The 105,072-nt window shown below is 67.3% G+C and carries 88 protein-coding genes; 54 read left to right on the top strand and 34 right to left on the bottom strand.

Annotated features, from left to right (window positions below):
- Positions 1–212: 212 nt before the first annotated feature.
- The 10 genes from J8I34_RS18065 (at position 213) to J8I34_RS18020 (ending at position 12,295) form a co-directional block, all read left to right on the top strand.
- Positions 213–1,088, top strand: coding sequence for an SDR family oxidoreductase (locus tag J8I34_RS18065; protein ID WP_209806640.1), 876 nt, complete (start codon positions 213–215; stop codon positions 1,086–1,088).
- Between the two features lie 11 nt (positions 1,089–1,099).
- Positions 1,100–2,269, top strand: coding sequence for an acyl-CoA dehydrogenase family protein (locus J8I34_RS18060; RefSeq protein WP_209806639.1), 1,170 nt, complete (start codon positions 1,100–1,102; stop codon positions 2,267–2,269).
- Positions 2,266–3,495 (top strand): acyl-CoA dehydrogenase family protein, encoded by a 1,230-nt coding sequence (locus tag J8I34_RS18055; protein WP_209806638.1) that lies wholly within the window; start codon positions 2,266–2,268, stop codon positions 3,493–3,495. The genes J8I34_RS18060 and J8I34_RS18055 overlap by 4 nt, the downstream gene beginning before the upstream one ends.
- Complete coding sequence (locus J8I34_RS18050; protein ID WP_209775351.1) at positions 3,492–4,304, top strand: SDR family oxidoreductase; 813 nt, start codon at positions 3,492–3,494, stop codon at positions 4,302–4,304. Before J8I34_RS18055 ends, J8I34_RS18050 begins: the two co-directional genes overlap by 4 nt.
- A gap of 284 nt (positions 4,305–4,588) precedes the next feature.
- On the top strand, positions 4,589–5,044 hold the full coding sequence (locus J8I34_RS18045) for a MaoC family dehydratase (RefSeq protein ID WP_029049932.1): 456 nt from the start codon (positions 4,589–4,591) through the stop codon (positions 5,042–5,044).
- 16 nt (positions 5,045–5,060) lie between these two features.
- Complete coding sequence (locus tag J8I34_RS18040) at positions 5,061–6,266, top strand: acetyl-CoA C-acyltransferase (protein WP_209806637.1); 1,206 nt, start codon at positions 5,061–5,063, stop codon at positions 6,264–6,266.
- A 136-nt stretch (positions 6,267–6,402) separates the two neighbouring features.
- Positions 6,403–7,365 carry a WD40/YVTN/BNR-like repeat-containing protein gene (locus tag J8I34_RS18035; RefSeq protein ID WP_209806636.1) on the top strand — a complete coding sequence of 321 codons (963 nt, stop codon included), beginning with the start codon at positions 6,403–6,405 and terminating at the stop codon, positions 7,363–7,365.
- A gap of 52 nt (positions 7,366–7,417) precedes the next feature.
- A complete protein-coding gene (locus J8I34_RS18030) occupies positions 7,418–9,850 on the top strand; it encodes an efflux RND transporter permease subunit (protein ID WP_209806635.1) in 2,433 nt (810 codons plus the stop codon).
- Positions 9,851–9,878: 28 nt separating this feature from the next.
- On the top strand, positions 9,879–11,120 hold the full coding sequence (locus tag J8I34_RS18025) for an NADH:flavin oxidoreductase (protein WP_209806634.1): 1,242 nt from the start codon (positions 9,879–9,881) through the stop codon (positions 11,118–11,120).
- 71 nt (positions 11,121–11,191) lie between these two features.
- Positions 11,192–12,295: a 3-ketosteroid-9-alpha-monooxygenase, oxygenase component gene (locus J8I34_RS18020; protein ID WP_209806633.1), complete on the top strand. Its 1,104-nt coding sequence runs from the start codon at positions 11,192–11,194 to the stop codon at positions 12,293–12,295.
- Between the two features lie 167 nt (positions 12,296–12,462).
- Here the strand turns inward: J8I34_RS18020 and J8I34_RS18015 are convergent, their stop codons facing one another.
- The 6 genes from J8I34_RS18015 to J8I34_RS17990 all read right to left on the bottom strand — a co-directional run bounded on the left by J8I34_RS18015 (position 12,463) and on the right by J8I34_RS17990 (position 19,554).
- Positions 12,463–13,353 carry a hypothetical protein gene (locus J8I34_RS18015; RefSeq protein ID WP_209806632.1) on the bottom strand — a complete coding sequence of 297 codons (891 nt, stop codon included), beginning with the start codon at positions 13,351–13,353 and terminating at the stop codon, positions 12,463–12,465.
- Positions 13,350–14,477, bottom strand: a complete 1,128-nt coding sequence (locus J8I34_RS18010) for an adenosylhomocysteinase (RefSeq protein ID WP_209806631.1) — start codon at positions 14,475–14,477, stop codon at positions 13,350–13,352. Before J8I34_RS18010 ends, J8I34_RS18015 begins: the two co-directional genes overlap by 4 nt.
- A gap of 17 nt (positions 14,478–14,494) precedes the next feature.
- On the bottom strand, positions 14,495–15,082 hold the full coding sequence (locus tag J8I34_RS18005; RefSeq protein WP_209806630.1) for an NUDIX hydrolase: 588 nt from the start codon (positions 15,080–15,082) through the stop codon (positions 14,495–14,497).
- Between the two features lie 444 nt (positions 15,083–15,526).
- On the bottom strand, positions 15,527–16,906 hold the full coding sequence (locus J8I34_RS18000) for a DUF1329 domain-containing protein (RefSeq protein WP_209806629.1): 1,380 nt from the start codon (positions 16,904–16,906) through the stop codon (positions 15,527–15,529).
- Positions 16,907–17,219: 313 nt separating this feature from the next.
- Positions 17,220–18,347, bottom strand: coding sequence for an acyl-CoA dehydrogenase family protein (locus J8I34_RS17995; protein ID WP_209806628.1), 1,128 nt, complete (start codon positions 18,345–18,347; stop codon positions 17,220–17,222).
- A gap of 13 nt (positions 18,348–18,360) precedes the next feature.
- Positions 18,361–19,554 (bottom strand): acyl-CoA dehydrogenase family protein, encoded by a 1,194-nt coding sequence (locus tag J8I34_RS17990; protein ID WP_209806627.1) that lies wholly within the window; start codon positions 19,552–19,554, stop codon positions 18,361–18,363.
- Between the two features lie 320 nt (positions 19,555–19,874).
- On the opposite strand from J8I34_RS17990, the gene J8I34_RS17985 reads away from it, so the two are divergent.
- On the top strand, positions 19,875–21,395 hold the full coding sequence (locus tag J8I34_RS17985; protein WP_209806626.1) for a class I adenylate-forming enzyme family protein: 1,521 nt from the start codon (positions 19,875–19,877) through the stop codon (positions 21,393–21,395).
- 96 nt (positions 21,396–21,491) lie between these two features.
- Positions 21,492–22,463, top strand: coding sequence for a Bug family tripartite tricarboxylate transporter substrate binding protein (locus J8I34_RS17980; RefSeq protein ID WP_209806625.1), 972 nt, complete (start codon positions 21,492–21,494; stop codon positions 22,461–22,463).
- Positions 22,464–23,257: 794 nt separating this feature from the next.
- Here J8I34_RS17980 and J8I34_RS17975 read toward each other — a convergent pair.
- The 5 genes from J8I34_RS17975 to J8I34_RS17955 all read right to left on the bottom strand — a co-directional run bounded on the left by J8I34_RS17975 (position 23,258) and on the right by J8I34_RS17955 (position 28,851).
- Positions 23,258–24,124 (bottom strand): HTD2 family dehydratase, encoded by an 867-nt coding sequence (locus J8I34_RS17975; RefSeq protein WP_209806624.1) that lies wholly within the window; start codon positions 24,122–24,124, stop codon positions 23,258–23,260.
- Positions 24,125–24,161: 37 nt separating this feature from the next.
- Positions 24,162–24,986 (bottom strand): HpcH/HpaI aldolase/citrate lyase family protein, encoded by an 825-nt coding sequence (locus J8I34_RS17970; RefSeq protein WP_209806623.1) that lies wholly within the window; start codon positions 24,984–24,986, stop codon positions 24,162–24,164.
- Positions 24,987–24,996: 10 nt separating this feature from the next.
- The gene (locus J8I34_RS17965; RefSeq protein WP_029047290.1) at positions 24,997–26,391 is read right to left on the bottom strand and encodes an MmgE/PrpD family protein; all 1,395 of its coding nucleotides are present in this window, start codon (positions 26,389–26,391) and stop codon (positions 24,997–24,999) included.
- An 80-nt stretch (positions 26,392–26,471) separates the two neighbouring features.
- Entirely contained in the window at positions 26,472–27,671 is a 1,200-nt protein-coding gene (locus tag J8I34_RS17960) for a CaiB/BaiF CoA transferase family protein (RefSeq protein ID WP_029047289.1), read from the bottom strand.
- Between the two features lie 10 nt (positions 27,672–27,681).
- On the bottom strand, positions 27,682–28,851 hold the full coding sequence (locus J8I34_RS17955; protein WP_209775332.1) for an acyl-CoA dehydrogenase family protein: 1,170 nt from the start codon (positions 28,849–28,851) through the stop codon (positions 27,682–27,684).
- 509 nt (positions 28,852–29,360) lie between these two features.
- On the opposite strand from J8I34_RS17955, the gene J8I34_RS17950 reads away from it, so the two are divergent.
- Both J8I34_RS17950 and J8I34_RS17945 read left to right on the top strand, forming a co-directional pair.
- A complete protein-coding gene (locus J8I34_RS17950) occupies positions 29,361–29,828 on the top strand; it encodes an MgtC/SapB family protein (RefSeq protein ID WP_029047287.1) in 468 nt (155 codons plus the stop codon).
- A gap of 150 nt (positions 29,829–29,978) precedes the next feature.
- A complete protein-coding gene (locus tag J8I34_RS17945) occupies positions 29,979–30,488 on the top strand; it encodes a DUF2628 domain-containing protein (protein ID WP_029047286.1) in 510 nt (169 codons plus the stop codon).
- Positions 30,489–30,522: 34 nt separating this feature from the next.
- Here J8I34_RS17945 and J8I34_RS17940 read toward each other — a convergent pair whose 3' ends face one another.
- Positions 30,523–31,425, bottom strand: a complete 903-nt coding sequence (locus J8I34_RS17940; protein ID WP_029047285.1) for a LysR family transcriptional regulator — start codon at positions 31,423–31,425, stop codon at positions 30,523–30,525.
- 294 nt (positions 31,426–31,719) lie between these two features.
- Between J8I34_RS17940 and J8I34_RS17935 the strand changes: the two genes are divergently transcribed.
- The 3 genes from J8I34_RS17935 (at position 31,720) to J8I34_RS17925 (ending at position 34,184) form a co-directional block, all read left to right on the top strand.
- Positions 31,720–32,634: an SDR family NAD(P)-dependent oxidoreductase gene (locus tag J8I34_RS17935; protein ID WP_063241982.1), complete on the top strand. Its 915-nt coding sequence runs from the start codon at positions 31,720–31,722 to the stop codon at positions 32,632–32,634.
- A 1-nt stretch (position 32,635) separates the two neighbouring features.
- Positions 32,636–33,886 carry a CaiB/BaiF CoA transferase family protein gene (locus tag J8I34_RS17930; protein WP_209775330.1) on the top strand — a complete coding sequence of 417 codons (1,251 nt, stop codon included), beginning with the start codon at positions 32,636–32,638 and terminating at the stop codon, positions 33,884–33,886.
- A 91-nt stretch (positions 33,887–33,977) separates the two neighbouring features.
- A complete protein-coding gene (locus J8I34_RS17925) occupies positions 33,978–34,184 on the top strand; it encodes a DUF6494 family protein (protein ID WP_029047282.1) in 207 nt (68 codons plus the stop codon).
- Between the two features lie 6 nt (positions 34,185–34,190).
- Here J8I34_RS17925 and J8I34_RS17920 read toward each other — a convergent pair whose 3' ends face one another.
- Entirely contained in the window at positions 34,191–35,375 is a 1,185-nt protein-coding gene (locus J8I34_RS17920) for an AraC family transcriptional regulator (RefSeq protein WP_209775329.1), read from the bottom strand.
- A 277-nt stretch (positions 35,376–35,652) separates the two neighbouring features.
- On the opposite strand from J8I34_RS17920, the gene J8I34_RS17915 reads away from it, so the two are divergent.
- From J8I34_RS17915 to J8I34_RS17880, 8 genes are all read left to right on the top strand, one after another.
- Entirely contained in the window at positions 35,653–36,666 is a 1,014-nt protein-coding gene (locus J8I34_RS17915) for a Bug family tripartite tricarboxylate transporter substrate binding protein (RefSeq protein ID WP_209775328.1), read from the top strand.
- A gap of 38 nt (positions 36,667–36,704) precedes the next feature.
- Positions 36,705–38,429, top strand: coding sequence for a long-chain fatty acid--CoA ligase (locus J8I34_RS17910; protein WP_209806622.1), 1,725 nt, complete (start codon positions 36,705–36,707; stop codon positions 38,427–38,429).
- Positions 38,430–38,465: 36 nt separating this feature from the next.
- Positions 38,466–39,449, top strand: coding sequence for a Bug family tripartite tricarboxylate transporter substrate binding protein (locus J8I34_RS17905; protein ID WP_209806620.1), 984 nt, complete (start codon positions 38,466–38,468; stop codon positions 39,447–39,449).
- Positions 39,450–39,490: 41 nt separating this feature from the next.
- Complete coding sequence (locus tag J8I34_RS17900; protein ID WP_209806618.1) at positions 39,491–40,270, top strand: enoyl-CoA hydratase/isomerase family protein; 780 nt, start codon at positions 39,491–39,493, stop codon at positions 40,268–40,270.
- Between the two features lie 117 nt (positions 40,271–40,387).
- Positions 40,388–41,575, top strand: a complete 1,188-nt coding sequence (locus J8I34_RS17895; protein ID WP_029047276.1) for an acyl-CoA dehydrogenase family protein — start codon at positions 40,388–40,390, stop codon at positions 41,573–41,575.
- A gap of 457 nt (positions 41,576–42,032) precedes the next feature.
- Positions 42,033–43,955 (top strand): PrkA family serine protein kinase, encoded by a 1,923-nt coding sequence (locus J8I34_RS17890; protein ID WP_209806616.1) that lies wholly within the window; start codon positions 42,033–42,035, stop codon positions 43,953–43,955.
- A 37-nt stretch (positions 43,956–43,992) separates the two neighbouring features.
- A complete protein-coding gene (locus tag J8I34_RS17885; RefSeq protein WP_029047274.1) occupies positions 43,993–45,255 on the top strand; it encodes a YeaH/YhbH family protein in 1,263 nt (420 codons plus the stop codon).
- Positions 45,256–45,385: 130 nt separating this feature from the next.
- Positions 45,386–46,930: a SpoVR family protein gene (locus J8I34_RS17880; protein WP_029047273.1), complete on the top strand. Its 1,545-nt coding sequence runs from the start codon at positions 45,386–45,388 to the stop codon at positions 46,928–46,930.
- Positions 46,931–46,993: 63 nt separating this feature from the next.
- On the opposite strand, the gene J8I34_RS17875 is transcribed toward J8I34_RS17880, so the two are convergent.
- The 4 genes from J8I34_RS17875 to J8I34_RS17860 all read right to left on the bottom strand — a co-directional run bounded on the left by J8I34_RS17875 (position 46,994) and on the right by J8I34_RS17860 (position 53,327).
- Positions 46,994–47,983 carry an acyl-CoA dehydrogenase family protein gene (locus tag J8I34_RS17875; protein WP_209806615.1) on the bottom strand — a complete coding sequence of 330 codons (990 nt, stop codon included), beginning with the start codon at positions 47,981–47,983 and terminating at the stop codon, positions 46,994–46,996.
- Between the two features lie 47 nt (positions 47,984–48,030).
- Entirely contained in the window at positions 48,031–49,191 is a 1,161-nt protein-coding gene (locus J8I34_RS17870; protein WP_209806642.1) for an acyl-CoA dehydrogenase family protein, read from the bottom strand.
- 195 nt (positions 49,192–49,386) lie between these two features.
- Positions 49,387–50,583 (bottom strand): helix-turn-helix transcriptional regulator, encoded by a 1,197-nt coding sequence (locus J8I34_RS17865; RefSeq protein WP_209806613.1) that lies wholly within the window; start codon positions 50,581–50,583, stop codon positions 49,387–49,389.
- A 470-nt stretch (positions 50,584–51,053) separates the two neighbouring features.
- Positions 51,054–53,327, bottom strand: coding sequence for a mechanosensitive ion channel family protein (locus J8I34_RS17860; RefSeq protein ID WP_245175990.1), 2,274 nt, complete (start codon positions 53,325–53,327; stop codon positions 51,054–51,056).
- 409 nt (positions 53,328–53,736) lie between these two features.
- Between J8I34_RS17860 and J8I34_RS17855 the strand changes: the two genes are divergently transcribed.
- A complete protein-coding gene (locus J8I34_RS17855; protein ID WP_029047269.1) occupies positions 53,737–54,519 on the top strand; it encodes an SDR family NAD(P)-dependent oxidoreductase in 783 nt (260 codons plus the stop codon).
- Between the two features lie 37 nt (positions 54,520–54,556).
- A complete protein-coding gene (locus J8I34_RS17850) occupies positions 54,557–56,140 on the top strand; it encodes a fatty acid--CoA ligase (RefSeq protein ID WP_209775322.1) in 1,584 nt (527 codons plus the stop codon).
- 40 nt (positions 56,141–56,180) lie between these two features.
- On the opposite strand, the gene J8I34_RS17845 is transcribed toward J8I34_RS17850, so the two are convergent.
- The 3 genes from J8I34_RS17845 to J8I34_RS17835 form a co-directional block, all read right to left on the bottom strand.
- Positions 56,181–56,672, bottom strand: a complete 492-nt coding sequence (locus tag J8I34_RS17845) for a DUF421 domain-containing protein (RefSeq protein WP_209806611.1) — start codon at positions 56,670–56,672, stop codon at positions 56,181–56,183.
- Between the two features lie 154 nt (positions 56,673–56,826).
- Entirely contained in the window at positions 56,827–57,813 is a 987-nt protein-coding gene (locus J8I34_RS17840) for a Bug family tripartite tricarboxylate transporter substrate binding protein (protein ID WP_209775320.1), read from the bottom strand.
- 117 nt (positions 57,814–57,930) lie between these two features.
- Positions 57,931–59,025, bottom strand: a complete 1,095-nt coding sequence (locus J8I34_RS17835; RefSeq protein ID WP_029047265.1) for a porin — start codon at positions 59,023–59,025, stop codon at positions 57,931–57,933.
- A 580-nt stretch (positions 59,026–59,605) separates the two neighbouring features.
- Between J8I34_RS17835 and J8I34_RS17830 the strand changes: the two genes are divergently transcribed.
- From J8I34_RS17830 to J8I34_RS17770, 13 genes are all read left to right on the top strand, one after another.
- Positions 59,606–60,490, top strand: coding sequence for an alpha/beta fold hydrolase (locus J8I34_RS17830; protein ID WP_209775319.1), 885 nt, complete (start codon positions 59,606–59,608; stop codon positions 60,488–60,490).
- Between the two features lie 237 nt (positions 60,491–60,727).
- Positions 60,728–61,033 carry a recombinase-like helix-turn-helix domain-containing protein gene (locus tag J8I34_RS17825; protein WP_371748097.1) on the top strand — a complete coding sequence of 102 codons (306 nt, stop codon included), beginning with the start codon at positions 60,728–60,730 and terminating at the stop codon, positions 61,031–61,033.
- Between the two features lie 38 nt (positions 61,034–61,071).
- Entirely contained in the window at positions 61,072–62,142 is a 1,071-nt protein-coding gene (locus tag J8I34_RS17820; RefSeq protein WP_209775317.1) for an aromatic ring-hydroxylating dioxygenase subunit alpha, read from the top strand.
- The gene (locus tag J8I34_RS17815; RefSeq protein WP_209775316.1) at positions 62,135–62,908 is read left to right on the top strand and encodes an SDR family oxidoreductase; all 774 of its coding nucleotides are present in this window, start codon (positions 62,135–62,137) and stop codon (positions 62,906–62,908) included. Before J8I34_RS17820 ends, J8I34_RS17815 begins: the two co-directional genes overlap by 8 nt.
- A gap of 46 nt (positions 62,909–62,954) precedes the next feature.
- Complete coding sequence (locus J8I34_RS17810) at positions 62,955–63,491, top strand: cupin domain-containing protein (protein WP_029047260.1); 537 nt, start codon at positions 62,955–62,957, stop codon at positions 63,489–63,491.
- A 31-nt stretch (positions 63,492–63,522) separates the two neighbouring features.
- On the top strand, positions 63,523–64,374 hold the full coding sequence (locus J8I34_RS17805) for an IclR family transcriptional regulator (protein ID WP_029047259.1): 852 nt from the start codon (positions 63,523–63,525) through the stop codon (positions 64,372–64,374).
- A 5-nt stretch (positions 64,375–64,379) separates the two neighbouring features.
- Positions 64,380–65,183 (top strand): SDR family oxidoreductase, encoded by an 804-nt coding sequence (locus J8I34_RS17800; protein WP_209775315.1) that lies wholly within the window; start codon positions 64,380–64,382, stop codon positions 65,181–65,183.
- Positions 65,176–66,885 carry a thiamine pyrophosphate-binding protein gene (locus J8I34_RS17795; RefSeq protein ID WP_029047257.1) on the top strand — a complete coding sequence of 570 codons (1,710 nt, stop codon included), beginning with the start codon at positions 65,176–65,178 and terminating at the stop codon, positions 66,883–66,885. The genes J8I34_RS17800 and J8I34_RS17795 overlap by 8 nt, the downstream gene beginning before the upstream one ends.
- 13 nt (positions 66,886–66,898) lie before the next feature.
- Positions 66,899–67,699, top strand: coding sequence for an aspartate dehydrogenase (locus J8I34_RS17790; protein WP_209775314.1), 801 nt, complete (start codon positions 66,899–66,901; stop codon positions 67,697–67,699).
- 159 nt (positions 67,700–67,858) lie between these two features.
- Positions 67,859–69,337 carry an aldehyde dehydrogenase gene (locus tag J8I34_RS17785; RefSeq protein WP_209775313.1) on the top strand — a complete coding sequence of 493 codons (1,479 nt, stop codon included), beginning with the start codon at positions 67,859–67,861 and terminating at the stop codon, positions 69,335–69,337.
- Positions 69,338–69,360: 23 nt separating this feature from the next.
- Positions 69,361–70,335 (top strand): VOC family protein, encoded by a 975-nt coding sequence (locus J8I34_RS17780; RefSeq protein WP_029047254.1) that lies wholly within the window; start codon positions 69,361–69,363, stop codon positions 70,333–70,335.
- Between the two features lie 29 nt (positions 70,336–70,364).
- Positions 70,365–71,321 (top strand): PDR/VanB family oxidoreductase, encoded by a 957-nt coding sequence (locus J8I34_RS17775; RefSeq protein ID WP_209775312.1) that lies wholly within the window; start codon positions 70,365–70,367, stop codon positions 71,319–71,321.
- A gap of 237 nt (positions 71,322–71,558) precedes the next feature.
- Positions 71,559–72,983: an MFS transporter gene (locus J8I34_RS17770; protein ID WP_371748096.1), complete on the top strand. Its 1,425-nt coding sequence runs from the start codon at positions 71,559–71,561 to the stop codon at positions 72,981–72,983.
- 89 nt (positions 72,984–73,072) lie between these two features.
- Here J8I34_RS17770 and J8I34_RS17765 read toward each other — a convergent pair whose 3' ends face one another.
- Positions 73,073–73,588 carry a MarR family winged helix-turn-helix transcriptional regulator gene (locus tag J8I34_RS17765; RefSeq protein WP_029047252.1) on the bottom strand — a complete coding sequence of 172 codons (516 nt, stop codon included), beginning with the start codon at positions 73,586–73,588 and terminating at the stop codon, positions 73,073–73,075.
- A gap of 369 nt (positions 73,589–73,957) precedes the next feature.
- On the opposite strand from J8I34_RS17765, the gene J8I34_RS17760 reads away from it, so the two are divergent.
- From J8I34_RS17760 to J8I34_RS17730, 7 genes are all read left to right on the top strand, one after another.
- Positions 73,958–74,902, top strand: a complete 945-nt coding sequence (locus tag J8I34_RS17760; protein WP_245175989.1) for a Bug family tripartite tricarboxylate transporter substrate binding protein — start codon at positions 73,958–73,960, stop codon at positions 74,900–74,902.
- 58 nt (positions 74,903–74,960) lie between these two features.
- Positions 74,961–77,270, top strand: a complete 2,310-nt coding sequence (locus tag J8I34_RS17755) for a xanthine dehydrogenase family protein molybdopterin-binding subunit (protein ID WP_209806609.1) — start codon at positions 74,961–74,963, stop codon at positions 77,268–77,270.
- A complete protein-coding gene (locus J8I34_RS17750) occupies positions 77,263–78,129 on the top strand; it encodes an FAD binding domain-containing protein (RefSeq protein WP_209806607.1) in 867 nt (288 codons plus the stop codon). Before J8I34_RS17755 ends, J8I34_RS17750 begins: the two co-directional genes overlap by 8 nt.
- Before the next feature lie 9 nt (positions 78,130–78,138).
- Positions 78,139–78,615: a (2Fe-2S)-binding protein gene (locus J8I34_RS17745; RefSeq protein WP_209806605.1), complete on the top strand. Its 477-nt coding sequence runs from the start codon at positions 78,139–78,141 to the stop codon at positions 78,613–78,615.
- Positions 78,605–79,336 carry an SRPBCC family protein gene (locus J8I34_RS17740; protein ID WP_029047247.1) on the top strand — a complete coding sequence of 244 codons (732 nt, stop codon included), beginning with the start codon at positions 78,605–78,607 and terminating at the stop codon, positions 79,334–79,336. The genes J8I34_RS17745 and J8I34_RS17740 overlap by 11 nt, the downstream gene beginning before the upstream one ends.
- 611 nt (positions 79,337–79,947) lie before the next feature.
- A complete protein-coding gene (locus tag J8I34_RS17735; protein ID WP_209806603.1) occupies positions 79,948–80,775 on the top strand; it encodes an IclR family transcriptional regulator in 828 nt (275 codons plus the stop codon).
- Positions 80,776–80,784: 9 nt separating this feature from the next.
- Positions 80,785–81,792 (top strand): Bug family tripartite tricarboxylate transporter substrate binding protein, encoded by a 1,008-nt coding sequence (locus J8I34_RS17730; RefSeq protein WP_209806601.1) that lies wholly within the window; start codon positions 80,785–80,787, stop codon positions 81,790–81,792.
- Positions 81,793–81,876: 84 nt separating this feature from the next.
- Here the strand turns inward: J8I34_RS17730 and J8I34_RS17725 are convergent, their stop codons facing one another.
- The 8 genes from J8I34_RS17725 to J8I34_RS17690 form a co-directional block, all read right to left on the bottom strand.
- On the bottom strand, positions 81,877–82,719 hold the full coding sequence (locus J8I34_RS17725; RefSeq protein ID WP_209806599.1) for an IclR family transcriptional regulator: 843 nt from the start codon (positions 82,717–82,719) through the stop codon (positions 81,877–81,879).
- Between the two features lie 66 nt (positions 82,720–82,785).
- Positions 82,786–83,922 carry an FAD-dependent monooxygenase gene (locus J8I34_RS17720; RefSeq protein ID WP_209806598.1) on the bottom strand — a complete coding sequence of 379 codons (1,137 nt, stop codon included), beginning with the start codon at positions 83,920–83,922 and terminating at the stop codon, positions 82,786–82,788.
- Positions 83,923–84,160: 238 nt separating this feature from the next.
- The gene (locus tag J8I34_RS17715) at positions 84,161–84,850 is read right to left on the bottom strand and encodes a DUF2848 domain-containing protein (protein WP_209806596.1); all 690 of its coding nucleotides are present in this window, start codon (positions 84,848–84,850) and stop codon (positions 84,161–84,163) included.
- Positions 84,851–84,916: 66 nt separating this feature from the next.
- The gene (locus J8I34_RS17710; RefSeq protein WP_209806595.1) at positions 84,917–86,143 is read right to left on the bottom strand and encodes an ABC transporter substrate-binding protein; all 1,227 of its coding nucleotides are present in this window, start codon (positions 86,141–86,143) and stop codon (positions 84,917–84,919) included.
- Positions 86,144–86,193: 50 nt separating this feature from the next.
- Positions 86,194–87,546 (bottom strand): amidase, encoded by a 1,353-nt coding sequence (locus J8I34_RS17705; RefSeq protein WP_209806593.1) that lies wholly within the window; start codon positions 87,544–87,546, stop codon positions 86,194–86,196.
- A gap of 2 nt (positions 87,547–87,548) precedes the next feature.
- Entirely contained in the window at positions 87,549–87,929 is a 381-nt protein-coding gene (locus J8I34_RS17700; RefSeq protein WP_029047239.1) for a cupin domain-containing protein, read from the bottom strand.
- Between the two features lie 53 nt (positions 87,930–87,982).
- The gene (locus J8I34_RS17695; RefSeq protein ID WP_209806592.1) at positions 87,983–89,467 is read right to left on the bottom strand and encodes a 4-hydroxyphenylacetate 3-hydroxylase family protein; all 1,485 of its coding nucleotides are present in this window, start codon (positions 89,465–89,467) and stop codon (positions 87,983–87,985) included.
- A gap of 36 nt (positions 89,468–89,503) precedes the next feature.
- Positions 89,504–90,043, bottom strand: a complete 540-nt coding sequence (locus J8I34_RS17690; protein ID WP_209806590.1) for a flavin reductase family protein — start codon at positions 90,041–90,043, stop codon at positions 89,504–89,506.
- 387 nt (positions 90,044–90,430) lie between these two features.
- Between J8I34_RS17690 and J8I34_RS17685 the strand changes: the two genes are divergently transcribed.
- Entirely contained in the window at positions 90,431–91,654 is a 1,224-nt protein-coding gene (locus tag J8I34_RS17685; RefSeq protein WP_209806589.1) for an IscS subfamily cysteine desulfurase, read from the top strand.
- 13 nt (positions 91,655–91,667) lie between these two features.
- Here the strand turns inward: J8I34_RS17685 and J8I34_RS17680 are convergent, their stop codons facing one another.
- Positions 91,668–92,210 carry a MarR family winged helix-turn-helix transcriptional regulator gene (locus tag J8I34_RS17680; RefSeq protein WP_029047235.1) on the bottom strand — a complete coding sequence of 181 codons (543 nt, stop codon included), beginning with the start codon at positions 92,208–92,210 and terminating at the stop codon, positions 91,668–91,670.
- A gap of 113 nt (positions 92,211–92,323) precedes the next feature.
- Between J8I34_RS17680 and J8I34_RS17675 the strand changes: the two genes are divergently transcribed.
- Positions 92,324–92,887, top strand: coding sequence for a nuclear transport factor 2 family protein (locus J8I34_RS17675; RefSeq protein WP_209806588.1), 564 nt, complete (start codon positions 92,324–92,326; stop codon positions 92,885–92,887).
- Positions 92,888–92,923: 36 nt separating this feature from the next.
- On the opposite strand, the gene J8I34_RS17670 is transcribed toward J8I34_RS17675, so the two are convergent.
- Positions 92,924–94,159, bottom strand: coding sequence for an acyl-CoA dehydrogenase family protein (locus J8I34_RS17670; protein WP_209806586.1), 1,236 nt, complete (start codon positions 94,157–94,159; stop codon positions 92,924–92,926).
- Between the two features lie 39 nt (positions 94,160–94,198).
- Entirely contained in the window at positions 94,199–95,344 is a 1,146-nt protein-coding gene (locus J8I34_RS17665) for an acyl-CoA dehydrogenase family protein (RefSeq protein ID WP_209806583.1), read from the bottom strand.
- A gap of 269 nt (positions 95,345–95,613) precedes the next feature.
- Between J8I34_RS17665 and J8I34_RS17660 the strand changes: the two genes are divergently transcribed.
- Positions 95,614–97,161 carry an AMP-binding protein gene (locus J8I34_RS17660; RefSeq protein WP_209806582.1) on the top strand — a complete coding sequence of 516 codons (1,548 nt, stop codon included), beginning with the start codon at positions 95,614–95,616 and terminating at the stop codon, positions 97,159–97,161.
- Positions 97,162–97,416: 255 nt separating this feature from the next.
- Entirely contained in the window at positions 97,417–100,191 is a 2,775-nt protein-coding gene (locus J8I34_RS17655) for a winged helix-turn-helix domain-containing protein (protein WP_209806580.1), read from the top strand.
- A gap of 63 nt (positions 100,192–100,254) precedes the next feature.
- On the opposite strand, the gene J8I34_RS17650 is transcribed toward J8I34_RS17655, so the two are convergent.
- Together J8I34_RS17650 and J8I34_RS17645 are read right to left on the bottom strand one after the other, a co-directional pair.
- Positions 100,255–100,926: a nitroreductase gene (locus J8I34_RS17650; RefSeq protein ID WP_209806578.1), complete on the bottom strand. Its 672-nt coding sequence runs from the start codon at positions 100,924–100,926 to the stop codon at positions 100,255–100,257.
- Between the two features lie 51 nt (positions 100,927–100,977).
- The gene (locus J8I34_RS17645) at positions 100,978–101,853 is read right to left on the bottom strand and encodes a crotonase/enoyl-CoA hydratase family protein (protein WP_209775293.1); all 876 of its coding nucleotides are present in this window, start codon (positions 101,851–101,853) and stop codon (positions 100,978–100,980) included.
- Between the two features lie 199 nt (positions 101,854–102,052).
- Between J8I34_RS17645 and J8I34_RS17640 the strand changes: the two genes are divergently transcribed.
- The 3 genes from J8I34_RS17640 (at position 102,053) to J8I34_RS17630 (ending at position 104,816) form a co-directional block, all read left to right on the top strand.
- Positions 102,053–103,024, top strand: a complete 972-nt coding sequence (locus J8I34_RS17640) for an NAD(P)H-dependent flavin oxidoreductase (protein ID WP_209806577.1) — start codon at positions 102,053–102,055, stop codon at positions 103,022–103,024.
- Between the two features lie 4 nt (positions 103,025–103,028).
- Positions 103,029–103,484, top strand: coding sequence for a PaaI family thioesterase (locus J8I34_RS17635; RefSeq protein WP_209775292.1), 456 nt, complete (start codon positions 103,029–103,031; stop codon positions 103,482–103,484).
- Positions 103,485–103,640: 156 nt separating this feature from the next.
- Positions 103,641–104,816, top strand: a complete 1,176-nt coding sequence (locus J8I34_RS17630) for an acetyl-CoA C-acetyltransferase (RefSeq protein ID WP_209806575.1) — start codon at positions 103,641–103,643, stop codon at positions 104,814–104,816.
- The last annotated feature ends 256 nt before the right edge of the window (positions 104,817–105,072 follow it).

Below are 105,072 nucleotides of genomic sequence, written 5' to 3'. Positions count from 1 at the left end.
CGCCGCTTGGTGATTCCAAGCAAGCGGCCAGCGCCTAGCACTGCGCCGCGACTCCCCCTTGCCCTTTGGGTTGGCCCGAGCCGGGGCCATCTACTTTGTCGGGCGCCTTGCAAAGGGAATGACCCTTTGCGGCGACGCCCTTCGCGTATCTGGCCCCGGCTCGGGCCAACGCGCGCACGTTTCACGTGCGAATAGACCCTGAGGAGAGCGCCATGGGAATCTGCGACGCACGCACCGTCATCATCACCGGCGCCGGCGGCGGGCTGGGCCGCGCCTACGCGCTGGCCTTCGGCGCCGAGGGCGCCAACGTGGTCGTCAACGACATCCGGCGCGAGGCCGCCGAGGCGGTCTGCGCGGAGATCCGTGCCGCTGGCGGCAGCGCCCTGGCCAGCGATGACGACATCACGCAGCTTGCCACCGCGCAGCGCATCGTCGATGCCGCGGTCGCGGCCTTCGGCGAGGTGCATGTGCTGGTCAACAACGCCGGCATCTGTCGCGACCGCATGTTCGTCAGCCTGACCGAGGCGGACTGGGACGATGTCATGCGCGTGCACCTGCGCGGCCACTTCTGCCTGGCCAACTTGCTGGCCAGGCGATGGCGTGATGCCGCCAAGGCCGGCCGCGCTGTCGACGCGCGCATCATCAACACCAGCTCCGGCGCGGGCCTGCAGGGCTCGGTCGGGCAGTCCAACTACGCCGCCGCCAAGGCCGGCATTGCCGCACTGACGCTGGTGCAGGCCGCCGAACTGGGCCGCTACGGCATCACCGCCAACGCGCTGGCGCCGGCCGCTCGCACCGGCATGACCGAGCAGGTCTTTGCCGACATGATGAAGGCGCCGGAAGGCGGCTTCGACTACTACGACCCGGCCAACGTCGCGCCGCTGGTGGTGTGGCTGGGCAGCGCGGATTCCGCGCAGGTCAACGGGCGCATGTTCGAGGCGGCCGGCGGCATGGTGTCCGTGGCCGACGGCTGGCGCACCGGGCCGAAAGCCGACATGGGCGGGCGCTGGCAGCCGGCCGAACTGGGCGCCGCAGTGGCCGGACTGCTGGCGCAGTCGCAGCCGCCCCAGCCGGTCTACGGCAGCTGAGCGGCACGGCCATGGACTTTACCAATTCAGCCGGATTCGGCGTCGAACACCTGATGGTCCGCGACAGCGCGCGCGACTACCTCGCCACGCACAGCGACTCGGCGGCGGTGCGGCGCGCGACCGAGGCGGGTCCGGCGCACGATGACTCGCTGTGGCGAGCGATTGCGGGCGAGCTTGGGTGGTGCGGCATCGCGCTGCCCGAAGCGGTGGGCGGCGCAGGCCTGGGCGCACCGGGGCTGGCGCTGCTGCAGGAGCAACTGGGCCAGCGCCTGGCCTGCGTGCCGTTCTGGTCGACGGCCTGCGTGGCGGCGCCGTGGCTGCAGGGCTGCGCCGGCCACGGTGCGCAGTGGCTGGAACGTGTGGCCGCTGGCGAGCGTCGCGCCGCGGTGGTGCTGCCGGACGATGGCGGCTGGCACTACGACGGCGTCGCGATCACTGCGCAGGCAAGCGCGGACGGCTTCGTGCTGCGCGGCAGCGCCGCCCAGGTGGCCGATGCCGCGGGCGCCGACTGGTTGCTGGTGCCGGCGCGGCTCGCGGGTGATGTGAGCGGCTCGCCCGCGCTGTTCCTGCTGGAGCCCGCTGCGCTGGCGCAGGATGCGCGCTTCGTGCTGGCGCCGCTGGACACGCTCGACCGCACGCGGCCACTGGCTTCGTTGCGGCTGGACGGCCTGGTCGTTCCGGCAAGTGCCTGCCTGGTACGCGGGGACGACGCGGCGCAGGGCATGGCCCGCGCCTGGTGGCACGGCAAGCTGATGCTGGCTGCCGAGCAGCTCGGCGCGGCCCAGCAATGCCTGGACCTGACCGTTGCCTATGCGTCGGAACGCATCCAGTTCGGCCGCGCCATCGCTTCGTTCCAGGCGGTCAAGCACCGCTGCGCGCAGATGATGGTGCTGGTCGAGGCCGCGCGCTCGGCGGTGTATGGCGCGGCGCAGGCCTGGGAAGCGGTCGCCATGTCCGACGCGCGCCTTGAAATCGCCGCCGCGTCCGTCGCGGCCGATGACGCGCTGCGCTTCAGCGCGCAGGAGGCGATCCAGCTGCATGGCGGGGTCGGCTTTACCTGGGAATACGACCCGCAGCTCTATTTCAAGCGCGCGCAGGCCGCCAGCCAGTGGCTGGGCGGGGCCGGCGCCGCGCTTGCCTACATCGCCGCCAACGGCCCGCAGGCATGGAGGACAGCATGAAAGCGAATGAAGAGTCGGCATTCCGCGCCGAGGTGGCGCAGTGGCTGGCCGAGAACCTGGCCGGCGAGTTTGCCTGCCTGAAGCACCGTGGCGGCCCCGGCGACGAAGAAGCCTTTCCCGAGCTGCGCAAGGCGTGGGAACGGCGCCTGGCCGAGGGCGGCTGGACCGGGCTGGGCTGGCCGCGTGCGCATGGCGGCCGCGAGCTGCCCGTGATGCAGCAGGTGATCTTCCACGAGGAATACGCGCGCGCCGGCGGCCCGGGCCGCATGGGCCATATCGGCGAAGGCCTGATCGGCCCGACCCTGATCGCGTTCGGCACTGAAGACCAGAAGGCGCGCCTGCTGCCCGGCATCCGCAACGGCACGACGTTCTGGTGCCAGGGCTATTCGGAGCCCGGCGCGGGCTCGGACCTGGCCAATGTGCGCACGCGCGCGGTACGCGATGCCGCCAGCGGCGACTGGCTGGTCAGTGGCCAGAAGGTATGGACCTCGCTCGCGCACGATTCCGACTGGATCTTCGTGCTGGCGCGCTGCGAGCCCGGCTCGCGCGGCAACAAGGGGCTGGTCTTCTTGATGCTGCCGCTGGACCAGCCCGGCATCGAGATCCGCCCGATCCGCCAGATGGGCGGCGGCGCGGAGTTCAACGAGGTCTTCTTCGACGGCGCGCGCGCCGCGGCCGCCGACGTGCTGGGCGAGCCCGGCGACGGCTGGCGCATCGCCATGGCGCTGCTCGGGTTCGAGCGCGGCATCTCCACGCTCGGCCAGCAGATGCAGTTCACGCATGAGCTGGAATGGGTGGCGCAGGCCGCGCGCGACAACGGCAGCAGCCGCGACGCGCTGGTGCGCCAGCGCATCGCGCGCGCGTGGGCCGGGCTGCGCGTGATGCGCGCCAATGCGCTGCGCATGCTGGCCGGTGCGGCGCAGGCGGGACAGGATGGCCGGGATGCCGATCTCGCGCTGCAGCGCGAGGCGCTGATCTACAAGTACTACTGGTCCAACTGGCACCGCGACCTGGGCCAGCTGGCGCTGGACGTGCTGGGCCCGCTGGCCAATGTGCTCGATGCCGGCGAGGGGGGCGAGGGGGGCGATGTGCGCCGCACCCGGCTGCAGCAGATGGCGCTGTTCTCGCGCGCCGACACCATCTACGCCGGCACCAACGAAATCCAGCTCAACATCATCGCTGAACGCGGGCTGGGCATGCCGCGCGAAGCCCGAGGACAGTCATGACCCTGAATACCGACATTGCCGAATTTCCCGCCGCGCCGGCCTATGTGCCCGGCCACCAGCTGCTCGCGGGCAAGAGCGTCCTGATCACCGCCGCGGCGGGCGCCGGCATCGGCTTCGCCGCCGCGCGCCGCTGCGCGGAGGAGGGCTGCCGCGCGCTGATGATTTCTGACATCCATCCGAAGCGCCTGGAAGAAGCCGTCGAACGCCTGCGCGCGGAAACCGGGCTGCAGGCCATCCACGGCCAGCTGTGCGATGTGTCAGACGAAGCGCAGGTACGCGCACTCGTGGCCGCCGCCGAAGAAGCACTCGGCGGTACCGACGTGCTGATCAACAACGCCGGCCTGGGCGGCTCGCGCCGCCTAGTTGATATGGACGATGCCGAGTGGTCGCGCGTGATCGATATTTCCCTCACCGGCACCTTCCGCATGACGCGCGCGATGCTGCCGCACATGCAGGCGCGCCGGCGCGGCGCCATCGTCAACAACGCGTCGGTGCTCGGCTGGCGGGCGCAGAAGGAGCAGTCGCACTACGCCGCGGCCAAGGCCGGGGTGATGGCGCTGACGCGCTGCAGCGCGATGGAGGCCGCGGAGTTTGGCGTGCGCATCAATGCGGTGGCGCCCAGCATCGCGCTGCACGACTTCCTGAAGAAGTCGGCACCGGCGGATCTGCTGCGCCAGCTCAGCGAGCGCGAGGCGTTCGGGCGTGCGGCGGAGGTGTGGGAAGTGGCCAACGTGATGGTGTTTTTGGCGAGCGACTATGCCTCGTATATGACGGGGGAGGTGTTGCCGGTGAGCAGCCAGCGGGCGTGAGCGTCTCTTTCGGCTGGTCGCGGTTCGTCCGCTAAGGGTTTGCTCCCCTCTCCCGCTTGCGGGAGAGGGGCCGGGGGTGGGAGCGGGCGTTGGCCATAGCGACGCGCGTCACTTCGTTGATGCTCCGGCCCTCACCCCCACCCCTCTCCCACGTTGTGGGAGAGGGGAGCTTTCACGCAGGGCGCTGGCTGCGTGCGTCGCGGTGATGTGCGTTCGCCACGAGAACCTGGAACCTGTTCTGACCAGGAAGCACGTTGGTATTCGAAACAAAGCTGGAAACACACATGCCAAGAATCTTTCGCTCCGCCGAAGACATCCACGCCGCCGTCGGCCAGTCCCTCGGTGAAAGTCCCTGGACCCGCATCACCCAGGACCAGGTCAACCAGTTCGCCAATGCCACCGGCGACCACCAGTGGCTCCACGTCGATCCCGAACGCGCCGCCCAGGGCCCCTACGGCGCCTGCATCGCCCACGGCTACCTGACCCTCGCGCTGGTCAACCAGTTCCTGCCCGAGCTGGTTTCCGTCGAAGGCATGAAGTGGGGCGTCAACTACGGCTGCGACAAAGTCCGCTTCCCGGCGCCGGTGCGCGTCGGTGCGCGCGTGCGCGGCGTGGGCGAACTGGTGCGGACCGAAACGCTGCCAGGCGGCGTGCAGTCGGTGGTGCGCATGACGGTGGAGATCGAGGGCGAGGGCAAGCCCGCCTGCGTGGCCGAGACGATCAGCCGCTACTACTTCTGAAAACAGGGAACCGAGCATGAATGAAGCAGTCATTGTCGCCGTCGCGCGCACCCCAATCGGCAAGGCCTTCCGCGGTGCCTTCAACGATACCGAAGCCCCGGTGCTGGGCGGCCACGTGGTGCGCGCGGTGGTCGAGCGCGCGGGGGTGGACCCGGCCGAAGTGGACGACGTGCTGATCGGCGCGGCCGCGCAGCAGGGCACCCAGGGCTACAACCTGGGCCGCCTGTGCGCGGTGGCGGCCGGCCTGCCGGACAGCGTGCCTGGCATGACCATGGACCGCATGTGCGGCTCGGGCCTGATGACGATCGCAGCCGGTGCCCGCGCGATCCAGTGCGGCGAGGCCGACATCATCGTCGCCGGCGGCGTTGAATCGATCTCGCTGACGCAAAACAAGCACAAGAACGGCTTCCGCGCCCAGTCCGAAGCGGTGCTGGCGCGGCAGCCGGCGGCGTACATGGCGATGATCGAGACTGCCGAGGTGGTGGCGCGCCGCTACGGCATCAGCCGCGCCGAGCAGGATGCCTATGCCTGGCGCAGCCAGCAGCGCACCGCCGAGGCGCAGCGGCGCGGCGCCTTCGACGACGAGATCGTGCCGCTGGAAACGCGCCGAGCGCTGTTCGACAAGGCCGGCGCACTGACCGGTCACGAGACCGTGACGCTGGCACAGGACGAGTGCAACCGGCGCGATACCACGGCCGCAAGCCTGGCGGCCCTCAAGCCCGTCTGGAGCGGCGGGCAGGCGGTGGCCGAGGGCGAGCACATCACCGCCGGCAATGCCTCGCAACTGTCGGACGGCGCCGCCGCAGTGCTGCTGATGAGCGCGGATGAGGCGCGCCGCCGTGGCTTGCGCCTGCTGGGGCGCTATCGCGGCATGGCGGTCGCCGGCTGTGCGCCGGACGAGATGGGCATCGGCCCGGTGTTCGCGGTGCCGAAGCTGCTGGCGCGCTACGGCATGACGGTGGCGGACGTTGGCCTGTGGGAGCTGAACGAGGCATTCGCCTCGCAGGTGCTGTACTGCCAGCAGAAGCTGGGTATCCCCGATGCACGGCTGAACGTGAATGGTGGCGCGATCTCGGTCGGGCATCCTTTCGGCATGTCGGGCGCGCGCATGACTGCGCACGCGTTGATCGAAGGCCGGCGCCGTGGCGTGCAGCAGGCGGTGGTGACGATGTGCATTGGTGGCGGCATGGGGGCGGCGGCGCTGTTTGACGTCCTGCCGTAGGAAGCATTGCCGCTAGCTTTCTCCCCTCTCCCACGCCAGTGGGGGCGGGGAGAAAACACTTCGCTACCGAGAGCAATCCCGGCAAGTAGAGCCCGCCACGAGGCCGCCTGCCACCACTCCACACGGAGGAGACATCATGAAACGACTGATCGGCCTCGCCATGTCGCTGGCGGTGCTGGCCACCGCGGTCTGGGCCTTTGCACCGCGCCCGCTGCCGCCGTTCCCGGCCACCGCACTGCGCCCGGACGGCCTGCAGATCAACGGCATCGCCCGCGCCGGCGAACGCCTGGTGGCCGTGGGCGAGCGCGGCAGGATCCTGTTCAGCGATGACCAGGGACGCGACTGGCGCGTGGCCGCCGTGGACAAGCCCCAGGGCGCCACGCTGACGCAGGTGGCCTTCGCCGACAGCCGCCATGGCATCGCGGTGGGCCACAGCGGCCTGATCCTGCGCACGGAGGATGGCGGCACACACTGGCAGCAGGTTGCCTTCGACGCGCAATCGTCCGACCCCTTGCTGGGTGCCCTGGCGCAGCGCAACGGGCCGTGGTTCGCCGTGGGCAGCTTCGGCCGTTTCCTGGTCTCCCGCGACCAGGGCAGGCATTGGCAAGAGGCTGCCGACAAGGCCATGCAGGACCGCCATCTCAACGCCATCGCCGGCGACGGGCAGGGACGCCTGATGCTGGCCGGCGAAGCGGGGCTGGTGCTGCGCTCGGCCGACGGCGGCGACCGCTGGGAGCCGGTCAAGACTCCGTACGAGGGCTCGCTGTACGGCGTGCTGCCGCTGCGCGACGGCGCCTGGCTGGCCTTCGGCATGCGCGGCAATGCGCTGCGCAGCGGCGACTTCGGCACCACGTGGCAGGCCGCCGAGACGGGCTTGCGGACCTCGTTCTTCGGCGGCGCCGAGTTGCCCGATGGCCGCATCGTGCTGGCCGGGCAGGGCGGCACGATGGTGATGTCCGCGGATGGCGGGCGCCACTTCGCGCCGTTGCCCGCCGGCAGCCCGCAGACGCTGGCCGCGCTGGTGCCAGCCGGCAAGGACACGCTGGCGCTGGGCGGCAGCGGCGGCCTTGCCGGCGCGACGCTCGCCGCAAATCGCTGAACCTCGGCTGAACCCTGGCTGAACCCCCGCCTGACCGAACGCGAGAACGATCATGACCCGCCCCCAATCCTCCGGCCGCCTGGGCCGCTTCGTCGATGCCTGCGCCGGCGTGCTGATGCACCGGCGCCGCCTGCTGTTGTTGCTGTGCCTGGCCGTGACCGTGGCGCTGGGCTTCTCGGCCACGCGTCTGCGGCTCGATCCCGGCTTCAACAAGATGATCCCGCTGCAGCACCCTTACATGCAGGTGTTCACCAAGTACGCGAGTACCTTCTCCGGTGCCAATACGGTGCTGGTGAGCCTGCGCTGGAAGGGCGACGGCGACATCTACAACGCCGCCTTCATGGACAAGCTGCGCCACGCCACCGATGAAGTGTTCTTCATCCCCGGCGTGGACCGCTCGCGCGTGTTCTCGCTGTTTACGCCCAACGTGCGCTACACCGAGGTGACCGAGGCAGGCTTCCGCGGCGACGTAGTGGTGCCGGGGCGGTTCTCCGGCACGCCGGCGGAACTCGACAAGGTGCGGCGCAACGTGGCGCGCTCCGGGCAGATCGGGCGGCTGGTCAGCAACGACCTCAAGTCGGCGCTGATCCGCGCGGAGTTGCGCGAGACCGATCCGGCCACCGGCAAGACCATCGACTACGGCTCCGTCGCGCGCCAGCTGGAGAAGATCCGCGCGCAATTCAGCGGCCAGGACGTCGAAGTCAATATCGTCGGCTTTGCCAAGCTGGTGGGCGACGTCGAGGAGGGCATCGCTGGCGTGATGGGCTTCTTCGCGCTGGCGTTTGCCGTCACGGCGCTGCTGCTGTGGCTGTACACGCGCTCGCTGCGCATCACCGTGCTGGCGCTGGTGGTGGCGCTGCTGCCGGTGGGCTGGCTGCTGGGGCTGCTGCCGCTGCTGGGCTATGGCATCGACCCGATGTCGATCCTGGTGCCGTTCCTGATCTTCTCGATCGGGGTCTCGCACGCGGTGCAGATGACCAATGCCTGGAAGCAGGAGGTGGTGCAGGGGCACAGCCCGCTCGACAGCGCCAGCGCGGCCTTCCGCAAGCTGTTCATCCCCGGCACGGTGGCGCTGCTGACCAATGCGCTCGGCTTCATGGTCATCATGCGCATCGAGATCGATATCGTGCGCGAGCTTGGCATCACCGCCTGCCTGGGCGTGCTGCTGATGATCGTGACCAACAAGGTGTTCCTGCCGATCCTGCTGTCGTACACGCGGCTGGAGCCGTCGGCGCTGGCACGGTCGCAGGCGCGGCGCGCGCAGGGTGGCGGGGGGCTGTGGCACAAGTTCGGCGCGCTGGCGCGTCCGGCGCCGGCGCTCGGCGTCTTCGTCGCCGCGCTCGCCCTGCTGGCGGCGGGCGCGATCGAGTCGCGCGGCCTGAAGATCGGCGATGTCGGCAGCGGCGCGCCGGAACTGCGCGCGGATTCGCGCTACAACCGCGACAGCGCCAGCATCGTGAGCCAGTACAACATCGGCTCGGATGCGTTGACCGTGGTGGTGGAGCCGACCGGCTTCGACGACGGCTGCCTGCACTACCCGGTAATGAGCGCGGTGGAGCGCTTCGAGATGCATATGCGCGGCGTGTCGGGCGTGCAGTCGGTGGTGAGCGTGTCGTCGCTGGCCAAGGTGGTGATCGGCGCCTACAACGAAGGCAACCCGCGCTGGGAGGCGCTGCCGCGCAGCAGCGAAGGCCTGGGCCAGGGCGCCAAGGCCTACGATCCGGACAACGGCATGAACACGTCCAACTGCCAGGCGATCCAGGTACTGATCTACACCGCCAACCATGAAGGCGCGACCATTGCCCATATCATCCGCGAGATCCGCCGCTTCAACGCCGCCGACAAGACGCCCAACGTGGCCTTCCGCCTTGCCGGCGGCAATATCGGCGTGATGGCCGCCACCAACGAGGCCGTGGAAGAGGCCGAGGTGGCGATGCTGCTGGCGATCTTCGGCGCGATCACGCTGCTGTGCCTGCTGACGTTCCGCTCGTGGCGCGCGGTGCTGTGCATCATCGTGCCGCTGACGCTGGTGTCGGTGCTGTGCAATGCGCTGATGGCACGCCTCGGCATCGGGCTGAAGGTGTCGACGCTGCCGGTCATCACGCTGGGCGTTGGTGTTGGCGTGGACTATGGCATCTACCTGTACGAGCGCATCCAGCACCAGATCCGCGAGGAAGGGCAGGCGTTGCCGCAGGCCTTCGCCGAGGCGATGCGCCAGCGCGGCTCGGCGGCGCTGTTCACGGCGCTGACGATGTGCATCGGCGTTGGCACCTGGGCCTTTGCCGCGCTCAAGTTCCAGGCCGACATGGGGATCCTGCTGGCCTTCATGTTCCTGGTGAACCTGTTCGGCGCGGTGTCGCTGCTGCCGGCGCTGGCGGCGTGGCTGGGTGTCGAGGATGAGGAGCGGGCTCGCGTGGCGGCGGGCGTTGCGGCAGGCAGCGACCTGCCGCCGCCGGCCCATGCCCTCAAATCCGATGCGGCCTGAACGCCACGGATGAAATCGGAGAAACAGCATGCAAGATAGCCAGGCATCCGCAGCGCCAGCATTCACGCCGCTGCGCCTCGGCCCGCTCACGCTGCGCAACCGCTTCATCAAGGCGGGTGCCAACGAGGGCATGACGCCGCACGGCCTGCCGACGCAGGCGCTGGTCCGGCACCATCGTAATCTCGCCGCCGGCGGCGTGGGCATGACCACGGTGGCCTACGCGGCCGTGGCCGACGACGGACTGACCTTCGCGCACCAGATCAGCATACGGCCCGAGCAAGTGCCGCACCTGCGCGTGCTGACCGACGCCGTGCATCGCGAAGGCGCGGCGGCCTGCCTGCAGATCACGCATGCGGGTTCATTTACAACCATGCGCCACGGCGGCAGCCGTGCGCCGGGCAGCGCGTCGTCCGGCATCAATGCCTTCGGCATGATGCACGGCGTGTATTTCCAGCGCGCGATGCGCGAGGCGGACATGGCGCGCGTCGCCGGCCAGTTTGCCGCGGCGGCGAGGCTGGCGCGCGAAGCGGGCTTCGACGCGGTCGAGATCCACATGGGCCACGGCTACCTGCTCAACCAGTTCCTGTCGCCGCTGAGCAACCGGCGGCGCGATGCGTTTGGCGGCAGCGTGGAGAACCGCACCCGCTTCCCGGCCGCGGTGCTGCGCCAGGTCAAGGATGCGGTTGGCGACGGACTGGCCGTCTGCTGCAAGCTCAGCGTCAGCGACGGCGTGCCGGGCGGCAACCAGCCCGCGGATTCCGCCGTGACCGCGCGCATGCTGGAAGCGGAAGGCGCCGACCTGCTGACGCTCAGCGGCGGCCGCAATGTGGAAAGCCCATGGGTGCTGTTCGGCAGCCCGATGCCGACGGCGCAGATGAAGGCCGCCGCGCCGACCGCGCTGGCGCGCTTCGGCATCAGCATGCTCGAGCGCAGCACGCCGCGCGACCTGGCCTTCCGCGAGCTGTATTTCCTCGAGGCGTCGCGCGTGGTGCGGCAGGCGGTGCGCATGCCGCTGGCCTACGTCGGCGGCGTCAAGTCGCTCGACAACGTCGCGCAGCTGATGGCGGAAGGATTCGACTGCATCGCGCTGGCACGCGCCCTGATCCACGATCCCGCGCTGGTCGCCAACTGGCGCAGCGGCGCGGTGCGACACTCGGCCTGCGACAGCTGCAATGGCTGCGTGGCCAGGATCTACGATCCCGCCGGCGTCAGCTGCGTGCATGGCCCGGGCAACGATCCGGCGCTGACGCGCCTGGTCGCGCTGCAGTAGTCCGATGGGACGATGAGGCAGCGGCCGGAGGCTCTTATCTTGAAGTTCCCACGGGATTTCAAGGAGACACCATGAGCCAAACCGGCATCAGCGGCATCAGCGGCATCAGCGGCTACAAGATCGAATCACGCCCGCCTGAGGCCCGCTACGCGCGCGGCTGGCATTGCCTCGGCCTGGCCGACGCCTACCGCGACGGCAAGCCGCACACACTGGATATCTTCGGCCGGCGCCTGGCGGCGTTCGCCGACTCGAGCGGCGCCATCCGCGTGATCGATGGCTTCTGTCCGCACATGGGCGCCGACCTCAGCACCGGCACCGTGCAGGGCGACAACCTGGTATGCCCATTCCACGGCTGGCAGTGGGGCGGCGACGGCGGCTGCAAGTCGATCCCCTACTGCAAGCGCGTGCCGCCCAAGGCGCGTGTCGGCGCGTGGCAGACCTGCGAGCAGAACCGGCTGCTGTTTATCTGGCACGACCCCGAGGGCCGCGAGGCGCCGCCGGAGGTGGCGATGCCGCGCATCGAGGCGTGCTTCTCGGCGGAGTGGTCGGAATGGGCCATGGACGAGATGGTGATCCGCACCAACTGCCGGGAACTGGTCGACAATATCTCCGACATGGCGCATTTCGGCACCGTCCACGGCGCGCCGGTCGACTACTTTGCCAACCTGTTCGAGGACCACAAGGCCACGCAGCTGATGATCGGGCGCAGCGCCAGGCTGTCGGGCGATGCGCAGCTGACGGCGTTGTCCACGTACTTCGGCCCTGCCTACCACATCACCGACATGAGCGGCCGCATGGGCGACCAGGAAATCCACTCCATCCTGCTCAACTGCCATGTGCCGATCGACCTGAACAGCTTCGTGCTGCGCTACGGCGTGCTGGTGAAGAAGATCCCCGGGCTGAGCGACGAACAGAACCGGGCCATGGCGCAAGCCTACGTGGACCAGGCGCGCCAGGCCTTCTACGAGGACGTTGCGATCTGGGACAGCAAGATCCGCATCGACAATCCGCTGCTGTGCGAGGGCGACGGGCCGATTTACCAGATGCGCGACTGGTACCAGCAGTTCTACACCGACATCGGGCAGGTGCGGCCTACCAGCGTGGCGCGGCGCGTGTTCGAGCTGAACCCGGGCAATATCGAGCCGCCGGCGCTGCGGCATGTGTTCGAGGGGTGAAGGGAATTTTCCTCGCTGTGCGCCTGGGCCTGGCATCTGGCGATTGCTTCAATGGCCCGGGTTTGGTGGCGCCTGCTGAGGCGCCGCCGGCCCAGCGGCCAGGCCGATGATGATGATGATGGCTTGGCCCGGGACAGCGTAGCGCTGAACCTGGGCAGACATCCGGGCTACTGACTCGAAAATCGAAAGACCGACAGAACAAAAATCAAGGCTACTATTATTCTTTCATTGGCCGGTTGTTGGTCTTTCAGTACGCTGGCTGATATGAGCATTGCGAGCAGACCTGTCGAGTTCAGGATTGGCCAGGCGACCGCCGAGGCCGGGCTGGTCATCACCGCGACAAATGATACTTGCGTGGCAATCGTCAGGATGCATCTCAGAATGAATGCGGGACTAGCTAGCAAACGGATGTGCCAGAAATCCTGACTTCGTGCCAAATGAAAGGCTGGTGCCAAACTCCAGAGTGCCCGCCAAACAATGACCGCCGTAGTAAAGGCCAGGAATTTTCCTGAATCGTAGTCATCCAGGGTGCTTGTCAGCAGGGGCGAAAGGCTTGCTTGCGCTACCAGTGCCACGCATAGAACCATGCCGACCACCAATATCGAGCCGGTTTTCGCTGCATTTCCGACCCACAGGATCGGGATGCAAACCAGCGTGGTTGCGACGGAGAACCAGTACGAATGCCAGCTCCAATCGCCAGTCGTCAGGAATAATCCGAGCGGAATCACCAGGTCGGAGAATTTTGCCGCTACCGTAACTTGGTTTACGGTCAGATTCCGAAAACCGTACGAGAAAGCATACGCTACCCCCTGCGCCAAAGCGGCAAACAGCATGGGGCGCCAGTCAAGGAGGGCTACCAAAAATTCTGAGCCAACAACGGCTATTGAGGCGGCAGTAAGAATGATGCCGGGAATGACGTTGTTCCAGAAATTGATGGTGCGGATTGAGATGTTGTTGATGCCTATCTGGTGTCGGTCTATGACATTCAGTCCAGCTCTTGCCAAAGCTGAAAGCAACGCCATTAATATGGTTGCCTGAGTGATAGTCATTGGGGTCATGCGGGCTGGCTCGTAAACTGTTCAAGCCAGGTGTCGGCTATGAAGCGCTTCTTGGTGTCGCTCAGTTCAATGATTCTATCGGTGGGCGCGCCTTTCAATTGAGACAGGCACAATATTAGTTCCGCTTGTATAAGCTTAATGAAAGGTCCGACGATGCCGCCGTGCATGAAATTGGCTGAGTTTCCGCCATTTGCGATATAAAAATAACTACCATTGGTGTCTATGCGCGAAATATTGTCTTTCTTGTCGTGAATTGCACGCTGCATTAGGGATGTGTGATCTTCGATTTCGTCGTCCGCCGAAGTCGCTGTGAACACATATGCCCCTCGCTTGATGAGCGGAATGTCAAGATGAGTTAGCGAATGATTCCCGGTGGCGCAGTACACAATATCGGCATTGTTAAGTAGCTGGGCCTTGGTCTCGGTATGAAAACCGTGCGCCATCGCAAGGATCTGGCGGCCAGGGTTTATATCCAGCACGCTGACTTGTATGGATTTTTGCCGCAAGTGATGGGCAATGCTTCGACCGATTTTTCCGTAGCCGAATACTACCGCGTTTTTGGCATTTAAAATCTCTCCGCGTGCACGAAGTAGTGCCTCGGAGGAAAAAATAATAGCCTGGCCAACCAGAAAATCTTCGGGATCCTTCAGGCTGCTTCGTGCGACCGAAATAATCGGGCAGGGGAAGTTGGAATTATCCCTGGTGAGCAAGGCTGTATATTTTTGATGACCGTTTTCGGTATCTTCAACGACTCCCAGAAGCTGCGCTTCGAATCTGTCGCAAATTTGTCGGAGTACGTGAGAAAAATATCCTCCTGTGTCAATAATGGCAAAGGACGCGCCTTCGACAAGGTTTTCGATTTCCTCGGTAAATTGATTTGGTTGTGATTTGATGGTTGCTCGATTCCAGTCAAGTATTTGAATGCGACTGCTAACGATGTCTCTGGTGTGCGTGTCGATGGAGTTTGGTTTTGGGATGACTGCGGCGATTGGTATTCTTTCATTCAGTTCAAGTAGAAAATCCTCATTTCCGGGAGCTAGATGGGTCACGACGATCAGTCTGTCGGGTGTGCATGTTTCTTTGTTGAGGGTTATTTTTTTAAAAAAGCTGAGTGGACGGTTCATGTCGAGCTCGCTTGCGATTAAAATATGTTGTTGGCTTTGATCTTATTTAGAGATAGGTTCGCCCGGTTTTTGCTCACGTCGTTAAGGTCAAGCCATTGGCATTGATGTTCGCCTTTTAAAATATTTTCACCGAATTTTCGTTTCAAAAGAAAACGGAAATCATAGTGAAAGTGTTCAGGCTCTTGTTTTGCGCGGTTCTCCGGTATCGTATGAATATCAATATCAAAGGGGATAATATTTTTCTTGTGCCAGTGATGCTCGGTGGTTTGCAGGCCGGTCTCTTCGAAAACCTCTCGCTTGGCTGCTTGCAAAGCTGACTCGCCGGTTTCTATATGTCCGCCGGGTGGGATCCAGATTTGTAAGAACGGATGATGGATCATTAGAATCCTATTGGATTCAATAACTATTCCGCTGGCAGTTACATGGCCTGGAAGCGTTTTGCGGCTGTATAATTTCACAGCCGTGATTTGGGATATTAGTGGGGCAATGCGATTGGCCTCATCTGGAAAAAATGATAAATAATGATGTGCTTGTTCCAGTAATTTGTTGGATTGTAAGTTGACTGTTATTCTTGGTGTGAGCATATATTTTCTGGATGGCTTCATGAGGTACTCTCCCGATCGCATCGAAAGCGGAAAGCTGTTTGTCATGGCTTTCTGAGATTCATCCTGTACAAGAACGCACAGAAATGCGGTCAGAAGATTCTCAAAGCGAAACAGAAATATCTGTTTACGTTTGGTTCATCCACGCCATGCGTGGCGATGCCATCACCACGGTCCTGTCACAACGGCAATGAGGAGGCGGCGTAGGCTTGCCGGAGCGGATCAGCCCGCAGCACATGCCTGCCCTGGCCAGTCGGAGCTGCCGGACTTTGGCATCGAATGGAACGGTGCGGGCAACGATGCAGTGAGAATGGCGGGAGAGCGTGAGACGGTGCGGCGGGTGGGTGCGCCGAAGAGGCGCGGCGGAAAGGCACGGAAGGGCCCGAGGGCCCTTTGGGACGGCGCCGGGCACGACGATTGCGCACCCGGCTGGCATTAGCGATGTGGTCAGGTACCGGATCCGCGCGCGGCGTCCGGGGAGAAGAACGCTTCGGTGAACTCGGGACTGTTGTTCAGCTGGAACATCGGGCCTTCGTTGGTCAGTCGGTCCGCAAAGTAAGCGCCGGAAATCAGGTCATGGTAGAACACCGCGGTCGGATGATAGCGACGCGCATCGTAGGCGTAGACCGAGGCCTGCAGGTTGGTGCGCCACAGCTGGCCGCGGCCATCGTAGTTGTCTGCGGCGAGGGCTTGCCAGTTGTCTTCGTCGAGATATAGCACGCGCTTCGCATACTGGTGACGGAAGCCGGACTTGAGCGTTGCTTCGAGCATCCATACGCGATGCAGCTCATAGCGCATGACGTCAGGGCTGGCGTGGCCGTTGGTCAGCAGGTCCTTGTACTTGACCGACGTGCTCAGCAGCTTGTAGTTGTGGTACGGGACATAGATCTCCTTCTTGCCAACGATCTTCCAGTTGTAGCGTTCGCCGGAGCCGTTGAAGAGGCGATCGTCATCGACGGTGCGGAAGCCGCCGGGGCCCTGCGGCTGGTCGAAGCCGAATTCCGGCGCCTGGCGCACGCGCCGCGTGCCCGGGTTGTAGATCCAGGTGCGGTTGGTGTCCGAGCCTTCCTGGTCCCACACGGCATAACCCACGATCACCTGGCCACGGTCACGCAGCGGCAGGTCGGTCGACGTGCGGAAGAATGAGCGCTCGTTGAGCGCGTTGTGCGGGTCGAACTTGCCGTTATTGCGCGGCGACAGGATGCTGTATGAGACCCGTCCCCACGCGATCGAGCCATTCGGGTAGACCACGGCCTGGTCATACTGCGCCTTTTCGGTGCCTACGGCTGAGGAGAAGCGCTGGTTCCACAGCAGTTCCATGGCCGTCTTCGGAATCGGGTAGGGCACCTGCGGCCCGGCGTCCTTCAGGCCGTTGGCATCGCTCGTCATCTTGACGGTGGTAGCGAAGGTGCGGATATCCTTGTAGACCGTGTCTTCGTAGCGGAAGTCGCGATGGCTCTGATACACCGGCATCTTGAACGTGTCGGGGTACTTCTTGAACAGCGCCTTCTGGCCATCGGTCAGGCGTTCGGCGTACTGCGCCATATTCTGCGCGGTGATGACGAACAGCGGCTTCTCGTCCGCATACGGGTCCGGATACCGCTCGCCGCGCTGGTATTTGACGTTTGGCGGCGTGCCCAGCCACTTGCCGGCCCATGCGGGCACATCGCCGTCCTTGCTGGCGGCCCGCTCCGCGCCCATCGGCGTCAGGTTGCCGTCAAGCTGCTTGAGGTCTTCGGGGGTGACCTTCGCCCACGATGCCGCGGCCAGTGCCATGCTGGTCACCAGCAGGCTGCCGCGCAGCAGTCGATGTGTAGTGGATGTCATTGCAGTCTCGCTCCTTAGGGGAATGGCCGGCGACGCCCGTGCCTGTGGTCACAGGGTAGTGATGGCATTGCGGCCGGGAATCGTTGGAACGGACTAGTGGATTTCCCTAGCCTGGAGCGAGGGGCAGTGCAGCGCCGGCAAGCAACGAGGGAGATGGAGAAAGCTGGGCGGAGAAAAGAAAAACGGCCGGGCAAGTGCCCGGCCTTCAGCCTTCTGACCGATTATCCATGTCGCCGGTTTGCCCCCTCTCCCGCATGCGGAAGAGGGGAGACAACAATCGCAGGCCTGGCTTTGTAAGCGGCCTTTGTCAGGATCAGGCTTCCATCACTTCGCCGAAGCGCTGCAGGTGGTAGTCGCTGTCGCCCAGCAGCTGGTCCAGCATGGTCAGGCGCTTGAAGTAGTCGCCCACCGACAGCTCGTCGGTCATGCCCATGCCGCCGTGCAGCTGCACCGCCTGCTGGCCGACAAAGCGCCCGGCGCGCGCAACCGTCACCTTGGCGGCCGACAGCATGCGGCGGCGCGCGGCAGGATCGGTTTCATCCAGCGCCTGCGCCGCCACGTAGGCCATCGACAGCGCCAGCTCCTTCTGCACCAGCATGTCGGCCATGCGATGCTGCAGTGCCTGGAAGCTGGCCAGCGGCTTGCCGAACTGCTGGCGCGTGCCCAGGTATTCGCCGGTGATCTGGATCAGCTTTTCCATGGCGCCCGCACCCTCGGCGCACAGCGCGGCGATGCCGTGCTCCAGGCCGACGCCCAGCGCCGCCAGCCCGTCGGCGGCCTGGCCCACCAGTGCGCTGGCCGGCACCGCGACGTTCTGCAGCGACAGGTCGGCGGCGCGCAGGCCGTCGATGGTGGGATAGGCGGTCACGGCGAGGCCCTTGCTGTCGCGCGGCACCAGGAACAGTGCGATCTCGTTGCTGCCGGATACACGTGCGGTCAGCAGGTAGGCGTCGGCGGCGGCGCCATGCCAGACCACGCTCTTGGTGCCGCTGATCACGTAGCCATCGCCGCTGCGCTCGGCGCTGGCGCGGGCCGATTCCGGGCGGTAGCGCGTGGTCGGCTCCAGGTAGGCCAGCGTGACGATGCGTTCGCCCGAGGCGATCGCGGGCAGCCATTCCTGCTTCTGCGCGTCGCTGCCGTAGGCGTTGAGGATGGCGGCGGCCATCACGCCGCTGGGCGTGACCGGCTCCAGCACCAGGCCGCGGCCCAGTTCGCGCTGCACCACCAGCTGGCTGGCGGGGCCTTCGCCGAAGCCGCCGAAATCTGCCGGCACGGTCAGGCCCAGCACGCCCATCTCGGCCAGCTTGTTCCACACGCCGCGATCCAGGCTCTCGCCCTGGCGCGCGCTCTTGCGGCGGGCCTCGAAGGTGTATTCGGTATCGATGAAGCGACGCAGGCTGTCCGCCAGCATCTGTTGCTCTTCGCTGTAGGTGAAGTCCATGTCAGCTATCCCTTCAGAAACCCAGGATCATCTTGGAGATGATGTTCTTCTGCACTTCGGTCGCGCCGCCGTAGATCGAGGTCTTGCGCATGTCGTAGTACGTGGAGGCGGCGGGGGCGGCCCACTCGGGGCCGGACACCGGCTGCGTGGCGCCGGGCTCGAGCCAGTCCGGCGAATATGGCCAGGCGTTGGGGCCGGCCACTTCCATCATCAGCATGCCCAGGTCCTGCTGCACTTCCGAGCCGCGGATCTTGACGATCGACGCTTCCGGCCCCGGCGTGCCGGCGGCCTGCGTGGCCACGCGCAGCAGCAGCATTTCCAGCGCCATGATGTCCATCTCCACGCGCGCGATCTTGTCGCGCATGCGCACGTCCTCGATCAGCGGGCGGCCGGCGCCGTCGGTGGCCTGGCTGGCGTAGTGCTTGAGCTGGCGCAGTTCGCGGTGGCAGTGGCCGATGCCGGCGATGCCGGTGCGCTCATGGCCGAGCAGGTACTTGGCGTAGGTCCAGGCGCGGTTCTCTTCGCCGACCAGGTTCCCGACCGGCACTTCCACGTCTTCGAACCAGGTCTCGTTGACGTCGTGGCCGCCGTCGAGCGTCTTGATCGGGCGCACCGTCACGCCGGGCGACTTCATGTCGATCAGCAGCATCGAGATGCCTTCCTGCGCCTTGGCATCGGGATCGGTGCGTACCAGGCAGAAGATCCAGTCGGCGAAGTGGGCCATCGTGGTCCAGGTCTTCTGGCCATTGACGATGTACTTGTCGCCGCGGCGCACGGCGCGGGTCTTCAGCGAGGCCAGGTCGGAGCCCGAGCCCGGCTCGGAGTAGCCCTGGCACCAGAAATCTTCCACGCCCGGGATGCGCGGCAGGAAGCGCTGCTGCATCTCGGGGCTGGCATATTTCATCAGCACCGGGCCGATCATGGTCAGGCCGAACGGCAGCAGGCGCGGCGCGCCGGCGCGGAAGGTCTCGATTTCAAAGATCAGGCGCTGCAGCGCGGTCCAGCCGGTGCCGCCCCATTGCGTGGGCCAGGTGGGGGCGCCCCAGCCGTGGGCCTGCAGGATGCGGTGCCAGCGGACGTAGTCGTCCTTTTCCACGCGCTGGTGGTTGAGCACCTTGTTGCGGATGTCTTCCGGCAAGTTGGCCTGCACGAAAGCGTGGACTTCCTCGCGGAAGGCCTGTTCTTCGGCGGTGAAACGCAAATCCATCTGAATGTCCCCTTGTTACGCGGGCGGCCCGTTGCCGGCAAGCAACCGGTTGCAGCCCTAGGTGTGCCGGCCGATTGTAGGGCGCGGGCGTCCTCCATTGCTTTCTCAATCATAAAGTCGCCCTTCGTGCCGGCGGAACCACCTGAGCCGGGTGGTGGCGGGGACGAACACGGCCTTAGCAAATTCCAAATACCGCGGCGGCCGGCCTTGGCGCAAACTGGCGCGGCCTGTTCAAGTGCACCGGGGTGCATTCCCGCGCATTTGCCGGCAAGCATCGCTAACCAGCCGTACTCCAGCCGTATCCCGAACGAGCCAGCCGCATGTCTTCCTTCCGCCCCGAATATATCCACGACATCCCCCGCCACTGGGCCGCGCAGACGCCCGCCGCCCCCTGCCTGTTCGAGAGCGGCACCGTGATCACCTATGGCGAACTGTGGCAGCGCATCGAAGCGGCGCGCGACTGGCTGGCGGCGCAGGGCGTGGGCGAGGGCGACCGGGTCATGGTGGTCGGCGAGAACTGCAACGAGATGGTGGTCACGCTGTTCGCCAGCAGCCTGCTGCATGCGTGGCCGATCCAGGTGAACGCGCGCCTGTCCGCGCGCGAGATCGACAATATCCAGGACCACGCCCAGCCAGCGCTGGTGCTGTTTACCGGCCATGTGTCCGACGTGGCCGCCGCGCACGGTGCGCGGCTCGGCGCGCAAGCCAGCGGCTGCCCCGTCTTTGCCGACGGCGTGCTCGCACTGCGCGCTGCCAGCGCTCCGGAACGCGTGGCCAGCGCACAGGCGCGCCAGGTTGCCACGCTGATCTATACCTCCGGCACCACCGGCGCGCCCAAGGGCGTGATGGTGCCGCACGTCGGCCTGACGCACTTCGCCCGCATCTCCGCCACCTCGCGCGACATGGGGCAGGCGGACGTGGCCTACGGGGCACTGCCGATGTCGCATATCTTCGGCATCGCCACCGTGCTGATGGCCACGCTGTACGCCGGCGCCAGCCTGTTCATGCGCCCGCGCTTCGACGGCAACGACGTGTTCGAAGCGCTGGCGTCGCCCGGTGTCACCATCCTGCAGGGCGTGCCGACCATGTTCACGCGCATCCTGGCGGTTGCGGCGGCGCACGGTGCCGGCCCGGGCAAGTATCCGCGCCTGCGCTACCTGTACACCGGTGGCGCGCCGCTCGATCCCACGCTCAAGCGCGACGTCGAGACGCTGTTCGGCCAGCCGCTGCACCACGGCTACGGCATCACGGAATACGCCGGTTCGCTCTTCATCACGCGCATGGAGGCGCCGCGCGCCGACTGCTCGGCCGGACATATCGTCGAAGGCGTCGAGATCGAGATCACCGACGATGCCGGCGCGCCGCTGCCTGCGGGCGAGCGCGGCCAGATCCGCGTGCGTGGCCCGGGCGTGATGCTTGGTTACTACCGCAACCCCGAGCAGACCGCCGAGGCGCTGCTGCCCGGTGGCTGGCTCAATACGGGCGACCTGGGCTACCTGGATGCCGACGGCGCGCTCTACATCTCGGGTCGCTCCAAGGACCTGATCATCCGCTCGGGCTTCAACGTCTATCCGATCGAAGTCGAGTCGGTGATCAACGCCTTCCCCGGCGTGCGCCAGTCGGCGGTGGTGGGACGCCCCGCCAGCGACGGCAACGAAGAAGTGGTGGCTTTTATCGAGACGCAGGAGGGAGCCAGCGTCGATCCCAAGGCGCTCGACGCCTATTTGCGCGAAAGCCTGGCCCCGTACAAGCGCCCGGCGGAAATCCGCACCGTCGACGTCATTCCCACGACTGCCAGCGGCAAGCTGCTCAAGCAGCCGCTGCGCGCGCTGCTGGACTGAACCCGAATCCCCGATTTCCCGAATCCCCGAATCCCTTTACCGGGCTGGCGTGATATGCCGGCCCGGGCAAATCAGCCCTACCTGGAGGAGACAACAATGAAATCCTGGACCACACTGGCGGCCCTGACTACGACCCTGCTGCTGCAGGGCGCGGCCTGGGCGACGGACGCTTACCCGTCGCGGCCGGTCAAGCTGCTGGTGGGCTATGCCCCCGGCGGCCCGGTCGACACCGCCGCGCGCATCTACGCCGAGCAACTGGGCCGCGTGCTCAAGCAGCCGGTGGTGGTGGACAACCGCGCCGGCGCCAGCGGCGCGATCGCCGCGGACATGACCGCCAAGGCAACGCCGGACGGCTACACGCTGTACTTCGTCGCGAGTCCCACCATGACCATGACCCCGCTGATCCAGCGTTCGGTCAACTTCAACCCGGTCAAGGACTACACCTACATCGGCCTGATCACCGACTACACCAACGTGCTGCTGGTCAACAAGGACTTCCCGGCCAAGAACGTCGGCGAACTGGTCGACTACGCGCGCAAGCACCCACAGGACGTCTCGTTCGGCTCGGCCGGCGTGGGCGCGTCGAACCACCTGTCGGCGGAACTGCTGGCGCAGATGAACGGCGTGAAGATGCTGCACGTGCCGTACAAGGGCAACTCGCCGGCGATGGCGGATGTGATGAGCGGCAAGGTGACCTTCATGTTCGATATCACCGGCACCGCCATCGGCCACATCAACGGCGGCAAGGTGCGCGCGCTGGCGGTCACGTCGAGGACGCGCAATCCCGCGCTGCCCACGGTGCCGACCATGATCGAGTCCGGGCAGAAGGACTATGACCTGACCGGGTGGTATGCGCTGGTCGGACCGCAGAAGCTGCCGGCGGATGTGGTGGACAAGCTGGTCAAGGCGCAGAAGACGATCGGCGACGATCCGGCTTATCGGCAGCGCATGGCGGCGGGTGGCTATGACGTCAATGTCAGCACGCCGAAGCAGTTGGGGGATCGCATCCAGCGGGAGTTGACGCTGTGGGGCGGGGTGGTGAAGAAGGCGGGGATTCAGGCGGATTGAGGGGTTGGGGGCGCTACGGTTGGCGCGGCGTCCTTTCGCTGTGCCCGTCCATGTCGCCTTTGATTTGATGTTATCGGCCGTTGAACCGCCTGGTTCCGCCCTCCTGGGCGGGTCACTTTTTGGCCGAGCGCCAAAAAGTAACCAAAAAGCGCGTCGCCTGCGGCTGGCTGAGCCAATTTGGCGCTTCTGGTCATATGCGCGATTTTGGTCTCAGTGAGGCGTGGTCGCGATTCCAGCCTGCTACGCCAAGTGAGTGAGTGTGGGTGCCTGACGAATACCCACCTTTGAACAATCCCCAGGACGGGCGTAGGCCGCCTGCTGCCTGCGGTATCGCATCATCGCCTACGGCTGCGCTGCGCGCGGCTCAGTATCGCGGGTGAGGTGCCCTGGCAACGAACCCGCATCGCTTCGCTCGCTAGGCGGCGACAATGGCCGATCGATCGGCAGCTCTGCCAATTTGGGCCCGCGCGCAGCGCAGCCGAAGGCGTCCCACCGATATCCCGTGTAGCAGGCGGCCTACGCCCGGCATGGGGATCGTTCAATAGCCGATTAACGCCAGGCATTGACCCTGACTCACCGCGCGTTAGCAGGGTCGAACCACCAGCTACATCGAACGGAAATCACCACCGCCCGACCCACCCACGCCGCCAAATTGATAGCCAGCCGCTCAGGCGACGCGCTTTTTGGTTACTTTTTGGCGCTCGGCCAAAAAGTGACCCGCCCAGGAGGGCGGAACCAGGCGGTTCAACGGCCGCAGCATGTCAAACCAGCGGTGCGAATAAGGCTTCAGACTCTTAACCTTCCACCTCCGCCCACCCCTGCATCGCCTGCCCGCCAGCATCATCGCCCGTCCAAAGCACCAGCCGGCCAGCCTGCGCCGGATCGGCCGCGCCGCCAACGGTGATGGTGTCCTGATCAAACAGCGGTGCCAGCCCCCGGAACCCAAAGCGCTTGACGCGCGCCTGCGGAGCCTCGCGTGCCACCAGGTCCAGCATCAGCATCGCCTGCATCGGGCCGTGCACCACCAGCCCGGGATAGCCTTCGACATCGCGGGTATAGCTGCGGTCGTAGTGGATGCGGTGGCCGTTGAAGGTCAGCGCCGAATAGCGGAACAGCATGACCGGGTCGGCCTGCAGCGTGCGCTGCCACTGGGCGGTGTGTTCCAGGCGCGGGCGCGGCGGCTGTGGTTTGGACGGGTCCGGCATGGCGCGGTAGACGATGTCGTGGCGCTCGTTGATCGCGGTCTTGCCGTTCACCGTCAGTTCATGGTCGACCGCGACGAACCACAGTTCGCCGCTGCGGCCGGTCTTGTACTGCACGTCCGCGATGGTGGAGGTGCGCGTGACGGTATCGCCAATATGCAGCGGATGGCTAAAGGTCAGCTCGCTGCCGGCCCACATGCGCCGGGGCAGCGGCACCGGCGGCATGAAGCCGCCGAGGTGCGGGTGGCCGTCGCGGCCGATGTCGCGCTGCTGGGCGCGCGGCAGGAAATACAGCCAGTGCCACAGCGGAGGCAGCGGGCCCGCGGCGATGGCCTCGGGGTCGAGGTCGAAGGTGGCGGCCAGGCCGGTCACCGGTTCGGGCGACAGCGTTTCGGTGCGCGATTCGCTGCGGCCGATCCAGCCGCGCAGGCGTTCGAGTTCGGAAGTGGCGTCAGTCATGGGCTTGCAGGTTCGGGTTAGACAGGAAGGCGGGGTGCTATTGCGCCAGCGCCAGCAGGCGTTTGGCCTGCTCGATCACGGGCCGGTCGACCATCTTGCCATCGACCTGCACGGCATGGCTGCCGCTGGCGGTGGCGTCGAGCACGCGGCGGGCCCAGTCCAGCTGTTCTGCGCTGGGCAGGAAGCCGGCGCGCACCGCGCCAAGCTGCGCCGGATGGATGCACAGCTTGCCGGCAAAGCCGAGTTCGCGCGCGTAGGCGACGTCGCCGGCCAGCACGGCTTCATCCTTCAGCGCGGTGGTGACGCCGTCTACCGGCGGCGGCAGCCCGGCCACACGTGAAGCCAGCACGATGCGGGCGCGGGCAAACGCCAGCGCGTCGCGGGTGTGGCTGCAGCCCAGGTCGACGGCATAGTCGAGCGAACCGAATGCCAGCCGCGCCACGCCGCTGGCCGTGGCCACGGTATCGACCTGGTGCAGGCCGAGCGCCGTTTCGATGATGGCGACCAGCTCGCCCTGTGGATTGATGGCGTGCAGTGCCTGCGCGATCTGCGCCAGCGCGGCGGCGTCCTCGGCCTTGGGCACCATCAGCCCGGCCAGCGCGCTGCCGGCCGGCAGCGCGCGCAGCCAGGCCAGGTCGGCGGCAAACGCGGGCGAGGCGCTGTCGTTGATGCGGACCATGGCGCGCGCGGCGGGTTTGCCAGCCAGCCAGGCGCCGATCGCCTCGCGCGCGGCGGCCTTGGCGTCCGGATGCACGGCGTCCTCGAGGTCGAGGATCATCACGTCGGGGCCCGCGGCGGCGGCCTTATCAAAGCGCTCCGGCCGGTCGCCGGGGACGAACAGGTAAGTGACGGCAGTGGTCATGCAGCGTTCCTCAGCGTGCGGCGGGCAGCCAGTCGTTGACGTTGGGAGCCTGCTCCAGTGCCCACACGCGCGCGATGATGGCGCGCATCTCGGCCTCGCTGGCACCGTTGCGGAACGCGCCCAGCTGCAGCGCCTTGGCTTCCAGTTCGGGGCGCGACAGGGTGTTGTCCGGGTCGCCCTTGGGCACGTCCACGCGCGCGGCCAGCGTGCGGCCGTCGGTGGTCTTCACCGTGACGCGGCCGATCCACTGGCGCGGGTAGGCGGCGTTGATCTCCTGGTCGAGTTCCATCGTGACCTTGCCGCGGAAGTCGACGACTTTCGCGTCGGGCAGCGCGTACTGCTCGAATTCCGCCAGGCCGGCGTGGCCATGCACGGCAACCAGGCCCAGCACCGTGCCCATCGAGAACTTGGCCTGGTGGATGGTGGCCGGGTTGACCACCGGGCCGAGCACGTCGATCGCGCCCTGGTGCACGTGGGTGGTGACGCTGGCGATCTGGTCCGCGCCGATGCCTTCGCGCTGCATCAGCACCTTGAGCGCGTCGGCGGCCGGGTGCGTGTGGCGGCACGAGGCAAAGAACTTGAACGAGGTCTCGGCGGTGGCCCAGCGGGTGCCCAGGCCGTCGGTCAGCGCGGCGGGATTGGCGTCGCTCGACATGCCGGCGGCCATGCCCTGCTTGCCTTCAAGGATCTGCTTCGCGCCGGTGAAGCCCGCGCGCGCCAGCCAGGCCGATTGCAGGCCATCGGCCGCGGCCTTGGCGGTGTGCAGCTGCTTGGAATCGGCGGCGTCGCGCAGGAACTCCCACAGGCCGGCGGCCTGCGTGCCGGCCGAGCCCAGCGCCTGGTTGATGCCTTCGGCGTCCAGGTTGTAGAGCTTGGCGACGGCGGCCGCCGCGGCGAGCGTGCCGACGGTGCCGGTGGTGTGGAACACGGTGTAGTGCGAGCGGCCCATGAACTCGCCGATGCGGATGCCGGCCTCATAGCCGGCGATCGACGCCAGCAGCACCTCGGCGCCGGTCTTGCCTTCGGCCTGCGCCGCGGCGACCACGGCCGGGAACACCACCGCGGCCGGGTGCAGCACCGAGCCGTTGTGCACGTCGTCCTGCTCGACCACGTGCGACGAGGCGCCGTTGATCAGCGCGGCGAAGTAGGGCGAGGTGCGGCGGCGGTCGACCAGCACTTCGGCGCTGTTCTTGCCTTCTGCCTGAGCGGGGCCCATGGCCGCAGCGAATTCCTGCAGGCGGCGCACGGCGGGAGCGTCCTTGCCGGCGATGGCCGAGGCGATCCAGTCAAGGAACAGGTCCTTGGTGCGCTCGATCACGGGCGCGGGCACGTCCGCGAGCTTGAAGTCGGCCAGGAACTGGCACAGCTGGCGGGTCGGGTAGTTGGTGTCTGCGGCTTGGCTCATGCAGGCTCCGGTGCGGAATTGGTTGCGTGGAAATGGAGTGAAGCCCGGTGGTCTGTGCGGGACAGCCGGGCGTCTTGCGTTCAAATGGTCTGCTTGTCGGCAAGCGCGGCGATGTCGCCGTCGGCGTAGCCGAGTTCGGCCAGGATCTGCCGGCTATGCGCGCCCAGTGCCGGTACGTCGCCCATGACAGGCTCCACGCCCGACAGGTTGGCGGGCGGCAGCAGCGCGCCGATCGGACCGCCCGGGGTGGCCACTTCGCGCCAGCGCTGGCGTGCCTGCAACTGCGGATGGTTCCATACGCCCTCGATGTCGTTCATCGGGGCATTGGCGATCTGCGCCGCGTCCAGCAGTGCCTCGGCCTGCGCCACCGTCATCGACGCGAAGCGCGCTTCGATGATGGCGGTGAGTTCGGGGCGATTGCGCACGCGGGCCGTATTGCTGGAGAAGCGTTCGTCCTGCGCCAGTTCCCGGTTGCCGAGCACGATCTCGCAGAAATTGGCGAACTCGCGTTCGTTCTGCACGCTGAAGATCACGCTGCCATTGCCGGTGCGATGCACGCCATACGGCGCGATGGTCGGATGCGAAGCACCGAAGCGCGCCGGCGGCTTGCCGCCGTAGTGGCCAAAGTAGAGGACCTGGTTCATCCACTCGGCCATCGCCTCGAGCATGGTCACCTGCACGCGCAGGCCCTTGCCGGTGCGGCCACGCTGCAGCAGCGCCGAAAGGATGCCGCTGTAGGCGTACATGCCGGCCGAGATGTCGGCGATCGAAACGCCGGCGCGCGACGGCTCGTTCGGGCCGCCGGTGAGGCCCACCAGGCCGGCGGCGGCCTGGATCAGCAGGTCGTAGGCCTTCTTGTCCCGATAGGGACCGGAGTCGCCATAGCCCGAGATGTCGCAGACGATGAGCTTGTCGTATTTGCCGTGCAGGCTGTCGAAGTCCAGGCCCATGCGCGCGGCCGCGCCGGGGGCGAGGTTCTGCACCAGCACATCGGCATCAGCCAGCAGCCGGTGCAGGATGGTCTGCGCCTCTTGATCCTTCAGATCCAGGGTCAGGCTTTCCTTGCCCCGGTTGAGCCACACAAAGTACGAGGCCTGGCCGTGCACGGACTGGTCATAGCCGCGCGCGAAGTCGCCCACGCCGGGACGCTCGATCTTGATGACGCGGGCACCAAGGTCGGCAAGCTGGCGAGTCGCGAAGGGGGCCGCAACCGCGTGCTCCAGCGAAACCACGCGGATGCCGTCAAGCGGGCGGATGCCTTTGGAGTTGTCAGGGGACATGCAAAAAGCCTCAGAACGAACGCGGCAGTTCGAGCACGTGCTCGGCCACGTAGGACAGGATCAGGTTGGTGGAGATCGGCGCGACCTGGTACAGGCGCGTTTCGCGGAACTTGCGCTCGATGTCGTACTCGGCGGCAAAGCCGAAGCCGCCGTGCGTCTGCAGGCAGACGTTGGCCGCTTCCCATGAAGCATCGGCGGCCAGCAGCTTGGCGATATTGGCCTCCTTGCCGCACGGCTTGCCGGCATCGAACAGCTGCGCGGCCTTGTAGCGCATCATGCTGGCGGCTTCGACGTTGATATACGAGCGCGCGATCGGGAACTGCACGGCCTGGTTCTGGCCGATCGGGCGGTCGAACACGATGCGGTCGCGCGCATAGTTGCTGGCGCGCTCGACAAACCAGTAGCCGTCGCCCACGCACTCGGCGGCGATCAGGATGCGCTCGGCGTTGAGGCCGTCGAGGATGTACTTCAGGCCCTTGCCTTCCTCGCCGATCAGGTTCGCGGCCGGCACTTCGAGGTTGTCGAAGAACAGCTCGTTGGTCTCGTGGTTGACCATATTGCGGATCGGCTTGACCGTCAGGCCCTTGCCGATGGCATCGCGCAGGTCGACCACGAACACCGACAGCCCCTCGGACTTGCGCTTGACCTGGTCCAGCGGCGTGGTGCGCGCCAGCAGCAGCATCAGGTCGGAGTGCTGCACGCGCGAAATCCATACCTTCTGGCCATTGACGACGTACTTGTCGCCCTGGCGTACCGCGGTGGTCTTGAGCTTGGTGGTGTCGGTGCCGGTGGTGGGCTCGGTGACGGCCATCGACTGCATGCGCAGTTCGCCCGAGGCGATGCCAGGCAGCCAGCGGCGCTTCTGCTCCTCGGAGCCGTGGCGCAGCAGGCAGCCCATCACGTACATCTGGCCGTGGCAGGCGCCGGAATTGCCGCCGCTGCGGTTGATTTCTTCCATGATGACCGAGGCCGCGGTCAGCGACAGGCCCGAGCCGCCATAGGTCTCGGGGATCAGGGCCGACAGCCAGCCGGCCTGGGTCAGCGCCTGCACGAAGCGCTCGGGAAAGGCTTCCTGCTCTTCCACGCGCTGCCAGTATGCCGAATCGAAGCCGGCGCAAAGGTCGCGCACGGCCTCGCGGATTTCGGGATACAGCAGTTCCGGATCCTGTTCTGCAAGCATGGGGAGGCCCCGTCTATTTCGAATGGGACCATTATTCCCGACCCCCCGGCTCGCCGAAATTCGGATTTGCGAAAGAGCGGCTTAGGGCCGCCGGAAGCGCTTGCGGCGCGCTATGCACCTGGTTGCGCAGCGGGTCGCGTAATGCAAGACGCCCGGCTGTGCCGGGCGTTTCCGCGGTATTCCACGGGTCTTTGAATGGCAGGGCGCGCGGCCCCGCGGGTTGGTTGGTGTCAGTGTACGAACAGCCAGATCAGGATCAGGACAAAGGCCGGGACACCAAGTAGCCAGGCGAGGATGTAGGGCATGGTGTAGCTCCTGTTTTGCACTAGTCGTGGTGATTCCAATATAGGGTCGGGCCCGCGGCGGGACTGTCGGGGAGGTTCCGCTTGCCGTGTAGGACGCCGCCGCACGGACCGGTAAGGCGCCGCCGCATCGAGCGCGCGGCCAGCGCCAGGGACCCGCTTCGCGTGCTACGCTCAGGTCTGTACCACAGCACCTGGAGGCGAGCGATGGACGGGGTCTGGTCGGAAATCTACAGCGCCATCCGCGCCGAGTTCAGCGATGTGTCCGACGCCGGCGACGCCACCCGCATCCTGCTGCGGCTGACCGTGGCGGTGGTGCTGGGCGGCCTGATCGGCTATGAGCGGGAGGCCTCGGGCAAGGCCGCCGGGCTGCGCACCCATATGCTGGTGGCGCTGGGGTCGGCGCTGTTCGTGCTGGTGCCGCTGGAGGCGGGCGTGCCGCTGTCGGACATCAGCCGCGTGCTGCAGGGGCTGACCGCCGGGATCGGCTTCCTGGGCGCGGGTGCGATCCTGAAACACAACAGCGAAGCCGACATCAAGGGCCTGACCACGGCAGCCAGCATCTGGATGGTGGCGGCAATCGGCGTGGCGGCCGGCCTCGGGCGCGACACCACGGCGGTGATCGCCACGATTTTTACGCTGGTCATCCTGCAGATCCTGCTGCGCCTGAAATAGCGCTACGGGTCACAATACGCGAGCCTTGCCCCCGGCTTGCGCCAATCTGCTTTCAATGCGCGCCAGCGCACGCAGCGCCGGCGCGCACCGGCCTATGCTGTGCAGACGCTGTTCCGCGATGACGGGGCAGGCAGCAGGCAGGGGGGTGGCATGAAATCATCGATCCGTGACGATGCGGCGCTGGCCGCTTTCGTGGGCCCGCGCTACGCGTACTACAGCGGCCGCTGGGCTCTGGCCGAGGTGCGCGGCGGCATGTCGTGGAACTGGGCGGCGTGCCTGTTGGGCCCGTTCTGGATGGCCTACCGGCGCATGTACTGGCAAGTGGGCGTCTATGCGCTGATCGTCTGCACGGAGCCGGTGCTGCATGCGCTGTTCCGCGTCGACATGCCGCTGGCGCTGTCCCGGCCGCTGCTTTATGCGCTGGCGCTGCTGCTGGGCATGTATGGCAACCAGCTGTACCGCTGGCATGCCGAGTCCACCATCCGGCGCCTGCGCGAGTACCACTGGTCGCCGGAACTGATCCACGATTCGCTGGCGCGCTGCGGCCGCACCAGCTGGCCGGGAGTATTCGCCATGGGGCTGCTGCTGGTGGTCATGGCGGTGTCGCTGCGCCCGTTGGCCGGGCTGGTGGCGCACTCCACGGGGCTGGTCGCCGGCTAGGGCGCCGCGCTTTTACCAGCACTTACACCAGCACTTACACCGGCTCGCGGGACGCGTCGACCAGGTACTGGATCAGGGTTTCGGCGAACTGGGGCAACTCGCGCCCGGGGCGGCGGACCAGGCGCAGCTCGCGCTTGGCCCATTCGTCTTCCAGCTGGATGAAGCGCAGCACCTTGCGGCTGGCGTAGCGCCGCGCGCAGCTGTTGGGCACGATGGCGATGCCGGCACCGGCCTCCACCATGCGGCAGACCGCGTCGAAGCTGCCGACCTGGATGCGCAGGCTGATGCGCTTGCCCATGCCGCTGGCGATGCGGTCCAGGAACGACTGGATCGCGCTGAACTGGTTCAGCCCGACGAAGCGGCAGGTATCGAGCAGGTCGGCGAAATGCAGTCGCTTGAACGCCGGCAGCGGGTGGTTCACCGGCGCGATCACGATCAGCTCGTCGCTGCACAGGTGCATCACGTCCAGGTCCTGGGTCGCGACTTCACCCGCCACGATGCCGAGGTCGGCCGCGCCCGCGCTGATGGCCGACACGATTTCCTGCGACAGATGCTCTTCCAGTTCGATATCGATGTCGGGATTCTCGGTCAGGAAACGCGACACGCCGGTGGCGAGGAAGGAATTGGTGGCGGTGGTGTTGGCCAGCAACCGCACGCGCCCCTTGATGCCCTTGGCATAGGGACGCAGGTCGGCATGCAGGCATTCCAGCTCGCGGAAGACCTCCCGCGCATGGCGCAGCAGCGCGTCGCCAGCCGGAGTAAGGCGCACGCCCTTGACCTGGCGGATCAGCAATTGTGTCTGGAAAGCCTCTTCCAGCTGCTTGATCCGGGTGCTGGCCGCCGGCAGCGACAGGAAGCTGCGCTCAGCGGCGCGGGTCAGGTTTTCCGTCTCGCCGACGTTCAGGAAAAGGCGCAGATCGGTCAGGTCGTAATGCATGGGCTTCCGTCAGGCCAAAGGCCACTTTTGTGATTCGTGAATTCCAAAGACGCGGGTGCCAATTTATCGTATCCGACGCGGCAATGACATCCGGAATGACAGCACTCGGGCGTCGCCCCTCAGGCGGCGTGCCGATAATCGCACCGGAATTGGGGCCGGACCGGCATGCGAACGGCGAATCCGGACGATCATCGCGCCGTACACACCGATGTCGCCGTACGCATCGTGATCACCCTACCGATGGCAGCGGTGACCGGACGACAGGATTTCAGGGAATTTGAGAGGAGCAAGGCAATGAGCGGTTTGATGGCAGGCAAGGTCGCGCTGGTGACGGGCGCGGGTGGCGGAATCGGGCGCGGCATCGCGCTGGCAATGGCCGCCGCCGGGGCCAAGGTGGTGGTTAATGACCTGGGCGTGTCGATGACCGGGGAAGGCGGCGACACCGGCCCCGCGCAGCGCGTGGTGGAAGAAATCCGCGCCGCCGGCGGCGAGGCCGTGGCTAACACCGACAGCGTCTCGACCTGGAACGGCGCCAACGCCATCGTGCAGTGCGCGCTGGACAATTTCGGCCGCATCGACGCGGTGGTCAACAACGCGGGCAACCTGCGCGACCGCATGTTCTTCAAGATGAATGAAGAAGAATGGCGCTCGGTGATCGACGTGCACCTGCACGGCACCTTCTTCGTCAGCCGCGCGGCGGCCAATTACTTCAAGGACCAGGAGAGCGGTGCCTACGTGCACATGACCTCGACCTCGGGCCTGATCGGCAACCTGGGCCAGGCCAACTACTCGGCGGCCAAGCTGGGCATCGCCGCGCTGTCCAAGTCGATCGCGCTGGACATGCAGCGTTTCAACGTGCGCTCGAACTGCATCGCGCCGTTCGCGTGGAGCCGCATGACCAGCTCGATCCCGGCTGAAACGCCGGAAGAAAAGGCCCGCGTCGCCAAGCTGCAGAAGATGGAAGCCGGCAAGATCGCCCCGGTGGCGGTGTACCTGGCCAGCGACGCTGCGTCTGAAGTCAACGCCCAGATCTTCGCGGTGCGCGCCAACGAGATCATGCTGATGAGCCAGCCGCGCCCGGTGCGCTCGGTGCACATGAGCGAAGGCTGGACCCCGGAAAGCGTGGCCGAGATCGCCATGCCGGCGATGCGCAACAGCTTCTTCAAGCTGGAGCGCTCGCCCGACGTGATCGGCTGGGATCCGATCTGAGATGGCGGGGGCGCAATCCCTGCCCGGTACCCGCGGCGCCCTCGAGGGCGTGCGGGTGCTCGACCTGTCGCGCATCCTGGCAGGACCGTGGTGCGCGCAGAACCTGGCCGACCTGGGGGCCGAGGTCATCAAGGTGGAGCGCCCCGGCGCCGGCGACGACACGCGATCGTGGGGGCCGCCCTGGCTGCCCGATGCGAACGGCCAGCCGTCGCGCGACGCCACCTACTTTGCCGGCGCCAACCGCGGCAAGCAGTCGGTGACGCTGGATATCGCCAGCCCGGAAGGGCAGGCGATCGTGCGCGAACTGGCGGCGAAGTCGCAGATCGTGCTGGAGAACTACAAGGTCGGTGACCTCAAGCGTTACGGGCTGGACTATGACAGTCTGAAGGCGGTCAACCCGGCCATCGTCTATTGCTCGATCACGGGCTACGGCCAGACCGGGCCGAGCGCGCACAAGCCCGGCTACGACTTCATCTTCCAGGGCCTCGGCGGCCTGATGAGCGTCACCGGCGAGCGCGACGACCTGCCCGGCGGCGGGCCGCAGAAGGTCGGCGTCGCGGTGGTCGACATGCTGACCGGGATGTATGCCACGGTGGCCGTGCTGGCCGCGCTGCGCCATGCCGAACGCACCGGCGAGGGCCAGCATATCGACATGGCGCTGCTCGACGCGGTGGTGGCGGTCGGTGCCACGCCGATCATCGCCCAGCGTGTGACCGGCCAGGCCATGCCGCGCTATGGCAACGCGCACGCCAACATGGTGCCCTACCATGTGTTCGCCACCGCCGACGGCTACATGATCGTGGCGGCGGGCAACGACGGGCAGTGGCAGGCCTACTGCCGCGGCATCGAACGTGCCGACCTGGCCGCCGACGAGCGCTTTGCCACCGGTCCCGGCCGCATCGTCCACCGCGAGACGCTGGTGCCGATGCTGGAGGCGCACATGCGCACGCGGGAGACCGCCCACTGGGTCCAGGCGCTGGAAGCGCAGGGCATCCCGTGCGGGCCGATCAACGACTACGGCCAGGTGCTGGAAGACCCGCAGGTGCGGCACCGCGAGCTGCAGGTCGACCTGGTGCGCGACGACGGCAGCCTTTGCCCGACCGTCAAGAGCCCGTTGCGGCTGTCGGCGACGCCGGTGCAGTACGATGCGCCGCCGCCGCGACTGGGACAACATACCGAGCGCGTGCTGGAAGGCGTGCTGGGTTTGTCCGCCGCACGCATTGCCGCGCTGCGGGAGCAGGGCGTCATCTGAAGCACAGGTCCCGGGGGCGCCTGCACAAAGCCCCCGCATCGCCTAGGCTGTTTCCAGGGCGCACCGCGCGCCCAGCTTCCGGAGACAGCACATGGATGAGGAAACCTTCAACCTCAGCATCCGCAAATTCCTCAAGGTCGTCGGCGTCAGTTCACAGCGCGAGATCGAGCAGGCGATCGCCCAGGCCATCGCCGACGGCGCCATCTCCGCCACCGGACGCTTTCCGGTGACGATGACCCTGGAACTGCCGGCGGCAAAGCTCAAGGCGAAATTCGACGGCGAGATCCAGCTTGAATAGCGCGGCTCAGGCCGGCTCCAGCTCGCCGCGCAGCCCCCGCAACCGGTACTCGCCCGGCGCCACGCCGGTCCACTTCTTGAACGCGCGGTGGAATGTGCTCGGCTCCGAGAAGCCGAGCCGCAGCGCCACTTCCTGCAGCGTCATGCCGGGGTGCTCCAGCATGCCGATGGCGACATCGCGGCGCAGGCTGTCCTTGATGCTCTGGTAGCCGCGGCCCTCGTCGCGCAGCCGGCGGCGCAGCGTCTGCGGCGTCAGGCGCAGCATCCGCGCCATCTGCTCGAGCGAGGGCAGTTCGTCGTTCAGGTGCGAGCGCAGGTGCTGGCGGATGCGTTCGGCCAGGCAGCAGCTGTCGCGGTAGCGGATCAGCAGGTTGCGCGGCGCTTCCTGCAGGAAGGCGCGCAGGCTGTCGCCGTCCTGCATCACCGGCAGGCGCAGGCAGGCGGCATCGAAATGCAGCGCCGTGACCGGCTGGCCGTAGTGCACGGCGGTCTTGAACACGCGTTCGGTGTCGCTGCAGCCCTGCGGGCGTTCGTTGGCCAGGTCGACGCGCAGCAGCGGGATATGCTGCGCCACCAGCCAGCTCACCAGCGCATAGCCCTGGAACACAAAGGTCGATTCCGCGAAGCTGCGGCATGCGGAGGTTGGCGCGCGCCGCTGCAGCCGGATCGAGGCAACCCTGCCGTCGGCGCTGACATGCAGGCGCGGTGTAAAGGCATCGAGATGCAGCCGGTACAGGCGCATGGCGGCGTGGATCGCGTCTTCCAGCGTGGCGCAATGGATCATCGCCCGCGCCGTCTGGGCGAACGTGCCGGGCGGGACCGGCCGGTCCAGCAGCCCCCACAGCTCGTCGCGCATGACGCGGCGCAGCGTGCGGATCAGCGCCGCATACTGCCCCTGGGTCACACGCGCGCTGGGGGAGGCCAGCAGTGCCGGCGAAACGCCGGCGCGGCGCAGCAATGCGTCGACGTCGTGGCCGAGGCGGCGCGCACCCTGAAGGATGCGGTGCACGTGCTGGATGGCGACTGTGTGGCGTGCCGGGGCCTGCGCAGTCACGGCTGCCACGGTTCCCCCGGCTTGTGCCGAGCCGGGCAGGCGCGCGCTGGCGGGCACCGGACCCTGCGTCAGGGCGCCGGCAATGTGCAGCTTGCCCGGTACTGGCGGGCGCAGCGATGGCAGGACAGCGGTGTGCATGGGTCTCCTCGTCAGGTGACGCGCCGGCGCGGGCATTTCCGGTCTTTGCGCCACCTTATCAAGCGCCGGCTGCACCGCACAATCGGGATTTGCCAAAGCCTGCCTTTTGCCTGAACGATTCGGCCAATCATTTTGGCCCGTCTGGTCATTGTCCACGCACCGCAGCATCGCGCACTCTCCGGCTAATACAAGAACCGGCCCGCCAAGGCGGCCAGTACCGGGTGAGCCGGGGCCAGTGGCCCCAGCCGCCCCGGCAAAAAACCAAAGGAGACAACAGATGCAGGCAAATCGTCGTAGTGCGGATCTTCGCGATGCATTGAGGCGCTTCGGGGCAGGATTGCTGGCGGCGGCGGGCGTGGGGCTGCTGACCTCGGGCACGGCCTGGGCCGAGGCAGCCTTCCCGAACAAGACCGTGCGGCTGGTGGTGCCATACCCGGCCGGCGGCGCCACCGACGTGCTGGGGCGCGCGGTGGCGGACGGCCTGGGCAAGGCCTGGAAGCGCCCCGTGGTGGTGGAGAACCGCCCGGGCGCCAGCAGCATGATCGGCTCCGAAGCCGTGGCCCGCGCCGAGGCCGACGGCTATACCGCGCTGCTGACGATTACCACGCTGGTGCAGGCGCCCAGCCTCTACGCCAAGCCGCCGTTCGACCCGGTCAAGGATTTCGTGCCGGTGTCGGAGCTTGGCACCACCAACCTGGTCTTTGCCGTGCACAGCGCCGTGCCTGCCAACAACATCAAGGAATTCATCGAGCTGGTCCGCGCCAAGCCGAAGCAGTTCTCCTACGGCTCGTACGGCACCGGCTCGAGCGGCCACCTGTACGGCGAGATCTTCAAGGAGTCGGCCAAGCTCGACATGGTGCACGTCTCGTACAAGGGCGAGGCGCCGGAGCTGAACGACCTGCTCGGTGGCCAGGTGCCGGCCGCCATCATTTCCGTGATGGGCGCCAAGCCGCACAACGCCTCGGGCCGCCTGCGCGCGCTTGCCGTGACCGGCGCGGCGCGCTCGCCGCAACTGCCGGACGTGCCGACCTTCCGTGAAGCCGGCGTGGCCGGCATGGACGGCCAGGGCTGGTTCGGCCTGTTCCTGCCGGCGGCGACGCCGCGCGCGGTAGTCGACAAGTATGCCGCCGAGGTCAACCGCGTGCTGGCCCAGCCCGAGCTGCGCAAGCGCATGGGCGAAATGGGGATCGTGCTGACCGGCAGCACCCCCGACGCCTTTGCGCAGACCGTGCGGACCGACTACGCCCGCTGGGGCAAGGTGATCCGCGTCAACAACATCCGGCTGGACTGATTTTCCATATTCCGAATTGAACCGCTGACCTGCTGCAAATGAAGCCTGCTACAAGTACCAACCTGCCGTTCCAATCCCTGGCCCGGTCGCCGGCCTGGCCGCCAGGCTTGCCCGCCACGCTGCACACGCCGCGCACCAGCCTGTACTACAACGTCGAGGCCGCCGCGCGCCGCTATCCGGACAAGACCGCGATCCAGTACTTCGGCACCTCGATCTCGTACGCGCAGCTGCAGGACGAGATCGAGCGCATGGCCGGCTACCTGCAGCAGGCCTGCGGCATCCAGCCCGGCGACCGTGTGCTGCTGTTCAGCCAGAACTGCCCGCAGTTCATCATGGCCTACTACGCGATCCTGCGCGCCGAAGGCGTGGTGGTGCCGGCCAACCCGATGTGGCTGGAGGCCGAGCTGGCGCACGTGGTCTCCGACAGCGGCGCGGTCGCCGCCTTCGCCGGCAGCGAGCTGTACCAGTGCCTGTCGCCGCTGCATGGCCCGGCCCTGCGCCACGTGATCGTGCACGACTATGCCGGCATGCTGCGCGACGACGGCGGCCTGCCGGTGCCGGCATGGCTGCGCGAGCCAGCGCCGGCGCTGCGGGCGGCGCCATCCGGCGCGATGCCGGTGGCATGGGATGCCGCCAGCGCGGCCGGGCATCGCGCGCTGCCGCACCAGGCCGGCTTCGACACGCTGTGCATGCTGGCCTACACCTCGGGCACCACCGGCAACCCCAAGGGCTGCATGCATACGCACGGCACCATGATGACCGCCGCGGTCGGCTCGCAGATCTGGCGCAGCAGCACGCCCGAATCGGTGGTGCTGGCGGTGGCGCCGATGTTCCACCTGCTCGGCATGCAGAACTGCATGAATTCGCCGATCTACCTCGGCGCCACCGTGGTGCTGATGCCGCGCTGGGACCGGGCGCTGGCCGCCGACCTGATCGAGCGCTACCGCGCCTCGGTATGGGGCGCGCCGCCGGCCATGATGGTGGACTTCTTCTCCCAGCCCGGCATCGCGCAGCGCGACCTGTCGAGCCTGGCCTTCCTCGGCGGCGGCGGCGCCGCCATGCCCGACGCGGTCGCCAACATGTTGCAGGAGCGCTTCGGCCTGCCTTACGTCGAGGCCTACGGCATGACCGAGACCGCCTCGTTCCTGCTGTCCAACCCGCGCCACAAGCCCAAGCGCGAATGCCTGGGCATCGCCACCTTCGGCGTCGATGCGCGCGTGATCGACCCGCAGACCCTGGCAGAGCTGCCGCAAGGCCAGACCGGCGAGATCGTCGCGCATGGCGGCCAGGTGATGCAGGGCTACTGGCGCAACCCCGAAGCCAACGAGGCTTCGTTCGTCGAGCTCGACGGCAAGCGCTTCCTGCGCACCGGCGACCTGGGCTTCATGGACGAAGAGGGCTACTTCTTCATGCGCGACCGCCTCAAGCGCATGATTAACGCCTCCGGCTTCAAGGTCTGGCCCGCCGAGGTGGAGAACCTGCTGTATGGCCACCCGGCCATCCACGAGGCCTGCGTGATCGCCGCCCGCGACGAGCGCCGCGGCGAGACCGTCAAGGCGGTGATCGCGCTGCGCCCCGAGGCGCGCGGCACCGCCGAGGCCGATCCCGAACGCATCATGGCCTGGTGCCGTGAGCGGCTGGCCGCCTACAAGGTGCCGCGCATCGTCGAGTTCGTCGAGGCGCTGCCCAAGTCGGGCACCGGCAAGATCCAGTGGCGCGCCCTGCAGGAACGCGAGATGCAGGCCGAAGCCCCGCGCGCCTGAGCGCGCGGCGAAACACAGAACAAAGAGAGACACAGCATGCAGCAAAGCAGACGCAACTGGCTGGCGCAGGCCGGCACCCTGGCCGGCGCGGCCATCCTCGGCACCACCGGCCGGGCCTTCGCCCAGCAACCCTATCCGAGCAAGCCGATCCGCCTGATCGTGCCGTATCCCGCCGGCGGCGGCACCGATACCGTCGGCCGCCTGGTCGGCCAGCGCCTGGCCGAGATCCTGGGCCAGCCGGTGGTGGTGGAGAACAAGCCCGGTGCCAGCGGCATGCTCGGCAACGACACCGTCGCCAAGGCGCCGGCCGACGGCTACACGCTGCTGCTGGCGATCACGGCGATGATCCAGTCGCCCAGCCTGTACAAGCGCATGCCGTACGACGCGGCCAGGGACTTCACGCCGGTGTCGCTGATCGCCAAGTCCTCGGACCTGTTCGTCGTGCCCAACCGCGTGCCGGCCAGCAACATGCGAGAGTTCCTGGCGCTGGCCAAGTCCGGCAAGCTCAGCTACGGCTCCTACGGCAACGGCACCTCGTCGCACCTGCATGGCGAGCTGCTGCGCCAGCAGGCCGGCATCGACCTGGCCCATATCCCGTACAAGGGCGCCGCGCCGCTGATGAGCGACGTGCTCGGCGGGCAGGTGGATTCGGCCTTTGTCGACGTGACCTCGGCCAATCCCTACCTGGGCAGCAACAAGTTCAGGATCCTCGGCATCACCGGCAGCCAGCGTTACAAGGCGCTGCCCAATGTGCCGACCTTCGCCGAGCTGGGCCTGAAAGGGTTTGAACCCAACGGCTGGTTCGCGCTGTTCCTGCCCGCCGGCGCGCCGAAGGACGTGACCGCCAGGCTGGCGGCCGAGACCGCACGCATCGTGAAACTGCCCGAGGTTTCGCAGAAGCTGGCCGGCATGGGCCTGCAGCCGGTCGGCTCGACCCCGCAGGAGCTGGCCGAGGTGGTCAGCGGCGACATGCCCAAGTGGGCAAAGATCGTGCGCGACGCCAACATCCAGCTCGACTGAGCGGCACTGCCGGCCACGGCACCGCATACCGGAGTCTATCCATGGAAACCATCCGCTTTGCCATCGAAGACGGCATCGCCACCCTGACCCTGAACTACCCCGAGCGCAAGAACGCGCTGTCGATCCCGATGCGCGGCGAAATCGGCGAAGCCATCCGCCAGGTGCGTGCCGACGAGAGCGTGCGCGCGATGATCCTGACCGGCGCCGGCACCGACTTCTGCTCGGGCGGCGACATCAGCTCGATGCAGGTGGAGATCGACGCGCCGCAAGGCCGCCGCCGGCTCCAGCAGGCGCACGGCTGGCTGGAAGACCTGATCCAGCTCGACGTGCCGGTCATTGCCGCGGTCGACGGCGCGGCCTACGGTGCCGGCTTCAGCCTGGCGCTGACCGCCGACATCATCCTGGCCACGCCGCGGGCGCGTTTCGGGCTGCCGTTCCTGCGCATGGGCCTGATCCCCGACTGTGGCGTTTTCTACACATTGCCCCGGATGATCGGCGTGCAACGCGCCAAGGCGCTGATGTTCTCGATGCGCGAACTCGATGCCGAGGCCGCCCAAGACCTTGGCATTGTCATGGAAATCGTGCCGGAGGAAAGCCTGGCCGGCCGCGCGCAGGCGCTGGCGCGCGCCTTCACCGAGGCCTCGCCGGTCGCGGTGGGCCTGACCAAGCAGGCGCTGAACGCATCGCTCAACCAGGACCTGCACACCATGCTGGCGATGGAAGCGGACGGACAGGGCATCGCCTTCTCCACCGGCTACCGCCGCGAGGCTGCAGACCGCTTCATGGCCAAGCAGCCGCTGCGCTACCGCTGGCCTGGCTGAGCGCCGCTGCCATGCTGCTCTGCAGCATGGCGACCCATTGTTTACGTATACAGGCAGGCCACGCCAGGCGTCGCTTGCCACTGTCGATCACCCGTCTACCCTCGTATCCGCACACCTATGGCATCCCAACACCAACATGCGGCGCCCGCCGCACGCCAGACTCCCTGGATGACCGAAGACCTGGAAATGTTCCAGGACACCGTACGCCGCTTTATCGAGCGCGAGCTGGCGCCTAACGAAGCGCGCTGGGCCGCGCAGGGCTACATCGACCGCGAAGTGTGGCGCCGCGCCGGCCAGGCCGGCCTGCTGTGTGCCAGCATCCCGGAAGAATACGGCGGCGGCGGGGGCAACTTCGCGCATGAAGCCGTGATCACGCGCGAGATGGCGCGCGCCATCTTCACCAGCCTGGGCAACAACGTGCACAGCGGCATCGTGGCACATTACCTGCTCAACTACGGCACCGAAGCGCAGAAGAAGAAATGGCTGCCGCAGATGGCCAGCGGCGAGATGGTCGCGGCCATCGCCATGTCGGAACCTGGCGCCGGCTCGGACCTCAAATCGGTACGCACCCGCGCGGTGCGCGAAAAGACCGCCAATGGAGATTGCTATCGCATAAACGGTGCAAAGACGTTTATTACGAACGGTTACCACGCCGACCTCGTGTGCCTGGTCGCCAAGACCGATCCGGAAGCCGGCTCGCGCGGCGTCTCGCTGATCATGATCGAGACGCGCGACCTCGAGGGATTCCGCCGCGGCCGCATCCTGGAGAAGATCGGGCAGAAGGGCCAGGACACCGCCGAACTTTTCTTCGACGACGTGCTGGTGCCGTGCGAGAACCTGCTCGGCGAGCAGGAAGGGCAGGGTTTTTACCAACTGATGCAGCAGCTGCCGCAGGAGCGGATGATCATCGCGCTGGGCGCGACCGCATCGATGCAGCGCGCGATCGAGCTCACCACCGAATACGTGCGCGAGCGCAAGGTCTTCGGGCAGGCGCTGGCCGACCTGCAGAACACCCGCTTCCGCCTGGCCGAGTGCAAGACCGAGGCGACCATCGCCGCCACCTTCGTCGACGACTGCATGATGCGCCTGATGGCGGGTACGCTGGATGCCGCGACCGCCGCGATGGCCAAGTGGTGGTGCACGCAAAAGAATTGCGAGATCATCGACGAGTGCCTGCAGTTGCACGGCGGCTACGGCTACATGCTGGAATATCCGATCGCACGCATGTACGCCAACGCACGCGTCGGCAAGATCTACGGCGGCTCCAACGAGATCATGAAAGAGCTGGTGGCACGCACGCTCTGATGGCCGTGCGCAGTGCTTGCTGGCATCAGCACTGTGCGTATGCTGATGCGCGTCCGAGCTGATTCTGCAACCAACATAAAGGCCGGCACCTGTGCCGGCTTTTGTGTTTCCGGTTACAAAACCGGCTGTGCACGGATCTGCGGAAAGGTGTAAGGTGTGTCACAAGCATGGTCAATGGCCCGTCGCGCGCGGGGTGTGGCACCGAGTGGAAATATCAGCCAAAAGCTGACAGCGCCACCAGCGGAATCAGGCGATAAATGCAGCGTGGAATCAAGCGTTGCGTCGATGCAAGATTCGTCAACTCGGACTCCACCATCGCCGTTATTTGACTATGATGAAGTAAAGTCTTCGCAACATTCACCGGTCGTCAAGCCGGGGTGGCGAACCGCGGAACTTGCGAAGTCTTGAAGGGTAGAACTACCTTCGCCTCGGATGTGAACTCTGACGGGAGTGAGGTATGGACATTTTCGGCCATTACGCTACGCGCTTCGAAGCCCGCAAGGAAGAGGAATACAGCATCCAGGAGTACCTGGAGATCTGCAAGAAGGATCCCACTTCCTACGCGACCGCTGCCGAACGCATGCTCGCCGCGATCGGCCAGCCTGAACTGGTGGATACCCACCACGATCCGAGGCTGTCCCGGCTGTTCTTCAACAAGGTCATCCGGATCTATCCGGCCTTCCGCGATTTCTACGGCATGGAGGACACGATCGAGCAGATCGTCTCGTTCTTCAAGCACGCCGCGCAGGGCCTGGAAGAACGCAAGCAGATCCTGTATCTGCTCGGGCCTCCCGGCGGCGGCAAGTCGTCGCTTGCGGAGAAGCTCAAGGCGTTGATGGAACAGATCCCCATCTACGCGCTGAAAGGTTCGCCGATCCACGAGTCGCCCCTGGGTCTGTTCTCGCCGGAAGAAGACGGCAAGATCCTGGAAGAGGACTACGGTATCCCGATCCGCTACCTGAACACGATTGCCTCGCCATGGGCAGTCAAGCGCCTGCACGAGTTCAACGGCGACATCACCAGGTTCAAGGTGGTGAAGCTGCGCCCGTCGGTGCTGTCCCAGATCGCGATCTCGAAGACCGAGCCGGGCGACGAGAACAACCAGGACATCTCGTCGCTGGTGGGCAAGGTGGACATCCGCAAGCTCGAGGACTTCCCGCAGGACGATCCGGATGCGTACTCGTATTCCGGCGGCCTGTGCCTGGCCAACCGCGGCCTGCTCGAGTTCGTCGAAATGTTCAAGGCGCCGATCAAGGTGCTGCACCCGCTGCTGACCGCGACCCAGGAAGGCAACTACAAGGGCACGGAAGGCTTCGGCGCGATCCCGTTCGACGGCATCATCCTGGCGCACTCGAACGAGGCGGAGTGGACCACCTTCAAGTCGGACAAGAACAACGAGGCATTCCTGGACCGTATCTACATCGTCAAGGTGCCGTACGTGCTGCGTGTGTCCGACGAGGTGAAGATCTACGACAAGCTGCTGCGCTGCAGTTCACTGTCGGCGGCGCCGTGCGCGCCGAACACGCTGAAGATGATGGCGCAGTTCGCGGTGCTCACGCGCATCAAGGAGCCCGAGAATTCCAATATCTTCTCGAAGATGCGCGTCTATGACGGCGAGAGCCTGAAGGACGTGGACCCGAAAGCGAAGTCGTACCAGGAATACCGCGACTACGCCGGCATCGACGAGGGCATGAACGGGCTGTCGACGCGCTTCGCGTTCAAGGTCCTGTCCAAGGTCTTCAACTTCGACAACACCGAAGTGGCGGCCAACCCGGTGCACCTGCTATACGTGCTCGAGCAGCAGATCGAGCGCGAGCAGTTCCCGCCGGAGCAGGAAGCCAAGCTGCTGTCGTACATCAAGGAGTACCTGACCACGCCGTTCGTGGAGTTCATCGGCAAGGAGATCCAGACCGCTTACCTGGAGTCGTACTCCGAATATGGCCAGAACATCTTCGACCGCTATGTGGTATTTGCCGACCTGTGGATCCAGGACCAGGAATATCGAGATCCCAACACTGGCGAAATCCTCGACCGCAACGCGCTGAACGACGAGCTGGAGAAAGTGGAAAAGCCGGCGGGTATCTCGAACCCGAAGGACTTCCGCAACGAGATCGTCAACTTCGTGCTGCGGGCGCGTGCCAACAACGCGGGCAAGAACCCGGTCTGGACCAGCTATGAAAAGCTGCGGATGGTGATCGAAAAGCGCATGTTCTCCACCACGGAGGATCTGCTGCCGGTGATCTCGTTCAACGCCAAGTCTTCTCGCGAAGACCAGGACAAGCACGAGAACTTCGTCAACCGCATGGTCGAGAAGGGGTACACGCCCAAGCAAGTGAGACTTTTGGTGGAGTGGTATCTGCGCGTAAGAAAATCATCGTAACGGCGCCGCGGAAGCAGTCTCTCAACGAGGGCAACATATGGCTACGGTCATCGATCGGCGCGAGAACGGCGGCAACAAGAGTGCCGTCAACCAGCAACGCTTCATCAAGCGCTACCGCGAACAGATACGGCAGGCGGTGGCAAAGGCGGTGTCCGGCCGGAAGATCATGGACATCGAGCAGAGCGGCCAGGTGTCCATTCCGGTCAAGGACATCACCGAACCGATCTTCCACCACGGCCCGGGCGGCCGGCGCGAGTGGATTCACCCTGGCAACAAGAAGTTCGTCAAGGGTGATTCCTTCGACCGCCAGCAGCAGGGCGGTGGCGGGAGCGGTTCGCGGGCCAGCGACAGCGGCGAAGGCGAGGACGATTTCGTCTTCACGCTGTCGCGCGAGGATTTCCTCAATTTCTTCTTCGAGGACATGGCGCTGCCGGACCTGGCCAAGCGCCACCTTGCCAAGATCGCCGAAGTGCGCAAGGTGCGCGCCGGCTATTCCATTGACGGCACACCGTCCAACCTGTCGATCCTGCGCACCATGCGCAGCTCGATCGGGCGGCGCATCGCCTTGTCCAGCCCTTACCAGAAGCGCCTGCGCGACCTGGAGCTGGAGTATGCCGAGGCGCTGGACAAGGACGGCCCCTACGCCGAAGGCACGCTTGAACTGATGGAGAAGATGCGGCACCTGCGTGCCTGCATCGACCGCGTGCCTTTTATCGAGAAGCTCGACCTGCGCTACAACAACCGCGTGCTCAAGAAGCGCCCGCAGGCCCAGGCGGTGATGTTCTGCCTGATGGACGTGTCCGGCTCGATGGACGAGAGCCGCAAGGACCTGGCCAAGCGCTTCTTCATGCTGCTGTACCTGTTCCTGAAGCGCAACTACGAGCGTATCGACGTGGTGTTCATCCGGCATCACACGGTGGCCAAGGAGGTAGAAGAGGAAGACTTCTTCCACTCGCGCGAGTCCGGTGGTACCGTGGTGTCGAGCGCGCTGAAGCTGATGGTGGAAGTGGTCCATGACCGTTATCCGCCAAGCCAGTGGAACATCTACTGCGCGCAGGCCTCCGACGGCGACAACTGGGCCGGCGATTCCGAGCTGTGCGGCCGCCTGCTGCGCGAGTCGATCCTGCCGCTGGTGCAGTACTATGCATACGTGGAAGTGGCGTCCGAGGAGCCGCAGAACCTTTGGGAAGAGTATCTGACGGTCAAGAGCCAGTTCGAGCACTTTGCGATGCAGCGCATCATCGGCGCGGACGAGATCTACCCGGTGCTGCACGACCTGTTCCAGAAGCGGGCGGCTTAGTTGGGGCCTGCTGCCGCGGCAACCGGCAGCGAAGGCCGCAGTGAAGTCTGGTGGCAAGGCAACGCGGACCACGCGGCGCGCCAGTGCGCGCCTGCGCGGTCGGCGGCCTTGCCCGCAACAAGGGGCAAAGATGGCTTATCTGTCCACGGGTTCGGAATGGACCTTCGAGCTGGTCAACCGGTATGACCGCGAGATCGCCCGCATCGCCGGCGAATTCGGGCTGGATACCTACCCCAACCAGATCGAGATCATCACGGCCGAGCAGATGCTGGACGCCTACGCGTCGGCGGGCCTGCCGGTGGGCTACAACCACTGGTCCTACGGCAAGCACTTCCTGGCGTCGGAGCGCAGCTACCAGCGCGGCCACATGGGCCTGGCCTACGAGATCGTCATCAACTCCAATCCCTGCATCGCCTACCTGATGGAGGAGAACACCATGCCGATGCAGGCGCTGACGATCGCGCATGCCTGCTACGGCCACAATTCCTTCTTCAAGGGCAACTACCTGTTCCGCACCTGGACCAACGCGGACGCCATCGTCGATTACCTGCTGTTTGCCAAGAACTACGTGGCCGAGTGCGAGCAGCGCTACGGCGAACAGGAAGTGGAGTTGCTGCTCGACTCCTGCCACGCCTTGCAGAACTACGGCGTGGACCGCTACAAGCGGCCCAAGAAGCTCTCCATCACCGAAGAGAAGGCGCGCCAGGCCGATCGCGAGAACTACCTGCAGATGCAGGTCAACGACCTGTGGCGCACGCTGCCCAAGCACCGCCCGCATGCGCTGACGGCCGAGGACGAAACGCCGGAAATGACGTTCCCGCCGGAGCCGCAGGAGAACCTGCTGTACTTCATCGAGAAGAACGCGCCCAAGCTGGCGCCGTGGCAGCGCGAGATCGTGCGCATCGTGCGCAAGATCGCACAGTACTTCTACCCGCAGCGCCAGACCAAGGTGATGAACGAAGGGTGGGCAACGTTCTGGCACTACACCATCATCCACCAGCTCTACGAAGAAAAGCTGGTCAACGACGCCTTCATGATGGAGCTGCTGCAGGCCCATACCAACGTGATTTACCAGCCGCCGTACCACAGCCCCTACTACAGCGGGCTGAATCCATACACGGTGGGCTTCCTGATCTTCCAGGACCTGCGCCGCATGTGCGAGAACCCGACCGACGAGGACTACCGCTGGGCGCCGGAGATTGCGGGCAGCGACTGGCGCACGACGCTGGACTTTGCGATGCGCAACTTCAAGGACGAGAGCTTCCTGCTGCAGTTCCTGTCGCCGCGCGTGATCCGCGAACTGAAGCTTTTCTCGGTGCTTGACGACGACCGCGAGGGCAAGCTGCGCGTCACCGCCATCCACGACGACGAGGGCTATCGCGCGATCCGCCAGCTGATGGCGGCGCAGTATGACCTGTCGACCATGGAGCCCAATATCCAGGTCACCAATGTCGATATCGGCGGCGACCGCTCACTGACGCTGCGCCACCTGCAGAATGACCGCCGGCCGCTGGCGCACAACTTCGACGAAGTGGTGCGGCACCTGACGCGGCTGTGGGGCTTTACCGTGCGGCTGGAAGTAGCCTATGAGGACGGGCGCACCGAACTCAAGTACGAGTGCAAGCCGGAGCGCCGGCATCGCAAGCCGCACGGCGGCCTGAGCCTGGCCGCCTGAGCGCCTCATCCGCCGAGCAAGCGCGCGCGTTGCCTGAGTCAGGCAACGCGCGCGCTTGCACTTTTACTCGCACTCGCACCATCCGCGCACCAGTTCGACTGCGCGGCTGTCCGTGTCGGCGAACGCCGCCTCGCCCAGCACGCGGCTCCACCAGCGCTCCGACCCGTCCGCCACGCGCCAGGCATGCAGCCGGCGCGTGTAGAGCTGCAGGTCGTATTCCTCCGTGATCCCGATCGCGCCGTGCACCGCATGGGCGATGGCCGCCACCGGCGTGACGGCATCGCTGGCGCGCAGCTTGCCGATCGCGGCGCGCAGGCGGCCGGGCTGCCCGGTGCTGCTGTCGCAGGCGAGCTGCGCCGCCACGCGCGCTGCCGCCACGTGCTCGGCCATCTCGCTGACCTGGTGCTGGATCGCCTGGAACTTGCCGATGGCGCGGCCGAACTGCTGGCGGTCGTTGGCGTACTGCAGCGTCAGGTCGAGCACCCGCGACAGCGCCCCGGCCAGCTGCACCGCGTGCAGGCAGGCGCCGAGGGAGCGCAGCGTGCCCGGCGCCAGGCGGAACGCAGCCGGCGTGTCCGCGTCCGGGCGCGGCACCCGCAAAGTCAGGTCGGCGTGCGCGCCGGTGGGCTCGGCGCGCGCGTCGGCCGCCGGCAGTAGCAGGCAACGCTCGCCGTCCTGCACCAGGAACCACTGGGCATGGCGCGCGTCGGCGACGAGCGCCGCGGGCGCGCCCTCGTCGAATCCCGCCAGGGCGATGGGTCCGTCGGGCAGGTCGATACCATGCGCGTGCAGCACGGCGCGGGCGAAGATGGTTTGCGCCAGCGGCAGCGGCAGGACATGGCGGCCGGTGACGAACAGCACCGGGGCCAGTTCAGGCAGCGGCAGCGCGGCGCCCCCGGCGGCCTCGGGCAGCAGGCAGTCGGCAAAGCCGCTGCCGCGCAGCGTTTGCCACAAAGGACAGGGATCGGCCTGCCGTTCCAGCGCGCGGACCGTGGCGGGCGTGCAGCAATCGCGCAGCAGCGCGTCGAGGGCGTCGGAGTAAGCGTTATGCATGATGGGTCTCGTCGGGGTGCAGGGCGTCGGGGCGGTGCGGCAGCGCTTCAGCGCAGGCCGAGGCCGCGCGCGATCATGCCGCGCAGGATCTCGCGCGTGCCGCCGCGCAGCGAATACGACGGGGCGATCTGCGTGACGTAGGCCAGCGTGCGGTACAGCGCGCCGTCGGCGGCCAGTGCCGGTTCGTCGCCCAGCGCCGCTTCCACCAGCGCCGGCACCAATTGCTCGAAGGTCGTGCCCAGGTCCTTGACCAGCGCGGCCTCGACCACCGGGCTTTCACCGGCCGCCAGGCGCGCGGTCACCGCCAGCGACATCGCGCGCAGCACCGCCAGGTGCCCCGCGAGGCGGCCCGCGGTCACCGTGTCGCGCCGTGCCGGCGGCAGGCGGCGCATGGCGTCAAGCCAGGTGTCGAGCAGCACCACGCTGGAGTACAGCCGCTCGGGGCCGCTGCGCTCGAACGCGAGTTCGGCGTTGACCTGCTCCCAGCCGCTGCCTTCCTGCCCAACCAGCGCATCCTGGGCCAGCACGACGTCGTCGAAGGTGACCTCGGAGAAGTGCGCGTCGCCCGCCAGGTCGTGGATCGGCCGCACCGAGACGCCGGGCGCGTGCAGGTCGACGATGAACTGCGACAGGCCCGACTGGCGGTCCTGCGGCGTGCCGGAGGTGCGCACCAGCGCGATCATGAAATGGCAGCGGTCGGCGTTGGTCGTCCAGATCTTGCGGCCGCCCAGGCGCCAGGTGCCATCAGGCTGACGCATGGCGCGTGTCGTCACGCTGGCGAGGTCGGAGCCGGAGTTCGGCTCGCTCATGCCGATGCAGAAGAACGCCTCGCCCCGGCAAATTGCGGGCAGGTAGCGCGCTTTCTGCGCGTCGTTGCCGTAGCGCAGGATCAGCGGGCCGCTCTGGCGGTCGGCGATCCAGTGCGCCGACACCGGCGCCCCGCGGGCCAGCAGCTCCTCCACCAGCACGAAGCGTGAGTAAGGATCGAGGCCGGCGCCGCCATATTGCGCCGGCAGCGTGATGCCGACCCAGCCGCGCGCCGCCAGTGCGCGGCTGAACGCCGCATCGAACCCCATCCACGAGCGCGCGCGGGTTTCCGGCGGCAGGGCGGGCAGGTGCTCGTCAAGAAAGGCGCGTACCTCGGCGCGGAACGCGAGCGCGTGCGGCGGCAGGGGCGTCAGGTCGAAGGTGGAAAGCAAGGCGGTCACGGTGAAGTCCGGTAGCTGTGGCACGCGAGCCCCGGCGGAACGCGGCTGCTGCTGCCTTGCATTCCGGATGGCTCAGGGTGGGCCACAGCGTAGTTCACGCGTCGAGCGCCAGTCCAATATTGATTTATTGGGAAGCGATACCGATTCGATATGGAGGTGCCGCCGCCCGGGGCGCCCGGGATCGCTGCCAGGGCTTCAGGCCGTTCCCGATCGCGGCGCACGCGGCCGGGCCGCCGAGGTCACGCCGCCGCGGTCGAGATTGACACCCGGCAGCAGGTGCAGCAGGCGCACCAGCTCGGACTGGCGATGCGTGCCGGTCTTGCGCAGCGTATCGCGAATATGCACGCGCACTGTATGTGGCGACAGGAACTCGCGCTCGGCGATTTCATTCAGCGTCTCGCCGGCCGCGAGCCGGATGGCGATGATGCTTTCCTTGCGCGACAGCCCGAACAGCGAGGTCAGCACGCCCGCATCGAGCACCGAACGCGATTCCGAATTGCCGAACAGCATCATCGCGGCCGGCAATTGCCACGGGCCTTCCACCGGCTGGCGCGAAACCAGCGGCGTGACGATGATCGGCACCGGCTGCCCGCCGGAGGTGATGTGCATCCAGGAGCCCGAGGCGGCTTCGGCGCCGCGGCCGCGCACCGCGCCGTCGAGCAGCTTGCGCAGCACTGCCTGCAGCGTGTCGCTGTGGGCGCGCAGCACGCCGTCCTGCAGCGAGAGGTGGCTGTCAGCCTGAACCAGCGCCTCGGCCCAGCTGTTGGCGTAGCGCACGCGCAGATCGGCCTGCAGCACCATCACGCCAAAGTCCAGGGTATCGAGGCCGGCCAGGCCAAGGCTGGCCAGCCCGCTCAGCTCGAAATTGCGTTGCTGCATGCGCGCGGCGCGCACCCAATGCGGCATGACGTGGGCCAGGCGCCGCTCGCGCTGGCCGGCGCTGATGGTGCCCGCGCTGGTGCCGCTCATCAGCACGCAGACTTCGGCGTTCTCGATCAGGCGGATGCCTTGTTCGAGTCCGCTGCAGGCCAGCGTGGCCGCCGGACTCGCGGCCACGGCGCCATCGTGCGAGGCGGCATGCATGGGCGTGCAGCCGGCACTGTCAGGCGTGTCGGCCTGCGCGCAGCAGGGGGCGCCGGCGTGGGGCAGGTCGAGCGGACTGGGCAGCCATTCGGGAACGCTGGCGCCGTTGGTGAAGCAGCCGTGGGGCGTGACGCCCAGGCGCGCATGGCGGGCGAGCTTGTCCCAGATCAGGTAGCGCGGGCTGCCGGTGGAGGTGTATCGGGAAAAGAGGTCCAGGGCCGCGGGCATTGCCGCAACGTCCAGCGCGGACTCGTAGATCGAGTCGACCAGACGATGGAAATCCTCGTCCGCAGTCGGGTGTTCGCCCATGTTCACATTTCCCCCGGTGGCAAACGCCTCTTGCTTCGTGCCACGGCAAATGGCCACTTCCTTTTGTGTTATCGGTGCCGCTCTGGCGTTCTGTACATGCGCTGATGCGGCTGTTGCAGCTGTCCCGCGATGTCTCATGGCTGCGCTAAGGCAATCATGCCAAACAATGTTGTTTGTTTTGTCCCCCGTGTCGGGAGGGAAAACACGGATTGCAGACGTAGCGCATGGCTGGAGGCCGCGCCAATTGCTGCTTTGCAGCGAAAGCGGGGCAATCACAGCCTCGATATGGCGGGCGTATGGGAATGCACGTGACGAGAGCGTCAAATTTTCAGCACGGAATTAGTCCCGGGCGTTTCACAGACGCCACATGTGTCCGAAATTCTTGGGACATAAAGACCACGATGGCAATACGGACAATCGGGTTGCCGTACTCGTACCCGTTTCTGCGAACGGGGTGAAGAACCCGGCTGCTATGGTGCCGCCGGGTTCCCTTGCTCGTCGCCCGCCAGCTGCAACCCCTTGCCATCGACCTGGATGGTCAGGCTGGGCGAAGCCATGTGGATGCCGTTGGCGTCGAAGTTACGTTTCAGACATGCATTGAACGCGCGCGTGATTTCCGACTGCGTCAGCGGCCGGGTCTTGAACTGTGCCATCACGACCGGCCCGCTGGGGTCGAAGCGGTCCAGCCCGAGGATGTCCAGCCCCGACATCAGGTTGCGTGCGTAGCGGTGATCGCGCGCGATTTCCGTGCCGGTGGTGCGGATCAGCTCGAGCGCCCGGTCGAGGTCGCTGTGGTAGCTGATGCCGATGCTGAACACGGCATAGCCATAGCCGCGCGACAGGTTCTTGACTGCCTTGATCTGGCTGTACGGCAGCGTATGCAGCGCACCGCGGCCGTCGCGCAGCTTGACCGTGCGGATGGTCATGCCTTCGACCACGCCGGCATGGTCAGGCAGCTCGATCGAGTCGCCAATGGCAATCGAATCCTCGACCACGATGAACAGCCCCGTGATCAGGTCCTGCACCAGGCTCTGCGCCCCGAAGCCGATCGCCAGCCCGACCACCCCCGCGCCCGCCAGCAGCGGTGTCACGTTGACGCCCAGGTTGGCCAGCACGGCAATCACTGCGATCACCAGCAGGGCGATGAACGAGGCATTGCGCACCAGCGGCAGGATGGTCTTGGCACGCAGGCTGGGCTGAGCGCCGCGTCCATGCGCCGGCGACAGCGACTGCGTGACGGCGGTGTCGATCAGCAGCCAGACCAGCCAGGCGAGCAGCACGGTGCTGGTCACGCTGAACACCGTCTCGGTGATATGGCGGCCGGCCGCCGACGACTCCGCAAGCCGCACCGGCGACGTGCCCCACACGCGCATCACCATGGCGACAAAGACCATCCAGACCAGCACCCGCACCAGCGCGATCCCGAAGCGGCCGAAGCGCTGCACGTAGGCCGAGCGGCGGCGGTCGCGGAAGCGCGGCGGCTGCGACGTTGCCTTGGGCGAGCGCCTGGCGACCATGGTCAGCAGCAGCGCCGCGACGAACAGTGCGACCGAGGCGACGGTGCGGCGTAGGAACACATCGGCGTGGCCGGCGGCGAGCAGCGTGCCGATCACCGAGGTGACCACCACCGCCAGCACCGGCAAATGCCAGGCCTGTCCGATCAGCCGCAGCAGGTCGGTCATGCCCGGGTGCGACTGGCGGAAGGCCAGCGGCCGCTGGCTGATCAGCTGGCCGATCTGGCGCCGGAAGCAAAGGGCGAACACGCCGATGCCCAGCGCCGCGGCGATATTTGCCGTGGTCGACACCAGCGCGGCGAGGTTGGTGCCGATCACGGCGATGACGCGGCTGTCCGTGGCGCTGTCGCCCAGGGCCGCCAGTGCGCCGATGGCGAATAGCAGCCACGGCGAGCGCGCCAGTAGCTGTCGCACCGCAAGCTGGCGGTGGGCGGTGCGGAACAGGACGAAGATGACCTGGCACATCGCGGCGGCGATGGCACCCGCCACGATGGCGTATGCGACCAGTACCGCCGCCAGGGCGGCTGGCGAATGCGTGAAGGTGCGCGTCGCCATCAGCAGCGTGATGCCGAAGGCGACCACCCAGGGCCCGATATGGCGCAGCATGAAAATGCCGACATCCACCCAGGATGGCACCTCGGGCAGCCTGGAGCGCTCGGTACGCGGACGGGGCGGCGCGCGGCGGCGCCGGATGCGGTGGCCGATCTCCCACAGGCCCCAGCCGCTTGCGGCCCATACCGCCAGCACCAGCGCGAATTCGCGCAGCGAGTCCAGTGCCGGGCGGGTGCCGTGATGGGTCAGCGCGGCGCGCCATTCGTCGCCGGCAAAGCGCGAGCGCCAGCCCCAGTATTGCCACGGCCCGCGGTCCTCGCGCAGGTGCGTGTCGACTTCGTCGAGCACCTCGGCCACGGCGCCGATCAGCCCCGGTGCCGAAGCGCCGGCCGCCGCGGCGGACGCCGGCGCCGGCACCGCGCCGGAAGCGTCCAGGCCGCGCCGCAGGGCCTGCAGCTGGCCGACCAGCGCGCGCCGCTCGCGGTCGTCCTGCAGCGTGGCGATGACCTGGTCGAGCGACTGCGCCAGCGGCACGCTGGCCGGGGCCGCCGGCGCGCTCGCGGGCGCGGGCTTGGCTGGCGCCAGCAGCGTGGCAAGCGGGCCTGCAGCCGTGGCCGGCGCCAGCAGCGCAAACCACAGCGCCAGCACCAGCAGCGCCGGCATAAGCGGCGCCGGCATAAGCGGCACGACATGCGCGGTCAGGCTGGCACATGGTGCGAGCCGGCGTGGCCACATCGATCGGGAGTGGGCGTTGCGATCGGGTTTGCACATGGCTGGATGTCCGTGTCCGGTCCGGCGTGACGTTGCCGGCGGGGGCGCGCGGAAATGACCGTCGATCGCGCCACTGTAGCGCATCGGCGGTGCCGGGTGCCGCACCGCGGCATCCGGCCTGCCGGGCCCCGCCGCACCATTCGTCGCTTCGGACGATGCGTGGCTTGCGCCGATCCACGAATCTCGAACCCACTCCGGCGTGGGCATTTCCGCACCCGCCGGCCTTCACGGATCGCGGACAGATCACGGGCGCGCGCACCGGAGCCGGTGGCCCGCCCGGCCAGACACAAGACACAAAGCACAAAGGAAAGACGGCATGGAACTCAATGCATCGGTATCGGCAGTGGTAACGGGCGGCGCCTCGGGCCTGGGCGCGGCGACGGCGCGGGCGCTGGCGGCGCAAGGCGTGCGCGTGGCGCTGTTCGACCTCAACGTCGAGAAGGGCGAAGCGCTGGCGCGCGAGCTGGGCGGTGTGTTCTGCCAGGTCAACGTGACTTCCGAGGCCGAGGTCGAAGCCGGCTTCGCCAAGGCGCGCGCCGCTATCGGCCAGGAGCGCATCCTGGTCAACTGCGCCGGCACCGGCAACGCCATCAAGACCGCGTCGCGTTCCAAGGAGGCGCCGGACCAGATCAAGTTCTTCCCGTCCGATGCCTTCGAGCGCATCGTCCAGATCAACCTGATCGGCACCTTCCGCTGCATCGCGCGCTCGGCGGCAGGCATGCTGACGCTGGACACCGCGGGCGGCGAGCGCGGCGTGATCATCAACACCGCATCGGTGGCGGCGCAGGATGGCCAGATGGGGCAGGCCGCGTACTCGGCGTCCAAGGCCGGCGTGGTCGGCATGACGCTGCCGATCGCGCGCGACCTGGCGGGCGAGGGCATCCGCGTCAATACCATCCTGCCAGGCATCTTCAATACGCCGCTGCTGCAGGGCGCCGCCGAGAACGTCAAGGCCGCGCTGGCTGCTTCGGTGCCGTTCCCCAAGCGCCTGGGCCAGCCGGAAGAGTTCGCCTCGCTGGCCGTCGAGATGTGCCGCAACGGCTATTTCAACGGCGAATCCGTGCGGCTGGACGGCGCCATCCGGATGGCGCCGCGCTGAGCGAAGCGGCCTGGATCCAATCAACACGGAGACGCGGATGGATTTCAGCTACCTGAGCACGCTGCCTGATGCCGTGCGCCATTTCGCCGGGCTGCGGCCCGACGCGGTGGCGTATGCGTTCGAGGGCCGCCAGACCACCTACGCCGGCTTCGAGCGCAATACCGACCGGGTCGCGCAGGCGCTGCTGGCCGAGGGTATCCACGCGGGCGACCGCATTGCCTATATCGGCAAGAACAGCGACCACTACTTCGAACTGCTGCTCGGCGCGGCCAAGGCCGGCGTCGTCACCACGCCGGCCAGCTGGCGCCTGGCGCCGCCGGAGATCGAATTCATCGTCGGCCATTGCGATGCGGTGGTGCTGTTCGTCGGGCCGGAATCGGCGGCGATGGCGAAGTCGCTGCTGCCGGCGTTGCCGATGGTGCGCAAGGTGGTGCTGATGGAACCGTGCGCCGACGGCGGCGATGCCCCTTGCTACACCGACTGGCGCGACGCGCAGCCGGCCACCCCGCCGGCACACCGGCCGGCGCCGCATGATGTGGTGCTGCAGCTGTACACCTCGGGCACCACCGGGCGGCCCAAGGGCGCGATGCTGACGCACCGCAACCTGACCATCGGCACCGAGGTCAGCGAGCGCGAAGGCATTCCCTGGTCGCACTGGACTGCCGACGATATCTCGCTGGTGGCGATGCCGGTGGCGCATATCGGCGGCTCGGGCTGGGGACTGCGCAATCTGCTCTCGGGCGCCAAGGGCGTGGTCGCGCGCGAATTTGACCCGAGCGCGGTGCTGGATTTCATCGAGCACGAGCGCGTCAGCAAGCTGTTCATGGTGCCGGCGGCCATGCAGATCGTGCTGCGCGACCCGCGCGCGCACCAGGTGGACTACTCGCGGCTGAAGTACCTGCTGTACGGTGCCGCGCCGATTCCGGCGGCGCTGTTGCGCGAGGGTATCGAGGTGTTCGGCTGCGGCTTCGTGCAGCAGTACGGCATGACCGAGACCACCGGCACCATCGTCGCACTGCCGCCCGAGGACCACACCACCGAAGAGGTGCCGCGCATGCGTGCCGCAGGCAAGCCGCTGCCGGGCGTGGAAATCAAGATAGTGGACTATGAAGGGCGCGCGCTCGGGCCGGATGAAGTCGGCGAGATCGTGGTGCGCTCGCAGCACAACATGGCCGGCTACTGGAAGCAGCCCGAGGAGACCGCGCGCACCATCGACGCCGATGGCTGGCTGCGCACCGGCGACGCGGGCTACATGGATGCGCAGGGCTACCTGTACATCCACGACCGCGTCAAGGACATGATCATCAGCGGTGGCGAGAACGTCTATCCGGCCGAGGTCGAAAGCGCGATCTACGGCCACCCGCAGGTGGCCGACGTGGCGGTGATCGGCGTGCCGGACGAGAAGTGGGGCGAGGCGGTCAAGGCCATCGTCGTGCTCAAGCCGGGGCAGTCGCCCGACCGCGACGGCATCATTGCGTGGACGCGCCAGCGGCTGGCCGGCTACAAGGTGCCGAAGAGCATCGAGTTCGTCGACGCACTGCCGCGCAATCCGTCCGGCAAGCTGCTGCGGCGCAAGCTGCGCGAGCCGTTCTGGGAGGGGATGAGCCGGCAGGTGAACTAAGTCTGGCTCCCTGTTCCGCGAGCGGGGCAGGGAGCAGCATCTACTTCTTCTTGATCACGCTGACCTTGCCGTCCGCCTCCAGGTACAGCGACTTGATCTCCTCGAGCTTCTCGACTCCCTGTTCACGGTATTTGGCTTCCAGCTCTTCGTCGGTGATCGATTCGCGCCGCATGTTTTCGCGCAGCCTGGTGCCGTTGCGCACGAGCAGGATTTTCTTCGCTTCGGCAAAGCGCTGGAACGTGGGGAAATGGTAGGCCAGCAGGTCGATCAGCCGGTTCCACGCGATCAGCGTGGCGACCAGCAGCATGGCGTCGGCAATGCCTTCACCCTTGCCGGCCATGCCGTTCTGCGCCGCGTCGGCGACGATCACCACCAGCAGCAGGTCGGCAATGCCCATCGAGCCGATATCGCGCCGCACCACGAACCGGAACATCAGGAACAGCGCCCAGTACATCACCGTGCCGCGAATGACGGTCTCGAGCGGCGAGATGGTGAAGAAGAACGCTTCGCGCCAGTCGAACGAGAAGTCCATGCCCGGAACGCAGCAACTTCCGGGCCACTTTGCAGGGAGGGCACTTGTGCACGCCACGCCGCCGCGCCGACAGTAATTCTTGCAGCGGCTGCGTACGGATTGCCGTAGCGCAGCCGGCGGGCTGCCGCTTGTGCAGGAGGCAGCCGGTGCGAGGTCAGTCGGCCTGGATGCCGAATTCCTTCACGATCTTCGTATAGCGCGTGGTATCCGCCGCGATCAGCTTCGACAGCGAGGCTGGCTCGCCACCCGCCGGCGTGACCGCGATGGTGGCCATGCGCGACACCACGTCGGGCATCTTCAGGATGTCGTTGACGTGCGTGTTGAGCGTGCGCACCACGTCGGCGGGCATGTTCTTCGGACCCAGCAGCGCCTGCCAGGCGCCGATCTCGACATCCTTGTAGCCCAGCTCCGCCAGCGTCGGCACGCTGGGTGCGAACGGCGAGCGCTTCAGGTCCGCCACCGCCAGCGGCACCAGGCTGCCGTTGCCCACGTACTGCGCCACCGCTCCGTACGTGACGTAGGTCACCGGCACCTGGCCGCCGATCACGTCGACAATGGCGGGCGCCAGGCCTCGGTATGGCACCTGGCTGATCTTGATGCCGGCGGACTTGTTGAACAGTTCGCCCATGATGTGCATCGGCGAGCCGTTGCCCGGCGTGGCATAGGTTTCTACCTTGCCGGACTTGGCGCGCGCCACCAGGTCGCTGACCTTGGTGATGCCGGTGCCCTTGTTGACCACCACGAACAGCGACTGCGTGCCGATCTGCGAGATCGGCGTGAAGTCATGCTGCACGTCGTAGGTGGCGCCGGTGCCGGCCTTCAGCACCAGCGGTGCGATGGCCACGGTGTTGGGCGCCAGCAGCAGCGTGTAGCCGTCCGGGTTGGCGCGCGCGACATAGGCGCTGCCGATGGTGCCGGCGGCGCCGGTGCGGTTTTCCACCACCACCGACTGCTTCAGCCGTGGGGCCAGCTTTTCCGCGAACATGCGGGCCAGGACGTCGACATCGCCGCCGGCCGGATAGGCGACGACGATGGTAATGGGTTTGCTCGGGTACGCGCCCTGCGCCAGGGAGGTGCCGGTGCAGAGTACGGAGGCGGCGGCGGCCAGCGTGGCCAGGACTTTGCGGCGTGCAGACTTCATGATGTTCAGACCTCGGTAAAACCTGGCGCCCGGCGGGGGCCGGGGCCAACATGGCCGGTGAAGCGGCTGGTGAAGCCCGGCGCGCGGCGCCGGGGCGTGGTGGCCAACTCGGCCGACTCAGAAGATGTGCTTGATGCCGAGCATCGAGCCCCACTGGTTTGCGCCAGGGCGGGGGTTGGAGCCGGGCGAACCACCGCTCACCGACATGGCGAGCTGGCCGTCGTTGTTGATGTAGCCCGCGGTGGCATAAACCGAGGTGCGCTTGCTGAAACTGTATGTCGCGCGCAGCGCGTAGAGCATGGCCTCGTTGTCGCTGCCGTGGTAGTTCAGGAAGTAGACCTGGCCGGCCAGGTTGACCGCGGGGGTGATGTCATAGGACACGCCGGCGTAGTACAGGTCGCTGACCGGCGTGGGGCTGCCTTCGTTGTCGCGGCGGATCCAGCCGGCGCCAAGCTTGGTGTTCTTCAGCAGCATGTAGCCGCCCAGCGACAGGCGGTCGTCGGTCAGGTTGCTGTTGGTCAGGCCGCCGAAGGCGCCGGGGCCGCCGCGCTGCGAATCGTAGGCCGCGATCAGGCCCCAGGTCTTGCTGTCATAGCCGATCATGGCCGACCACTCGCGGCAGGCCTTCTTGTCGGCGGGGTTCTCGCCGGCGCAATTGGTGCCGGCCGGGCTGGGGCCGGCGTTGACCGCGTCGCGGCCGAAGCTGTACGTCGCGCCAACCACGAAGCCATTGAAGTTGGCCTTGTACGCCACCGCGTTATCGGCGCGCGTGTTGGGCAGGTAGCTGTCGAGCGAGCCCGAACCGTACACGTTCGGGCCCAGGATATCGCTGTCGAGGATGGCCCAGAACAGCATCGTGTACTGGCGGCCGAACGACAGCTGGCCATACTGGTTGCTCAGCCCGACCAGCGCCTGGCGCCCGAACAGGCGGCCGCCCTGGTTGGCGTTGCCCGTGTCGGGGGAAAAGCCCGATTCCAGCACGAACAGGCCCTTCAGCCCGCCGCCCAGGTCTTCCGTGCCGCGGATGCCCCAGCGCGACGGCACCGTGGCGGTGTTGTTGGGCACGCGCACCAGGCTGTCGCCGTTGGCGCCGACATTGCTCACATACTCGACACCGGTATCGATGACGCCATAAAGCGTCACCGAAGATTGGGCCGAGGCCAGCAGGGGGGAAGCCGCGAGCAGCGCCGCGGCGGTTCGTGCAAGTTTCATCTACCAGTTTCCTTCCGTTTTTCTGTCTTGTATTCGTCTTTGTGGTCCGGGCCGCTGCGATGGCGGGCGGATTCAGGGCAGGCTCGTTGTTGGCAGGGGTGTCTCCTCTTGTTGGCCCGTGTGAGCCGTCAGAAGCGGTGATGCCTGGCGAAAAATGCCGTCATAGCCGCTTTCGTGTTTTATATATGGAACATCAAACAACATAAGAAACGTTGAGCGAAATATAGCTTCGAGTTTCGAAAAGCGGTGAGGAGGGTTATCCCTAGTGCGGTACGGCGATGACATGCTGGGCAGCCGCCGACTGCACTCGCGGGAAGCCTGGCGTGCGCGCGGCACGGTGCGTCGTCACGCCTCTGCGCGGCCATCCAAGGCCCGTCCTTTCACGCGTTTTGCCGCACCGCCAAAGGCATTGCGCCCGATGCAAAGGCCAACGGCCGGCCACGCCGCGCAAACGGTGCGTGCACCAGCCCCGGTGCGTTGGGCTTTTCTAGCCGGATAGACCTATCGTTTACCCTGATCCAGTTTCCCGATACGCACGCCTATGCTTCAGAGGTTTTATTTGCAAACCTAAGTTTTATATATGAAACAAAATCAGCCCCCCACTTTTTCGCAGCCGGACCGGCGGCTCCTGGAGGCCCTGAGCAACGGGTTTGCGGAACGCGAGGTAACGGTGGACGGCGGCGCACAGGTGGCTTACCGCAGCGGCGGCACCAGCGGGCCCTCGATCGTGCTGCTGCATGGCATCAGCTCAGGCGCAGCTTCATGGCTGCCTTGCGCCAGCCTGCTGGCCGCGCAGGCGCGCGTGATCGCCTGGGACGCGCCGGGCTACGGCAATTCGACGCCGCTGGCGCAGCAGCGCCCGCTGGCATCCGACTACGCGCAACGGCTGGACGGCATGCTGCAGGCGCTGGCGATCCAGCCTGCCCTGATCGTCGGCCATTCGCTGGGCGCACTGATGGCCGCGGCCTATGTCGCCAATGCACGCAACCTGCCCGCGCGGCTGCTGCTGCTGAGCGTGGCCCAGGGATACGGCGCCGCGGGCAAGGAGGCGCAGGCGCAGCAGGTGGCACAGCAGCGGCTGGCGGCATTGGACACGCTCGGCGTGGAAGGGCTGGCGCAACGCGGGCCCGCCCGGCTGCTGAGCGAGCTGGCCGATGCCGGGGCACAGTCGTGGGTGCGCTGGAACATGCAGCGGCTCAACCCGGACGGCTATCGCCAGGCCGTGGCGATGCTGTGCGGCGACGATATCGACCGTTACCTGTCGCGCCGTCCGCCATTGCTGCCCACGCGCATCGCCTGCGGGAGCCACGACGTGGTGACCACGCCGGTGGCCTGCGGCACGCTGGCCGAACGCTTCGACCTGCCGCTGGCCCTGATCCCCGACGCCGGCCATGCGTGCTACATCGAGCAGGCCGCCGCCACTGCACGGCTGATCCGCTCGGCGCTGCCTGAAGGCACCGCCTGATCCCACCGGCGCCGCCAGCAGCGCGGCGCCGCTGCCTTGGCGCGCCGCTTGCGCCACCTGACCCGGACTCACGGGTTTACCCCAGTCAATTTTTGCGGTCGCGTTGTCTATAGTCGTACCTGTGTTCAATATCTAAACCAGTGTTTCATTAGTAAAACACGACGGACGCAAAAGCAGGGCGCGTCCGGGCGGTTCGGAACACGGTCCCCCAAGCTGCAAGACATGGAGCAAAGCGCAATGGAAAGCCTCTCGTACAACCCGAACCTGGTGCCCTGGGAGCGTCCGGCGCCGAACAACGTCGCAGGCAAGGGCCATATCGAACAGCCCGGCAAGGTTGCCAACATCGTGTGGCAGACCCGCGCCAGCGCCCCGAGCGCCTATGAGAACGCGCTTGGCGATGCGCTCGAGGCCGCCTTCGAAGGCGGTGCGCAGAACCCGCAGGACATCGTGCGCGCGTTCAACGCCGCCGGCTTCCTGACCGTCGACAGCCAGCCCTGGACCGAAGAGCGTTTCCTGTCGGAAATGCGCCGTCTGGGTGCCTGAACCAAGCCGCCCCGGAACAGCGTTTTAGCGAGAACCACATGGAATCGAACAAGCAAGCCCGCGCCGAAGCCCGCCTGAACACCGGCCTGCGCAATTACTGGTATCCGGTCGCCGCCTCGTGGGCGGTGTCCCACGCCCCGATCGGCATCACCCGCCTGAGCCAGAACATCGTGCTGTGGCGCGACGGCGCCGGCCAGGTCCACGCGCTGGAAGACCGCTGCCCGCACCGCGGCGCGCGCCTGTCGATGGGCTGGAACCTCGGCGACCGCGTCGCCTGCTGGTACCACGGCGTGGAAGTCGGCGGCGACGGCCAGGTCAAGAGCGTGCCGGCGGTCGAGAGCTGCCCGCTGGAAGGCCGCACCTGCGTGCGCAGCTACCCGGTGCAGGAAAAGGCCGGCGCGATCTTCCTGTGGTTCGGCGACCAGGCGCCGCAAGGCGAAGGCAGCCCCGACGAGCTGCGCCTGCCGGAAGAACTGGTCAGCGAGGAACACAGCAACTTCCTGTGCGTGGCGCACTGGGACTGCAACTACCGCTACGCCATCGACAACGTGATGGACCCGATGCACGGCGCCTACCTGCACGCGGTGTCGCACTCGATGGCCTGTGGCGAAAAGTCCGCCGTGATGCAGATCCGCGAAACCGAGCACGGCCTGGTGTTCGAGAAGACCGGCCAGCGCGGCGTCAACTTCGACTGGGTGGAATTCGGCGAGACCGGCACGCTGTGGCTGCGCCTGGCGATCCCGTACCGCGCCAGCGTCGGCCCCGGCGGTCCGTTCGGCATCGTCGGCATGGCAACGCCGGTGGATGAAGACCACTGCATGGTGTTCTTCTGGCGTACCCGCCACGTGCAGGGCTGGGAGCGCGACGTGTGGCGCTTTCTGTATCGCAATCGCCTGGAGCAGCTGCACTGGGACGTGCTGGAGCAGGACCGCGTGGTGCTGGAAATGATGGCCCCCAACGCGCGCGACCACGAGATGCTGTACCAGCACGATGCCGGCATCACGCGCGTGCGCCGTCTGCTGAAGCGCCGCGCCGAGCAGGAAGTCGCCGACGAGCCGGTTGCCATGCTGAAGCCGGCGCAAGCCTCCGGAGCCGCCAGCCATGCCTGAGGCCATCAAGAACAACACGCTGCTGGCAGGCCGCAAGGTGCTGGTCACCGGCGCCGCGCGCGGCCTGGGCCTGGCCTTCGTCAAGTCGCTCGCCGAAGCCGGCGCCAGCGTGGCGATGGCCGACATCCTGGCCGAGCGCCTGCAGCAGGAAGCTGACGCGCTGCGGGCTGCCGGACTGAAAGTGGTGCCGGTCACGCTGGACCTGTCGGACCCCGCCTCGGTGCAGGCCTGCGCCGACGCGGCGGTGAAGGCCCTGGGCGGCCTCGACGGCCTGGTCAACAACGCCGCCGTGACCGATTCGGGCGGCCGCGACGCCAGCGCCATCGACATCGCAACCTGGGACCGCGTGATGAACGTCAACGTGCGCGGCACCTGGCTGATGACCGCCGCCTGCCTGCCGGCGCTGCGCGCCAGCGGCCGTGGCGCGGTGGTCAACCTGGCCTCGGATACGCCGCTGTGGGGCGCGCCCAACCTGCTCGCCTATGTGGCCAGCAAGAGCGCCATCATCGGCATGACCCGTTCGCTGGCGCGCGAGCTGGGCAAGGACCAGATCACCGTCAACGCGGTGGCCCCGGGCCTGACGCTGGTGGAAGCCACCGAATACGTGCCCCAGCACCGCCACGACCTGTACCGCGAGCAGCGCGCGATCTCGCGCGAGCAACTGCCCGACGACGTCTGCGGCGCGGTGCTGTTCGCACTGTCCGACCTCGCCCGTTTCGTGACCGGCCAGACGCTGGCGGTCAACGGCGGCTTTGTCATGCATTGATCCAACCGATCCACCGAAAGCCACATCAAAAGCAGAAGGAATCCAAATGAGCGATCTTTCCCAACAGCAAAACATCAAGCGTTCCTGGGACCAGCCGGACGGCGCCTCGTTCGACCAGTGGATGGAAAGCCGCGTCGCGCGCTTCTCCACGCGTAAGTACGACTGGGACGCGCTGAAGTTCCAGGCCGACTACGACCCCAAGTACCGCCGCGCGCAGATGCGCTACCTGGGCACCGGCGGCACCGGCGTGGCCGCTGACACCAACACGGTGCCGAGCGAACACTTCACCTTCTCGACGATGATCATCCCGGCCGGTCATGAAGGCCCGTCGCATATCCACACCGACGTGGAAGAGGTGTTCTTCGTTATGCGCGGCAAGATCAAGCTGATCCTGGAAAAGGACGGCGAGCGCTTCGAGACCATCCTGACCGACCGCGACCTGGTCTCGGTGCCGCCGGGCGTGTACCGCGAGGAAATCAATATCGGCGAGGAAGACGCGCTGATGTGCGTGATGCTCGGCGCCCAAAAGCCGATCACGCCAACCTACCCGCCCGAGCACCCGCTGTCGAAGATCAAGCGCTGATGCGCCACCGGCCCGTCCGCACGCACTGACCATGAACACCAACGCCTTCCCGACGACGCCAGCCGCCAACGAGACCCCGGACAAGTACATCGTCCCGGGCCTGGAGCGCGGGCTGCGCCTGCTCGGCGAGTTCAGCAGCAAGGACCGCACCATGTCGGCCGCGGAACTGGCGCGCCGCCTGAAGGTGCCGCGCTCCACCGTGTTCCGCCTGCTGGCCACGCTGGAAATGCTGGGCTTTGTCGAGCGCGCCGACGGCGGCCGCGATTTCCGGCTGGGCATGGCGGTGCTGCGCCTCGGGTTCGAGTACCTGGCGTCGCTGGAGCTGACCGAGCTGGGCCGCCCGCTGCTGGAGCGGCTGCGCGACGAGATCGGCTATCCGACCAACCTGGTGGTGCGCGACGGGCGTTCGATCGTGTATGTGGCCAAGGCGGTGTCGCCGCGGCCCTTCGCCAGCTCGGTCAACGTCGGCACGCGTTTGCCGGCGCATGCCACGGTGCTGGGCCGGGTGTTGCTCGAAGACCTGTCGCTGGCGGAACTGCGCGCGCTGTATCCGGAGGCGCAGCTGGAAGTGTTCTCCGACAGCACGCCGCGCACGGCCGATGCGCTCTTTGCCATCGTGCAGCGCGACCGCGAGCGCGGCTATGTGCTGCAGGAAGGCTTCTTCGAGGCCAGCATCTCGACCATCGCCGCGCCGGTGCGCGACCGCACCGGCAAGGTGGTGGCGGCGCTCGGCGCCACCATCCCCGCCGCGCATATCGATCCGGAACAGCTGGACGCGATGGTGGAGAAGGTGAGGAACACCGCGGGCGAGCTGTCGCGCCTGCTCGACTACCGGCCGTCGCTGCACAGCGCCGGCAAGGTCGTGAATCTGTATCGGGAGTGAGGACAATGTCCATGATTGAACTCGGCGGCAAGGTTGCCGTCGTTACCGGCGGGTCCTCCGGCATCGGGCTGGCGACCGTCGAACTGCTGCTCGAAGCGGGCGCCGCAGTCGCAGTGTGCGGCCGCGACGAAGCCCGCCTGCGCAGCGCCGAAGCGCAGCTGCGCGAGACATTCCCCGGGTGCCGGCTCCATGCCGCCACCTGCGACGTGCTCAGGCCGGAACAGGTCGCCGCCTTCGCCGCCGACGTGCAGGCCACGCTGGGCAACGTCGACATGCTGGTCAACAACGCCGGCCAGGGCCGCGTGTCCACCTTCGCCAACACCGAAGACGCGGCCTGGATGGACGAACTGCAGCTCAAGTTCTTCTCCGTGATCCACCCGACGCGCGCGTTCTTGCCGCAGCTGGAGAAGTCGGGCCAGGGCGCCATCGTCTGCGTCAACTCGCTGCTGGCGCAGCAGCCCGAGCCGCACATGGTGGCGACTTCCGCCGCGCGCGCCGGCGTGCTGAACCTGGTGCGCTCGATGGCCACCGAGTTCGCGCCCAAAGGTGTCCGCGTCAACGGCATCCTGATCGGGCTGGTCGAGTCGGGCCAGTGGCGCCGCCGCTTCGAGGCGCGCCCCGAAGAAGACCGCCACCTGGACTGGGGCGCGTGGACCGCGCGCCTGGCCCAGCAGAAACATATTCCCCTTGGACGTCTGGGACTGCCTGTCGAGGCAGCCCGCGCCATCCTGTTCCTTGCCTCGCCGTTGTCTTCGTACACCACGGGCAGCCATATCGATATCTCCGGAGGACACTCCCGTCATGCCTAATCAACACCAGTACGAACAACAGCAGGTCACCGTCGGCTGCGCCATCACGGCGTTCCTTGAGCAGTGCGGGGTCAAGGCCGCGTTCGGCGTGATCTCGATCCACAACATGCCGATCCTCGACGCCATGGGCGAGCGCGGCAAGATCCGCTTCGTGCCGGCGCGCGGCGAAGCGGGCGGCACCAACATGGCCGACGCCTGTGCCCGCACCACCGGCGGCCTGGGCGTGTGCCTGACCAGCACCGGCACCGCCGCGGGCAACGCCGCCGGCGCCATGGTCGAAGCGCTGACCGCCGGCACGCCGATGCTGCATATCACCGGCCAGATCGAGACGCCGTACCTGGACCAGAGCCTGGCCTACATCCACGAAGCGCCGGACCAGCTCACCATGCTGAAGGCCGTGTCGAAGGCCGCTTTCCGCATCCGCAGCGCCGACACCGCGATCAGCACCATCAAGCTGGCGGTGCAGACCGCGCTGACGGCGCCGACCGGCCCGGTCAGCGTGGAAATCCCCATCGACATCCAGGCCGCGCTGATCGACATGCCGGTTGACCTGCAGCCGCTGCCGGTGCCGCAGCACGTGCCGTCGGCGCACGCGCTCGATGCGCTGGCCGAGCGCCTGGTCAACGCCCGGCGCCCGCTGCTGTGGCTGGGCGGCGGTGCGCGCCACGCCAGCAAGCAGGTGCAGCGCCTGCTCGACCTGGGCTTCGGCGTGGTCACCAGCACGCAAGGCCGCGGCATCGTGGCGGAGGACGATCCGCGCTCGCTGGGCGCCTACAACCTGCACAAGCCGGTCGAGGCCTTCTACCAGACCTGCGACGCGATGCTGGTGGTGGGTTCGCGCCTGCGCGGCAACGAAACGCTGAAGTACGAACTGAAGCTGCCGCGCCCGCTGCTGCGCATCGACGCCGATCCCGCCGCCGAAGGCCGCTGCTACCTGAGCGACTACTTTGTCAGCGGTGACGCCGCGCTGGCGCTGGACGCCCTCGCAGATCGACTCGAAAAGCGTATGAAGGTCGACCCGGCCTTCGCCGCCGACCTGCGCCGCGCGCACGACACCGCCGTCAACAGCCTGGTCGATGGCCTGGGCCCGTACTCGGCACTGGTGCAGGCATTGCAAGGTGCTGTGGGCCGCAACTTCAACTGGGTGCGCGACGTGACCGTGTCGAACAGCACCTGGGGCAACCGCGAACTGCGCATCTTCGACTCGCGCGCCGGCGTGCATGCGCTGGGCGGCGGCATCGGCCAGGGCCTGGCGATGGGCATCGGCGCCGCGATCGGCGCGGCGGCTACCGCATCGGGCAAGAAGACCTTCACTCTGGCCGGCGACGGCGGCTTCATCCTGAACCTGGGTGAGCTGGCCACTGCCGTGCAGGAACGCGCCGACATGGTCATCGTGCTGATGAACGACAAGGGCTACGGCGTGATCAAGAACATCCAGGACGCACAGTACGGCGGCCGCCGCCACTACGTGGACCTGCATACGCCCGACTACGCCGCGCTGGCGAAGTCACTGTCGCTGCGCCATGCGCGCGTCAGCAGCCTGGCCGAAGTCGGTGCCGCGCTGGAGCAGGCCACGGTCGAGCCCGGCCCGTTCCTGCTGGAAATCGACATGCTGTCGATCGGCAGCTTCAAGACCGTGTTTGCCGGCCCGCCGGTGAACAAGGAAACCCCGGCTTCGGAACAGGCCACCGTCAGCGCCTGAGGAGAGCAGAAAAATGCTGCATGTGTCCATGATTGGGTGCGGTGCGATCGGCCGCGGCGTGCTTGAGCTGCTCAAGAGCGATCCCGACGTCGCCTTCGACGTGGTGATCGTGCCCGAGAGCGCGATGGACGAGGCCCGCGGCGCGCTCTCCGCGCTGGCGCCCAGCGCCCGCGTGGCCACGCACCTGGACGACCAGCGTCCCGACCTGCTGGTCGAGTGCGCTGGCCACCATGCGCTGGAAGAGCACATCGTGCCGGCGCTGGAGCGCGGCATCCCGTGCATGGTGGTGTCGGTGGGCGCGCTGTCCGAGCCCGGCATGGCCGAGCGGCTGGAGGCGGCGGCGCGCCGCGGCGGCACGCAGGTGCAGCTGCTGTCCGGCGCGATCGGCGCGATCGACGCGCTGGCCGCGGCCCGCGTCGGCGGGCTGGACGAAGTCATCTACACGGGCCGCAAGCCGGCGCGTGCGTGGGTTGGCACGCCGGCCGAGAAGCTGTTCGACCTGGATGCGCTGACCGAGACGACGGTGATCTTCGAAGGCACGGCGCGCGATGCCGCGCGCCTGTACCCGAAGAACGCCAACGTCGCCGCCACCGTGTCGCTGGCCGGCCTCGGGCTGGACCGCACGTCGGTGAAGCTGCTGGCCGATCCGCATGCGGTGGAGAACGTGCATCATGTGGAAGCGCGTGGGGCGTTCGGCGGGTTTGAGCTGACGATGCGCGGCAAGCCGCTGGCGGCGAATCCGAAGACTTCGGCGCTGACGGTGTTCAGCGTGGTGCGGGCGCTGGGGAATCGGGCGCACGCGGTTTCGATTTAAGGGACTGAGGCGCCAACGACCGCTGCGTGTTTGCTCCCCTCTCTCGCTTGCGGGAGAGGGGAGTCCCGCCGCAGCATGGGTGGGGGCATCGCAGCGAAACAACGCAGTAAGGCCGGCAGCACAGCACCGCAGGCAACGACAGACATAGCAGGCAACGACATGAACCCACAAGAAGTACTTCCCATCTGCATCGCAGGCGAATGGCGCCTCGGCACCGGCGACCGCTACGCCACGCGCTATCCCGCGACTGGCGAAGTCGTCGCCGAACTCAATGCCGCCAGCCTTGCCGACGTCGAAGAAGCAGTGCAGGGCGCGCAGCGCGCGTTCGAGACCAGCGGCTGGGCCCAGCGCAAGCCCCACGAGCGCGCCGCCGTGCTGTACCGCGTGGCCGAGCTGATCCGCGCACAAGCCGAGCCGCTGGCCCAGCGCCAGCGCCTCGACAACGGCAAGCCCATCAGCGAGACGCGCGCGCTGGTCGCCAGTGCCGCCGGCACCTTCCAGTTCTTTGCCGCTGCCTGCGAAACGCTGGAAGAAACCATCACGCCGCAGCGCGGCGACTGCCTGACCATGAGCGTGTACGAGCCGATGGGCGTGGTCGCGGCGATCACGCCGTGGAACTCGCCGATCGCCAGCGAGGCGCAGAAGATGGCGCCCGCGCTGGCCGCCGGCAACGCCGTGGTGGTCAAGCCCGCCGAAGTCACGCCGCTGATGGCACTGGAACTGGCGCGCATCTGCGAAGAAGCCGGCGTGCCCAAGGGCCTGATCAGCGTGCTGCCCGGCAAGGGTTCGGTGATCGGTGACGCCATCACCAAGCATCCGCTGGTGCGCCGCGTGTCGTTCACCGGCGGCACCACCACCGGCAAGCACATCGCGCATATCGCCGCCGACAAGATGATGCCGGTGTCGCTGGAGCTCGGCGGCAAGTCGCCGACCATGGTGTTCGACGACGCCGAACTCGACCACGCGGTCAACGGCGTGCTGTACGGCATCTTCAGCTCGTCGGGCGAATCGTGCATCGCGGGCTCGCGCCTGTTCGTGGCGCGTTCGCAATACGAGGCCTTCATGGACCGCCTGGCGCACGGGGCCGCGCAGTTGCGCGTGGGTGATCCCGCCGACGAGCGCACGCAGATGGGGCCGCTGATCACCGACCGCCACCGCGACAGCATCGAATCGTATGTCGCGACCGGCGTGCACGAAGGCGGCCAGCTTCGCACCGGCGGTTTGCGTCCCGACGTGGCCGGCCTGCCCAATGGCTACTTCTATACGCCGACCATCATCGAAGGCCTGGATAACAACGCCCGCATCTGCCAGGAAGAGATCTTTGGCCCGGTGCTGGTGGCGATCCCGTTCGACGACGAGGACGACCTGATCGAACAGGCCAACGACAGCGTCTACGCGCTGGCCGCCGGCATCTGGACGCGCGACTACAAGCGCGCCTGGCGCGTGGCACGTGCCGTGCAAGCGGGCAACGTGTGGATCAACACCTACAAGCAGTTCTCGATTGCGACGCCGTTCGGCGGCTGGCGCGACAGCGGCCTCGGCCGCGAGAAGGGACGGCTGGGCATCCTGCAGTACATGGAGCAGAAAAGCGTGTACTGGGGCCTGAACGAACAACCGCTGCCGTGGGCCAACCACTGAACCCGGCAGGCTGGAGAGAAGCAATGATCAAGGTATTGGGAATCGACGAGATCGTCTACGGCGCGGATGACTTTGACGCCTGCCGGGGCTTTTTCTCGGACTGGGGCCTGGCCATCAAGCGCGATGACGCGCAGGGCCTGGACTTCGAAACGCTGAACGGCTGCCGCGTGCTGGTGCGCCGCATCGACGATCCTTCGTTGCCGCCCGCGATCGAGGCCGGCCCGACGCTGCGCGAAGTGGTGTGGGGCGTCGAATCGCAGGCATCGCTCGATCATCTGGCCGGCGCGATCGCCGATGCGCCGGGCTTCATCAGGCAAGGCGAGGGCGACACGCTGCGCATCGGCTGCACGGACCCGAACGGCCTGGCCGTGCGCTTCCAGGTCACGCACAAGCATGACGTGCAGGTCGAATGCGCGCTGATGAACACGTGGAACGACAAGCCGCGCATGAACCAGCGCAGCCCGATCTACGACCACGCCACGCCGATCGAAGTCGGCCACGTGGTGTTCTTTGTGAAGGACGTCAAGGCCACCGAGCAGTTCTATGTGGAGAAGTTCGGTTTCGTGCCCTCTGACCGCTACCCGGACCGTGGCGCGTTCCTGCGCTGCACGGCGGACGGCGGCCACCATGACCTGTTCCTGCTGCAGCTGCCGGAACCGAAAAGCGGCCTGAACCATGTCGCCTTCACCGTGCGCGATATCCATGAAGTGTTCGGCGGCGGCATGCACGTCTCGCGCAAGGGCTGGGACACGCAGCTCGGCCCGGGCCGGCATCCGATTTCCTCGGCCTATTTCTGGTACTTCAAGAATCCCGCCGGCGGCCTGATTGAGTACTACGCCGATGAAGACCAGCTCGACGAACACTGGGAGCCGCGTGCCTTCGAACCGGGCCCGACCATGTTCGCCGAATGGGCGATCGAGGGCGGCATCGACGGCAACACCCGCCGCCAGAAGAACGCGGGCGGCCCGGCAGGCAAGTTCCTGACCGAGAAGCGGTAAGCAGAGAAGCGCAACAGAAGGAAGCAGCAATGAGTGCCCACCAGTCCCTGACCCTGCGCGTCCAGGCCATGCGCTACGAAGCGCGCGGCGTGGTCAGCATCGAACTGCAAGATCCCGAAGGGAAGACCCTGCCCGAGTACAGCCCGGGCGCCCACATCGACCTGCACCTGGGCAACGGCCTGGTGCGCAGCTACTCGCTGTGCGGCGCGCCGGAAGCGCGCAACCGCTACACCGTGGGCGTGCTGCTTGACCGCGGCAGCCGCGGCGGCTCGCGCTACGTGCACGAGCAGCTGCGCGTCGGCGCCACGCTGACGGTAGGCGCGCCGCGCAACAACTTCGAGCTGGACGAGAGCGCGGCGCACACCGTGCTCGTGGCCGGCGGCATCGGCGTCACGCCGATCGTCTGCATGGCGCGCCGGCTGGCGGAACTGGGCAAGTCGTTCACGCTGGTCTACTGCGCGCGTTCGCGCGCCGAGGCGGCGTTCGTCGAAACGCTGTCGGCCTACGGCGACGCGGTGCGCTTCCATTTCGACGACGAAGCGGGCGCGCCGCCGGACCTGAAGGCCATGCTGGGCGGTCAGGACGCGCAGACGCATTTCTACTGCTGCGGCCCCGGCCCGATGCTGAATGCGTTCGAGGCCGCGTGCGAGGCGCATGCCTATCCCAACGTCCATATCGAGCGCTTTGCCGCCGACCCGTCGACCGAGGCGGTGCAGGAAGGTGAGTTCGTGGTGCAGTTGTCGCGCACCGGCTCGCTGGTCAAGGTGCCGTCGGGCAAGTCGCTGCTCGATGCGCTGCTCGATTCCGGCGTGGAAGTCGAGTACAGCTGCCGCGAAGGCGTGTGCGGCTCGTGCGAGACCGCCGTGCTGGAAGGCTGCCCGGACCACCGCGACAGCGTGCTGAGCAACAGCGAGCGCGCCAGCAACAAGACCATGATGGTGTGCGTATCCGGGTGCAAGGGCAGCAAGCTGGTGCTGGATTTGTAATCCTGCCGCACACTCACTGAACACCGACGGTGTTCCCCTCTCCCCTCATGGGGAGAGGGCAGGGTGAGGGGTGGTTTGGCAAGGCACCACGCCGTTAGAGCCGCCGCCCCTCACCCCCGGCCCCTCTCCCGCAAGCGGGAGAGGGGAGCAAACCTCCCGCAAGCGGGCCGTCCCCAGAATCAACCGAGAAGTACCGTGTTCACCCAGAGACAAGACGCAGCGTCCCCCGGCGCACCGGTGGCCGCCACCGCAGGTATCGTGACCACGGCCGACAGTGCCGGCCAGGGCGCCGCCACGGCCACCGCCCGCAGCGGCCCGGTCACGCGCGGCAATATCGTCGCCCGCATCGAACGCATGCCGGGCAACGCCATGCATGTCCGCGCCCGGCTGCTGATCGGCCTGGCCACCTTCTTCGACGGCTTCGACGTCATCGCCATTGCCGCCACGCTGCCGCTGCTGATCGCGCAGTGGTCGCTGACGCCGATGCAGATTGGTGTCCTGATCGCGGCACCGTCGGTCGGCCAGCTGGTCGGGGCGCTGCTGTTCCCGGGGCTGGCCGAGCGCTTCGGCCGGCTGCGCTCGATCGGCTGGAGCGCGGGCATCATCGGCCTGATGAGCATTGCCTGCGGCCTGGCGCCGTCGTTCGAGATCTTCTTGCTGCTGCGCATCGTGCAGGGCCTGGGCCTCGGCGGCGAACTGCCGGTTGCCGCCACCTATATCAACGAAGTCACGCGCGCGCATGGCCGCGGGCGCTTCGTGCTGCTGTACGAGGTGGTGTTCCCGATCGGCCTGATGGTGTCCAACGGCGTCGGCGCCTGGCTGGTGCCGCACTACGGCTGGGAGGTGATGTACTTCATCGGCGGCGTGCCGCTGGTGCTGTTCTTCATCCTGAAGCGCGTGATTCCCGAATCGCCGCGCTGGCTGGCGGAGAAAGGCCGCCTGGAAGAAGCCGACGCCGCGCTGCGCGCGTTCGAGGCGCGCGCCAGGGCCCCGCTGCCGCCGCCGCAGAACGCCAGCGCCTACGACCGCATGACCCAGCACCCGCGCCGCCGCGTGCGCGACCTGGTCAGCAAGGCCTATCTGGGGCGCACCATCGCGGTGTGGATGCTGTGGGCGACCTGCGGCTTTATCCAGTACGGCCTGTCGACGTGGCTGCCCACGGTCTACAAGACCGTCTACCACGCGCCGCTGCAACTGGCGCTGAACCTCGCCGCGGGCGCTTCGGTGCTGGGCGTGGTCGGCTCGCTGGTGTGCGCGATGATCGTCGACAAGGTCGGCCGCAAGCCGGTGATCAACGTGTCCTTCCTGCTGTGCGCGCTGTCGCTGGTGCTGGCCGGCGTGTTCCACGCCTCGTCGGTGTACGTGGTGGCGACCTTCTGCGCGCTGGCGATGGGCTTCCTGGCGAGCGGCTTTATCACCGCGTACGTCTATACGCCCGAGCTGTATCCGACCAGCGTGCGCGCGATGGGCTGCGGGCTTGGTGGCGCCTGGCTGAAGCTGGCCGCAATCTTCGCGCCGACGCTGATCGCCGGCACCATCGGCAACGGCACGCTCAACGTGGCGTTCTTCGCGCTGGCCGTGGTCCCCGCATTGGCGGCGCTCACCGTTCACTTCTTCGGCATCGAGACCAAAGGGCAGGTGCTGGAGGAGCTGGAGGTCTGAACGGGCGCGTGCTCGTCCCGTTCATCTTTTGAAGGCTGCGCCGGGATCCGGGGCGGCCTTTTTCTTTTGCTGTGCGACCTGGCGCTGCGTTAGCCTTGCGCCCGCAGCAACTTGCGCAGCCCCAGGTAGACCGCCTCCCTTTCCTCCGGCGACAGCATCCGGATCACTTCCGCCTGGCCCTTGCGAGCCAGCGGCATCACCTGGTCGTGCAGCGCCGCCCCGGCTTCGGTGATGGCGCAGATCAGCTTCTTGCGCGGCGTGTTGCCGGCCGAAGTCAGCCGTACCAGCCCGCGGTCTTCCAGCAGCCGCAGCGTGCGGCTGACCAGTGCCTTGTCCGAGGTCGATTGCGTGACCAGCTCGGAGAAGGGCAGTTCTTTCGCATGCGCCAGCAGCGCCAGGATGCGCCACTCCGGCACGGTCAGGCCGAACTGCTCCGCGTAGGGCTTGGTAACGGTGCTGCGCAGCACCGTTACCAGCTGGCTCAGCATCGTAGTGAGGAAATTGTCGACGGTCAGGCCGTTGCCGGCCTCGTCGAGGTCGGTCCACGGGCTGGCGGTCAGGTCTGGCGCGGGCTGGCCCTGGGCGGGCGCGGCGTCACGGGGCATGCGGTCCTCTTCTCTGGTGTCTGCCGGCCAGGCTTGTCCGGGCCGGTGGGCGGCCAGATTGTCTCACAGGCGGCAGCGAGTCCGGCACCAATGTCTCGTCATTACCACCGGTGGAAAATCCATCGGCACGTATCAAAAGTCAATTGGTGATTTCAGTAAGTTGAGTTGTCAAAATTGGCGGCCTACAGTAGTCACGTTCCTGATGTGAACATACGTTTTGCTAATAAAACATCCGCAGAGATGTGATCCCCGAGCCAACCCTGTTTTCGCGGTGCGCACGACAGCCCACTCCAACGCCGCGAATGCGCCCCACAGGAACCGTTGATGAGACATGATCGCCCCCGCCGCCTTTTCCTTGCCGCCACTGCCATGGCAGCGCTCACACTTGCCGCGGGCAGCGCGGTGGCCGCGCCCTATCCGGCAAAGACCGTGACCATGGTCGTGGCCTATCCGCCGGGCGGCGATACCGACGCCATGGCGCGGCTGTACGCCGACAAGCTGTCCGCGCGCCTGAAGCAGCCGGTGATCGTCGAGAACCGACCGGGCGCAGGCGGCGTGGTCGGTGCCAGCTTTGTCAGCCGGGCGCCTGCCGACGGCTACACGCTGCTCTACACGCCGAACCCGTTCACGCTGGCACCGATGGTCCTCAAACTGGCGCCGGCGGCCAGCTACGACCCGCTGCACGGCTTCACGCCGGTGATCCAGACCGCGGTGCAGGCGGTGCTGCTGGTGGCCAACCCGGCCGCGGGCGTCAAGACCGTGCCGGAGATGATCGCGGCGGCCAGGGCGGGCAAGGCCTTTACCTATGGCAGCCCGGGTGCCGGGTCGCCGATGCACATCGCCGGCGAAATGCTGAACCGCGCCGCCGGCGTGAAGATCCAGCACGTGCCGTACAAGGGCGTGGCGCCGGCGGTCAATGACGTGGTGGCAGGGCATGTGAACTTCGCCTACGTCACGCTGGGGCCGGTGGCGCAGTACATCAACACCGGCCGGCTGATCCCGCTGGCGATCACGGACGCGAAGCGCTCGCCGCTCCTGCCCAACGTGCCGACGCTGGCCGAGCTTGGCTACAAGGACGTGGTGGTCGGCGCCTGGCATGGCGTGATGGCGCCCAGGGGCACGCCGCCGGAAGTGGTCAAGGTGCTGAACCAGCAGCTCAATGAAGTCATCCGCCTGCCCGACGTGGCCGAGAAGATGGCCACCTTCGGCGCCATCCCGGTGGGCGGCGCGCCAGCCGCGCTCGACAAGGTCAACGCGGGCGACTACGAGCGCCTGGGCAAGGTGATCCGCGATCTCGGCATCACCGCGGAGTGAGGGCAGCCAGCGCATTCATGCAACACGTAATTTGCCACACGACACGCAGGAGGCCGGCATGAGCAAGGCCATCGTGGGAACGTCCACGCCGCAGGTGACCGCGCGGGAAAAGGTCATGGGGCGCGCGCAGTATGCCGGCGACATCAAGCTGCCCGGCATGCTGCACGCCAAGGTATTGCGCAGCCCGCACCCGCATGCGCGCATCGTCGGCATCGACACCTCGGCGGCGCGCGCGCTGCCCGGCGTAAGGCTGGTGGTGACCGGGCACGACGTGCCCGCCCGCAACTGGGGACCGCACCGCAAGGAGCAGCGCATCCTGGCCTGCGGCGTGGTGCGCCACGTGGGCGAGGAAGTGGCGGCGGTGGTGGCCGTCAGCGACGAGGTGGCGCGCGATGCGCTGGACCTGATCCGCGTCGATTACGAACCGCTGCCGGCATTGCTGACGCCGGCGGCGGCGCTGGCCGAGGGCGCGCCGGAACTGCACGCCGGCACGCGCAATATCGGCCACGAAATGCGGATCGAGCGTGGCGACGTGGAAGCGGGCTTTGCCGTGGCCGCCGCCGTGTATGAGGCCACCTACGAAATGCATTCGCAGTACCCGGGCTACCTGGAGCCGATGGCCTCGGTCGCCGCGCAGGACGGCAATGGCCGGCTGACGCTGTGGGCCTCCACCCAATCCGTGTTCCTGGCGCGCATGCGGCTGGCCGAGGCGCTGGAGCGGCCGGTGTCGACCATCCGCGTGGTGCAGGCCACCACCGGCGGTGGCTTTGGCGCCAAGATCGTCGAGGAGAACAACAGCCTGATCTGTGCCTTCCTGGCCAGCAAGCTGGACCGGCCGGTGCGGCTCGTGAACAACCGGCTGGAGGACTTCCAGGGCGCGCGCGCCAGCGTGCCGATGACGGTGTGGTTGCGCATGGGCCTGTCCGCGGACGGCATGATCGTGGCCAAGGATGTGCGCATCACCGCCGAGTGCGGCGCGTATGCCGGCCTCGCCGGCGACGTGATGCACGTCACCGCCATGCGCAGCGACAACATGCACCAGGTGCAGAACGTGCGCTCGCACGCGGTGATGGCCTATACCAGCAATCCACCGCGCGGCGCGTTCCGCGGCTTCGGCGGGCAGCAGATGCAGTTCCCGCTGAACTGCCACCTGACCGTGCTCGCCGACATGCTCGGCATCGACCCGATCGAAGTGCACAAGCGCAATGCGATTCCCGCCGGCGCGACCAGCCTGCATGGCTGGAAGATCAGCAGCACCGGCATGCTCGAATGCCTGGAAATGACGCGCAAGGCGATCGGCTGGGACCAGAAGCGCTCCACCCGGAACTCCGCTGCGCGCGGCACCGGCACGCGCCGGCGTGGCGTTGGCATCGCGGCGGCGATGCACGTCAGCGGCAACCGCACGCTGGGCAACTGGGACGGCTCGACCATCCTGCTCAAGCTCAACGAAGACGGCCGCGTGATGCTGCAGACCAGCGAATGCGACATGGGGCAGGGCGCCAACACCATGCTCAGCCAGATCTGCGCGCAGGAACTGGGCATTCCGTTGTCGCACGTGACGGTGATGGTGCCAGATACCGATACCGCCCCGTTCTGCCTGGGCTCGCTGGCGTCGCGCGTGACCATCATTGCGGGCAACGCGGCGCTGCGCGCCGCGCGCGAGGCGCGGCACAAGCTGCTGGCGCTGGCCGCGGAGAAGCTGGGCGTCGCGGCCGAGCATCTGACGATTGCCGATGGCCGCATCGTTGCAACCGGGCAGCCTGACAAGTCCGCCACGCTGGCCGAGATCGCGCGGCTGCATATCTTCCGCCACGGCGGCGAAGGCATCCATGTGCGCGCCACCTATGACGCGCCTACCGTGATGCATGACGCCAGCTACTACGGCAACGTCGCGCCGTCGCACTCGTTCGCGGCGCAGGCAGTCGAGGTGGAAGTCGACACCTGCACCGGCCAGGTCACCGTGATCGACAGCTTTGTCGCCGACGACTGCGGCAAGGCCATCAACCCGCTCGCGGTGCATGGCCAGACCCATGGCGCCACCGTGCAGGCGATCGGCTGGGCCCTGTATGAAAACCTGCACTACGAGGAAGGCCGCCTGATGAACGGCAACTTTGCCGACTACACCATGCCCACTGCCGACGCGGTGCCGATGCTGCGCACCGATGTGGTCGAATCGAACGATCCCAACGGGCCGTATGGCGCCAAGGGTGCCAGCGAGACTGCGATCCTGCCGGGCGCGGCTGCGATCGCCAATGCCGTGTTCGATGCGGTGGGCGTGCGCATCCAGTCGCTGCCGATCACGCCGGAGAAGGTGCTGGCGGGGTTGCGTGCATTGCAGCAGCGGGACGCGGAGGTCGCCCATGCGTGATTTCGAGTTTCTGGAGCCGGCGTCGTTGGCCGAAGCCAGCCGCATGCTGGCCGACCTTGGCGACAGCTGCCGCGTCTTTGCCGGCGGCACCGCGCTGATGCTCGGCATGCGGCAGCGCATGCTGACGCCCAGCCACCTGGTGTCGCTGGGCCGGCTGGACGCCCTGCGCGGCATCGGCTTCGATGCCCGCGACGGACTGCGCATCGGCGCGCTGACGCTGCATGCCGAGGTGGCGCGTTCACCGCTGGTGCAGGCGCATTACCCGATGCTGGCCAGCATGGCCGCGCGCGTCGCCAACCCGCAGGTGCGCAACCAGGGCACCATCGGCGGCAATCTCTGCTACGCCGATCCGGCGACCGATCCGCCGGGCTGCCTGATGGCGCTGGGGGCGCAGGTCGTGGTCAGCGGCAGCGGCGGCGAGCGAGTGATCCCCATTGAAGACTTCCTGGTCGACTACTACGTGACCGCGCTGGCGCCCGACGAGGTGGTCACGCAGATCCGCCTGCCCGCGCCGGGCGCGGGCGCCGACGGCCGCTACGCGCGCTTCCTGCGCACCGCCGCCGAGCACCGGCCGCTGGCCAGCGTGGCGCTGGCGGTGCGCCGCGAAGGCGCGTTCTGCGTGGAGGCCCGTCTGGCAGTGGGCGCGTCGACGCCGGTCCCGGCACGCCTGCGCCGCGCCGAAGCGTTGCTCGCGGGCAAGACCGTGACGTCTGAACTGGCCGCCGAGGCGGCCGCCATCGTCGCCATGGATATCAATGCGGTCTCGGACATGCGCGGCTCGGATGCGTACCGCCGCGAGATGGTGCGCGTGGTCGCGCGCCGCACCATTGCCGGGCTGTTCGGCGTGGCCCCGGAGTAAGGAATCGCCATGAACAAAGTCAGTATCGAACTCACCGTCAATGGTGAAGAACACCAGGTCGAGGTGCCGGCCCGGCGCCTGCTTTCCGACCTGCTGCGCGACGACCTCAACCTGACCGGCACCAAGCGCGGCTGCGAGACCGGCATCTGCGGCGCCTGCTCCGTGCTGGTCGACGGCGAGGTGGTCAAGTCCTGCCTGATGCTTGCCGTGCAGGTGCGCGGGCGCCACGTGATGACAGTGGAGGGGCTGGCCGCCGACGGCCAGCTGCATTCGCTGCAGCAGTGCTTCATGGACAACGGCGGGCTGCAGTGCGGCTATTGCACGCCCGGCTTCCTGATGGCGTCGTGCGCGCTGCTTGCCAACAATCCCAACCCGACGGAAGACGAAGTCCGCCACGGCCTGAACGGCAACCTGTGCCGCTGCACCGGCTATGTGGGCATCGTCGAATCCGTGCTGTCCGCCGCGGAGAAAATGCGTGGAAATTGAAAAGACCCTTGTGACCGCGGCGCCGCCGGCGCGCGTGTGGGAGCTGCTGCTCGATCCCAACGTGATGGGCGCCTGCGTGCCCGGCATGGAATCGATCGAGGTCCTGAGCGATGTCGAGTACATCGCGCATATGGCGGTGAAGATCGCCTTCATCAACGCGCGCTTCCGGCTGCATACGAAGATTGTGGAGACCCGTGCGCCGCATTACCTGCGCACCGAGGGTACCGGCGAGGACGCATCGGTGGCGAGTTCGCTGCGCCAGTCCAGCGAGATCTTCCTGACCGGACAGGAAGATGGCTCGACGCAGTTGCGCATCAGGGTGCAGGTGGATGTGCTGGGGCGGCTTGGCACGTTCGGGCTGAGCGTGATGAAGACCAAGGCGGATCGGATGTGGGATGAGTTTGGGGCCAACCTGTTGGCGCGGCTGTCGCCGCAGGGGCAATCACAAACGCAATCACAACCGCAAGCGGTAGCCAAGCCGCAGCCGTCCTCGCCAGTGCGCTCGCAATCCTGCACCGCGCCTGCCGCAAATGGCCATGCGGTGCTGCCGTCGCCGGCGCCCGGCCTGGTTGCGCGGCTGCTCGGGCGTGGCGGTGCCGCACGCGGGCCGCTGAGCGATATTTGTGTGGAGTTGCGGCGTCGCGACGAGACGATCGTGGTGCGATGGCCTGCGGCGCAGGGGGAGCAGTGTGCGGCTTGGTTGCGGGAGTATTTGCGGTGAAGCTTGTTTGTTTGGTTTGCTGGGGCTGCGGCTGGCATCTGGTGGATATTTGATATGCCCGGTTCCGCCCTAAAGGGCGGGTAACTCTTTGTCCGAGCGACAAAGAGTCACCAGAAAGCGCGTTTACTGCCCTGCGGGCGGCCACTCTTATCGTAGCGTGCGAGGGCTCACGTACGGGGCTGGGCTTCCTCACATAGCGCGACTGCCTGCCGCAAGGGTGCACCACGGCGGCGAAATTGACATGCTGGTTGAACGAGCCCAGAAGGTTTGGGGGCCCCTGCTGTTGACGGCAACGCAGGAACGCCTACGGCTGCGCTGCGCGCCGGCAGCATCTCAGGTCGGGGGCCCGGGCACGGAATGCGTCGCTGCGCTCGCTTGGTGCTATCGCTGACGAGCCCGCAGGCCTGTCCCTTCCCGCTTGTTTGCTCCCCTCTCCCGCTTGCGGGAGAGGGCCGGGGGAGAGGGCCGGCGCCTCAACGAAGGGTTGCACGTCAATTCCACAAGCCCGCCCCCCCAAAGAAGGGTCTTCGTCCGCAGAACAGGTACCCTATCGCTTTCAGGCGTGATATATGAAAGCGTCACGCCAAGACCGAAACCTGCAGAGACAGACCATGACCACCGATACGCCGCAAGAGGACGACAAGGACAGCGGCCAGGACAAATACATCGTGCCCGGCCTGGAGCGCGGCCTGCGGCTGCTGGGCGAGTTCAGCAGCCGCGAGCGCACCCTGTCCGCCGCCGACCTGGCGCGCCGCCTCAAGGTGCCGCGCTCGACCGTGTTCCGGCTGCTGGCCACGCTGGAAATGATGGGCTTTGTCGAGCGCACCGATGGCGGGCGCGAATTCCGCCTGGGCATGGCGGTGCTGCGGCTCGGTTTTGATTACCTGGCCTCGCTGGAACTGACCGAACTGGGCCGGCCGCTGCTCGACCGGCTGCGAGACGAGATCCACTACCCGTGCAACCTGGTGGTGCGCGACGGGCGCTCGATCGTCTACGTGGCCAAGTCGGTGCCGGCGCGGCCGTTCGCCAGCACGGTCAACGTCGGCACGCGGCTGCCGGCGCATGCAACCGTGCTGGGCCGGGTGCTGCTGGAAGACCTGACGCTGGAAGAACTGCGCGCGCTGTATCCGGAAGACCGGCTCGAAGTGTATTCCGAGAGTACCCCGCGCACGGTCCAGGAGCTGTACGAAATGGTCCAGCGCGACCGCGAGCGTGGCTACGTGCTGCAGGAAGGCTTCTTCGAGGCCAGCATCTCGACCATCGCGGCGCCGGTGCGCGACCGCACCGGCAAGGTGGTGGCGGCGCTCGGTGCCACCATTCCCGCCGCGCGCATCGAACCCGACCAGCTGGATGGCATGGTCGAGAAAGTCAGGCAGGCGGCGGCGGAGCTGTCGCGTCTGCTCGACTACCGTCCGGTCATGCCGAAACCGTTTGTATGAGGCAGCAACATGCAGCAACTCAGGCTATCGAAGCGTTCGGCGCGCTGGCGCCAATGGCTGGGTGCGGCCATGGTCCTGGCCGCAGCCATGTCCGGGCAGACAGCGCAGGCGGCCAGCTGCGCCAGCGTGCGCATCGTGGTGCCGTTTCCCGCCGGTGGCCCGGCCGACCAGCTGGCGCGCACGCTTGCGCACGGCCTGCAGCAGAAGCGCGGCACGCCCTTCGTGGTCGACAACAAGCCTGGCGCCAACGGCAATATCGGCATCGACACCGTGCGGCGCGCGCCTGGCGACGGCTGCACGCTGCTGGTCGCGCCGGCCGGCAACCTCACCATCAATCCCACGCTGATGCCGGCGCTGACGTACAACGTCGAACGCGATTTTCGCGCGGTGTCGCTGCTGGCGGGCTCGCCCAACGTGCTCGCGGTGCATCCGTCGGTCAGGGCGAACAGCGTGCAGGAACTGGTGAAACTGGCGCAGCAGGCCGACAAGCGCGGCAAGCCGCTGGGCTACGCCAGCCCCGGTGTCGGCAGCGGGCTGCACCTGGCTGGCGAGCTGTTCCGCCACAAGGCCGGCATTGCGCTGCTGCACGTGCCATACAAGGGCACCACGCAAGCGCTCAACGACGTGGTCGGTGGCCAGGTGCCGATGCTGTTCGGCACCTGGCCGACACTGGCGCCGTTCATCCAGTCGGGCCAGTTGCGCGCGCTGGCCGTGACGCAGGCCAGGCGCTCGCCGGCGGCACCGGGCGTGCCGTCGCTGGCGGAGCAGGGCGTGCCCGGCATCGATGTCAGTTCGTGGTATGCGCTGCTGGTGCCCAGGGCCACGCCGCAGCAGGCGGCGGATGCGCTAAGCGCTGACGTACGCGCCTTGCTGGCTACGCCGGCAGTGCGCGCGGAACTGCAGCGCCAGGGCATGGAACCGGCCGGCAGCACGCCGCAGGCGCTCGATGCGCGCATCCGCCAGGAAACCGCGTCATGGGCGAAGCTGATCCGCGAGTACGGGATTACCGCGGAATAGAGGAGACAGCGGGGGCAGACAGCGGGGGCAGACAGCGGGGGCGGACGGCGGCAAACGTTGGCGCTCGGCGCGAGCCGTTGGCACTCAGCGCTGGCGCTCAGGGCGGTAACCCAGCAGCGCCGACAGGTCGCGCGCCGCCGCCCTGACTTCCTTCTCCACGTGTTCTCGCAGCGTGCCGTCGTGCTCGAAACGCTGCTGCGGCCCCGCCACGCTCAGGGCGGCGACGACTTCGCCATCGGCGCCGCGCACCGGTGCCGCGCACGAATCGATCCCGGGTTCGTAGGCCGAAAAACTCCAGGCGCAGTCGCGCTCGCGGTCGGCGGCAAGGATATCTGCCAGGCGTGCATGGGTAGCCGGGCTCTGGCCGGTCACGGTCGGCAGCGGGTCCGGGCCCAGCAACTCCCTCAGTGTTTCCGGCGGCAGGCCGGCAATCAGCATGCGGCCAGGCGTGGTCAGATGCGCCGGTACGCGGCTGCCGACCTGGATATTGCTGACCAGCGTGGCCGCCGGCATGTGGCGCAGCAGGTAGAGCGCATGGCCGCCGTCGCGCACCACCAGGTATGCGGACAGCTGCAGCGAACCGCTCAGCCTTGCCAGCACGCGCGCGGCCAGGCTGGTCAGGTCGTTCGATGCCAGCACGCGCGACGCGAGCTTGAGGAAATTGAAGCCGACCTGGTGGCCGCCATGCGGCAGGCGTTCGACCATGCCTTCATGCTCAAGCGTGTCCAGCAGCCGCATCACGGTGACGCGGTTCACGTCGATGCGGCGACCGACCTCGCTCAGGTTGGCTGTTGAGCCGCCTTCGGCGATATAGCGCAGCAGGCGCAGGCCGCGGATCACCGGCGAGACCAGCTGGGCTTCGCGGGCGTCTTCGGTTTCGGCGCTGTCGTCGGGGTCGGTTTCGGTCGGCGGGCGGGACTTGGGCATCTTCGGATGGGGCTGGCAATGAAAACGGCCGCGCAGGCGGCCGTGCCGGGGGAACGAAGCGGGGCGCTAGCCCAGCGCCACGTTCCAGGCGTCGTAATCGTACACCCAGTCGGCATTGCCGCCTTCCTTGAGCCAAGCATTGCTGCGCGAGCCGATCTGGATGCGGCTGGTGCGCTCGTGGCGCGCGGACTGGTAGCGGGCCAGCGCCGCGGGCACGGCGGCAGCGCCATCCTTCGCCGCATCAGCCAGGCAGCGCGCCAGCACCACGCCATCCTCGATCGCCATGCCGGCGCCCTGCGCCATGAACGGCATCATCGGATGGCAGGCATCGCCCAGCAGCGTGACCGGCCCGCGCGACCATTGCGGCAGCGGGTCGCGCACGTACAGCGCGGAAATCAGCACCTCGTCGCAGGCATCGAGCAGCGCGCGCGCCTCCGGATGGAAGCCGGCATAAGCGCTGCGCAATTCCTCCACGCGGCCCGGCGTGGTCCACGACTCGTGCCGCCATGTTTCCTGCGCCACGGTGGCAAAGGTAAAGATGTCGCGGCCGCGGTTGAGCGGGAAGGTGACGATCTGCGTGGCGGCATCCGGACCCCACCACTTGGTGAAGGCGCCAAGGTTTGGCACGCCGGCCAGCTTTTCGGCGGGCACCACGGCGCGGTACGCCACCACGCCGGTAAAGATCGGGCTTTCCTGGCCGAGCAGCGCGGTGCGCACCGTGGAATGGATGCCGTCGGCGCCGACCAGCACGTCGACGCGCTCCTCCGTGCCATTGGCAAAGCGCAGCGTGGCGCCGCCAGCGTCCGGCGCGATGGCCACGGCCTTGTGACCCAGGCGCACGTTCGTGGCGGGCACCGCGGCCTCGAGCGCGGTCATCAGGTCGGCGCGATGCATGGTGAGCTGCGGGGCGCCGTAGCGGCGCTCGGCGTCTTCCTGCATCGGCAGGCGCGAGGTTTCCGCGCCGGTATCCCATGTGCGGCTGATCCGGTGCGAAGGCCGTGCCGCGGTCTCGCGCAGCGCGTCGCCGACGCCCAGGCCACCCAGCGCGCGCACCGCGTTGGGTGTCAGGTTGATGTCCGCGCCGACGCGGGCAAAACGCGGCGCCTGCTCATAAACCACTGCGTCGAGGCCGAGCTTGCGCAGCGCGATGGCCGCGGCCAGTCCGCCAATGCCGGCGCCGTTGATGCCGATCTTCAAAGTCATGTTGCCGTTCCGGTAACGCCAGCGAGGCGTTCCGGAACGGTGGGGCGCGCGCTGACTTGTTATGTTCATAAATGAACGATATGTTCATAAAAAGTCTATGCGTGCGAGGGATCAGGCGTCAACCAAGGGTTAACGCGTAGTGGGGAGCTATTCCGGTCGTCCGAAGGCCTGCGGCATGGCCGTGGCTCCCTGTCGTTGGCCGCCACCTTGCCGCGGCGGAACGGATGGCGCGCCATGCTCAACCCTCCACCGGCAGCGTCGCGATCGCATACGCGTGGCGCAGCGTGCGGCCCAGCACCGGGTCTTCCAGCTCTATCTCGAAACGCTGCGCCGGGCGGATGCCGCCGATGGCCGGCAGCGTGCCGCACAGCATCGCCGAGCCCTCGCCGAAGCTGCCGCCGTGCCCGGCAAAGCGGTCGAGCAGGTCGGCCGGCGAGCGCATCGCCGTCACCGCGCCTTGCTGGTACAGCACGCGCTCGCCGTCGATGGTGGCGTACGAGCGCAGCACGAGCTGGTCCCAGTGGCCCTCCACCTCAGCCAGCTTCCACAGCGTCTGCGCGCAGGGCTTCTCGCACATCTGCTTGGACACGGTGATGCCGTAGGTCTCCGCCTCGCGGTCGGTGTGGTCCGAGGCGATGCCCACCAGGATCTCGCCGCCGTCGTTGACGAGCAGGAATTCCGCTTCGCCGCTGCTGGCCTCGCCGCTGACCTGGATCTCCGGCGCGGCGCCCAGCCGTTCGGCGGCAACGCGGTAGAACACTGGCGTGTAGGGCGGCCGCTTCACGCCAAGCTCTTCCAGTTCGCGGATATGGGCTTCCATGGCCTCGACGTCGCGGCCGGTCCATCCCGCCACCACCAGCTGGCGGATGGCGACGGCGCGTTGCGACTTGCCCTGGCGGCTGTCGATATTGAAGGTAAGGGTCTTCATGTTCGGGGGCTCTCTGTGCGGGGAAGGGGCGGCCGGCGTCAGCGCCGGCCGCATGGTGGGGCAGGCCTACTTCCTGACCAGCGGGCAGGCGCTGGCGCTGAGCGGGCGGAATGCTTCGCTGGCCGGGATCACGCTCTTGATCTTGTAGTAGTCCCACGGACGCTTCGATTCCTGCGGCCGCTTGACCTCGACCAGGTACATGTCGTGCACCATCAGGCCGTCGGCGCGAATGGTGCCGTTGGTCGCGAAGAAGTCGTTGACCGGCGTGGCGCGCATTTTGGCGAGCACCGCGTCGCTGTCGTCGGTGCGCGCGGTTTGGATCGCCTTCAGGTAGTGCATGGTCGACGAATACACGCCGGCATGGACCAGCGTCGGCATCTTGCCGGTCTTGGCGAAGAAGCGCTGCGACCATGCGCGCGTGGCGTCGTCGCGGTCCCAGTAGAACGAAGTCGTCAGCGTCATGCCCTGCGCGGCTTGCAGCCCGAGGCTGTGGATGTCGCTGATAAACATGTGCAGGCCCGCCAGCCGCTGCTTGCCGCTGCCGTTGATGCCGAAGTCCGCCGCGGTCTTGATCGCGTTGACGGTATCGGCGCCGGCATTTGCGAGCCCGATCACGCGGGCGCCGGAGGCCTGCCCCTGCAGCAGGTACGATGACAGGTCGGGGGAGTTGATCGGATGCTTCGCCTTGCCCTTGAGCGTGCCGCCGACGCTCGACAGCGCCGCGGTGCCGTCCTTCTCCAGCGAGGCGCCCAGGGCGTAGTCGACGGTCAGGAAGTACCAGCTGTTGTCGCCGCGGCGGGTCAGCGCCTTGACCGTGTTGGCGGCGAAGGCGTAGGTGTCGTAAGAGTACTGGATGGTGTAGGGAGAGCAGTCCTCGTTGCTGAGCCGCGTGGTGCCGGCGCCGCTGGCGATGACGATCTTGTGCTTGAGCTTGCCCAGGTTGGACACGGCCAGCGCCACCGACGACGGCAGCGCATCCTGGATGACATCGACCTTCTGGTTGTCGAACCACCCTCGCGCCAGCGTGGCGGCCACGTCGGTCTTGTTCTGGTGGTCGGCGCTGACCACCTGCACGGGCGCGCCGAGCACCTTGCCGCCGAAGTCGTCGACAGCCATCTGCGCGGCGATCACCGAGCCCTTGCCGCCGATGTCGGAAAAGATGGACGACATGTCGGTGAGCACGCCGATCTTGACGACGCCGTCGCTGATAGGGACAGGGTCGGCCGCCACGGCGGTTCCCGAGATGAGGGTGGCACAGGCGAGCGCGGTCGCGCCGATACGGATATCAGGCATGTTGTCTCCTTGGGTCTTTCTAGGAATAGTGAGTACTGCTCTGGTCGCGGTTACCTGTGCGCCTGCCGTAGCGCCGTTTCCACGCTCATACCGATCGCCAGCAGCCTGCGGTCGGCGCCGTGCCGGCTGAACAGCATCAATCCCACCGGCGCTTCGCCGGGGCGGTGGCAGGGAACCGACAGCGCGCACAGGTCGAGCATGTTGGCGATGGCCGGATTGCGCAGCAGCAGGCGATTGGTGGCGAAGAAGGCGTCGTCGTTATCGAGGTCGGCGAGGTCGGCAATGAGCGGCGCCACGATCGGCACGGTCGGCAGCACCACGGCGTCGAAGCCCGCCAGTTCGGCATCTGCCTGCCGGCACAGCGCGGCACGGCGCTCGCGCATGCGCAGGTAGTCGGCCGCGAGCTGCCCGTCGGCCAGCCGGATGCGCGACAGCACGCGCGGGTCGTAGCGGTCCGCGTATGCCGCCATCAGCTTGCCGTGCCAGGCGCTGGCCTCGGCGGCCACCAGCCCGCCGCCGTGACCGAGTTCGCCGAGCTGGCCCCAGCTGTCGAAGTCCACGTCCTGCAGCAGCGCGCCGGCGGCGGAAAGCCGGCGCAGGGCATCGCTGAACGCCTGCGCGACCACATAGTCGATCCCGTCCAGCACCATTCCGCCGGGCACGGCCAGGCGCAGGCCGGCGAGGCTGGCCGGCGCCGCGGGCGGCACTTCGCCGGCCATCACCGCGTCGACCGCGGCGCAGCACGCGACGGTATTGGCGAGGCAGCCGACCGAATCGTAGCTGGGCGACAGCGGCACGGCGCCCTGAAGCGGCACCCGGCTCGCGGTGGGCTTGAAGCCGACGATGCCGCACAGCGCCGCCGGGATGCGGCACGAGCCGCCGGTGTCCGAACCGATCGCGGCGAGCGCCATGCCGTCGCTCACCGAGACCGCCGCGCCGGACGACGAGCCGCCCGGAATGCGCCCGGCCTGCCGGTCGAACGGGTTGCGCGGCGTGCCGTAGTGTGGGTTGATGCCGACGCCGGAATAGGCGAACTCGGTCATGTTGGTCCGGCCGACGGAGACGGCGCCCGCGGCGCGCAGCCGCGCAATGGCCGGGGCATCGGCGCTGGCGGCGCGCTCGGGCAGCACCTTTGCGCCGGCGCGGGTGACATCGCCCTGCACGTCGAACAGGTCCTTCACAGACACCGGCACCCCGGCCAGGGCGCCGGCCACGCCCTGTTCGCGCAGCATGTCGCTGGCTTGCGCCTGCTTGCGCGCGGCCATGCTGACGCCGTGCGGGAAGACGCGCGCGCCTTCGCCGCCCGGATTGCAGATGCGTTCGACACACGAGGCCAGCAGGGACAGCGCATTGGCGCTGCCGTCGGCGAGCTGGCGCTTTGCGGCGGCTAGGGTGGCTTCCATGATCAAGCCGGGTCGTAGTAGTGGATTTCCAGCAGCATGCAGCCGCCGTCGGAGCGGAACGGACCGTGGAAGGCGCCGGGCGGCCGGCAGGCGTACGTGTTGGGCTCGAAGGCTTCGCCGCCGTTGCCGTTCGCATCGTTGCCGACCGTCAGGTCGCCGCTGAGCAGGTACACCTCCTCCCAGTACTCGTGGACGAACGGCGCCTTGGTGAAGATGCCCGCATCGAAGCGCAGCAGGCGGGTCCGGCTGCCGCGGCGGCCGCTTTCATCCAGCGCGCCGGACAGGATCTTCTGCTGGATGCCGGCGGGATAGCCTTCCGGCACTTCCCAGCCGGAGGAGAGGTCCAGGGTATGGAACTCGTCGTGAAGTTTGTTGATTGCCATGCTGATCTCCGTTATCGAGGCAATGATGGGGAGCGGGGCGGGTCTCGCTGCGCTCAGGCGGCCTGCGGCAGACGGGCCAGTTCGTCTTGCAGGGAATAGCTACCGAGCATGTTGTCGACCAGGCCCGACGCGCGTTTCCAGTCGTAGGTGCGGTAGGCGTGGCCCTTGGTGACGAAGCTCGCGCCGGCGTAGAACATCTCGTACTGGTTGTGCCGCGAGGCAAACTCGGAGCCGACTGCGTCCCACGCGAGCTTGAAGAACTTGACGCGCTCCTCCGGGCTGCAGACCGGCGACTTCTGCGTCCTGGCGATGATGTCGGCCAGCGTGGGGTTGGCGAAATCCTCGATGCTGGAGGGCAGCATGATCATGCCGCCGCCGGCCAGCTCGCGCAGCGTGTTCAGCACCTTGGCGTAGAGCTGCTGCGTCACCACCTGCGAGCCGTACAGCATGCCGCGGTCGGGGATGAAATAGCCGTTCTGGTTGACCTGGCCCTTGGCTTCCATGCCGTAGACCCAGGCCTCGACCATGCCCGCCTCGGCGGCGAGCTGGCCCAGCAGTTCCTTGACCTGCGGGAAGCCCGCGGTGCCGTTGATCTCGGTGATGCGATGCGCCAGGCCGACCAGGAAGCGCAGCTTGACCATCAGCCGCACCTGGCACTGGTAGTTCTGGTAGACGTGCGCCGGCGTGGCATGGAATTGCTTCGCGCACATGGCGACGTCGCCCGCGACGAAGATCCGGTCCCAGGGCACCTTGACGTCGTCGAAGTAGAGCACCGCATCGTTCTCGTCGAAGCGGCTGGCCAGCGGATTGTCGAAGACCGAGGTGGCGCTGGCTTCGTACGACTTGCGCGACATCACCTTCAGGCCCTTGCTGTTCATGGGCACCGCGAAGGACAGCGCATACATCTCGTCGCCCTCGCGCAGCGGCTGGATGCAGCTGCAGAAGACCTCGTTGGCCATAATGCCGCTGGTGGCGAGCATCTTGGCGCCGCGCACCGTGATGCCTTCCGCGTCCTGGTCGACGATGCCCACCGCCAGGTACTTGTCTTCCTGCTCATGCGCCGCCTTGGCCTGGTTGGCCTGCGGGTTGACGATCACATAGGTGAGGAACAGGTCGTTGTCGCGGGCGTAGCGGTAGTAGTCGCGCAACGCGCCGGCGCGCGCCGGATCGGCCTGCTCGAGCACGTCGATGCCCATGTACATGCCGGAGATGCACGACGCGACATGGTCGGGCGAGCGGCCCATGAAGCCGTAGTGCAGCGCGGTCCAGGCTTCCAGCATCTCGCGGCGCTCGACCAGTTCGTTGTAGCTGCCGGGCAGCTGCCAGATGCGGCTGACGCGCCGGTCGCTGCCTTCCGGCCGGAACGTCATCCTGTCGGCGTTCTCGGGACGCGCCTGGAAGTCGTACAGATTGGCGTAGCTGCGGATCGAGTTGCGGAAGGCGGGGTGCACCGTGACGTCGGTGACGCGCTTGCCATCCAGGTACACTTCGCGCCCATCGCGCAGCATGGCGATGTGCTGGGTGCCGGTCTTGATCATGTCGTTCTCCTGTGCTGACTGCTTGTGTTGTTGGATTCAGGCGGCGGCAGGGCTGTCTTCCAGCGCCCGGTACTTGCCGCCAAAGAAGATCAGCGGCCGGCCGTCGTGGCGGGCCTGGTGACGAACCACCCGCCCGATGAAGATCACGTGGTCGCCGCCGTCATGCATCGCGAAGGGCTCGCACTCGAACGTCGCCAGCGTGTCCGGCAGCAGCACGTGGCTGTCGCCGCGGTTGCCCTGGCCGCCGAAGTCGATGCCCTCCCACTTGCCGGAGTTCGCACGGGCGAAGCGGTTCGAGATATCCTGTTGCGCCTCGGCCAGCACGTTGACCGCATAGCGCGGCGCGCTGCGCAGGTCGTCCAGGCTCAGGCAGCGGCGATCGACCGAGAACAGCACCAGCGGCGGATCCAGCGATACCGAGTTGAACGACGCCACCGTGATGCCGACCGGGACCTCGCCGGCACGCGGCGCCGTGATCACGGCGACGCCCGTTGCGAACATGGCCAGCGCGTTGCGGAAACGGCGCTGCGCGTCGGCGTCCAGTACGACGCCCCGATCGACAGATGACTCAGCCATCACGACTCCTACGCATGTTTGGGCAACCGATCCGGCTGCCGCAGTTTGTTTTGGTAGTTAACTTTGTAAGTTAGGTTTTATTGAATGCTAACAAATTGCGGTATTCAAGTTGGTGGAAACCCTAGGAAGCAGGTTTCTCAGGTTCGCAGCGTCGTTGCGTGAATGCCGGAAAGCCTTGTGGTACAACGGTTTGCGGGAGACGTGGGAAACGAGGCGGGCGTTGCGCAGGCCCGTTCGACAGCACGAAGCAACCCTATTGCCAGCATGGCGCCTGCGCGTCGGCGCGCTGCCCGGTGCTAGACTCGGCCGCACTTTCCCTGACCAGCGGGTTTGCGCGGGTTCGCTTTCCCCCCGGTCGTACTCCCTCCGCAGCCAGGAATGCGCCCCATGCAAAACCAGCAAGACAACCTCCCCATCTACATGGACTACAGCGCGACGACGCCGGTGGACCTCCGCGTCGTCGACAAGATGGTGCCGTTCCTGCACCAGCAGTTCGGCAACCCGGCGTCGCGCAGCCACAGCTACGGCTGGCAGGCGGAAGCGGCCGTGGAAACGGCGCGTGCGCACGTCGCGGCGCTGCTCAATGCCGACCCGCGCGAGATCGTCTGGACCTCCGGCGCCACCGAGGGGAACAACCTCGCGATCAAGGGCGCGGCGCACTTCTATCGCGGCAAGGGCAATCACATCATCACGGTCAAGACCGAGCACAAGGCCGTGCTCGATACCTGCCGCGAACTGGAGCGCCAGGGCTTCGAGGTGACGTATCTCGATGTGGGACCCGACGGCCTGATCGACCTCGATGTCCTGCGCGCGGCGGTGCGGCCGGACACCATCCTGGTGTCGGTGATGATGGTCAACAACGAGATCGGCGTGATCCAGCCGGTTGCGCGGATCGGCGAGATCTGTCGCGCGGCGGGCATCGTGTTCCACTGTGATGCGGTGCAGGCCGCGGGCAAGATCCCGATTGACCTGGCGGCGCTGAAGATCGACCTGCTGACCGTGACCGCGCACAAGGTCTACGGGCCCAAGGGCATCGGCGCCCTGTACGTGCGCCGCAAGCCGCGCATCCGGCTGGAGGCGCAGATCCATGGCGGCGGCCACGAGCGCGGCATGCGTTCCGGCACGCTGCCGACGCACCAGATCGTGGGCATGGGCGAAGCCTTCCGGCTGGCGCGGCTGGAACTGGAAGAGGAGGGGGGCCGTGTCGGGGCGCTGCGCGACCGGCTGCTTGCGGGCCTGTCGCGGCTGGACGAGGTCTACGTCAACGGCAGCCTCGAACACCGCATCCCGCACAACCTGAACATCAGCTTCAACTATGTCGAGGGCGAGTCGCTGATCATGGGCATCAAGGACGTGGCGGTGTCTTCGGGATCGGCCTGCACCTCGGCATCGCTGGAGCCGTCGTTCGTGCTGCGCGCGCTGGGCCGCAGCGACGAACTCGCGCACAGCTCGATCCGCTTTACGCTGGGCCGCTACACCACCGAGACGGAAGTCGATGAAGTCATCCGGCAGGTCAGTGCGACGGTGTCAAAACTGCGCGAACTCAGCCCTTTGTGGGAGATGCATCAGGAGGGCATCGATGTCGGCACGGTGCAATGGGCCGCGCATTGACGGCGGCGTGCCGCTAGCCTTTCAGGCGGCGCGCCTGCAGGTGCTCCAGGTCGAGCGCGGCACGGTCGCCGTTGGCGACGAGGCGGTCGACCACCGAGCACAGCACCTTGAATTCGGTGCGGGTGACGCCGTCGAACAGCACGTCGTTGATCTGCTGCTGCACCGGCAGCAGTTCATTGAGCAGCTTGCTGCCCGCCGTGGTGATGGTCAGGCGCATCTTGCGCTTGTCGTCGGGATGCGCCTTCTTGTCGATCAGGCCGAGCTTCTTCAGCTTTCCGGTCTCGATGGTGATGAACGGCCCGCTCAGGTGCAGGTGGTCGGCCAGCTGGTTCACCGTCACCTCGCCCTGCTGCGACAGGTGGGCGATCGAGCGGATCAGCGAATATTGCACGCCGGTCAGCCCGACCAGGTTGCCAAAGCCGTCCCGCACCGACAGCAGCCGCGCCGCAAACGGCAGCAGGCCATTGACGAGGTGCCGGAATTCGCGGTCCGAGCCATCGATCAGGCAAGCCGGATGCGTGATGGTCAGGGTCTTGTTTGCAGGAGTCGTAGCCATCGGCGGATTGTTCGATTAGCTTGTAACGCAAGCTTTGTGCCAAATTCTACCAAACTCGCCGGACGGCCTGCCGTGCTGTCCGGCCTCTCCTTTTGCGCCAACGCGCTGACTCCATGAATCCGATCCCCCTACCCGAAGCCCAGGCGCTGCTGGCCCGCTATGTCGAGGCCAAGGACAACAACCGTCCCGCGCTGATCCACGAGGCATTCGCAACGGATGCCACGCTGACCTTCTCCATCGATACGGACACCATCAGCTTTCCGGCACAGACGGAAGGCGCCGCGGCGATCGCGGCGACGCTGGTGACTGACTTCGCCAAGACCTTCGACCGCTGCCGGACCTACTACGTTGGCGACCTGTCGCCGGCGGCGGATGGAACCACACTGACGGTCCCGTGGCTGGTACTGATGCGCGAGACGGCGGCGCACACCTTGCGCGCGGGGAAGGGCGTCTACCGCTGGGGCTTTGCCCGGCAGCCGGATGGGACGTTCCGCATCGGCAGCCTGCACATCCATATCGCGCGGATGGACGTGGTGCCGGATGCCGGCGCGGCCATGCTGGCTGCCTTGCAGGCTGCGCTGCCGTACCCGTGGCTGCCGTCGCAGACGCTGCAGGTGGCGGTTCAAGCCCAGGCATCGGCTGATGCCAGGCTGGCGTTCATGAAAGAATTTGTCTAAGGGCTGCCGGCAGGGCGAACCTGCCGGCATGCGCCGTCAAAGCCCCAGCACCAGCTTGGCGATGATATTGCGCTGGATCTCGTTCGACCCGCCGTAGATCGACGCCTTGCGGTAGTTGAAATAGCGCGGCGCCAGCACGGCAGCATAGTCCGGTCCGACGCGCGGCGCGGCCTCGCGGCCCTGGATCGCGGCCCAGGTGTCCTGCACGAACGGCAGCGCGGCGGGACCGGCGGCCTCGACCGCCAGCTCGCTGACCGCCTGCAACGTCTCCGTGCCGGTGAGCTTCAGCATGCTGGACGCCGCCCCGATCGACGTGCCCGATTCCACGCCCGAGAACACGCGCAGCTCGACCGCCTCCAGCGCGGCGGCGCGCACGTGCAGCGCGGCCAGCTTGCGCCGGAAGGCGGGGTCGTCGAGCAGCTGCCGGCCATCGTCGGCGGCCTGCTCCGCAGCGATCTGCGCAACCTTGGCCAGCTGCTTGCGCAGCGTCGGGCTGTAGGTCCCGCCACGCTCGAACTCCAGCAGGTACTTGGCATAGGTCCAGCCCTTGCCCTCCTCGCCGATGCGGTTTTCCGCCGGCACGCGCACGTTCTCGAAGAAGACCTGGTTCACTTCCTGCTGCCCGGCCGGGGGGCCGTCCAGCGTCGGCAGCGGCGACACCGTGATGCCGGGCGTATGCATGTCGAGCAGCAGGAACGAGATGCCTTCCTGCCGCTTCGACTCGCGGCTGGTGCGCACCAGGCAGAACATCCAGTCGGCCCACTGCGCATGCGTGGTCCAGATCTTGGAACCGTTCAGGATGTAGTGCTCGCCGTCGCTGTCGGTACCGGGATCGGCGCGCAGCTGCAATGACGCGAGGTCGGAGCCGGAATTGGGCTCGGAGTAGCCCTGGCACCACCACACGTCCGAAGCCAGGATCGGCGGCAGGAAGCGTGCCTTCTGCGCGGGCGTGCCGTACTTCATGATCACCGGCGCCACCATCTTCAGCCCCATCGGCGACACCGGCGGGCAGCCGGCCGCGGCCAGCTCCGACTGGAGGATAAAGCGCTGCGCCGGCGTCCAGCCCGGGCCGCCATATTCCTGCGGCCAGTTGGGCGCGGCCCAGCCGCGCGCATGCAGCGCCTTCTGCCAGCGCACCTGGCCGCTCTTGTCGAGATAGCCGTTCTTGGACTGCGCCATCATCGCACGCAATTCGTCGTCATAGGCCTGGGCGATCCAGGCGCGCACGTCTTCACGGAACTGCCGGTCTTGCGGGGAGAAATCGAGATGCATCGGCGGGCCTCGCTGGGGTAGTCGTCAGGGATTGGCGGTTCAGGCCGCGACGGGATAGAGCAGGTCGGCGTAGCGGCGCAGGTGGTGCTCGGCCGAGCCGAACTGCAGGTCGATCGCCGTGACGCGCTTGAAGTAGTGGCCCACCGCCAGTTCCTCCGTGACGCCCATGCCGCCGTGGATCTGCACCGCGCCCTGGCCGATGAAGGCACCGGCCTGGCCGGCCTGGACCTTGGCCGCGCACGCCGCCTGCGCGAAAGCTGCCGGTGCACCGCCGGCCTGCATCGCCGCGACCTGTGTCAGTGCCACGGATTGCTCCAGCTGCATATACATGTCGGCCATGCGGTGCTGCAGCACCTGGAACGTGCCGATCGGCACGCCGAACTGCTTGCGCTGGCGCGCGTAGTCGATGGTGTCGGCCAGCATGCGCGCCATCGCGCCGTTGGCTTCGGCGGCCAGCGCAACCATGGCGTGGTCGCACAGCCGCTCGATCAGCGCGAAGGCCTCGCCTTCGGCGCCGATGCGCTGGCTGGCGGCTACCTGCACGTTGTCGAGCAGCACCTCGGCCGCGCGCATGCCGTCGAAGGTGGGATATTCGCGCAGTGTCACGCCGGGCGTGTCGCGTGCGATCCAGAACAGGCTGATGCCCTCGCGGTCGCGGCGCGCTCCCGCGGTGCGGGCGCTGACCACCAGGTGCGAGGCGAACGGCGCCCCCACCGCTACGTGCTTGTGCCCGCTCAGCCTGTAGCCGTTGCCAGCGCGCGTGGCGCTGGCCTGCACGTCGTGCCGGCAATAACGGCTGGCGGGCTCGGCATGCGCCCAGGCGGCGGTGGCCTCGCCGCCGATGATGGCGGGCAGCCACTGCGCCGCCAGTTCCGGGCTGCCTTGCGCCAGCGCGCCGCCGGCCAGCACCACGGTGCCAAGATACGGCTCGAGCACCAGGTGGCGGCCGAACTGCTCCATCACGATCATGTGCTCGGCAGCGCCGCCGCCCAGCCCGCCGAGCGCCTCGCTGAAGCCCGCGCCCAGGATACCGAGGTCGCGCGCGAACGCACGCCAGCAATCGGGCCGCCAGCCCGCCGCGGACTGGACCGCGGCGCGGCGCGCTTCAAAATCGTAGTGGTCGGCCAGGTAACGCGCGAGCGTGTCGCGCAGCATCGATTGTTCTTCGCTGAACTTGAAATCCACCTCGGCTCCTTCGGGAATGGGGGATGGCGTGCTTGCGATAGCCCGCGACAGCATGATCCGGGCACGCCGCCGGGCAGCGCATCGTCGCATTCGACGAAGGTGCGCAGGGGCTGCACGGGGCCCCGCACGCGTCGTTTCATGCGGCACCGCATCAAAATGCCGACGCCGCGCTTCGTCGCTTCCGACGATGGTTGAACCGGCGGGTCGTTCACAGAATGCGGGATCACCCATCCCAATCCAGCGAACCGCTGTCGAAGGAGCCCAACGCCATGCATCCGTCCATCCACGCGCAGCGCACGCCAGAAAAGCCGGCCGTCATCATGGGCAGCAGCGGCGCAGTCGTCACTTACCGCGAGCTGGACGAGCATTCGAACCAGGTGGCACACCTGTTCCGCGCGCTGGGCCTGCGCCCGGGCGACCGCGTGGCCTTCATGCTGGAGAACCATCCGCGCCTGTTCGAGCTGTGCTGGGGCGCGCAACGCAGCGGAATCATCTATATCTGCCTGAGCACAAAGCTGAACGCGGCCGACGCCGCCTATATCGTCAATGACAGCGCCGCGCAGGTGCTGGTGACCACGCACGCGCTGGCGGAGATCGCGGCCTTGCTGGTGGCGCAGACGCCGGCGCTGAAGCGCCGGCTGATGCTCGACGGCACGGTGCCCGGCTACGATGCTTATGAACCGGCGTTGGCACGCTGCCCCACCACGCGCATCGCCGAAGAAGTGACCGGCGGCGATATGCTCTATTCCTCGGGCACCACGGGCCGGCCCAAGGGCGTGTATGCGCCGCCGGCCAGCCCGCGCATCGAGGATCCCACCACGCTGACCAGCCTGTGCCAGCGGCTCTATGGCTTCGATGCCGAGAGCCGCTACCTGTCGCCGGCGCCGCTGTATCATGCCGCGCCGCTGCGCTACAACATGGCGGTGCAGGCGCTGGGCGGTACCACGGTGGTGATGGAGCATTTCGACGCGGAGCAGTACCTGCAGCTGGTGCAGCAGCACCGCATCACCCATACGCAGCTGGTGCCGACGATGTTCTCGCGCATGCTCAAGCTGCCCCAGGCGCAGCGCGAGGCCTATGATGTGTCGTCGCTGCGCGTGGCGATCCATGCCGCGGCGCCGTGCCCGGTGCAGGTCAAGGAGGCGATGATCGCGTGGTGGGGACCGGTGATCTGGGAATACTACGCCGGCACCGAGGGCAATGGCGTGACCGTGGTCAGCACGCAGGAATGGCTGCAGCGCAAGGGCACCGTGGGCCGGGCCATGGTCGGCAAGCTGCGCATCTGCGGCCCCGACGGCGAACTGCAGCCGCCGGGCGAGCCGGGCACGATCTATTTTGCCGAAGGCCGGCCCTTCGAATACCACAATGACCCGGCCAAGACGGCGGAATCGCGCCATCCGCAGCATCCGGACTGGAGCACCATCGGCGATGTCGGCTATGCCGATGCCGACGGGTACCTGTTCCTGACCGACCGCAAGGCCAACATGATCATCTCCGGCGGGGTCAACATCTATCCGCAGGAGGCCGAGAACCTGCTGATGACGCACCCCAAGGTGCTGGACGTGGCGGTGATCGGCGTGCCCAACGAGGATTTCGGCGAGGAGGTCAAGGCCGTGGTGCAGCCGGCCGACATGGCGCAGGCTGGTCCGGAGCTGGCGGCCGAGCTGATCGCATTCTGCCGCGCCAACCTTTCCACTATCAAATGCCCGCGCTCGGTCGATTTCGAGTCCGAACTGCCGCGCCTGCCGACCGGCAAGCTGCTCAAGCGGCTGCTGCGCGACCGTTATTGGGCAGGCCACGGCAACAAGCTGGTGTGAAGGCGAGCCCCGGCATCCGGCTGGCGTCCGGCGAGCGGGGCGGTGGGGCGGTGGGGGGGGGGCCGGGGCCGCCCCTTAATCCAGCCGGAAGGCCGCCTGAAGAGACCCGGAACCCTCGGCGGCGCGCGGCCGCCCGCGTTTACGCCATAATTCCGTGTTCCATCACAGTCACGCGCGCCCGCGCTGCTGCGCAGGCGCGCGCATCGCTTCGCATTGCCGCAAGGGCGGTGCGGCGCGGAAGACGACAAATCGCCAATGGCAAGTATCGAGGAGACCGGGCGGCGCGTGCCGTCTGCCACCGGCGCCGCTGCGCTGTCGGCCAAGCTGCGCCCGCCGCTGCTGACGCCGTTCCAGGTCGAGCGCACGGCGATCTGCGACGCCGTGTGCGCCGCCGACTTCGTCAAGCTCGTGCTGGTGCGCGCGCCCGCGGGCTTTGGCAAGACCACCGCCATGCTCCAGTGCCGTGCGCGCCTGGAAGCCGCCGGCGGGCGCACCGCGTGGCTCACCCTTGACCGCGCCGACAACGATGCCACCCGCTTCCTGGGCTCGATCGAGGCCGCCATCGCGCAGGCGCTCGGGGCCGCGGCCCAGCCGCCCCGCTCGGGGCTGGTGCAGGACCCCGGCGAGCAGGCGCTGGCGCTGATCGACCGGCTGGCCGGCCACAGCGGCGCCTTCACGCTGTTCCTCGACGATTTCGAATCGATCCAGAACGCCGCCGTCAGCGGCCTGGTGTGGCAGATGGTCGAAAGCCTGCCGCCGGGCTGCCGTGTCGTGATCGGCACGCGCTGGGTGCCGGAGAGCGGCCTGGGCCGGCTGCGCGCACGTGGCGAGCTGCTCGAGATCGAGCCCGCGCAATTGCGCTTCAGCGCCAGCGAGACCGAATCCTTCCTGCGCCACGCCCGTGGGCTCAAATTGCAGCCAGCCGCGATCAGTGCGCTGCACCGGCGCACCGAAGGCTGGGCCACGGCACTGTGGCTGGCTTCGGTGGCAATGGAGCGGCGCAGCCAGCCCGAGGGCTTCATCGCCGGCTTTTCCGGCTCCAACGCGGCGATTGCCGACTACCTGGTCGAAGACGTCTTCCTGCACCTGCCCGACGCGGTGCGGGACTTCCTGTTGCGGACCTCGATCCTCGACCAGCTCTGCGGCCCGCTGTGCGACGCGGTCTGCCAGGCCACTCCGCCTTCAGCCGGCGGCGCCGGCAGCAGCGACGAGATCCTGGCCTGGCTGGAGCGTGCCAACCTGTTCCTGCTGCCGCTGGAGAGCGAACGCTACGGCGAGCGCGGCACCGGCGCGGCGCCGGAGCAGTGGTACCGCTATCACAGCCTGTTTTCCGGCTTTCTGCGCGGCCAGCTGGCGCAGTCGATGCCGGCGGCCGTGCCGCCATTGCACCTGGCTGCCTCGCGCTGGTATGAAGCGCAGGGCCGCCCGGTGCCCGCCATCGAGCACGCACTCGCGGCCGGTGCGCTGGGCCATGCGCTGGAATTGCTGGACGGCGCCGTCGACGACCTGCTGGGGCAGGGCCGCATGCGGCTGCTGACGCGCTGGCTGGAGGCGGTACCGGCGCAAGAACTGGCCCGTTGGCCCAAGCTGCAGATCGCGCATGCGTGGGCGGTGTCGTTCACGCGCGGCCCGGCCGACGCGATCGCGCTGCTGCAGGCGATCCCGACCGAAGGCGCGGCCGGCGACCTGCTCGCGCATATCCGCGCCCTGCGCCACGTGCTGCTCAACATGATGGACCGCTTCGACGACGCGCGCGCCTTCGCCCGCGACGAGCTGCCGCCGCTGCCGATGGGCTACGCCTTCCCGGACGCGATCCTGGGCACGTCGATGGCGCGGCTGGCCGCGGTCATTGGCGACTACCCCGAGGCGCGCCGGCTGCTGCAGATCGCGCGCCAGGCCGTGCGCGGCTCGGACAGCAACTTCAACAAGATCTTCTCCGAATCGGTCGAAGGCCTGATCGACCTGCGCCAGGGGCGGCTGCAGCAGGCGCTCGCGCGCTTTCGCATTGCCGCGCGCACGATGCTGCCGAACCGCTTCGGCCCGACCAATGGCAACGCGATGGCAGGCATCCTGCTGGCCGAAGGGCTGTACGAGAGCGGCGATACCGAACGCGCCAGCCGGCTGCTCAACGTGTACCTGCCGCTGTCGCGCGATCTTGGCCTGCCGGACCAGATCATCACCGCCCACACCGTGCTGGCCCGCATCGCCTTCGATCGCGGCGACACCGACCAGGCCCATGAATGGCTGGCGCAGCTGGAGGCGCTCGGCCACCACCGCGGCCTGACCCGGCTGGTGATGGCGGCGATGCTCGAGCGCGCGCGGCTGGCGCTGCGCCAGGGCAATGTGCACGCCGCGCGGGAGGCCATCGAGCGCGCCGCCGACCCCGCGCTGTGGCGCACGCGTCCGGGGGTCAGCTCGTTCGCCAGCGACGTCGAGGACATCTTTGTCGGCAGGCTGCGGCTGGACGTGCATGCCCGCCCCGGTGCGCAGGTGCGCGACGCGATCGAGCGCGAACTGGCGGCCGCCACCAGCAACCAGCTGATGCGCCGCGCGCTCAAGCTGCGCATCCTGCTGGCGCAAGCGTGCCAGCGCAGCGGCGACGGTGCGCATGCGCTGGTGGTGATGGGCGAGGCGTTGCGCTTCGGGGCGGCCGAGGGGTTCGTGCGGATCTTTGCCGACGAAGGCGACGACGTGCGCCGGCTGGCGGCCGATGCCTGCGCGCGCCAGGGCGCCAGCCTGCCATCCGCCTACGTGGAAAAGCTGCTGCAGGCATGCGGCCAGCAAGCCGGCGCAGCGCGTGGCGGCACGGGCGGCCGTCCCGCGCCGCCGGCGCTGGTGGAGCCGCTGACGCCCAAGGAGCAGAAGGTTCTGCAGTTGCTGGCCGAAGGCTTCTCCAACGTCGCCATGGCCGAGCGCCTGTTCGTGTCCGAGACCACGGTGCGCACGCACCTGCGCAATATCAGCGCCAAGCTGCACGCCAGCAACCGCACCCAGGCGGTGGCGATCGCGCGGCAGCTGGGCCTGCTCTGAGCCGGTCGCCGCGAGCGTGGCTGCGCGCGGCGACCGGGCCCGGATGCCGATCCGGATGCCGGCTCAGATGCCGATGAACTCGGCAAACTCCGTCAGCGGCGCGCGCGCCGCGCGCAACTGGTTGGCCGGCGCCTCGGGATCCTCGTAGCCGATCGCCATGCCGGTGAACAGCATGCGCTCGGCCGGCAACTGCAGGAAGCCGCCGATGGTCTCCGGATACATCGCCCAGCATTCCTGCGCGCAGCTGTCGAGCCCTTCCTCACGCAGCAGCAGCATCACGGTCTGCAGGTACATGCCGAGGTCCGACCACTGCGGCGGGCCCATGCGCCGGTCCACTGTGCAGAACAGCGCCAGCGGCGCACCGAAGAAGGTGAAGTTGCTGGCGAACTGCGCCAGCCGCCGCGCCTTGTCTTCACGCGGGATGCCGAGGTAGTGGTAAAGCGCCTCGCCTACCTCGAAGCGCCGGTCGCGGTAGGGCGCAACCAGCTCGGGCGGGTAGACGTGGTACTCGCGGTCTTCGCCCTTGGGCGCGTGCGCGATGCGCTCGCGCATGATGCCGCGCAGGCGCTCCAGTGCCTCGCCGCCGATCACGTGGATGTGCCAGGGCTGCAGGTTGCCGCCCGACGGCGCGCGCGCTGCGGCATCGAGCACGCGGCGGATGGTGTCGGCGGGCACGGGCTTGTCCAGGAAGCCGCGGACGGACTTGCGGCTGGCGACGGCTTGGCTGACTTTCATGCTGACTCCGATAGGAACGTTGGGGCGCTGGCCTCAAGCACTTCAGGCTGTTCAGGCGAACGGCGGCTCGCCGCGCCAGTCGAAGAAGTCCGGCAGGTCGTTGGAGACGGTGTCGGGGAATGCGGCCGGGCGCTTTTCAAGGAAGGCGCTGACGCCTTCCTTGACGTCGGCCGAGCGCCCCCGCGACTGGATCGCCCGGCTGTCGAGCTTGTGCGCCTCCATGGGGTGGCTGGCGCCGGCCATGCGCCAGATCAGCTGGCGCGAGATCGCCACCGACACCGGCGCGGCGTTGTCGGCGATTTCGCGCGCGATCGCCCGCGCCGCCGGCAGCAGGTCTTCGGGCGCGTGCAGCGAGCGCACCAGCCCGCGTTCATGCGCCTCTTGCGCCGAGAAGACCCGGCCGGTATAGCACCATTCCAGCGCCGTCGAAACGCCGACCACGCGCGACAGGAACCACGACGAGGCTGCCTCCGGCGTGATGCCGCGGCGCGCGAACACGAAGCCGAACCTGGCGTCGGTCGACGCCAGCCGGATATCCATCGGCAACTGCATGGTCACGCCCACGCCCACGGCGGCGCCGTTGACCGCGGCAATCACCGGCTTGAGGCTGCGGAAGATGCGCAGCGACACTCGGCCGCCGCCGTCGCGGTGCGCGGTGTCGGGGCTGGCGCCATAGCGCTTCTCGAAATCGAAGGTCGAGCTGCCACCGGACAGGTCGGCGCCGGCGCAGAAGGCGCGGCCCGCGCCGGTGACGATCACCGCGCGGACGTTGTCGTCGGCATCGGTGGCGTCGAAGGCGCCGATCAGGTCCTGCATCATCTGCGCGGTGAAGGCGTTGAGCTGGTCCGGGCGATGCAGCGTGATGGTGGCGACACCGTCTTCGACGGCGTAGCGCAGGGTTTCGAACGAAGGCGTGGCTTGCGTCATGGCGACTCCTGCTGAGGAAAGAGGGGCGGGGTGCTGCGGGCCGGGGGCGGCGAAAGCCCGGAACAGCGCGGGGACAGCCAACACTAGTGCAGAATGCGCCGCCCGCAATCGTCGCTTCCGACGAAGCATGGCGCGGGCCCGCGCCGTAGACTGGCCCGACCGCCGCAAAGGCCGCTAGCTGACAGCACCAAGGACAATCATGAAGACTCGAATCACCGAACTGCTTGGCATCCGCTACCCCATCATTCAGGGCGGCATGCAATGGGTCGGCTATGCGGAAATGGCGTCGGCCGTCTCCAACGCCGGCGGGCTGGGCATCCTCACCGCGCTGACGCAGCCGACCCCCGAGGCGCTGGGCGAGGAAATCCGCCGCTGCCGCGATATGACCGACAAGCCATTCGGCGTGAACCTGACGTTGCTGCCTTCGATCAACCCGCCGCCGTACGCGCGCTACCTCGACGTCATCATCGAGAGCGGCGTCAAGGTGCTGGAGACTGCAGGCAACAACCCCAGGGATCACATCGCGCGCGCCAAGGCCGCCGGCCTGAAGGTGATCCACAAGTGCGTGGCAATCCGCCATGCGCAGTCGGCCGAGCGCCTGGGCGTCGACGCGGTGTCGATCGACGGCTTCGAGTGCGCCGGCCACCCCGGCGAGGACGATGTCCCGGGCATGGTGCTGATCCCGCTGGCGGCGCGCAAGCTGTCGGTGCCGGTGATCGCCTCGGGCGGCATCGCCGACGGCCGCGGCATGGCCGCGGCGCTGGTGCTGGGTGCCGAGGGCGTGAACATGGGCACGCGCTTCTGCGCCACCCAGGAAGCGCCGATCCACGACAACGTCAAGCAGGCGCTGGTGCAGGCCAGCGAGCGCGACACCAACCTGATCTTCCGCACGCTGCACAACACCGCGCGCGTGCTGAAGAACGCCGTGTCGGACGAAGTCGTGAGCATCGAACGCCGCCCCGGCGGCGCGCAGTTCGAGGACGTCAAGCACCTGGTCGCCGGCGTGCGCGGCAAGGCTGCGCTGAAGGCGGGCGAGACCGATGGCGGCATCATCAGCGCAGGCCAGTGCGTGGGCCTGATCGACGACGTGCCGAGCTGCGAGGAACTGCTCGCGCGCATGGTCCGCGTATGCCGCGAGTACCTTGGCTCGGCCTCGCGCTACTTCGCCTGACGCCATGGCCGAAGCCGAAATCGAAGCGGCGATGCCGCAGGCGGCCGACAGCACCGGTGCCGTGCCGGAGGGCTTCGTGCCGCTGCGGCAACCGGGCGGCTACATGGCCAACTTCGGCCAGCTCTACCTGAACCGCGAACGCCGCACGCTGGCGGTGCGCATCGACGAGAGCCATCTCAACAACCTCGGCATTCCGCACGGCGGCATGCTGGCGACGCTGGCCGATACCGCCATCGGCATGATGATGTCGCTGGAGACCGGACGCGAGAAGAGCGCGGTCACCGTCAACCTGAGCCTGGACTACCTCGACTCCGCGCGCCTGGGGGACTGGGTCGAGGCCCGCGTGGAGTTCGACAAGCTCGGCTCGCGGCTGCGCTACGGCACCTGCCGGCTGGTCAGCGGCGAGCGCTGCCTGCTGCGCGCCACCGCGATCTTCGCGGTGCTCGGCCCGCGCAGCTGACACCTCCCTGAGGCGGCCGGCTAACTTCGTCGCTTCCGACGACGCTGGCCGGACGGCGCGGGACAACAATACGGGCCAAGCGTGCCGGCACTCGCCGGCAACCCGCATCTAGCACAGGCCGGCCGCGGGACGGCTGGCACCGAACAAGGAGATCACATGGCAGAGGCATATATCGTCGCCGCGGCACGGACCGCCGGCGGGCGCAAGGGCGGCAAGCTGTCGGGCTGGCATCCGGCCGACCTCGCCGCGCAGGTGCTCGATGCGCTGGTCGAGCGCACCGGCGCCGATCCCGCGCTGGTCGAAGACGTCATCATGGGCTGCGTCAGCCAGGTCGGCGAGCAGGCCGGCAACGTGGCGCGCAACGCCATCCTCGCTTCGCGGCTGCCGGAAAGCGTGCCGGGCACGTCGGTGGACCGCCAGTGCGGCTCGTCGCAGCAGGCGCTGCACTTTGCCGCGCAGGCGGTGATGTCGGGCGCGATGGATATCGTGATCGCGGCCGGCGTGGAAAGCATGACGCGCGTGCCGATGGGCCTGTCGTCGCAGTTGCCGGCCAAGAATGGCTTCGGCGTGCCCAAGAGCGCGGGTGTCGAGGCGCGCTACCCCGGCGTGCAGTTCAGCCAGTTCACCGGCGCCGAGATGATCGCGCGCAAGTACAACCTGTCGCGCGAACAGCTCGATGCCTACGCGCTGCTCAGCCACCAGCGCGCCGCGGCAGCGACCAAGGCGGGCCGCTTCAACGCCGAGATTATCCCGGTCGAGGTGCGCATCGCCGAGGGCGCCAACGGAGAGATACATACCTCCGACGAAGGCATCCGCTATGACGCATCGATGGAAAGCATCGGCTCGGTCAAGCTGATCGCCGACGGCGGCCGGGTGACCGCTGCCTCCTCCAGCCAGATCTGCGATGGCGCCGCCGGCCTTCTGGTGGTCAACGAGGCTGGCCTGAAGAAGCTCGGCGTCAAGCCGCTGGCGCGCGTGCACCACATGACCGTGATCGGCCACGATCCGGTGGTGATGCTCGAAGCGCCGCTGCCGGCCACCATGCACGCGTTGAAGAAGGCCGGCCTGAGCATCAATGACATCGACCTGTTTGAAGTCAACGAAGCCTTTGCACCGGTGCCCCTGGCCTGGTTGCAGGCAACCGGCGCCGATCCGGAGCGACTCAACGTGCATGGCGGCGCAATCGCGCTGGGCCATCCGCTGGGCGGCTCGGGCGCAAAGCTGATGACGACGCTGGTGCATGCGCTGCATACGCACGGCAAGCGCTACGGGCTGCAGACCATGTGCGAAGGCGGCGGGCTGGCCAACGTTACCATCGTCGAACGCCTGTAAGGCGTTGGCGCTTGCGCCGGGCGCCTAAGGCAGGAACGCAGCAGGAACGCAGCAGGAACGCAGCAGGAACGCAGCAGGAATGCGGCAGTAAAGGGTAGTAAAGGGAGAAGGACCGGCGGCGCGGGCATGTCACAGTGCCCGCGCCAGTTGCCGGAGCGATTGCGGCCGCGTGCCACGCCAATCGGGATAGGAGCGGACCTCGCGGCCCGGCCCCTCCCACACCACCGTGCATACGGGTCCGTACACGGCGGTTCGG

The organism is Cupriavidus phytohabitans (assembly GCF_017815025.1).
In the GTDB taxonomy this organism is placed as follows: Bacteria; Pseudomonadota; Gammaproteobacteria; order Burkholderiales; family Burkholderiaceae; genus Cupriavidus.
The sequence above is the reverse complement of the archived record's forward strand: the minus strand, read 5'-3'. Positions and strand labels throughout refer to the sequence as shown.

Coding starts and splice junctions, on each gene's coding strand:
- J8I34_RS18065 (WP_209806640.1), top strand. CDS start 213: ATGGGAATCTGCGACGCACGCACCGTCATCATCACCGGCGCCGGCGGC.
- J8I34_RS18060 (WP_209806639.1), top strand. CDS start 1,100: ATGGACTTTACCAATTCAGCCGGATTCGGCGTCGAACACCTGATGGTC.
- J8I34_RS18055 (WP_209806638.1), top strand. CDS start 2,266: ATGAAAGCGAATGAAGAGTCGGCATTCCGCGCCGAGGTGGCGCAGTGG.
- J8I34_RS18050 (WP_209775351.1), top strand. CDS start 3,492: ATGACCCTGAATACCGACATTGCCGAATTTCCCGCCGCGCCGGCCTAT.
- J8I34_RS18045 (WP_029049932.1), top strand. CDS start 4,589: ATGCCAAGAATCTTTCGCTCCGCCGAAGACATCCACGCCGCCGTCGGC.
- J8I34_RS18040 (WP_209806637.1), top strand. CDS start 5,061: ATGAATGAAGCAGTCATTGTCGCCGTCGCGCGCACCCCAATCGGCAAG.
- J8I34_RS18035 (WP_209806636.1), top strand. CDS start 6,403: ATGAAACGACTGATCGGCCTCGCCATGTCGCTGGCGGTGCTGGCCACC.
- J8I34_RS18030 (WP_209806635.1), top strand. CDS start 7,418: ATGACCCGCCCCCAATCCTCCGGCCGCCTGGGCCGCTTCGTCGATGCC.
- J8I34_RS18025 (WP_209806634.1), top strand. CDS start 9,879: ATGCAAGATAGCCAGGCATCCGCAGCGCCAGCATTCACGCCGCTGCGC.
- J8I34_RS18020 (WP_209806633.1), top strand. CDS start 11,192: ATGAGCCAAACCGGCATCAGCGGCATCAGCGGCATCAGCGGCTACAAG.
- J8I34_RS18015 (WP_209806632.1), bottom strand. CDS start 13,353: ATGACCCCAATGACTATCACTCAGGCAACCATATTAATGGCGTTGCTT.
- J8I34_RS18010 (WP_209806631.1), bottom strand. CDS start 14,477: ATGAACCGTCCACTCAGCTTTTTTAAAAAAATAACCCTCAACAAAGAA.
- J8I34_RS18005 (WP_209806630.1), bottom strand. CDS start 15,082: ATGAAGCCATCCAGAAAATATATGCTCACACCAAGAATAACAGTCAAC.
- J8I34_RS18000 (WP_209806629.1), bottom strand. CDS start 16,906: ATGACATCCACTACACATCGACTGCTGCGCGGCAGCCTGCTGGTGACC.
- J8I34_RS17995 (WP_209806628.1), bottom strand. CDS start 18,347: ATGGACTTCACCTACAGCGAAGAGCAACAGATGCTGGCGGACAGCCTG.
- J8I34_RS17990 (WP_209806627.1), bottom strand. CDS start 19,554: ATGGATTTGCGTTTCACCGCCGAAGAACAGGCCTTCCGCGAGGAAGTC.
- J8I34_RS17985 (WP_209806626.1), top strand. CDS start 19,875: ATGTCTTCCTTCCGCCCCGAATATATCCACGACATCCCCCGCCACTGG.
- J8I34_RS17980 (WP_209806625.1), top strand. CDS start 21,492: ATGAAATCCTGGACCACACTGGCGGCCCTGACTACGACCCTGCTGCTG.
- J8I34_RS17975 (WP_209806624.1), bottom strand. CDS start 24,124: ATGACTGACGCCACTTCCGAACTCGAACGCCTGCGCGGCTGGATCGGC.
- J8I34_RS17970 (WP_209806623.1), bottom strand. CDS start 24,986: ATGACCACTGCCGTCACTTACCTGTTCGTCCCCGGCGACCGGCCGGAG.
- J8I34_RS17965 (WP_029047290.1), bottom strand. CDS start 26,391: ATGAGCCAAGCCGCAGACACCAACTACCCGACCCGCCAGCTGTGCCAG.
- J8I34_RS17960 (WP_029047289.1), bottom strand. CDS start 27,671: ATGTCCCCTGACAACTCCAAAGGCATCCGCCCGCTTGACGGCATCCGC.
- J8I34_RS17955 (WP_209775332.1), bottom strand. CDS start 28,851: ATGCTTGCAGAACAGGATCCGGAACTGCTGTATCCCGAAATCCGCGAG.
- J8I34_RS17950 (WP_029047287.1), top strand. CDS start 29,361: ATGGACGGGGTCTGGTCGGAAATCTACAGCGCCATCCGCGCCGAGTTC.
- J8I34_RS17945 (WP_029047286.1), top strand. CDS start 29,979: ATGAAATCATCGATCCGTGACGATGCGGCGCTGGCCGCTTTCGTGGGC.
- J8I34_RS17940 (WP_029047285.1), bottom strand. CDS start 31,425: ATGCATTACGACCTGACCGATCTGCGCCTTTTCCTGAACGTCGGCGAG.
- J8I34_RS17935 (WP_063241982.1), top strand. CDS start 31,720: ATGAGCGGTTTGATGGCAGGCAAGGTCGCGCTGGTGACGGGCGCGGGT.
- J8I34_RS17930 (WP_209775330.1), top strand. CDS start 32,636: ATGGCGGGGGCGCAATCCCTGCCCGGTACCCGCGGCGCCCTCGAGGGC.
- J8I34_RS17925 (WP_029047282.1), top strand. CDS start 33,978: ATGGATGAGGAAACCTTCAACCTCAGCATCCGCAAATTCCTCAAGGTC.
- J8I34_RS17920 (WP_209775329.1), bottom strand. CDS start 35,375: ATGCACACCGCTGTCCTGCCATCGCTGCGCCCGCCAGTACCGGGCAAG.
- J8I34_RS17915 (WP_209775328.1), top strand. CDS start 35,653: ATGCAGGCAAATCGTCGTAGTGCGGATCTTCGCGATGCATTGAGGCGC.
- J8I34_RS17910 (WP_209806622.1), top strand. CDS start 36,705: ATGAAGCCTGCTACAAGTACCAACCTGCCGTTCCAATCCCTGGCCCGG.
- J8I34_RS17905 (WP_209806620.1), top strand. CDS start 38,466: ATGCAGCAAAGCAGACGCAACTGGCTGGCGCAGGCCGGCACCCTGGCC.
- J8I34_RS17900 (WP_209806618.1), top strand. CDS start 39,491: ATGGAAACCATCCGCTTTGCCATCGAAGACGGCATCGCCACCCTGACC.
- J8I34_RS17895 (WP_029047276.1), top strand. CDS start 40,388: ATGGCATCCCAACACCAACATGCGGCGCCCGCCGCACGCCAGACTCCC.
- J8I34_RS17890 (WP_209806616.1), top strand. CDS start 42,033: ATGGACATTTTCGGCCATTACGCTACGCGCTTCGAAGCCCGCAAGGAA.
- J8I34_RS17885 (WP_029047274.1), top strand. CDS start 43,993: ATGGCTACGGTCATCGATCGGCGCGAGAACGGCGGCAACAAGAGTGCC.
- J8I34_RS17880 (WP_029047273.1), top strand. CDS start 45,386: ATGGCTTATCTGTCCACGGGTTCGGAATGGACCTTCGAGCTGGTCAAC.
- J8I34_RS17875 (WP_209806615.1), bottom strand. CDS start 47,983: ATGCATAACGCTTACTCCGACGCCCTCGACGCGCTGCTGCGCGATTGC.
- J8I34_RS17865 (WP_209806613.1), bottom strand. CDS start 50,583: ATGGGCGAACACCCGACTGCGGACGAGGATTTCCATCGTCTGGTCGAC.
- J8I34_RS17860 (WP_245175990.1), bottom strand. CDS start 53,327: ATGCCGGCGCCGCTTATGCCGGCGCTGCTGGTGCTGGCGCTGTGGTTT.
- J8I34_RS17855 (WP_029047269.1), top strand. CDS start 53,737: ATGGAACTCAATGCATCGGTATCGGCAGTGGTAACGGGCGGCGCCTCG.
- J8I34_RS17850 (WP_209775322.1), top strand. CDS start 54,557: ATGGATTTCAGCTACCTGAGCACGCTGCCTGATGCCGTGCGCCATTTC.
- J8I34_RS17845 (WP_209806611.1), bottom strand. CDS start 56,672: ATGGACTTCTCGTTCGACTGGCGCGAAGCGTTCTTCTTCACCATCTCG.
- J8I34_RS17840 (WP_209775320.1), bottom strand. CDS start 57,813: ATGAAGTCTGCACGCCGCAAAGTCCTGGCCACGCTGGCCGCCGCCGCC.
- J8I34_RS17835 (WP_029047265.1), bottom strand. CDS start 59,025: ATGAAACTTGCACGAACCGCCGCGGCGCTGCTCGCGGCTTCCCCCCTG.
- J8I34_RS17830 (WP_209775319.1), top strand. CDS start 59,606: ATGAAACAAAATCAGCCCCCCACTTTTTCGCAGCCGGACCGGCGGCTC.
- J8I34_RS17825 (WP_371748097.1), top strand. CDS start 60,728: ATGGAAAGCCTCTCGTACAACCCGAACCTGGTGCCCTGGGAGCGTCCG.
- J8I34_RS17820 (WP_209775317.1), top strand. CDS start 61,072: ATGGAATCGAACAAGCAAGCCCGCGCCGAAGCCCGCCTGAACACCGGC.
- J8I34_RS17815 (WP_209775316.1), top strand. CDS start 62,135: ATGCCTGAGGCCATCAAGAACAACACGCTGCTGGCAGGCCGCAAGGTG.
- J8I34_RS17810 (WP_029047260.1), top strand. CDS start 62,955: ATGAGCGATCTTTCCCAACAGCAAAACATCAAGCGTTCCTGGGACCAG.
- J8I34_RS17805 (WP_029047259.1), top strand. CDS start 63,523: ATGAACACCAACGCCTTCCCGACGACGCCAGCCGCCAACGAGACCCCG.
- J8I34_RS17800 (WP_209775315.1), top strand. CDS start 64,380: ATGTCCATGATTGAACTCGGCGGCAAGGTTGCCGTCGTTACCGGCGGG.
- J8I34_RS17795 (WP_029047257.1), top strand. CDS start 65,176: ATGCCTAATCAACACCAGTACGAACAACAGCAGGTCACCGTCGGCTGC.
- J8I34_RS17790 (WP_209775314.1), top strand. CDS start 66,899: ATGCTGCATGTGTCCATGATTGGGTGCGGTGCGATCGGCCGCGGCGTG.
- J8I34_RS17785 (WP_209775313.1), top strand. CDS start 67,859: ATGAACCCACAAGAAGTACTTCCCATCTGCATCGCAGGCGAATGGCGC.
- J8I34_RS17780 (WP_029047254.1), top strand. CDS start 69,361: ATGATCAAGGTATTGGGAATCGACGAGATCGTCTACGGCGCGGATGAC.
- J8I34_RS17775 (WP_209775312.1), top strand. CDS start 70,365: ATGAGTGCCCACCAGTCCCTGACCCTGCGCGTCCAGGCCATGCGCTAC.
- J8I34_RS17765 (WP_029047252.1), bottom strand. CDS start 73,588: ATGCCCCGTGACGCCGCGCCCGCCCAGGGCCAGCCCGCGCCAGACCTG.
- J8I34_RS17760 (WP_245175989.1), top strand. CDS start 73,958: ATGGCAGCGCTCACACTTGCCGCGGGCAGCGCGGTGGCCGCGCCCTAT.
- J8I34_RS17755 (WP_209806609.1), top strand. CDS start 74,961: ATGAGCAAGGCCATCGTGGGAACGTCCACGCCGCAGGTGACCGCGCGG.
- J8I34_RS17750 (WP_209806607.1), top strand. CDS start 77,263: ATGCGTGATTTCGAGTTTCTGGAGCCGGCGTCGTTGGCCGAAGCCAGC.
- J8I34_RS17745 (WP_209806605.1), top strand. CDS start 78,139: ATGAACAAAGTCAGTATCGAACTCACCGTCAATGGTGAAGAACACCAG.
- J8I34_RS17735 (WP_209806603.1), top strand. CDS start 79,948: ATGACCACCGATACGCCGCAAGAGGACGACAAGGACAGCGGCCAGGAC.
- J8I34_RS17730 (WP_209806601.1), top strand. CDS start 80,785: ATGCAGCAACTCAGGCTATCGAAGCGTTCGGCGCGCTGGCGCCAATGG.
- J8I34_RS17725 (WP_209806599.1), bottom strand. CDS start 82,719: ATGCCCAAGTCCCGCCCGCCGACCGAAACCGACCCCGACGACAGCGCC.
- J8I34_RS17720 (WP_209806598.1), bottom strand. CDS start 83,922: ATGACTTTGAAGATCGGCATCAACGGCGCCGGCATTGGCGGACTGGCC.
- J8I34_RS17715 (WP_209806596.1), bottom strand. CDS start 84,850: ATGAAGACCCTTACCTTCAATATCGACAGCCGCCAGGGCAAGTCGCAA.
- J8I34_RS17710 (WP_209806595.1), bottom strand. CDS start 86,143: ATGCCTGATATCCGTATCGGCGCGACCGCGCTCGCCTGTGCCACCCTC.
- J8I34_RS17705 (WP_209806593.1), bottom strand. CDS start 87,546: ATGGAAGCCACCCTAGCCGCCGCAAAGCGCCAGCTCGCCGACGGCAGC.
- J8I34_RS17700 (WP_029047239.1), bottom strand. CDS start 87,929: ATGGCAATCAACAAACTTCACGACGAGTTCCATACCCTGGACCTCTCC.
- J8I34_RS17695 (WP_209806592.1), bottom strand. CDS start 89,467: ATGATCAAGACCGGCACCCAGCACATCGCCATGCTGCGCGATGGGCGC.
- J8I34_RS17690 (WP_209806590.1), bottom strand. CDS start 90,043: ATGGCTGAGTCATCTGTCGATCGGGGCGTCGTACTGGACGCCGACGCG.
- J8I34_RS17685 (WP_209806589.1), top strand. CDS start 90,431: ATGCAAAACCAGCAAGACAACCTCCCCATCTACATGGACTACAGCGCG.
- J8I34_RS17680 (WP_029047235.1), bottom strand. CDS start 92,210: ATGGCTACGACTCCTGCAAACAAGACCCTGACCATCACGCATCCGGCT.
- J8I34_RS17675 (WP_209806588.1), top strand. CDS start 92,324: ATGAATCCGATCCCCCTACCCGAAGCCCAGGCGCTGCTGGCCCGCTAT.
- J8I34_RS17670 (WP_209806586.1), bottom strand. CDS start 94,159: ATGCATCTCGATTTCTCCCCGCAAGACCGGCAGTTCCGTGAAGACGTG.
- J8I34_RS17660 (WP_209806582.1), top strand. CDS start 95,614: ATGCATCCGTCCATCCACGCGCAGCGCACGCCAGAAAAGCCGGCCGTC.
- J8I34_RS17655 (WP_209806580.1), top strand. CDS start 97,417: ATGGCAAGTATCGAGGAGACCGGGCGGCGCGTGCCGTCTGCCACCGGC.
- J8I34_RS17650 (WP_209806578.1), bottom strand. CDS start 100,926: ATGAAAGTCAGCCAAGCCGTCGCCAGCCGCAAGTCCGTCCGCGGCTTC.
- J8I34_RS17645 (WP_209775293.1), bottom strand. CDS start 101,853: ATGACGCAAGCCACGCCTTCGTTCGAAACCCTGCGCTACGCCGTCGAA.
- J8I34_RS17640 (WP_209806577.1), top strand. CDS start 102,053: ATGAAGACTCGAATCACCGAACTGCTTGGCATCCGCTACCCCATCATT.
- J8I34_RS17635 (WP_209775292.1), top strand. CDS start 103,029: ATGGCCGAAGCCGAAATCGAAGCGGCGATGCCGCAGGCGGCCGACAGC.
- J8I34_RS17630 (WP_209806575.1), top strand. CDS start 103,641: ATGGCAGAGGCATATATCGTCGCCGCGGCACGGACCGCCGGCGGGCGC.